The following is a 115,343-nucleotide window of genomic DNA, read 5'->3' on the forward strand; positions in this document are numbered from 1 at the left end:
AGTACACTCATTATGGTTCTTGTCGTCATTGTTGTATCGATCATTTTCTTTTACGTCATCATTAAATTCAAACGTTCTAAAGTGGGAGAAGATACGATTCCAAAGCAGGTGGAAGGAAACCGTAATCTAGAAATTACGTGGACAGCGATTCCGATTCTTCTCCTCATTATTCTCGTTGTGCCTGTTGTGGCATACACGCTTGAGCTTGGGGATACAAGCGCTATGGATAAGAAAAAACGAGATCCTGAAAAGACACTTGTTGTCAATGTAAGAGCCAGTTTATATTGGTGGGAATTCGAATACCCTGATTATGGGATTGTCACAAGTCAGGAATTGATTGTACCAACAGATCAAAAGGTCTACTTTAAATTGAAAGCATCTGATGTGAAACACTCTTTCTGGGTTCCATCGGCTGGCGGTAAAATTGATACAAACACAGACAACGAAAACAAGTTTTATTTAACCTTTGATTCAAAACGAACGAAAGATGCAGGGGAATATTTCTACGGGAAATGTGCGGAGCTTTGCGGTCCTTCACATGCTTTAATGGACTTTAAAGTTAAAACGCTTTCTCAAGATGAGTTTTTAGGATGGACGAAAAAAATGGCTGATTACAAGAAGCCTACATCCACAAAAGATCTCGCCCTTGAAGGTGAAAAATTATTTAAAGAGAAAAACTGCTTGAGCTGTCACGCAGTAGAGCCTGGGGACGAACGGCCGGAAGCGGCAAGGACAGCACCAAACCTTGCAACCTTCGGAGAGCGAACAAAAGTAGCTGGAATTAAAGACATGAACAAAGAAAACGTGAAAGCATGGCTGAAAGATCCAGAGAGCTTTAAACCAGGAAATAAAATGACAGGGACGTACCCTAAATTAAATGACTCAGAAGCAGATGCACTTTATGAGTATTTAAAAGAACTTAAAATCCAGTAAATTCGAATGCAAATGGGCAAGAGGGTATGTAATCGATGTGAAGTTTTTGTTAAGAGCTCCCGAATATGTCTCTACAACCAAGAAGTAGCCATCTGTCAGACACAGTCTGTGTAAAGTTAAAATAGACATCTATATGAAAAGGGGCAAATGGGAGATAAGAGGGGGATTTCATGGTGAGTACAATAGCTAAAAAGCGGGGGTTTGGCGCTGTCTTATGGGATTACTTGACGACGGTTGACCACAAAAAAATTGCCGTACTATATTTAGTGGCAGGGGGATTTTTCTTTTTAATTGGCGGCCTGGAAGCGATGATAATCCGTATTCAGCTAGCCATCCCTGAAAATGATTTTGTAAGTGCAGGGTTTTACAATGAAGTCATGACGATGCACGGAACAACGATGATTTTCCTTGCAGCGATGCCGCTTTTATTTGCATTAATGAATGCGGTTGTACCTATTCAAATTGGTGCACGTGACGTAGCATTTCCGTTTGTGAATTCACTTGGTTTTTGGCTGTTCTTTTTCGGAGGAATTTTCTTAAACCTTGGATGGTTTATGGGCGGGGCACCTGATGCAGGTTGGACTGCATACGCTTCACTCACGCTGAATTCAGAAGGACACGGCATGGATTTCTATATTTTAGGGTTGCAGATAGCGGGTATTGGTACGCTAATTGCCGGAATCAACTTTCTTGCAACGATTATTAATATGAGAACGCCTGGTATGACGTATATGAGAATGCCGCTCTTTACTTGGACGACATTTGTCGCTTCAGCACTGATTTTATTCGCATTCCCGCCGCTTACAGCAGGGCTTGCAATGCTGATGCTTGATAGAATGTTTGATACGAGCTTTTTCAATCCAGAGCTCGGCGGTAATACAATCATCTGGGAGCATTTGTTCTGGATTTTCGGACACCCAGAAGTTTATATCTTAATCCTGCCAGCATTCGGAATATTTTCTGAAATCATTCCAGTGTTTGCAAGAAAAAGGCTGTTTGGCTATTCGTCGATGGTGTTTGCGACTGTATTGATTGGTTTCCTTGGATTCATGGTGTGGGCGCATCACATGTTCACAACAGGACTTGGTCCGATTGCCAATGCAATCTTTGCTGTAGCCACAATGGCGATTGCGGTGCCGACAGGAATTAAAGTATTTAACTGGCTGCTCACCATATGGGGCGGTAATGTGAAGTTTACAACGCCGATGTTGTATTCCGTTGCCTTTATACCGTCATTTTTACTTGGCGGGGTAACCGGCGTCATGCTTGCAGCAGCTGCAGCAGATTATCAGTTCCATGATACGTACTTTGTTGTGGCGCATTTCCACTACGTCATTATCGGCGGGGTGGTATTCGGTATTTTAGCTGGTGTGCATTACTGGTGGCCGAAGATGTTTGGAAAAATACTAAATGAGAAGCTTGGGAAAATTAGCTTTGTGCTATTTTTCATCGGTTTCCATTTAACCTTCTTTATTCAGCATTTCCTCGGTCTTTGGGGCATGCCGCGCCGAGTCTTTACATTCCTGCCAGGTCAGGGGTTAGACCTTGGGAACTTGGTCAGTACGATTGGGGCGCTGTTTATGTTTGTAGCTGTTGTCATCCTGCTGATTAACGTCATCTGGACGACAGCGAAAGGGGAGCGTGTATCGGGCGATCCTTGGGGAGACGGAAGAACGCTTGAATGGGCAGTGTCTTCACCTCCGCCAGAATATAACTTTAAACAGTTGCCACTTGTCAGAGGACTAGATCCATTATGGATTGAAAAAATGGATGGTAAAAAAGGAATGACAGCATCTGAACCGCTCGATGATATTCACATGCCGAATAATTCCATCTTACCTGTCATTATCTCATTCGGTCTATTTGTGTCAGCGTTTGGCTTCATGTATCGTCAAGAGCACAGCTGGGGACTTCCAGTGATTCTCATTGGTCTGGGCATTACATTTGCAACCATGCTGGTTCGCTCTCTTAAAGACGATCATGGGTACCATATTCACAAAGAAGATCTGACCGATGACGATGATAAAGGGGTGAAAGCATAATGGAACCACAAAAAATGACAGCAGAAACTTTTCCGGCTTCTCCTGAGAAAGCCACTTTAGAAGGAAAGAATAAGTTCGTCGGGTTCTGGTTGTTTCTTGGGGGAGAAACTGTTCTGTTTGCATCGCTCTTTGCCACATATTTGGCGCTGAAAAACTCTAATGCAGGCGGAGCAAAAACAACTGATATGTTTGATCTCACACTTGTCTTTATTGCCACGATGCTTCTACTGACGAGCAGTTTAACGAGTGTGTATGCAATGTATCATATGAAAAACTTTGCCTTTAAAAAGATGCAGCTTTGGCTTGGTGTGACTGTGCTATTAGGTGCTTCATTTCTAGGGGTTGAGATTTATGAGTTCTATCATTATGTGCATGCGTATGATTTTACCATTACCAGCTCAGCTCTTGGTTCCTCCTTCTATACTCTTGTAGGAACTCACGGGGCTCACGTCGCCTTCGGACTTTGCTGGATTACCGCTCTTATGATTCGAAATATGAGACGCGGACTCGATTTATACAATGCGCCAAAATATTATGTGGCAAGTCTGTATTGGCACTTCATTGATGTTGTGTGGGTCTTCATCTTTACCGTTGTATATTTAATGGGAATGGTGGGATAAGAATGGGAAATAAAAACACAAATCAGTCTAAAGTCGATCTTGTATACCGTAAAAAGAAAAATGCCGAAGAAATGAAGCATCAGCTCATTTCTTTCGGCTTGATGATTGGATTAACCTTTGTTGCCTTTTTAACAATCGCTTCCGAAGATGTTGGAAACTGGTTCGCAGTACCATTTATTTTACTGCTTGCCGTTATTCAGGTGGCTTTTCAGCTTTATTATTTTATGCACATGAACCAAAAAGGGCATGAAACACCCGCATTGTTTCTTTACTCAGGTGTGTTTGTCGCGTTTATTACCGTATTAGCCTTTTTGACCATTATATGGTGGTAGGCCCGCTTTGCCCTTGAAGGAGGCGCAGCAATGGAGAACTTAGAGATATTCGGATTTCGGGCATTATGGAGCCCTTACTATTTGACTAGTATTGTCATAGCAGCTGCTCTTTATCTGCTTCTTGTGACAAAGGGGAAGCATCGTGCGACGGTAAAAGAGAAAACGTTGTTTCTGACGGGGCTTGTTCTGTTATACGCCGTAAAAGGAAGCCCAATTGATTTAATGGGGCATATTATGTTTAGTGCACATATGGCGCAAATGGCGGTGCTCTATTTAGTCATTCCGCCTCTCCTTATTACAGGATTACCTGCGGCCATTTGGGAGCGGATCATCCAAACACCAGGCATTCAGCAGATGTTTCGTTTGTTTACCAAGCCTTTAATTGCATTGCTCGGGTTTAACGGTTTGTTTTCGATGTACCATATCCCGCTTGTGTTTGATTTTGTGAAAACAGATCCGTTTTATCATGCGCTGATGACAGTGGTCATTTTTATTGCTGCCTTTTTCATGTGGTGGCCGCTCGTTCATAAAGTCCAAAGTCAGCCTCAGATTACAGGCATTTTAAAGCTTGGTTATATTATGGCAGACGGGATATTAATGACTCCTGCATGTGCACTCATTATGTTTAGTGAGACACCGATCTATGCAACCTATTCTGATGCTGGTGCTTGGATACAGGCGCTGCATCTCTGCGTACCAAGTGATACGCTGGCAGGTCTTGCGCTCACAGGTCCTGAAATGTTCCATACCTTGCCGCTGCTAGAAGACCAGCAGCTAGGCGCGATTTTGATGAAAATTATTCAGGAGATTGTGTACGGCTCAATCCTTGCTGTTGTCTTCTTTGACTGGGCAAGAAAAGAAAGAGCGAAAGATGCCGTACCAGATGCGCTGATTCCGAAATATGAATGAAAAAAGCACAGCCATATGGCTGTGCTTTCGTTTATGCTTCTGCTGTCATTGCTTCTAGTTTTTCTCTCAGCTGTTCAAGCGTTTTTTTGCTTGATTGAATGAGAGACTTAGGGAAATCTTCGCCTTCGCCATATTCAACACCGTGCGGATAATAATGTTTTCCGAGTAAAGGTGTGAGAAGCTGTATGTGTGCTCTTTTTGAACCAACATCTCCTTCGGTGGCGTAGCCGGAAATCCGTAAATAAAAGGTTCCCTCTACCATGTTATACTTTCTGTCGTACGTCACACGCTCATAATCCCATTGATCGGCTCGTACAAATCCTTCACTTTCCATGATGAAATCTAATTTATTTAAGTCAGCTGCTACCTTTTCAATCCCCGTACCTTCAAACTTCACCCAAAACCCCTCCTTATAAAAATTCCCTTTACTGACAATCATAGTATGAAAGCGTTAAACTTTCAACTGTGAAAGGTATGTTCTTTTATAACCTGGTTACAGTAATAAAGAAAATAACAGATGGAGGAATCAACGTGAAAACGAAAAAAATCAAAGATATTATGACAAAAAAAGTAGTGACATGTCAGCAAGATGACAATACGTATGAAGCGGCAGTCAAAATGAGAGACGCAGACATTGGGGCCATTCCGGTGGTGAACGGAGATCAGCTCGTTGGTATCGTGACAGACCGTGACCTTGTACTCAGAGGTATTGCAGAAAAAAAGCCAAACTCACAGGAAGTAGGCTCGCTGATGACGAAGGAAGTACTGACAGCAGAAGAAGATGCAACGCTTGAAGAAATTGTCCGGCTGATGTCAGAGCACCAGCTCCGCCGCATTCCTGTTGTGAAAAACGGTGCATTAACTGGGATTGTCGCTCTTGGAGATTTATCCGTCGAAGATTTATCGAATGATCGCGCAGGAGATGCACTGACAGAAATCTCTCAACAGGATCAAGATCATGGGCAAGGATTTCTTCATTAAGAGGGGCATATTTTAAATTCGTGTTAAATAGGCTTTATTGTCGTTGATAAATGAAGCGAGTTTTGTTTAAATGACAGTAGAAGGTACTTTTTTTGTACCTTGCCAATTTAACGGAGGTGTTTATTTGAAAACTGTGCTCAAAACACTCCTCATCCTCCTGATTATATCTGGAACGTACGTTCTGTTTATTCAATATGGATCTTCACCAGAAAAAGAAAACAGCAATGAACCGAAGGTGTCTAATGAAGAAACATCTAGCGATAAGCCGATCAACATCCCGAAAAAGGGGCTCATGTCCTTTATGGGAAAATCTTCAAACGAAGTGCTTAAACAGCTGGGAGAACCAGATCGCATTGATCCTTCCGCATATGATTATGACTGGTGGATATACAATCAATCGAAGAAGCACTATATTCAAGTAGGGGTAAAGGATAGTAAAGTGGTGACATTGTTTGCAACAGGAGACGGGCTCAATGTTGAACCGTTTAAAATCGGTCAAGCCACAAGTGAGGTATTTAAAAAAACACAAATTGCACCTTACATTCATGTAGAGGATGAACAAAATTCATACCGCTTTGAATTCTCAGAAGATGATATGAATACAAGACCCACCGTGAAAGTGGACGATGATGTATATGTTCAGCTTTACATGGATAAGTTTGAAAGCACCCTTTCAAGTATCAGGGCGTTTAACGCAGATACATTTGTGAAACAAAAGCCATACGAAGTCGTCTATCGTGGTCAATTGATAGAACCAGAGGCAATATCGGGTGAAAAATGGAAAGAGATCGAAGCTTCCAGTCAAAAACAAATTTTTGATATGACCAATATTATTCGTCATAAGTACAAACTGCCGACCTTAAAGTGGGATGATGAAACCTCTGAAGTGGCATTCATGCATAGTGAGGACATGAAAGAGAATCATTATTTCTCCCATGAATCTAAAAAATACGGTACGCTGAAAGACCGATTAGAAAGAGGCGAGGTGGCATTTCAACTCGCAGGTGAAAACATTGCCTATAATTATGTAGATGGACCTGCAGCGGTAGAAGGCTGGCTCAATAGTGAAGGTCATAGAAAGGCGTTATTAAATAAAGATTACTCACACCTTGGCGTCGGTGTGAAAGAAAAATACTACACCCAAAACTTCATCAAAAAAACATCTTAAACGAAAACAGCTGCATCATCGCAGCTGTTTTTTTTGCTTCAAAAAGGGGCTCACCAAAATAACTGCTGGTGTATATAGTATAGTAGGCATTTGTATGGGGGGTGAGGATATGACAAACAAGCAAAAACAAACATCCATTGATGAATTTAAACAATTCGTCAGACGCCATCCGAAGTTAATTCAAGAAGTGCAAACGCAAGAAAAAAGCTGGCAAAGTGTATACGAAAATTGGGTCATGTTTGGTGAGGAAGATGAGATGTGGTCTCCTTACCGGCAAACGCAATCTGAGGACGTGAAAGAAGAAAAAGCCTCAAAGCCAAGTGAATCTGGAAAAGCAGATTTTATGTCTAAAATGGTTTCTGCAGTGAAAAAAATGGACGCTGATCAAATGAATGAACAAATCAACAAAATGAGCCAGTCTATTTCCTCTTTACAAAGCTTACTCGGACAATTTTCATCAAATGGCTCGAAGAAAGGTTCATCTGGAGGCAGTCAGCACCCATTCTCCTTCAGGAAAGATTAATTGAAAGGGGATGCTTTTGGTGCGGAAAGAAGTACAGGAGTTTGTCATGGCCGAAGAGGAACGAATCAAATTCATCAGACAGCGTCCTCTCTGGTACAGACAACTGACTCGACATCCTGATAAGCTATCGTCCTTTGAATTAGATAAAATGAATTTTTACGAAAAAACCATTCCTCATCGTGTGAGTCAGTTGAGTAACAGTGTCCAAATGGCTGAAATGATGATTCAAATGTTCCAAGCAATGCGCAATCAAAATGGAGCCGGGTGAGGCTTTTTTGAGTTGATTAAGATGTCTATTTCCTGAGCATCCTATAAAAGTAGATGAAAGGAGAATCAGATGATGAAATGGATGCTGTCAATATGCGCATTGCTTTTTCTTGTCACCGGGTGTCAAAGTCAACATGAAGAGAAGCAAATCACGAAGCAAGATCCAGCTGTACCAGTGATGCAGCAAGCCGAAAGTGAAATGAAGCAGCAAGGCTTTTTTAAATACAAAGTGCAGGGGTCTTCAGTCTATATAGAAAGTACACTTCAAGATTTTCATCTTGAGTCTACGCGACTAAAAAAAGATGAGAAGGCGGGATATTTTACAGTGTATGTAGACGGAAAACGTGCAGGCAATGAGTATACTGCTGCATTTGTGGTCAAGCATCTTTCAAAAGGAAAACATAAAATCACCGTTGTGCTCAATTCTCGTCATCCAGAATATAGGCAGAAAAGAGAGACATGGGATGTATTTGTGACGTAAAAGCATTTTCTGATCCATAGGTTTCGTGGTAAACTATGAATTGGAGGTGCAACATTTATGTATGCGACAATCGAATCTGTGGAGCTCCAAGAGGAAGCAAATCAATTGGCTGCCATGATTCTTCAGTCGGAGGAGGCTGAACATTACCGCAACTGCTTTAAGCGTCTCCAGCAAGACGAAGAAGCCCAACAAATTATTGCCCATTTTACAAAAGTAAAAGAGCAATATGAGGATGTGCAGCGGTTCGGCAAATACCATCCGGACTATAGAACGATCTCAAAGGAAATGCGTGAGGTCAAAAGAAAGTTAGATCTTCACGATACAGTGGTTGATTTCAAAAAAGCAGAAACAGCGATTCAATCCATCTTAGATGAGATTAGTATTGAAATCGGTCAAGCTGTATCAGCATATATCAAAGTTCCAACAGGGAACCCATATTTTGATGGTCTATCATCATGCGGCGGTGGCTGTGGATCTGGTGGCAGCTGTGGCTGTAAAGTATCTTGACGAGACTTGAATGTCTCGTCTTTTACATAATAACTGAAAAGAATTGAAAAAGCGGCAGGTGAAAAGATGGAAACCAAACGTCAAGGGATGGTCGTTTGGCTGCATTCGTTAAAGCAGTCAAAGGCGCTAAGAAAATTTGGAAATGTTCACTATATTTCAAGGAAAATGAAATATGCAGTGATCTATTGTGATATGAATGATCTCGAGCGCCATATGGCTAAGCTCAGCTCATTGCCATTTGTGAAGCGTGTTGAACCTTCATATAAACCTTTTATTAAATTAGAGTACGAATCCAAATTGGACAAAGCAAAAGAGTATGATTATAAAGTGGGCTTTTAAAGACACAAAAAAACCCCCGCGGCATCACCCGCGGGGTCCTTCTATTCTTAATGATTCATTAAGGAGAAGGCAAAGGGAGAGGAGAAACCGGAGGAAGAACTTATGGGGAAACGTAAGTCTTCTCCGCGGTTGGCAACAGCACCACATCAGATGCTGTTATAAGTAGTATGACCCCGATTTTCTTGATCTATACATAGAAAATGAATGAAAGTCCGCGCATTGTCCCTTGCGGAGTGTTGTGGTAAGATAATGTTGGATTTTTTGTCTTACACAATAACCAATAGAAGCAAGCAGAAAAAGTGGTGGAAAAATGAGAGTCATCTCTGGAACGAGAAAAGGCCGCACACTTAAAGCGGTACCAGGTCAATCAACAAGACCGACGACAGATAAAGTAAAAGAATCGATATTTAATATGATCGGCCCGTATTTTGATGGCGGATGGGCGCTTGATTTATTTGCGGGAAGCGGTGGTTTAGGGATTGAAGCGCTTTCTAGAGGATTCGATCACTGCATATTCGTTGATCGAGATATGAAGGCGATTCAAACGATAAAAGGAAACCTTAATCAATTGGAGCTGATTGATCAAAGTGAAGTGTTTCGAAATGAGGCAAAGCGTGCACTCGCTGCCGTTGTGAAACGAGAGGAATCCTTTCAAGCGATCTTTCTTGATCCGCCTTATAAAGATCAACAGCTGAAAGCACTTCTTGACATGATTGACGAGCATGCCTTATTAACAGATGACGGAGTGATCGTATGTGAGCATGATAAGGACGTCACACTGCCAGAGGAAACTGGACAGCTTTACATATCAAGACAGGAACTGTACGGGTTGACTGGTATTACGATCTTTAGAAAGCGGGGAAATTAAAGCATGGGGAACATAGCCGTTTGTCCGGGTAGCTTCGATCCAGTCACATTGGGCCATTTGGATATCATCAAAAGAGGTGCAAAGATCTTTGATGAAGTGTATGTATGTGTACTAAATAACTCATCCAAGAAACCGTTATTTACCGTTGAAGAACGGTGTGAGCTTATTCGCCAAGCGACGAAGGATCTGCCAAATATCAAAGTTGAATCCTTTCACGGTCTGCTTGTTGATTATGCGAAACAAAAAGAAGCCAAAGTCATTTTACGCGGATTAAGAGCTGTGACAGACTTTGAATATGAAATGCAAGGCACATCAATGAATAAAGTGTTAAACGATGACATTGAAACATTTTTCATGATGACCAACAATCAATATTCCTTCTTAAGCTCAAGCATTGTCAAAGAAGTAGCGAAATATGATGGTTCAGTCAAAGACCTTGTGCCAAAAGAGGTAGAAGAAGCGCTGATAGAAAAATTTAAAGGATGAGTGCACCGTGCACTCATCCTTTTTTTAATTTCTGATAGTATAGCGCCGTGTACAAGATCAAGCTGCATAGCGTGATCAAAGGGCCGGCTGTCACAAGCTGATTCCAGAGCACACTGCTGTACATGACGACCTGCTGGCTTGCTTCAAAGGCACCTGCTGGAAGAGCCATGTCAGATCGAGAGACATAAAGAGGCTTGAACAATAAAAAGGCAAAAATAGCTGCATAAATCCCGTGGAGCAAACGAGCGAAGAAGAACGGTTTAAAGCGTATATCTGTTGCCGCCAGAATGCCGGCGACCTGAGCTTGAACAGAAAACCCGCTGAATCCTAATATAAAGCTGACGACAATTGTTTTAGCAAGAAGGGTGACTTCCTGTGACCCTGTTAGCTGACTTCCTAACGTGATTTCAAATAAACCGGCAATCATCGCAAGATCTAATTCTGGCGGAAGATGCATCGTTTGCAGCATATATCCGATCCCTATGGATAAGAGGTCCGTCACATGAACAACTGATAACATTTTGCTGAAAACAGAAAATAAGATAATAAAGCCGCCAATCATAAAGAGTGTTTGGACTGATGACATGACCGCATCACTTAAAATTTGGCCGAGCGGTCTTTTCTCTGCGAGTCTTGCTGTATGAAGAGCACTGAATGCCTCTTGAAACGGTGGGAATAAAAATCGCTTACCGCTTCTCAGATGTGCATCTTGCCGCGCTTTATATCCCCGCATCGTCACACCAACAGCGAGATTCCCTAAATAATGTGCGCAGGCCAAAACAATTCCTAAAGCTGGATGATGAAAAAAACCAACAGCCACCGCACCAAAAATAAACAATGGGTTCGATGAATTTGTAAAAGAAACGAGGCGCTCTGCTTCGATTTGTGTCAGTTGTCCTTCCTGTCTGAGTCTTGTGGTCAATTTCGCACCAGAAGGAAAGCCTGATGCCATTCCCATCGCTAGGACAAACCCGCCTACACCAGGCACTCGAAAGATGGGACGCATAAATGGCTCTAATAATACCCCGACAAATCTGACAATCCCGAAACTAATTAATAGCTCGGACAAAATAAAAAAAGGAAGCAATGATGGAAATACAACCTCCCACCACATTGCAAGTCCATTTTTAGATGCTTGCAAAGAGGCTTGTGGATGTGTAATCACAGTGGCTGTTAAAAAGATAAAAAAAGCAGCGATGAACAGAGTGTTCCATTTTTTCATGGAGATTTCGCCCCTTGCCGTTATGATCTATTGGCGAGCTCGTGATCAAAAAAGAAAGAAACTAGCCGAGCCTGTCTTCTATTACTATACGAGCAGAAGGGGCATGTTTAGACCAATAGATTCGTATATATGCATAGAAAAGAGGAGGGTGGATTTTCATGAAGCGACCAGTCATCGGGCTTGCGTTAGGCTCTGGGGGTGCGAGGGGAATGGCACATATCGGAGTTTTATCTAGTCTTGAGAAACAAGGTATTCAGGTAGATTTGATCGCTGGCAGCAGTATTGGCGCACTTGTTGGGAGCTTTTATGCGGCAGGACAAGACGTAGAAAAAATGAAAAAACTTGCACTTGTCTTCAGAAGAAAGTATTATGCTGACTATACACTGCCAAAAATCGGTCTTTTAAAAGGAAATCGAATTTTGCAGCTGATTCACACGTTTACATATGGGAAAAAATTCGAAGAATTAAGGATGCCCCTTGCGGTGGTTGCCTGTGACCTCGAGACAGGGGAGAAGGTCGTGTTTAAAAAAGGGTCTGTCTCACAAGCAGTCAGAGCAAGCATCAGCATTCCGGGCGTGTTTGTTCCTCATGAAATGGGCGGCAGACAGCTAGTGGATGGAGCGGTTGTGGACCGCATTCCTGTGTCTGTTTTAAAAGATATGGGTGCAGACCTCATTATCGCCTCTGATGTATCAAGGGTGAAAAAAACAGAAAAGGCGACGAGATTATCGGATGTCATTATGCAAAGTTTGGACATCCTTCAAAATGAATTGGTCCGTCATCAAACCATTCACGCTGATGTCATGATTCGGCCGAGGCTTGAAACATTTAGCTCGAGTGCGTTCACGCAGGTGCAGGAGATGATTGAAGCAGGTGAGCTCGCCGCAGATCAACTAACAGGTAAACTGAAAGATGTCATTGATAAATGGGAGTGTTAATCGAATGAAAAAATTGAATATTCGCTGGCTCAGCTTTTTTGTCGTTATCCTTGTATTATGTGGCTTAACCTTTGTCAAACTGCCATATTACGTGACAAAGCCGGGTGATGCAACCGAGATTGCTCCCCACATTCAAGTAGACGGCGGATATGACGAGAAGGGAAGCTTCTCTCTTATGACAATTAAAGTAGGTCCAGCCAATCCGTATACGTATTTGCTTGCGAAAATGAATAAATATGACGAAATCGTCCCAGAAGAAAATATGAAAGCGGACGGGGAGTCGGATCAAGATTATATGAAAAGGCAGCTTCAGCTGATGAAAAGCTCTCAAGAAAATGCCATGATTGCAGCATATACAAAAGCAGGAAAAAAAGTAGATTATACGTTTAACGGCGTATATGCAAGCTACGTGATGAAAGGAATGCCTGCTTACGGAAAGATTGAAGTGGGCGACCGAATCAAAAGCGTTGATGGCAAGACCTATGATTCTGCTGATAAAATGGTTTCGTATATCAGCAGCAAAAAAGCAGGTACACCTGTCCGTTTTATCCTTGAACGAAATGGCAAAGACATTACGGAGAAAGTGACGTTAAAACCATTTAAAGAAGAGCCGAATCGAGTTGGAATTGGCGTATCATTATTTACAGACCGAAATGTGAAAGTCTCACCGTCCATTAAGGTGGATATTGAAAATATCGGCGGACCGTCAGCGGGTCTTATGATGTCACTTGAAATTTATAACCAGCTGACAAAAGAAGACGAAACACATGGCTACGCGATTGCAGGAACGGGAACGATTGATGCCGATGGAACGGTCGGTCCAATTGGCGGAATCGATCAAAAGGTCGTGGCGGCAGATAAAGCCGGAAAAGATATATTCTTTGCACCGAACGATAAAGGTGATCCAAACTCAGACTACCGAAATGCTGTCAAAACAGCAAAAGATATTAAAAGTGATATGAAAATTGTGCCTGTAGATACAATGCAAGATGCGCTGAACTATTTAAACAAATTAAAAGAGAAAGCATCTTAATCAAAAAAGAGCAGCCTTCATAAAGGCTGCTCTCAGCATGTAGACAAACCCTTGCATTCTTTGTCAGGACTGCGTGCCGGTGCTCACGAATGTCAAATTCGCTCCGCTCCGGTACTCGTCCTTCCTAGACTTCAAAGGTTTTCTATCATGCTGAAAAGAAGACAAAGGGCTAAAATAAAGATTATTTTAGCCCTCTGTCAACGATATGGAGCAGCCTTCGTAAAGGCTGCTCTTTTTGTTAAGACTGGAAGAGACCAATCTCTTCATCATATCGGATCGGTGAGGTTTTAAATTCCGCTTCCGTTAAGTTCGTTTGCATTGGTTCACTAACGGGCAGGCTGAAAACGCGGGATGCGCGTATATCAAGATCAAGAGCGGGATGTGAAAAGGCAGACAGTTTACTGACGAGCGGCACGTCCAATTCTTTTTTCACAAGAGATAAGTATTGCTGCCCTTTCTTTGACATACCAAGTAACCGAATATAAGGTGCTTTTTTCTCTTTCAGCAGCTCATGCATGGCATTCTTTTTCACCCTCATTAAGAGATGTGTATTCATCCGCTGTAGCCTTGTCCACGTATAGCGTTTTGTTTTCACAAGTGATAGATATTCCTCGTAGGAGGACGCATGTGTAATCGCCTTTTGCATGCGGTGTTCGATGCCTTCTTCAATTTCATAGATGCTTTCTAGTTCTGCCGTATCCATTGTGTGAAAGACGTGTTTTAAGAAGCTAAAGTAGGCTTCTTGTGTATGTAGAAGACCATATGAAGAAAGATAGTCATGTAATTGCTTGAGCGTAGCATCTGGGAGATAAGGGGCGACTGTTTCAAATGCACCATGATCTTTTAAGGCTTTTCGTATACTTGTTGCACTTGCGATTTTCTGATTTTCAGGTAGTTCTTCATCATGATAACCAGATGAAATCCTTTGAGAGGTAAAGGGCTGCATGTGAGGGGATCGCTCCATGATGGCTTTGACATAATGGAAACCTAAAATGTTATTGGGCCGAGACAGATCCAGTAAGTGCTTAGGATCAATCACCTCTTGAAACGCAGCAGCAGCAGCAGCTGGATAACTAAGGCCTTCTTTCACCTTTTCTTTTGTGAAAAAGTCAATTTCTTCTTTTTTCTCATGCCAAGCACGAGCTGTTCGCTCAAATGCTTTGATGTCACCATCCTCGCTGCCGAAAAAAAGGGAGCGGCATTTTAAAGCATCTAGAATCGCCACAGCACCGTTTGCAAAGGTTTCTGCCTTTTGCACTGCGTATATGTATGGAAGCTCACACACAATGTCTACACCGTTTTGCAGTGCCATTTTTGTCCGCGCCCATTTTGAGACGATGGCAGGCTCACCGCGCTGGAGGAAGGGACCGCTCATAACGGCAATGGCAACATCTGAGGAGGTATGTGTTTTCGCCTGACGAACATGATAGGCATGTCCATAATGAAATGGATTATACTCGACAACGACTCCTGTTGCTTTCAATAGATGTTCCGCCTTTCTTGCTATGGTTAAATGGTCTATGCTACAGTAGCATAAGGGAAAAATGAAGCCCATTTTTTTCAGTGTAGGCATTCCGAGAACTGATGTCAAACAACGCTCTGACATCACAAAGGACTGTAAAGAAAAAATATTGACAAATAACATGATGAAAGCTATAATCATGTTTGTTGCTCTTAGAGGTGATACAATTGAAATGGACAGTTTATCAGTTACATCAAAAAGCTAAAAACAGCTTCGATTTTCATGAGACGGTTGACTTAAATGAACTTACTAGCCTTCATTCAGATATACGTCGCATTTCACCGGTAGAGGTGAAAGGGACTGGAGTGATCGAATCAAAGCAAGTCGCATTTGATTTAACCATCACAGGTGAAATGACATTGCCTTGTTCAAGAACGCTTGTTGATGTAAATTATCCATTTGCGATTTCAACGAAAGAACTATTTGTACTTCATAAGACAGACGACATAGAAGATGAAGACGTTTCTATTGTAGAAGACGACATCATCGACTTAACGCCTTTAGTCAAGGAAGAAATTCTTCTTGAAGTGCCGATGCAAATCTTTTGCGACCAAACTGACGTAAAAGGTGCTGCACCACAAGAAGGGAATGACTGGGCAGTCATTTCGGAAGATGCACATCAAAACCGAATTGATCCGCGTCTGGAAGGCTTGAAGAAGCTCTTAGAAGAAAATAATGAATCTTAACTCTTTAAGGAGGTGGGAATAATGGCTGTACCTTTTAGAAGAACTTCTAAAATGAAAAAAAGATTGCGTCGTACGCATTTCAAACTACAAGTACCTGGTATGGTAGCTTGCCCAGAATGCGGTGAAATGAAAATTTCTCATCGTGTCTGCAAATCTTGCGGAACATACAAAGGCAAAGACGTAAAAAGCAACTAATGCTTAATAAAAAAACGTGAGGGAACCTTCCCTTACGTTTTTTTATTTGTCTATTTTTTAGGTTTCTCCCCTGCAAATAGTCTATCTACTCTAGTAGGCGCATATGATGTGGTATTCAGATTCAGGGGGGATGATCAATTGACGATTACAAGGCAGGACGCATGGACACAGGATGAAGATTTACTCTTAGCAGAAGTCGTTTTAAGGCACATTCGAGATGGAGGAACGCAGCTTTCCGCATTTGAGGAAGTCGGGAAAGCATTGTCAAGAACAGCGGCAGCATGTGGTTTCAGGTGGAACTCATACGTTAGAAAACAATATCAGGCAGGCATAGAGCTGGCAAAAAAACAGCGGAAAGAATTGCGTAAAAAAATAGGTATTCATTCCTCTGGTTTACCACAGCATGCGTTAACCATAGAAGAAAACCCTTCTTCAAACCAGGCTGAATTGACCCTTCGAGAAGTGATTCAGTTTTTAGAGCAGCTTGAAAAAGAACCTGATGGACCCGCTCATTTACGCGAAGAACTGGCAGATGCACAGTATCAATTGAAGTCACTTACAGAAGAAAATGAACACTTAAAGCGGCAATTAAAAATGACAGAAGAAGATTACCGGGCACTCATAAGTATTGTTGAAAGAGTCAAACAGAATATTAGCTTAAAAGAATATGCTAAATAAAGAGACGCCCCTCACAGAGAAAGGAGGGGCGTTTTGTGATCAGCCTTTAAGCGGATTCACCTGTATTTTTTTGAATATGTGCGGGCTCCCAGATAAGTGGATTTTCACCCTTATCGCGCTCCATATCATATTTGACTGCTTCAAAGCCCATTTTATCCCAAAAACCGGCAGATTTGACACGCGGATTGGTCCGAATTGGCAATCCGAATGATTTAGCGAATTCAACAAGTGCTTCGCCGTACCCTTTGCGCTGATATCCAGGAAGCACTTCCAGCTTCCACAGCTCTAAATAATCATGGTTGTGGTTAAAATACGTAGTTGTTGTGCCGTCCACTTGATAAAGACTCATACGTGCCACTAGCTTATCTCCAAAATAAATCCCGTAAAATGGAGAGTTGCTGTCATTTTCAATCATATTGCTTTCAAGGTCTTCAAGCATGGATAGTTCTTGTATGCCATATTCCTTAAATTGTTTAAATTCCTCTAAAGTTTTGTAATTAATTAGAAGTCGTTTTACTTGTGCCATATGATCTTCCCCCTTACACACATAATGTCGACAGTGATGTCATTGAAGGCGTTTTCATCCCATCCGCCTCAAAAAGTTTTTACACTTATTATTATAGTTTTTAAATTAAAAAAATTCAATCATAGCGCGCCATCTGCTTTTTGCATCACGACATGAACCTGTTAAAATAGTTGATATCATGAAGTAAACGAAAAAGGGATGTGCGGAAGTTGAACATTGGAATCATTGGTGGCGGTGCGATTGGTCTGCTTTGTGCTAGTTATTTAACGCAGCATCATGACGTCACAGTCTTTACAAGAAGAAACGAACAGGCAGAAGAGATTCGAGCATTCGGCATTGAGCGAACAGTAAAAGGAGATACATGCCAGGCGACTGTTCATGCACAGACAGGAATAACAGGAGAATTTGATTTGCTCATCGTGACAGTGAAATATCATCATTTGCAAGATGTGCTGCGTGAACTATCGACATTACCTCCTCATCGTATCTTATTTTTACAGAACGGAATGGCTCACTTATTAGATTTGGAGAATTGGAAAACAGGACACTCATTATACATAGGTGTGGTAGAGCACGGAGCTATGAAGATGTCAGATCATGAAGTGAACCATACAGGTATCGGTGTCATCAAGTGGGGGGCATATCAGCATGAAGAAGCAGCAGATATAAAAAATGCATTGAATGAGACATCATCTCATTTTCAGATGATCTATACGGATGAATGGATAAAGGTGCTGGAGGAAAAACTGCTTGTCAATGTCTGTATCAATCCGCTCACGGCTTTGCAGCATGTGAGGAACGGGGAATTAATCGCAAACTCCTCATATGAACACATGATGAAATGTGCATTTGAAGAAGCAGTTTCCATCTTGGGCTTGTCTGAAAAAGAGCGGCTCTGGCCTTATGTAGTTTCTATTTGTGAGAAAACCGCTGAGAATCAGTCCTCGATGCTTCAAGATATAGTGAAAGGCCGCCAAACCGAAAGAAAAGCCATCCTTGGTTATCTTTTAAAAAAGGCTCAAGCTCATGGCGTTGCGGCGCCACATCTCACTTTCTTTGATCGAAGCTTGGAAGTATTGGAAAAAAAGCAAACAAAATCTTTTGAGTGAGCTCATTTACATGCTATACTTTTTTCGGGAAACTAACTATTTATTGAAGAAAGGAAGTTCTAAACATGCAATTGACTGAACTTTCCATCCGAAGTCAGAATTTATTCATACGTGATTATATAGAAGAAAAAAAAGAAATGACGACTTTTTTTGATTATGATATACATTCTGAGCACACATGGAAAAAGAGATACGACGATCTCATGGAAATGAGCTTCCCGCGCGAGGCTTTAGCGGATTATATGAGCGCATACCACGCAAAGTTTGAATCGGCAGCGATGCGCCAGAACATTGAAAAGATCCGTGATGAACGGAGTGTCATGGTGGTCGGAGGACAGCAGGCTGGTCTATTAACAGGACCGCTTTATACCATACATAAAATCATATCCATCATTCAGTTTGCAAAAGAAAAAGAAACAGAGCTTGGCGTCCCAGTGATTCCGGTCTTTTGGGTAGCCGGTGAGGATCATGACGTAGATGAAATTAATTTTGTGTACACATCTGGCGAAAAAGGGCCAGTGAAACAAAAACTGTCATTACATAACGTCAAAAAAGCGGCTGCGAAAAGAATCCCGCTTGATCAAGAAAAAACCGAGACATGGCTCCGTGATGTGTTTTCAACGTATGAAGAATCTGCATACACCAATGACTTGCTTGATCAGCTTCTTCGATGTTTACGCAAATCACAAACGTTTACTGATTTCTTTGAATGGATTGTATGTGACCTCTTTGAAGAGGATGGACTGCTTTTACTTAATTCAGGTGACTTAGGTGTTAAACCACTCGAGCGTGCGTTATTCAAGCACATTGTCGAGACAAATGATGCGGTTACTACTCGCTTAAATGAATCACAGGCTGCTATGAAACGAGCAGGATATCAGCCGATTATTGAAGCTGGTGACAATCAGGCGAATCTGTTTTACGAATATGATGAGGAACGTTTCCTGATTGAAAAAGAGAACGGCCGGTTTTCTATATCAGAAGTGGGGCTTACATGGACGAAGGAAGAACTTTTGCAGGAAGTGGAGGAGCACCCAGAACGGTTTAGCAACAATGTGGTGACGCGTCCCTTGATGCAGGAAACCCTTCTCCCGACACTTGCCTTTATGGCAGGACACGGTGAGGTTAACTATTGGGGAGAGCTGAAAGGAATCTTTGAGCATTTTCAATTAAAGATGGCGCCTGTTCTTCCGAGGCTGCATGTGACCATTCTTGAAAGGCATATCGACAAGAAACTGCCAGTTAGAGAACTGTCGGTAGAAGAAGTGCTGACAAATGGAGTAAAAGAAAAGAAAGAAGCGCACTTTCAGCAAAGTCTTCCAGACAGCTTTGTTCAAGCGGTTCAACACACCAAACGTGAATTAGCAAATGCTCATGGCGTGATGAGACAAGAAGCACTGGAGATTGAACCAAACTTCGAGCAGCTGCTAGATAAAAATGCCAAATTTATTGAAGACCAGCTTCAATTTGTTTATCAAAAGGTGGCGCAGCGTGTGGAAGAGAAGGAAGGATATATCCTTCGGGACTTTGAACGAATTGAAAATAGTTTAAAACCACTAGATGCCCCGCAGGAAAGAATTTGGAATATCATGTACTTTTTAAACAAATATGGTCCAGAATTCTTCAAAACGTTCAAAAATCTGCCATTTTCATTTCAAAACAAGCAACAAATTGTCAAACTTTGAAATAAAGTTTTAATGAACCCTGACTAGTTCAGGGTTTTTTTTTATGTAGAAACAGTGTAGAATAAGTTTTGTGGAGAGAAGTGGTGGATAGTGGAGAGTATGGGTGAGAAAGTGGGGCTCTGATTATCATGTTCATGGGTGAATACCAACATACGATTGATACAAAAGGGCGCATGATCATCCCTGCTAAATTTAGAGACGGTCTCGGAGAACAATTTGTGCTGACGAGAGGGCTTGATCAATGTTTATTTGGCTACCCTATGAGTGAGTGGAAATTAATTGAAGAGAAACTCAAAGCACTACCGCTAACGAAAAAAGATGCACGTGCGTTTACACGGTTCTTCTTCTCTGGCGCAGTAGAATGCGATCTGGACAAGCAGGGGCGTATTAACATCGCATCAAACCTACTCCAATATGCAAAACTCGAAAAAGAATGTGTGGTCATCGGCGTTTCAAATCGAATTGAGTTGTGGAGTAAGTCGATCTGGGAACAATATACAGAAGAGCAAGAAGATTCTTTTGCTGAAATTGCTGAAAACATGATTGGATTTGATATATAATAATCCCTTGTGCAGCAAGCTTTCTACACATTCATTTCTATTTGAAAAAGGTGGGACCATAACATCATGTTTCAACATGAGACAGTATTATTAAAAGAAACAGTTGACGGTTTAAACGTAAAAGAAGACGGTACATATGTGGACTGCACGCTAGGCGGAGCAGGTCATAGTTCATATTTACTATCTCAATTATCAGAAAAAGGAACATTGATTGGATTTGACCAAGACGATGCTGCACTGGATCATGCACGAGAGAAGCTCGCAGATTTTAAAGCGAACATTCTTTTCATAAAAAGCAACTTCCGATATTTAAAAGAACGTCTGAATGAACAAGGTATTACGAGTGTAGACGGTGTGATTTTTGACCTTGGGGTATCATCTCCTCAGCTCGACACACCAGAGAGAGGCTTTAGTTATCACCATGATGCACCTCTTGACATGCGAATGGATCAATCAGCCGCATTGTCGGCAAAAAAAGTGGTGAATGAATGGCCATTTGAAGATCTAGTTCGGATTTTCTACAAATATGGGGAAGAAAAGTTCAGCAAGCAAATCGCACGCAAAATTGAAGAAGCAAGAAAAAAAGCGCCAATTGAAACAACGGGTGAGCTTGTCGACATTATCAAAGAAGGAATTCCGGCACCTGCAAGACGGACTGGCGGACATCCAGCGAAAAGAGTGTTTCAAGCGATCCGAATTGCCGTAAATGATGAATTGAAAGTATTTGAAGAAGCACTAGAACAAGCAATAGAGTTACTCAATCCGAAGGGGAGAATTTCTGTCATTACATTCCATTCACTTGAAGACCGGATTTGTAAAAGTACATTTAGAGAAATGTCTTCTCTTCCAGAACTTCCGCACGGACTACCAGTGATTCCAGAAGGACTTGAACCAAAGCTGAAGCTGATCACGAGAAAACCGATCGTTGCATCAGAACAAGAGCTGGAACATAACAACCGTGCCCGTTCAGCGAAGCTCCGAATTGCAGAAAAAAAGTAAAACGACACCATAGATGATGATAAAAAGGAGGTTTCTTATGAGTAATTTGGCTTATCAAAGAGAAGTGAAGCAACATCAAACAGAGCAGCAAGGCCAATCGGTTGTCATTAAAAGAAGAGGGTCTATCACCCTTGGTGAAAAAATCTTACTTGTCATGTTTGTTATGGCTCTTATGTGCAGCTCGATTCTCATCATTTCTAAAGCTTTTGCTGTCTATCACGCCAATATCGAAGTGCAGAAGCTAGAACAGCAAGTATCTTTAGAATCGAAGAAGATCACTGAGCTACAAAAGGAAAAAGACTTGCTGAGTGAACCAGAAAGAATCATTGAAGCTGCGAAAAAAGCAGGCTTAAGCATATCGAAAGATGTTAAGAAGGTCGATTAACATGGCGATGCCTAAAAAGAATAAAATGATGAACAGAGGCGCGGCAATTGCAAGTATTTGCTTCGCCCTGTTTTTCTTTATCATCCTAGCACGTTTTATTTATATTCAAATTACTGGAACAGTTGATGGACAAGTATTAGCTGCTAAGGCAAATGAACAATATCAATCGAAGAAAACACTTGAAGCCAAAAGAGGATCTATTTTAGACCGGAATGGAAATGTGATCGCTGAGGATACATCTGTGTATAAGCTCATTGCGGTCATGAGTAAGAAAATGACAGTGGACCCTAAGCATCCAATGCATGTCGTCGATAAAGAAAAGACGGCAAAAGAGCTCTCAAAAGTCATCGATATGAGTGAAAGCGAAATTTTAAAGCGTCTCAATACAAAAGATGCATTCCAAGTGGAGTTTGGGAAAGCGGGGAAGGATATTAGTTTTTCAACGAAGGAAGAAATTGAAAAGCTAAAGCTTCCAGGGATTGCATTTGAAAAAGACACGAAGCGATATTATCCAAACGGCATGTTTGCTTCTAACCTCATCGGTTATGCCAGGTTAAATGAAGCGACAAAGGACATGTCGGGTGCAATGGGACTTGAGAAGGCACTGAACAAATTTTTGAAAGAAAAAGACGGCTATGTGACATATAACAGTGACAGAAGCGGATGGGCTTTGCCGAATAGCAAAGAAGACATTGTCGCCCCGAAAGACGGGAAAAATGTCACGCTGACCATCGATCAGAAAATTCAAGCGTTTCTTGAAGAAAGTATGACGCAGGTTGCCAAAAAGTATAAGCCGAAGAAAATCATTGCCACAGTCGTTGATCCGAAAACTGGAAAGGTTCTTGCGATGGGGCAGCGGCCAAGCTTTAATTTAAATGAACTAGACATTACGAATTATAACAATGATGTCATTTCATATGCGTTTGAACCAGGTTCAACGATGAAGATTTTCACCCTCGCTGCGGCGATCCAAGAAGGAGTCTACCAAGGCAGTGAAAAATATCAATCTGGTACTTATAAAGTAGGCGGCGGCCTTGTGCGAGATCACAACAACGGAAATGGCTGGGGGAAAATTGACTTTCACCAAGGGGTTCTTCGCTCGTCAAATGTGGCCTTTGCAAAGCTGGCAAAAGAAAAGCTAGGCTTCACACGCTACGAACAATATTTGCAGAAGTTCCATTTCTATGACAAAACGGGGATTGACTTGCCGAACGAAGCGTCTAGCAAAATCAATTATAGGTATGAATATGACAAAGCATCGACAGCTTATGGTCAAGCATCAGCCATCACACCGATTCAACAAATCGAAGCAGCCACAGCGATAGCAAACGGCGGAACGATGATGAAGCCATATGTCATTGACCATATTACAGACCCGAACACAAACAAAACGATTTTGCAGCATGAACCAACAGCAGCAGGCAAACCGATTTCATCTGATACAGCGAAGCAAGTTCGTGACATTTTAGGTGAGGTTGTTTCCTCGAAAATTGGAACAGGCCAGCCTTATCAAATCAAAGGCTTTGACGTTGCTGGGAAAACAGGAACGGGACAAATTGGCGGTGCCGGCGGTTACCTCCAGGGAAGAAACGATTATGTCTTTTCATTTATGGGAATGGCACCAAAAGATGATCCGAAGCTGCTTGTGTATGTGGCTGTTCAGCAGCCGCAGCTGTCTGAAACAGAAACGGGATCAGCTCCGGTTTCTCAAATCTTTAACCCTGTCATGAAAAATAGTTTGCTATATTTAAATATTGCACCAACAAAAACAGACGATAAAAAATCAGGCGAACAAAAAGTGAAACAAGAAACGATGCCTTCATTCTTAGATTTAGAAGTGAAGCAGGCAGAAACAGAAGCCAAAAATAAACACTTAACGCCTGTTGTCATCGGCGACGGCCTCTCCATTAAACGCCAATGGCCGAGTGCGGGCTCTGAATTCTCTGAAAGCCAGAAAGTCTTCTTAAAAACAGCAGGGAAAACCATTAAGATGCCTGATATGACAGGCTGGTCCAGAAGGGAAGTCCTTCAATATGCTTCGATTGCCGGTGTGCATATAGAAACAAATGGACAAGGATATGCTGTGAAACAAAGTGTCAAAAGTGGAGCTGAGATTTCAGACAAAGTCGTTACCGTGACATTTAAAAGCCCAAATTAACTTTTAACCTAGCAAATCACTTGCTAGGTTTTTTCTTTTGCTCCAGCAGAATATCACGGTGCGTTCTACAAAAGGACGGGCCTGCATATGATGAAAATAAGCCATATGTAAGGAGTGAACCGGGCGTGCGAGTGTCGAGTGTAACAGTGAGAAAACGATTGCTTTTCGTGCTGCTGTTTGGGGTGATCATTTTTTTCATCATAGATACTAGATTAGGATATGTACAGTTTATTATGGGCGAGAAGCTAACAAGCTTAGCTAAAGATTCATGGAGCCGAAACCTTCCATTCGAACCGGAACGAGGAGATATTTTGGACCGGAATGGAGTAGAGCTTGCGACGAACAAAAGTGCTCCATCTATTTTGGTTGTACCTCGACAAATTAAAGACCCTGCAGAAACAAGTAAGAAGTTGGCAGCAGTGCTGAATATGTCTGAAGAGAAAGCGTACAAGCACGTCACGAAGAAAACATCAATTGAACGAATATCTCCTGAGGGCAGAAAGGTATCACATGAAAAAGCAAAAGAAGTAAGAGAGCTTGATTTAGAAGGTGTGTATGTAACAGAAGACAGCATCAGACATTATCCGTTTGGCAGCTTTCTTTCACATGTACTGGGCTTCGCTGGAATCGATAATCAAGGTTTACTTGGACTTGAAGCCTACTATGACGATGACCTAAAAGGCGAAAAAGGCTCTGTGAAATTTTATTCTGATGCCAAGGGACAGAAAATGCCAGATGAAGCAGATGATTATACACCGCCTAAAGATGGTCTTGATATGAAGTTAACAGTTGATGCAAAAGTACAAACTATTATAGAGCGGGAATTAGACAACGCGCAGGCAAAGTATCATCCAGATGGTATGATTGCGATTGCGATGAATCCGAAAAATGGTGAAGTGCTGGGAATGTCAAGCAGACCAGATTTTGATCCAGCTGACTATCAATCAGTTGATCCAAAAGTGTTCAACCGAAATCTACCGGTGTGGAGCACATATGAGCCGGGTTCGACATTTAAAATTATTACACTTGCAGCAGCATTAGAAGAGAAGAAAGTTAATTTAAAACGCGATTCATTTTTTGACAGTGGATCTGTGACAGTTGATGGTGCAAGACTCAGGTGCTGGAAAAAAGGCGGACACGGATCACAGTCATTCTTGGAAGTAGTTCAAAATTCCTGTAACCCCGGCTTTGTAGAGCTAGGAGACCGTCTTGGTAAAGAAAAATTATTTTCCTATATCAAAAATTTCGGATTTGGCCAAAAAACTGGGATTGACCTTCAGGGAGAGGGGCGGGGAATTTTGTTCCCGCTTGATCGTGTAGGTCCTGTAGAGCAGGCGACCACCGCCTTTGGTCAAGGTGTTTCTGTTACACCGATTCAGCAAGTAGCTGCAGTAGCAGCTGCAGTAAATGGCGGGACACTTTACACGCCTTATATTGCAAAAGAATGGATAGATCCAATCACAAAAGAGGTCGTGAAAAAGCAATCGCCGATTGCCAAAAAGAAAGTGATATCAGCAGAAACATCTAAAGAAATCAGGTATGCACTTGAAAGTGTAGTCGCCCAAGGAACTGGCCGAAATGCATTTGTTGAAGGGTATCGGGTCGGCGGAAAAACAGGAACAGCACAGAAGGTAAAGGACGGAAAGTATATGGAGAATAACCACATTGTGTCGTTTATCGGATTTGCGCCTGCAGATGACCCGAGTATTGTAGTCTATGTAGCTGTGGATAACCCAAAAGGCACCATTCAATTTGGTGGTACCGTTGCCGCACCAATCGTTGGTCATATTATGCGGGATAGCCTGCCTGAGATGGGTGTGAAAAAAAGAAAAGGCCAAATTGAAAAGAAGTATCAGTGGCTGGACACAAAAACCATTGAAGTACCGAATCTTGTAGGAGGATCTGTTTCAGATCTTGAATCCCTCTTGATCAACCTAAAGATCGATGCCTCAGGAACTGGCAGTAAAGTAGTGAAGCAATCACCTGCTGCTGGGACAAAAGTCAAAGAAGGTTCCACGATCAGATTATACTTAAACGATGAATAATAAAGAATGAACAGAGGGTAGCCGCACTCATTTGGCTGCCTCTTTTTGTTGAAAGAGAAGGACAGTTTGAAAAAAAGAGTCCAAAGTGTGTTTTTTCTAACAGAAACTTAAGGAATACGCTGGATGTATCCTTTTTTTTACGATAAAATATAGACTGTGTGTTTTTTTCACAAGACATGCACGTGAACGAATTTGAGAGGTTTGATATGAAAATGAAATTACAAGAACTGCTTACATACTTTAAAAGTGAAAACAACGAATTGATAAACGAAAATCCTGATATCACTTCCATTGAAATGGATTCAAGAGAGGTGAAAGAGGGAAGCCTTTTTGTCTGTATAAAAGGCTATACAGTAGATGGACACGATTATGCTGAAAAAGCGGTGAAAAGTGGGGCTGCAGCCATTGTAGCAGAACACCCTCTTAACATAACAGATGTACCAGTCATTATTGTGAAACACTCTCAAAGAGCACTAGCAAGAATAGCTGATGCGTTTTATGAACAGCCCACTCATAAGCTGAATCTCATAGGGATCACAGGCACAAATGGAAAAACCTCAACAACACACATGATCGAACAAATGATGAGAAAAGCCGAGAAGAAAACAGGCTTAATCGGTACGATGTATATGAAGGTGAATGATGACATTCTCGACGTGAAAAACACCACACCTGAAAGTGTCACACTTCAGAAAACGTTTAAACAGATGCTTGATCAAGATGTAGACACAGCCATCATGGAAGTATCATCACATGCACTCCATCTTGGCAGAGTACATGGATGTGATTATGATATTGCGGTTTTCACAAACCTTACGCAGGACCATCTTGACTACCACAACACAATGGAAGAATATAAACATGCGAAAAGCTTGCTGTTTTCTCAGCTTGGAAGTGCCTTTCATCACAATAAACCGAAGCATGCGATTTTAAATGCAGATGATGAGGCTTCGAGTTATTTTGAAAAAGTCACAGCTGCTGAAGTCATGACGTATGCCTTAGAGCAAAAAGCGGATGTCATGGCAAAAAATATTCAAATCATGCCGAAGGGAACTCAGTTTGATCTGGTCACTCCAATCGGCACCAAAAAAGTGACGGTTGCCCTCGTCGGAAAGTTCAATGTGTATAATATCCTTGCAGCTGTATCAGTTGGCATCGTATCTGGCTTAACATTTGAGACGATCGTGAGTGCGATTGAAGAGCTGGAAGGAGTCAAAGGCAGATTTGAACTTGTAAACTGCGATCAAGACTTCCCTGTCATCGTCGATTACGCGCATACACCTGACAGCTTAGAAAATGTCCTCACAACATGTAGAGAATTAACAGAGGGGAAAATTTTCTGTGTGATTGGCTGCGGTGGCGATCGTGATAAAACAAAGCGTCCTCAAATGGCTCAAATCGCTGTGAAATATGCAGATGAACCTGTATTTACATCAGACAACCCAAGAAGCGAAGATCCTTCAGCCATTTTAAAAGATATGGAAAATGGGGTCCCAGACGCGTATTATCATAGCTTTGTGAATCGGAAACAAGCGATCTTTTTTGCCATTGCCAATGCGAAAAAAGGCGATACAGTCTTAATAGCGGGTAAAGGTCATGAGACCTATCAAATTATTGACGATCAAGTCTATGACTTTGATGATGCAAAGGTTGCTGTTGACGCTATTTTAGATCTAAACAAATCTTAAAATGATGAAAAGAGTGTAATGAAATGAAGCATTTTGTACAAAAACAACATATGAAGAACGAGAATGAATACCATAATAATGAATGCAATTTTTTGATGGAAAACGGCTTTGGAAATTCGGAAGGAGTAAAGAACGATGCTTGAACAGGTGATATTGTTTACAATCATAATGGGATTTTTAATCAGTGTTCTTTTATCCCCGATTTTTATACCGTTTTTAAGAAGACTTAAATTTGGTCAAAGTATTAGAGAAGAAGGTCCGCAGTCTCACCAAAAGAAATCTGGGACGCCGACAATGGGCGGCATCATGATTATCTTTTCTATTACTATTACAACGATTGTGATGATCAACAAATTTTCTGAGATTAGTCCAGAAATGTTTTTACTGTTATTTGTCACACTTGGTTACGGCCTATTAGGATTTTTAGATGATTATATTAAAGTAGCGATGAAACGAAATCTTGGTTTAACATCGAAACAGAAATTAATCGGTCAAATTGTGATCGCTGTGATCTTTTATGCAGTTTTCCATTATTATCAGTTTGCAACGACGATTCGCATTCCAGGAACAGACGTCAGCTTTGATTTAGGATGGGCTTACTTTATCCTTGTTGTTTTCATGCTTGTCGGAGGTTCTAATGCTGTGAATTTAACGGATGGACTGGATGGTCTCTTATCTGGAACCGCTGCTATTGCTTTCGGAGCATTTGCTATACTGGCTTGGAATCAATCTCAGTATGATGTAGCGATCTTTTCAGTAGCTGTTGCAGGAGCCGTCCTTGGCTTCCTTGTGTTTAACGCACATCCTGCAAAAGTATTTATGGGGGATACAGGTTCTCTAGCATTAGGCGGAGCCATTGTAGCAATTGCGATTTTAACGAAGCTTGAAATTTTACTGGTCATTATTGGTGGAGTATTTGTTGTTGAGACGTTATCCGTTATTCTTCAAGTCATCTCCTTTAAAACAACCGGCAAAAGAATCTTTAAGATGAGTCCGCTTCACCACCACTATGAGTTAGTTGGCTGGTCAGAGTGGAGAGTAGTTGTCACCTTCTGGACAGCTGGTTTATTACTTGCTGTTTTAGGAATTTACATCGAGGTGTGGTTATAATTGAATAAGATGCAAATGTTAAAAAACGAACATGTACTAGTATTAGGTCTTGCTAAAAGCGGGTATGCGGCGGCTTCAATTCTTCATGAACATGGAGTAAATGTGACGGTAAATGATCAAAAACCGTTTGAAGAAAATGAACCTGCTCAGCTACTTTCTGAAAAGGGGATTGATGTCATTTGTGGCAGTCATCCTCTTCGTATATTCGAAGATAAAGACATTACAATTTTAATTAAAAATCCAGGTATTCCATATGAAAATGTGATGGTTCAAGAAGCGCTTCGCCGCCAAATTCCAGTTTGGACGGAAATAGAATTAGCGTATCATTTAACCTCATCTCCTTTTATTGGGATTACTGGATCGAATGGAAAAACCACTACCACGACATTGATTTATGAAATGCTGAAACAAGACAGCCAAAAAACATTAGTGGCGGGTAATATTGGAACAGTTGCCTGTGAAGTGGCTGCAAATGCAGCTGGCGATGAGTGGATCGTAACAGAACTTTCTTCTTTTCAGTTAATGGGAACAGTTGAATTTAGACCTAAAATCAGCTTAATATTAAATATTTTTGATGCACATTTAGATTATCACCACACTCGTGATGAATATGAAAAAGCAAAGCAGAAAGTATTCGCACATCAACAGGAAGATGACATCGCTGTAATTAACCTAGATGATCCTTCCGTTGTAAAACTAGCAGAAGGTTCAAAAGCAAAAAAAGTGTTTTTCTCAGTGAAAGAGCCAGTAGAACATGGTGCGTTTATTCAACATGGTGCAATTTACTACATGAATGAACATATCATTGATGTAAAGGATGTTGTCCTTCCTGGTGAGCATAATCAAGAAAACATTCTGGCAGCTATTTGTGTTGTAAAAAATGCAGGCTGCTCAAATGAAGCAATCGTTCACGTTCTCACGACATTTGGTGGAGTGAAGCATCGTCTGCAATTTGTAGATACAATCCAGAGTCGTAAATTTTATAACGATAGTAAAGCAACTAATATTTTGGCAACAAGTAAAGCATTGTCAGCCTTCGAACAACCGACTATTTTATTAGCAGGTGGACTTGATCGAGGTAATGAATTTGATGAGTTGAAACCTTTTATGAAACATGTAAAAGGAATTATCACATTTGGTGAGACTGCACCTAAGTTTGTGAAGCTTGGTGAAGAGCTTGGAATACATCACGTAAAACATGTCGATAATGTTGAACAAGCAGTACCTGCGGCGTTTAACATATCTGAAGAAGAAGACGTGATTTTATTATCTCCAGCTTGTGCAAGCTGGGATCAACATAAAACATTTGAAGAACGTGGAGACATGTTTGTAAACGCCGTGCATATGCTTAAATAAGGGCTTGTCTCTCGTATGACTGACAGCCCAAATGAAATTATGCTTGGGGTGTCGGTCTCTTGACGAATAAGAAAACTTCTCCGGATTTTTTGCTTGTTGTCATTACGTTACTTTTATTGACGATTGGTTTAATTATGGTGTACAGCGCTAGTGCTGTGTGGGCATCGTATAAATTTGATGATTCGTTTTATTTTGCAAAAAGACAGCTTTTGTTTGCCGGAATCGGAGTTATCGCAATGTTTTTCATTATGCGAGTCGATTATTGGACGTGGCGGACTTGGTCAAAGATATTGATTGCTGTTTGTTTTCTCCTTTTGCTGCTTGTACTTATTCCTGGCATCGGGATGGAGAGAAATGGATCAAGAAGCTGGATCGGTGTCGGTGCGTTTAGTATTCAGCCCTCTGAATTTATGAAGCTTGCGATGATTGCGTTTCTTGCAAAATTCTTATCTGAAAAACAAAAAAATATCACATCCTTTCGCAAAGGTTTTGCCCCAGCTTTAGGCATTGTATTTTCTGCATTTGCCATCATTATGCTTCAACCGGATCTGGGAACAGGAACGGTAATGGTTGGAACCTGTATTATTATGATATTTGTTTCAGGTGCGAGAATTGCTCACTTTATATTTCTCGGCCTTATAGGGCTCAGCGGGTTTGCTGCACTTGTCTTATCAGCACCCTACCGAATAAAACGAATAACATCTTATTTAAATCCTTGGGAAGATCCACTAGGCAGTGGGTTTCAAATTATTCAATCCTTATACGCTGTTGGTCCAGGTGGTCTGTTCGGAATGGGACTTGGTCAAAGTAGACAAAAATTCTTCTATTTACCTGAGCCCCAAACGGACTTTATCTTTGCGATATTGTCTGAAGAGCTTGGCTTTATAGGGGGATCACTCATTTTGCTCCTCTTTAGTGTTCTATTATGGAGAGGCATACGAATAGCACTTGGAGCTCCAGACTTATATGGGAGTTTCCTAGCAGTTGGTATTATTTCAATGGTTGCCATTCAAGTAATGATTAACATCGCAGTTGTCACTGGACTTATTCCTGTGACAGGTATCACGCTCCCATTCCTTAGTTATGGCGGCTCATCATTGACATTAATGCTGATGGCGATTGGTGTACTTCTGAATGTAAGCAGGTACGCAAGATATTAGCGTGCTGAAGCTAATGAAACCATGTTGACGTTTATTTTGCAAAAGTATAAAAAAATGATTTGAAGAGTGAAAATGACAGTTTTTGTTTAGAAAACGTGTATTTTGACTCTTCTTTACAGGTTTTAATGGAGCCCTGTTGTTTAAAACAGGGTTTATACTTTGTTCAGAGCAGAAAAAAATTGAGGGGAAATGGTATAATGCGTATAGTAATCAGTGGAGGCGGAACAGGCGGTCATATTTATCCGGCCTTAGCCTTTATTAAAGAAGTGAAAAGACTACATCCTGATGTGGAATTTTTATATATCGGTACTGAAAATGGACTTGAAAAGAAAATTGTAGAAAGAGAAAATATCCCTTTCAAGGCGATAGAAATTTCAGGTTTTAAACGAAAGCTTTCCTTTGATAACGTCAAAACGGTGATGAGATTTTTAAAAGGCGTTCAAAAAAGCAAATCTTACTTAAAAGAATTCAAGCCTGATGCGGTTATTGGAACAGGCGGTTATGTGTGTGGGCCTGTGGTTTATGCGGCTTCTAAGCTGAAGATCCCAACTATTATACACGAACAAAACAGCCTGCCTGGTATTACAAATAAGTTCCTAGCGAGATATGTTAATAGGGTAGCCATATGCTTTGATGAAGCAAAGGCACATTTTCCTTCTGAAAAGGTTGTATTTACGGGAAACCCTAGAGCCTCTGAAGTCGTCTCTATAAAAGAGGGGAAATCTCTTAAAGAATTCGGGCTGGATGAAAAGAAAAAAACGGTTCTTATTTTCGGGGGGAGTCGAGGTGCTGCTCCTATCAATAGAGCAGTGATCGAAATGCAAGATGATTTAAAGGCTAAAAACTACCAGCTTTTATATATCACAGGTGAGGTTCATTATGAAAAAGTGTTGAATGAACTAATGGAAAAAGGTGCAGCACCTAACATGATCACAAAACCTTTCTTGCATCAAATGCCAGAGTACCTGAAATCGATCGATGTGATTGTTGCAAGAGCAGGAGCTACAACAATTGCTGAAGTAACGGCTCTTGGAATCCCAACCATTTTTATTCCGAGCCCATACGTGACGGCTAATCATCAGGAAATCAATGCAAGATCACTTGAAAAACATGAGGCTGCGATTGTTTTAAGAGAATCAGAGCTTTCAGGGGATCGTCTGCTTCATGCCATTGATAAAATTGCTGGTAATGAAGAAAAACTCAATCAAATGAGCCGTTTAACGAAAGAACTAGGAGTACCAGATGCGGCTACACGTTTATATAATGTGTTAAAAGAAATTACGACTACATGATGGAATGATATTAGGTAAGGCGGAGGGTAATATGGAGAACTTGAAGAATGAATTATTAGAAGCGCAAGTTGGTAAAGTACTTGAAAATGAGCCGCTTGCGAATCATACAACAATGAAAATAGGCGGACCAGCAGATCTTTTGATCATCCCAAAAGATATCGGTGCAGTGAAAACGATCATGGATCATGTGAAAAAACACCATACGAATTGGACGGTTATTGGAAGAGGGTCGAATTTACTTGTACTCGATAAAGGAATTCGAGGAGTTGTCCTAAAGCTGGGTGCTGGACTGGATCACCTAACTGTAAATGATGAAGAAATTACAGTCGGCGGCGGCTACTCTGTCGTAAGGCTCGCAACATCACTTAGTAAACAAGGTCTTTCAGGACTGGAATTCGCAGCTGGTATTCCGGGATCTATTGGCGGAGCTGTTTATATGAACGCAGGTGCACATGGATCTGATATCAGTAAGATTCTTGTGAAAGCTAGAATCTTATTTGAAGATGGAAGCATCGAGTGGCTTACAAATGAACAAATGAATTTTAGCTATCGGACGTCAGTCCTACAAAAGGAACGACCTGGCATTGTTCTAGAAGCTGTGTTTAAGCTCAAGCAGGATGACCGCGAGAAAATCACAAAGAAGATGCAGCAAAATAAAGATTATCGCAAAGAAACCCAGCCTTATAATCGGCCATGTGCTGGCAGTATTTTTCGAAATCCGCTGCCTGAATATGCAGGACAGCTTGTAGAAAAAGCGAATTTAAAAGGATACCAAATCGGCGGAGCTAGAATTTCTGATATGCACGGCAACTTTATTGTCAATGCTGGTGGAGCCACTGCTCAAGACGTGCTGGACTTAATTCAGTTCATCCAAAAGAAAATTAAAGAAGACTACAACGTAGAGATGCATACAGAAGTAGAAATTATCGGTGAAGAAAATTAACAGGTAGTTTTTATGAATGATGACATCAGAGGAAAACAAACGGCATTCTTTCATGCCGTTTGTTTTCTCATCAAAATGATGACCCAAAGGTGTCGACAAGCAGCTTTGAATGAGGTGAAGAGTATATATGCGGCCTGATCATGAAAATGAAAAGATCGTCAATATAGAAGAGCGAATTCCTAAAATTAAAGAACAAAGGAAGCAAAAAGCGAATCGGAGACTGATCTCTTTTATACTACTGTTTTTTATCATGGTTTTAATTATTGTTTATTTGCAGACACCTATCAGCAAGATATCTTCTTTAACCATCACAGGTAACGAACATGTCTCAACAAAACAGCTTGTTAAACTTTCACAAATTAAAGAAGGCGAAACAGAGTTTTGGAATTTAAATAAAGATTTAACAGCAGATCATATGAAGCAAAATAAATTGATTAAAAGTGTCAGTATCAAAAAGCATTTCCCAAATAAAGTAAATATTGCTGTCAAAGAATATGCAAATATTGCGTATCTTCAAAAGGGAAATCTATATTATGAACTTCTTGAAAATGGGACTGCTTTACCAGAAGAAGTGACACCGAGTCATGCAGGACCTATTTTTGTTGATTGGGACAATAAGGAGAAGCTGAAGCAAACCGTTAAATCTTTAAATCAGCTGCCAGCCTCTATTCAGGAACTCATCTCAGAAGTATATTATGTGCCGACCAATTCAAACAAGTGGCTAGTTAAATTTTATATGAATGACGGAAACACTGTGATTGCTTCAATTAAAACATTCGGTGATAAAATGAAAACCTATCCAGCCATTGTAAAAGAGCTTTCGTCATCTGAAAAAGGCACAATTCATATGGAAGTCGCTACGTATTTCGAAGCGTTTAAATCTAAGAAAAAGGAAGATGAGCGTTGAGGGGCAAAACAGTTATATTCTCAATTGTCATGCTTGTTCTTGGTTTTCTGATATCTTTTTCATACCAATATACAAAGCAGCATCAGGCAGATGTCATTCGGACAGAGCAATGGAAAAAAGAATACTCTCTGAAAAGTCAGCTCACAACGCAAGAAAAGGCGAATCAGAAACTCGAAAAAGAATTATATAGTCTTCAATCAAAGGTACAAGCAACAGAGTCCAATTTGAAAAATGAAAAAGAGCAGTATTTTAATGTACTGGAAGATGTTGAGAAATACAGAATGTTTACAGGAGAGATCGGTGTAAAAGGAAAAGGGGTAAAAGTGTCTCTTGAAGATGCATCTTATATCCCGAGTGGACAAAATGTCAATAATTACATTGTGCATGAGAGCCATATTTTTCATGTGATAAACGAACTATTTATATCAGGTGCTTCTGCTGTATCTATTAATGGACAAAGAATCACACACCAATCATACATACATTGTAACGGTCCAGTTGTCACAGTAGATGGTGTTCAGCATCCAGCACCATTTGTCATATCTGCTATTGGTGATCCAGCTGTGTTAATACCTGCTTTAAATATTGCAGGGGGAGTGGTCGATCAGCTGACAAGTGATCACATTTCAATGACGATTGAGAAAACGGATATTCGTATGAACCCTCTTTTAAGAAACAAAGATTAAAAGTGAAAAGGTGAGTGGTGTTGAGGAAAAAGAAGCCTTTACTTAGTTTAACAGCTTTAATGATCATATTTGGCATCATGGTCTCCATCCAATTTAATTCCTTACAAAAGCCCAAAGTTCGAGATACTCGTGATGTGTGGGAACTGAGAGAGGATTTATCCGCATCTAAAAGTAAGGAATTGGATTTACTGAAAGAAATTGATAAATATGACGAGATGCTAAAAAAATATGGTCATCAAGGAGATCGATCAAAAGAAGCACAATTAACAAAAACGTTAAAAGATTTAAAAGAAAGGGCTGGTTTTACAGAAGTGGAAGGGGAGGGGATTGAAATTGAAATATCTCAGCTTTTTTCCAAGGACCTTACCGGAGAAGAAGTGAAAAATATCCCACCTGATCTTCTGAAAAAATTAATTAATGAAGCCAATATGTTTGGGGCAAAACATATTTCCATCAATGATCGCCGTGTCATTAATACAAGTGTCATTCGAGATATTAATGGCACGACAAAAATGGATGGCTACAGCTTAGATAGTGATGAAGTCATCATTAAAATGATTAGTGAGCAAGCCGACAAATTATCCAGCCGTTTAAATGTATCAGATATTGGTGATTTGTTTGCTCAGGAAAACTTCAGCTTGAGAATGAGCCAGCCGAAGAAAAAAATCCACTTAAAAGCATATGACGGTGCAATTCAAGTAAACGAATTGAAGCCTCTTGACGATGTAAAGGAGGGAAAATCTTAATGTGGCTACCTGTACTTGGCTTAATCATAGGAGTTGCGATCGGTTTCTTAACTAATTTTACGATACCGAATGAGTATTCTAATTATCTTTCCCTCGCTGTACTTGCTGCGCTTGATACATTGATTGGTGGAATCCGGGCACATCTGCAAGGGGCATACGATGAACTAGTGTTTGTATCAGGCTTCTTCTTTAATATTATACTGGCAATAAGTTTAGCTTTTCTGGGCGTCCATCTTGGTGTAGACTTGTACTTAGTCGGAATGTTTGCATTCGGCGTTAGATTGTTTCAAAATATAGCAGTTATCAGAAGAATTCTACTAACAAAATGGACAATTTCTAGAGAAAAAAAGAAAAAAAGTGAGTCATAAAAAAGGATATACATATGATGTAACGAATATTTTCAGTAATCCTAATAAAAAATGTTGATTTTTTAAGTTTTGTTACACACTTGTAAAAACACATTCATTGTATTGTTGTTCAGCAAATAATAGAATAGAAAGTATTGATATGTGAGGAGGTGCCATAGAATGAACAACAATGAAATATACGTCAGCCTTGACATCGGTACATCCAATATAAAAGTCATCGTCGGAGAAATGGCGGATGATTCGCTTAACATTATAGGTGTTGGAAATGTCCCTTCAGAGGGGTTAAAAAAAGGATCGATTGTTGATATAGATGAGACAGTTCATTCTATTAGACAAGCATTTGAACAGGCTGAGAGAATGGTAGGTTTTCCTTTACAAAAGGCGATTGTCGGAATTAACGGAAACCACATTCATATTCAGAATACGAGCGGCGTAGTCGCAGTATCTAGTGAAAACAAAGAAATACATGCTGAAGATGTGAGACGTGTCTTAGATGCTGCACAAGTAGTATCTATTCCTCAAGAACATCTCGTCGTAGACGTGATTCCGAGACAATTTATCGTCGACGGAAGAGATGAGATCACAGATCCGAAAAAAATGCTTGGTGTTCGGCTAGAAGTGGAAGGATCGTTAATTACAGGTTCTAAAACGATTCTACATAACTGGCTCCGATGTGTAGAAAGAGCTGGAATTGAAATAATGGATATATGCTTGCAGCCACTCGCATCGGGCTCAGCAGCATTATCGAAAGATGAAAAAAATCTCGGAGTAGCTCTTGTCGATATTGGCGGCGGTTCTACAACGATTTCCGTATTTGAAAACGGGCATCTCTATTCTACTCACAGTATCCCTTTGGGCGGAGAGAACATAACAAAAGATTTGTCTATAGGACTTAGAACTTCCACTGAAGAAGCTGAACGAATCAAAAAACAATTTGGGCATGCGTTTTATGATGAGGCATCGACTGAGGAGACATTTGAAGTTTCTGTGATCGGTACCGATCAAAAACAAACGTATACACAGCTTGATGCGGCTAACATAATTGAAGCGCGGCTGGAGGAAATCTTGCTCTTTGTGGCAGAGGAATTAAGAAATATGGGTGTCCATGATTTGCCTGGTGGATTCGTTCTAACAGGTGGACAAGCAGCCATTCCAGGTATTCTTTCTCTTGCACAGACGGTTTTGCAAAACAATGTTAGGATTGCAAGTCCGAATTATATCGGGGTGAGAGAGCCTCAATATATGACAGGAGTAGGTCTGATCCACTTTGCTTATCGCAATGCAAAGATTCAGGGCAGACAGGTTGGATTCCAAATGCCAGATGAGGCGTTTCATGAAGTAGGCGCATCCATGGAGCCGGTTTCTTCTGCACCACAAGTGAAAGAAGCGCAGCCAAGACCGAAAGTAAAACAAAAAGTACAACAAGAGACAAATAAAAAACCGGGCAAAATGAAAAAACTATTTAATATGTTCTGGGAATAGAATTAGATTTTCGACGGATTAGGAGGATTCAGCATGTTGGAGTTTGAAACAAATATAGACGGCCTAGCATCAATTAAAGTAATCGGAGTAGGTGGCGGCGGGAATAACGCTGTCAACCGAATGATTGAAAATGACGTACAAGGTGTCGATTTTATTGCAGTCAATACTGATGCACAGGCATTAAATCTATCAAAAGCAGAAACTAAAATGCAAATCGGTGCTAAGCTGACAAGAGGGCTTGGAGCAGGTGCGAATCCTGAAGTCGGTAAAAAAGCTGCTGAGGAAAGCAAAGAGCAGATTGAAGAAGTATTAAAAGGCGCAGACATGGTCTTCGTTACAGCTGGTATGGGTGGTGGAACTGGTACGGGTGCTGCACCTGTCATTGCAAAAATCGCAAAAGATTCTGGTGCATTGACAGTTGGAGTTGTGACTCGTCCTTTCACATTTGAAGGAAGAAAACGTCAGCTTCAAGCAGTTGAAGGAATTGCTTCTATGAAAGAAGCAGTTGACACATTAATTGTGATTCCTAACGATCGCTTGCTTGAAATTGTTGATAAAAACACGCCAATGCTGGAAGCATTCCGCGCGGCAGATAACGTTCTTAGACAAGGTGTTCAAGGGATTTCCGATTTAATTGCAACACCAGGTCTGATTAACCTTGACTTTGCTGACGTGAAAACCATCATGTCCAATAAAGGTTCGGCTCTAATGGGCATTGGCGTCGCAACAGGCGAAAATCGTGCTGCGGAAGCCGCGAAGAAAGCCATTTCTTCACCACTTCTAGAAACAGCGATCGATGGTGCTCAAGGTGTCATCATGAACATTACGGGTGGTACAAACCTAAGTCTTTATGAAGTGCAAGAAGCAGCGGATATTGTGGCTTCTGCATCTGACGAAGATGTAAACATGATTTTCGGGTCTGTCATCAATGATAACTTGAAGGATGAAATTGTGGTGACTGTGATCGCTACTGGATTCATTGAGCAAGAACCAGAAGTGACAAAATCACAAAGAAACCCACTAGGCCAAGGATTAAAGCAAAATCAATCCATTCCTCAAAAACGTGAAGTGAAACGTGAGGAACATCAACAGCCATCATCTCAGCCAAGACAAAATACTCAATCAAGTGACGATACGCTAGACATTCCAACGTTCTTACGCAACCGTAATAAACGCTAATCGAGTATCGCAAAACCCCTTCCAATGGAAGGGGTTTTTTCATGTTTCAACGTATAAGAGGATATAATCAAAAAGTCTTAAATGAGTGAAAGTCACTTCAATTCCCATGTGTAATTTGACTTATGGCATTTAAGAAAAAAGAATCATTTTTACTCGCTCTTACAAAAAACGACAAAATGATGAACTTTATTTGACTACATTAAATAGAACACCATGAATCTTGTCATGAACAACAGAAGGAAAGGAGTGAGACCTATACTCTGTTTGGCCATTTGAGGAGGAGGGATTTGATTGAAATTGAAGTTTCGCAAGACCGCCGGCTATCGTTTGATGAGTCTTTTGGTGATTGGTACTTTAACGATGACAAGCTTTGGGATGGTTCAAGCAAAATCGACTTCTACCTCATATCAGGAGGAAGCTGTCTCCTCTAAGACAACAAAAGCAAAGATCTCATCTAGATTAATGAAACAGTTTCAGCAGGATGATCAGGTGACATTTTTAATCAAAATGAAAGAGCAAACAAATACGCAAAAAGTGGCGAAGGAAGCGGTATCCAAAGCCAAAAAACAGAAATTAACAGCGGCTAAAACGCAATATGCAAAAAGATCAGCTGTCGTATCCGAATTAAGAGCAACGTCTGAGGAGACGCAGCAAGCGCTTCTTACGTATTTACAAAAAGGACAAAAGAAAAAGCAAGTGAAGGAGATTCATTCGTACTATATTGTGAATGGTTTAGCGGTGACGGGAACGAAAGAAGTCATGGAACAGGTGGCTGCCTTCCCAGAAGTAGATCAAGTACTGCCAAACGAAACCCGTCAAATTCACCGGCCGGTTGATTTGAAGACGAAGCAGAAAAAACAAAAGAAAGCAGTAGATGGGGTCGAGTGGAACATTTCTCAAGTTCATGCTCCAGAAGCGTGGGCTTTAGGTTATGACGGTACTGGTACAGTTGTGGCAAGTATTGATACAGGAGTGGAATGGGATCATCCTGCTTTAAAGGAAAAATACCGCGGATTTGATCCAGCACATCCGAATGAACCAACTCATGAATTCAATTGGTACGATGCTACGACAGGATCTGAAGCGCCATATGATGATTTAGAGCATGGTACACATGTAACGGGAACGATGGTTGGCTCTGAGCCAGATGGAAAGAATCAAATCGGAGTCGCACCGGGAGCAAAATGGATTGCGGTGAAAGCTTTCTCAGAAGATGGTGGTACAGATGCTGATCTGCTTGATGCAGGTGAGTGGATTTTAGCACCAAAAGATGACGCGGGAAACCCGCATCCAGAAAAGGCACCTGATGTCGTCAATAACTCTTGGGGCGGTGGGCCTGGTATTGATGATTGGTATAAAGATGTCGTCAATGCTTGGAGAGCGGCGGACATCTTCCCAGAGTTTTCAGCTGGCAATACCGATTTATTCAACCCTGGCGGTGAAGGCTCCATTGCGAATCCTGCGAACTATCAAGAGGCCTTTTCAACGGGTGCTACGGATCAAAATAACAAATTGGGGTCTTTCTCACTGCAAGGTCCGTCTCCATATGGCGTCATGAAACCAGACATTGCGGCCCCAGGGGTAAACATTCGTTCATCCATTCCTGGGAAAGGGTATGAGGATGGCTGGAATGGGACGTCGATGGCTGGTCCGCATGTTTCAGCTGTTGTGGCTCTTCTTCGCCAAGTACAGTCAGATCTTTCTGTTGAACAGATTGAACAAATACTGATTGATACTGCGAAGCCGTTAACTGATCAGCAATTCCCGGAGTCTCCAAACAATGGCTATGGGGCAGGTTTAGTTGATGCAAGAGCAGCAATTACGGCATTAACAGATGGAATTGGCATGATTGAAGGACAGGTGACAAACGAAGATGTTCATTTAGATGAGATGAAAATACCAGATCAAGCCATGCCTAAAAAAGATAAGGCTGTACATCCACATAAGAAGCCTGCGAACATAAAAGAAAAGAAAAAGGAAAAAAATCTAGCTTCTCCGTCCATCAAAGCTCTTCCTATGAAAGCGGAAATCAGTGTTCTTGAAAGCGGCAAGTCAACGTACACAGATGAAGCAACAGGGAGATATCAGCTTCCTCACAGTGCAGGTGAATTCACAGTGAAAGCCGAAGCTTACGGATTTGAATCACGCACACAAACCGTCCATATTTCTTCAAAAGAAACAGTAGAGGCGAATTTCGCCTTACAGCCACTAAAGAAACGAACGATATCTGGCACAATTGCCAATGAAACAACGGGTGAAAAAGTAAAGGATGCCACGGTTTACCTTGTAGAGGATGCGAAAATTAAGCCGGTGAAAACAAATGAATCTGGTGAATTTTCTCTAGAGGCATTAAGCGGTGTCTATACCGTCAAAGTATTTGCCAAAGGGTTTAAAGGATATTCTTTTACAGCAGATGTGACAGAAAAGCCGGTGGAAAAAGCCATTCAGCTAGAACCATTCATCGGCTTTGCTGGGGAAATTGGCTACGATGACGGGACAGCTGAAAATGCGAGGGCTTTCTATGATCCTGGCAATGGCTGGGCTGTGAAGTTTTCATTAGAAAAGGGGAAGAAACAAGCGCAACTCACAGGAGGGCTTTTCCGTTTCTGGTCATCAGAGTGGCCAGCTCCTGGAGGGAATGACTTTGCGGTTGAAGTGTATGACGCTTCTGGGAAGAACGGAGCTCCAGGAGAGAAAATTGCAGGACCGCTCAAAGCGAATGCGCTGCGTAATGGGGAATGGACAAAAGTAGATTTAGAAGATCAAGCCATTACAGTGGATGGAGATTTCTATCTTGTCTATATTCAAACGAAAAAGAATACGGAATCTCCAGGCCTTGCAACTGATGAGGATGGACCAAATGCTGAAAGAAGCTGGCAGCTGACAAGCGGTGCTTTTTCTCCTTCTCCAAAAGAAGAGGGGAATTATATGATTCGTGCGCTTGTTGACTATGAAGCAGATGTGCCAGAGATTACATCTCCAAAGGCAGGAATCATTACGAACAAAGATGAACTAGAAATTGAAGGCAAAGCCTCTCCTGGGCTTGATGTAGCGATCTATCAAAACGATGAAGAGATTGCCAAAGTGAAAGCAGATCAGTCAGGGGCTTTCAAAGAAAAGGTCACAGTATCAAGTGGAGAGCATGTATTCACCGCTGCAACTGTTACGGATAAAGGCGCAACAAAACGATCCAAACCAGTAAAGGTGATCATTGATCAAACAGCTCCACTGCTCACTATCGATACACCGAAAAAAGGTGAAAAGACAAATAAAGAATCGTTCACTGTAGAAGGAAAGGTCATAGATGATCATCTTGATCAAGTCACTGTAAATGGAAAAAGGGCAACCATAAAAGAAGGGAAGTATTCCGCAAGAATACTGCTTGAGAACGGGGAAAATGCGATCAAAGTCACAGCGAAAGATGAAGCAGGAAACAAAACGACTAAAAAAATCAATATCGATGTTCAATACGATGCACCTGAGATTTCTAAGCTGACTCCAGCAGATAATGTCCATCTGGCATCAGGGGAGTCTGTTAAGATTTCATTTCATAGTAGAGAAAAGCTAGACGCAACGTTTGTCATTCACATGCCGCTGACAAACGCGAGATCAAAGCTTCAAAATACTACAGAGCTGCCGCTTCGCGAAGTATCGAGCGGAACGTATGAAGGTTATTGGACTGCTACTTCTACCGCTAAAGCAAAAGGTGCGGTCGTAGAAGTCATTGTGCGAGATGATTATGGAAATGTCACAAGACAAAAAGCTTCAGGTACGTTAAACATCAATGAAAAGTAATATAAACAAAAGACACGATTTCTAGGAGCGTGTCTTTTTTCTTTTAAACAATTGTTGATGGCTTGTCCAGAAGAATACTCTCTCTCATTCCTCGACAAAAACAATAACAATCCACCAAAAGTTCTCTATCATCACCAACAAGAATTGACAGACTTCCAACTCATGACTGTTTTATACTGGTACAAACAAGTGCAAGTACTGCTTTTGATTCTTTGTTTCAGATGAAAGGAGCAGAAGGTGGTCATTTATTTAGATGTGATTTGGCTGTTAAACTTTTGTTTTGATCTATTGCTTCTCTTACTCACTGCATTTATTCTCAAACGACAAGTAAAAAAAAGGCGATATATGTTAGGAGCGCTCATTGGATCGAGCATTGTTCTCTTGCTCTTTACACCATTTGCAATGGTTGTGTCACACCCTTTAGGCAAACTACTTTTTTCTATCTTCATCGTTCTTGCAACCTTTGGTTTTCAAAGATTTCGTTCCTTTTTTCAAAATCTGTTTGCTTTTTACTTTGTAACTTTTTTGATGGGAGGAGGCATGATCGGGGTTCATTCATTTTTGCAAACCAATACAGTGATTCAAAATGGTCTGCTGATTTCACAAAATGATGGCTTTGGTGATCCGATTAGCTGGCTTTTTGTTTTAACTGGGTTTCCTGCGATTTGGCTGTTTTCAAAGAAAAGATTAGGAGAGGTTCGTACGAAAAAAAGACAGTATGATGAACAAGTGCTTGTGGAACTACACATTCATGGAGAAACCATTCGTTTAAAGGGACTCGTTGATTCTGGCAATCAGCTGTATGATCCTATGACAAAAACACCGGTCATGATTGTTCAGGCTGACCAGCTAACAGCCATTTGCGAAGAGCCATTTATAGAGCTCATGAAACAGTCTCATCCTGTTGAAGTCATGCAAAAGATCGATGATCAATTTCCTCTTCTTGATCGATTAAGACTTGTTCCATATCGAGCAGTCGGTCATGATCACGGCTTTCTGCTATGCCTAAAACCAGATACAGTCTTCATTTATTCAAAGACGCATATGATTCAGCCTGCTAAGTGTTTTGTAGGGTTGAGTCTGAGCGGTTTATCGGCAGATCAGGAATTTCAATCCATCATTCATCCAGATATGTTAGACGGGAAAATCATCCAAGGGGTGTCGTAGTTTTTGGTGATGTCTTTTATCTTACGAGGTCAACTTGACATTTAGAAGGGAGAAGAAGATGAAAAAATTAAAATTTAAACTCACTTACTACTGGTATAAACTCCTCATGAAGCTAGGTCTAAAGAGTGATGAAATTTATTATATTGGTGGAAGTGAAGCGCTGCCGCCTCCATTATCAAAGGATGAAGAGCAGGAGCTGCTTGTCAAATTACCAAAGGGAGATCAAACCGCAAGAGCGATTCTGATTGAAAGAAATTTGCGTTTAGTCGTTTACATCGCAAGAAAATTTGAAAACACTGGTATTAATATTGAGGATTTAATTAGTATCGGAACCATTGGTCTGATCAAAGCAGTCAATACATTTAACCCAGAAAAAAAGATCAAGCTGGCAACATATGCTTCGAGATGTATTGAAAATGAGATTTTGATGTACTTGCGCCGAAATAATAAAATCCGGTCAGAAGTTTCGTTTGATGAGCCGCTCAACATTGATTGGGACGGAAATGAACTGCTTTTATCAGACGTACTTGGAACAGATGATGATATTATCACACGCGATATTGAAGCAAATGTAGATAAAAAATTGCTGAAAAAAGCGCTAGAGCAATTAAATGACCGCGAAAAGCAGATCATGGAACTAAGATTTGGCTTAGTTGGCGGCGAGGAAAAAACCCAAAAAGATGTCGCTGACATGCTTGGGATTTCCCAGTCTTATATTTCGAGACTTGAAAAACGAATCATTAAACGATTACAAAAAGAATTTAATAAAATGGTCTAAAAAAATTTTTTAAAAAAGCTCTGTGCCTGCACTGTCAAAGGAAATAACCTTTTTTCTCATGATTCTCGTCATCGCTCGTGCATATTTTTCCATCCCAAGGAGATACTGAACTTTGTACAACAGCTCCTGTAGGGAGGGAAAAAAGTGTCCAGAAATAAAGTGGAAATCTGCGGAGTCGACACCTCCAAGCTGCCTGTTCTGAAAAACGACGAGATGAGAAAATTGTTCAGACAGCTGCAAGATGAGGGTGACGATACAGCAAGAGAAAAGCTAGTCAATGGCAATTTACGGTTGGTTTTAAGTGTGATTCAGCGTTTTAACAACAGAGGCGAATATGTCGACGATCTCTTCCAAGTAGGCTGTATCGGATTAATGAAATCAATTGATAATTTTGATTTAAGCCACAATGTCAGATTTTCAACTTATGCGGTTCCTATGATCATAGGAGAAATCCGTCGATACTTGCGTGATAACAACCCGATTCGGGTGTCTCGCTCACTAAGAGATATTGCCTATAAGGCACTTCAGGTCCGTGAGAGGCTGATTAGTGAGACAAGCAAGGAGCCAACAGCAGAAGACATTGCCAAAGTGCTGGAAGTGCCTCATGAGGAAATTGTTTTTGCCCTAGATGCGATTCAAGATCCTGTCTCTTTGTTTGAACCGATCTATAATGACGGAGGAGATCCGATTTATGTGATGGATCAAATTAGTGATGAACGGAACAAAGACACACAATGGGTGGAAGAATTGGCCTTAAAAGAGGGCATGCGCAGATTGAACGACAGAGAAAAAATGATTCTTCGCAAACGCTTCTTCCAAGGCAAAACGCAAATGGAAGTTGCGGAAGAGATCGGGATTTCTCAAGCACAAGTCTCAAGGCTTGAAAAAGCAGCCATTAAACAAATGAATAAAAACATCTTTTAAAGCCGCCGCTTCATGTGCGGCTTTTTTCATTCTTATGAGAGAACACACCTCTAGTATTGACTCTGTTATTTTTTTCATTTAATCTATTTTTAACAAATGTTATTTTAGATAGCATTTGTTAGGGAACACTTAAGCGGAAAGAAGGGTTATTATGACATTCCATGATGAAAGAAGGCTGCTCATTAAGGTTGCGCATATGTATTATGAAGAAGGCGCCACTCAATCTAACATCGCAGAAGCGGTTGGGGTTAGTCGTTCGCTCATATCGAAATATTTGGCAAAAGCACGTGAAGCAGGAATCGTGGAAATCATTATTCATGATGAAGTCAACCAACAGTATGGATCGTTAGAAAGAAAAATAGAACGCAAATATGGGCTGCGAGAAGTCGTCTGTGTGGAAACACTCAGCAAAGACACAACGAAAAGCCGAATCGGAGCCGCGGCGGCAAGCTTTTTATTAAAAGTGATGAAAGATGGACAAGTCATCGGGTTTTCCTCAGGGACAACGCTGCATGAAATGGCGAAAGCGCTTACGTCTGTTCAGTACTATCCATCCGTGACATTTGTTCCGCTTGTCGGAGGTGTGGGAAATGAAGATGTCGATATCCACGCCAACTATATTATTGCGAGATGCACAGAGGCACTCAAATCTAAATGTGAGTTTTTACATGTACCCGTCATGCTTGATACAAAAGAAGCGAAAGATGTCCTGATCCGGCAGCCGTCGATCAAAAAAGTGATTGAACTAGGAGAATCATCAAATATCGCGGTTGTCGGAATTGGTGGTGTTCCGCAGCATTCAACGATGGTGAAATCTTATATGACAAGCGGCGAAGAGGACATCCTTCAAGCAAAGGATGTAGCAGGTGACATTTGTTATAACTTTATTGATCATCAAGGGGAAGTATATCCCCACCCATGGAACGACCGGGTGATGGGGATAAGCCCGCAAAAGCTGAAAGAAATTCCGCTTGTCATAGGTGTCGCTGGCGGCGAAGAGAAAATTGAAGCAATTCGGGCGGCATTAGCAGGTGGATTAATTCATGTATTAATTACCGATGAACGAACTGGAGATGCCTTATTAAAGTAACTACCTAATGATATTAGGTAGTTTTTTTGAGTCTTTAGACTCAAAAAGATTGAAAATTTTATCGATTTTAGCTTGACACAAAGTTGACACATCATATAAACTAAGTTCATAACAAATGATAAATAAAATAACAAATGTTACAAGAAACAGATTTTTGTTAATTTTTATAACATTTGTTAAAAGTTTCAGATTATATTTCTAGCAATCTACCCGAGAAGCAAGAAAACCTGAAAGGATGATTTAGATGTCAATCTATCAACAATTGTTAGCGCGAGAACGTAGTGGAGATCCAATCAAAGTAGGGATTATTGGGGCAGGCCAAATGGGCTTTGGACTCATTTCACAAATTTCTAAAATTCCAGGCATGATTGTTGCTGGTGTTTGTGATATCCACCTTAGTGCAGCAGAGAAGGCAGCGAATTTTTATAAGCAGCATGCAAAGCCGCATCACATGGTTGTCACAAATGATTACAGAGAAGTGATTCAATCAGATTCCGTGGAAGTTGTCGTAGACGCAACAGGTGTCCCAGAGGTCGGAGCAAACATTTCTTTGGAAGCGCTTAATTCAAAAAAACATCTTGTTCTTTTAAATGTAGAAGTTGATATTACCATCGGTTTGGTCATGCATAAGTTGTTCACAAATGCGGGACTTGTTTACTCAGGATCAGCTGGAGACGAACCAGCAGCAACACTAGAATTATATGAATTTGCGAAAACAATGGGGCTTGAAGTACTCGTTGCTGGGAAAGGAAAGAACAACCCATTCTTCCCAGAAGCAAATCCAGATACGTGTAAAGCAGAAGCAGATAGTAAACATATGAGTGCACATATGCTGGCTGCATTCCAAGACGGAACAAAAACAATGGCGGAAATGAACTTATTAAGTAACGCGACAGGGCTTCTGCCAGATAAAGTCGGTATGCATGGAGTCGAAGCGAATTTAGAAAATGTTGCAGATAAATTGAATCAAAAACAGCAAGGCGGCGTGCTCGATAACTTCGGGGTCGTTGAATATGTAAATGGACTTGCACCAGGTGTATTTGTCATCGTGAAGAGTGACCTTGAGCCAGTAGATGAAGAGCTGCGCTACTTAAAAGTTGGAAAAGGCCCACACTACACACTTTACCGTCCTTTCCACTTAGCGAGTCTTGAAACACCTGTTACCATCGCAAAAGCGGTCTTACAGCATGATTCATCTATTCACCCAATTGGTGTACCAGTATCAGAAACAGTCGCTGTGGCGAAAAGAGATATTAAAGCTGGAGAATCACTTGACGGAATTGGCGGATACTCCGTAAGAGGTGTTCTTGAAACACATCAAGACATGAAAACGAACGGCCACATTCCAATTGGCTTAATTAGCGGAAAAGTCGTAGCGAAAAAAGACATCAAATTAGGACAATTCCTCACTCACGATGATGTAGAGCTTGATTCAAACACAACGGTCTGGAAGCTGCGTTCATTACAAGATCATTTATTTCAATCATAAGGGCGTGAAGCTGTGGAAAAATTAGCGATCGTACTTTGTATCATTCTCATTGTGCAGTATGGGTTATCTTTTATTCAAATCAAGTACTACCGCAAGAGCATGGATTCACTTATTGATGATTACAGAGGGAAGCAAGGCTACCACTTATTTTCAGGGATGGAGCGGCGCAAAGTTGGCCCTGGTGCCATTGCGCTCATCATTGTGGATGAATCGTATATCATTCAAAAATGCCATGTGCTTGGCGGTGTGTCGATCTTATCTAAGTTTAAAGAAGTCCCTTCATATGAAGGAAAGCATGTAGGGGCAGTGTTAGACGAGCACCATATGATGAAGCAGACGTTGAAAAAACGCAAAAAAGGGCCAGCTGTCATGCACGCACTTTCCATGGCAGCTGAACAGGCACTTGTCTCGATTTCGAAAAAAAATATAACAAATGTGAACTAAAGAAAGGGGAGATGAAACATGGAATGGATTCAATGGTTTGGAGAGCACTTTATCGGAATGTTTGAAGCCGGCGGAAAGCAATTCATGGGTCTTGTTACAGGTATCGTTCCAACGCTTGTTGTGTTACTTACTTTCACTTATGCTGTCATGAAGTTTATTGGAGAAGAGCGAGTGAATAGAGCAATTCAGTTTGCTGCGAAATATACCATTTTGCGCTACACGTTAATGCCGATCTTATCCGTTCTTATTTTGACAAACCCAATGGCTTATACGTTTGGCCGATTCTTACCCGAAAAACAAAAACCAGCATTCTATGATTCAGCTGTTTCATTTGTTCATCCGGTGACATCACTGTTCCCATATGCCAATGCAGGAGAACTGTTTGTCTACTTAGGAATTGCGAACGGGATTAAAGAAGCAGGGTACTCAATGTCAGAGCTTGCTGTTCGGTACTTCTTAGTCGGGATCGTCGTCATTTTACTTCGCGGTATTATTACTGAATGGATTACAAAGTACTTAGCAGGAAAAATGAAAGCGAATTCACAATAGGGGAGGGTTAGACATGACAAACCACAAAGTATTTGTAGCAAAAGGTGCTGGCGGATGGGGCCAAGGCTTGGAGCTTGAACCAACCGGTAAAAGAAGAAAGGTTGTTTCCATTACAGGGGGAGGCATTCACCCAGTTGCACGTAAAATTGCAGAAATGACAGGGACAGAAGCATGTGATGGCTTTAAAAACTCGATACCAGAAGATGAAATGATGTGTGTTGTCATTGACTGCGGAGGAACCGCGCGAATCGGACTTTATCCAATGAAGCGCATTCCAACTGTAGACGTTTTGGCATCCTCTCCTTCTGGACCGCTTGCAAAACATATTACAGAGGATATCTTCGTATCAGGCGTCACAGAAAAAGATATTTCCTTTGCGGATGCATCAAGTGGTGAGGCAACAGTAGAAGGTCAGGATAACAGTGAGCCGATTGACAAAGAGAATTTCAAAGAAACCTATTCAAAACTGAAAGAGGAAAATCTCGAGCGTCAGGAAAAAGGTAATTTCCTGATGAGGTTCTCAAGAGGAATTGGGAAAGTCACCGGTACGTTCTATCAGGCTGGTCGTGATTCCGTTGATATGCTTTTGAAAAACATTATTCCATTCATGGCATTTGTCAGTATGTTAATTGGAATTATCAATTATACAAAAATTGGTGACTTGATTGCCCATTTTCTATCACCACTGGCAGGATCTATATGGGGACTCTTACTGCTCGTTGTGGTTTGTACATTGCCATTCCTATCACCTGTCTTAGGACCTGGTGCAGTCATTGCACAAGTAATTGGTGTTCTCATTGGTAGTCAAATTGCACTAGGGAATATCCCGCCTCAATTTGCACTTCCTGCACTATTTGCCATCAACGGTCAAGTAGGGTGTGATTTCATTCCAGTTGGGCTATCACTTGGTGAAGCGAAGCCGGAAACGGTACAATATGGAGTACCAGCTGTTTTGTATAGTCGTCTCATTACAGGGGTTCTATCTGTTGTGATCGCATACGCTGCCAGTTTTGGTATGTATTAAACGTATTAAAGGAGGAATCGAGATACATGGTCACACAATCTGTCGTAAAAGAAATCGGGACTTTAGTCCCGCAATTTAAAGAAGATAAGCTGATTGTTTTATTTGGACCCGCAGCGCCGCAGGAATTAAGAGATATGTCCGTCATTCATGAGTTCGAACATTTAGAAGAAGAGCCGTTGAAACTGGGCGGTACCATTCAAGTGGGTGATCAAACGTACACGATTACAGCCCTCGGCAATAAAGCAAATGACAACTTTAAAGAGCTCGGCCATATTTCGATTTACTTCCAAGAGCCGTTTGACGATGTATTACCGGGAGCTGTCTTTGCATCTCCGCACACGTTTCCTGATATAAAAGAAGGCGTACGAATTGAAATTTCGTAACGTTAAAGAAAAGCTGTTCCTCAAAAGGAGCAGCTTTTTTATATGAGGTTTACCAGAAAGAGCAATTGCGATATGCTGTAAACATTCATTATTTGTTTATTCAGAATTTTTACTCAGGAGGAAACGATGGTGTCACTTGAATTAAAGAATGTTTCTTTAAAACGAAATGGAAAATGGTTGCTTCAGTCTGTTGACTGGCAGGTGACCAAAGAGGAGCACTGGGTGCTTTATGGTTTAAATGGTGCGGGGAAAACCGCTTTATTAAATATGCTCTGCTCATATTATTTCCCTACATCAGGTGAGATGACGGTGCTGGGACATGTCTTTGGCAAGGAGGCTCTTGGCGAAAAGCTCAGGAAGAAAATTGGCCTCATTTCTGCGGGACTTGAAAAGAAACTGCACAGAGACGACAATGCATTTGAAATTGTTCTCAGCGGGGCATTTGCCTCCATCGGGCTTTATGAAACCCCGACAGATGAGATAAGAGAGAAAGCCATTGATCTATTAAAAGCATTTGGTTCGTTCAAATATGCGAACCGGACATATGAAACACTCTCACAAGGAGAAAAGCAGAAAGTCCTGATTGCGAGGGCTTTAATGAATGATCCTAAGCTCCTGATTTTAGATGAGCCTGTGACGGGTCTTGATTTTTTAGCAAGAGAACAGGTGCTAGAGACCATTTCATTCATTGCTTCAAAGCCTGATGCGCCTACTTTGCTTTACACGACCCATCATGCAGAAGAGATTTTGCCTGTTTTTCAGCACACCCTATTATTAAAAGAGGGGTCTGTTTTTGATCAAGGGAAAACAAAAGAGATGATGACAAGCGACTTGCTTTCTTCCTTCTTTGAATGCCCGGTAGATGTGATGTGGAGAAATGGCCGTCCTCACTTAAGTAAATTGTAGATAAAAGAAACTATTGGTCTGCGTCCCTGCTTTTCCATCATACATATTATAGTAGAAAACGAAAGGCGGGGAAGGACAGATGATCAGTATTTCTGAATTCCAAATCAAGGATGTTGTCGATGTGTCAAGCGGAAAAAAACTAGGCACCATTGGGGACATTGATATCAATGTTACGAGCGGTAAAATACAAGCAATCATTATCGGCGGCACAGGTAAAATGATGGGATTTTTCGGAAAAGAAGAGGAAATGATTGTGCCGTGGCGAAATATAGTAAAAATTGGCGAAGATGTGATACTTGTCCGATTGTCTTCTTAAAATTCGTATAACTCCTCAATGAATTATTCAATGATCCTTAACATAAGCTCTCCATTCTCAGCAAACAATGTCTTTTTCGGGTAAAAAGATTACGTTTTCATATCAATTTGCAAAAAAACCTGTAGAAAGGGCACATTTGAGTGTAATATTTAATGAATCCCACTAACTGTCTACGCATGTCTTGTGGTAAAATAGGAGCGATATAAAGAGAGATGAATGAAAGGTGGTAGGCAGCTTTGACACACAATTATGACCCCTTTCAGCAGAAATCACCTGATGCAATGATGATTCATGATTGGACGAACATGACATGTTCTGGTAAAGAGGTATTGGCCGGATTTACGACAAAAAATGGCGGCTTCAGCCTTTCTCCATATCAATCATTGAACACTGGACTCCATGTAGGAGATGATGCTTCTAGTGTCCAAATGAATCGTCAAGTCATAGCAGATGCTACTGCTGTGCCGCTCTCTGATTGGGTGTTTGCAGATCAAACACACGAGGACCGCATCAAGAAAGTCACCAAGGAGCAAAGAGGAAGAGGAAGTCTTCATTATCATGAGGCACTGCCTGGAACAGACGGCTTATATACGTCTGAACCGAACATCATGCTCGCTCTTTGTTTCGCCGATTGTGTTCCGCTTTATTTTCTAGCTCCGCAACATGGACTCATCGGAACAGCCCATGCCGGATGGAAAGGAACCGTCAAGCAAATTGGTGCAAAGATGGTAGATCTATGGGTCAATCAAGAAGGTGCTAAGACCGATCAAATACAAGTCGTCATTGGACCATCCATTGGCAGCTGCTGCTACATAGTTGATGATGTGGTCTTGAATCAAGTGAAACAGCTTCCCTTTTCTACAGTGGATGTGTATTCCGAGATATCACAAGGACAATATAAATTAGACTTAAAAACATTAAACAAAAACGTATTGCTTCATGCAGGGATGAAAGAAGAAAACATACATGTCAGTTCGATGTGCACAAGCTGCAATGAACAGCTATTCTTCTCACACCGGCGTGATCAAGGGAAAACAGGACGTATGATGTCTTTTGTCGGGTTAAGGAGGCATAAGAGCAATTGAATGTACGAGAGAATCTCAGACAAATAAATGAACAAATAAACGAAGCATGTAAAAGAGCCGGTCGAAACCCAGACGATGTATCAGTCGTCGCTGTCACAAAATATGTCTCAATTGAACGAGCACAAGAAGCCAAAGAAGCAGGAATTTTGCATTTTGGTGAAAATCGTGACCAAGGGTTACTTGAAAAACAAGCGGCTATAACCGATGAAAGCATTAGCTGGCACTTCATCGGCAGTTTACAAACACGAAAAGTAAAATCTGTCATTCAGACCATTGACTACTTACATTCGCTCGACAGGATTTCTCTTGCGAATGAAATTGAAAAAAGAGCGGATCACACGGTTCGCTGTTTTGTACAAGTGAATACATCACTGGAGGAGTCAAAGCGCGGCCTGCAAAGTGAAGACGTGATTCCATTTGTCAAGCAGCTCGCTGATTTCAAAAAGATTGAAATTGCTGGACTGATGACGATGGCTCCATTTACAGACGATCACACTGTGATACGAAACTGCTTTAAAACATTAAAAAACCTTCAAGAAGAAGTAAAACATCTTAACCAAGTAAATGCACCTTGTCAGCATTTATCGATGGGCATGTCAAATGATTTTGAAATCGCAATTGAAGAAGGTGCGACATTCGTTCGGATTGGCTCTTCACTTGTTGGAAATGAAACAGGAGGTGCGTGACATGAGCATAAAAAATAAGTTTAAAAGCTTTTTCACTCTCGACGATGAAGAGTATGAGTACGAATATATTGATGAAGAAAGAGAACCAGTCCAAGAAGAAAAAGGAACGAAGGACAAAGCGGCATTTCAAGAGCGTCCGCAGACTGGGAAACAAAATGTCGTCAGCTTGCAAAGCGTGCAGAAATCCTCTAAAGTGGTGTTAAGTGAGCCGCGTGTTTATGCAGAAGCGCAGGAGATTGCAGACCATATTAAAAACAGACGTGCAGTCGTCGTCAATTTGCAGCGCATTCAGCACGATCAAGCAAAGCGAATCATCGACTTCTTAAGCGGAACTGTATATGCAATCGGTGGAGACATCCAGCGTATTGGCTCGAATATATTCCTCTGCACACCTGATAATGTAGATGTATCTGGCACAATATCAGAACTTTTGACAGAGGAAGAACCTCAGAGGTGGTAAATCATAGTGATTCTAAATTTGATTTTTAATTTTTTAGGAACGGTATTAACGATTTACTCATTCGCGATTATTATTTACATCTTTATGTCATGGGTGCCATCTGCAAGAGAAACTGCAATTGGGCGTTTTCTGACAAATATTTGCGAACCGTATTTAGAACCATTTCGTAAAATCATTCCGCCAATTGGCATGATTGACATTTCGCCAATTGTGGCATTGCTTGTGATTCGTTTTGCATCAACATATGGACTAACTGGTCTTTACAATATGATTGCACGCTTCATGTAGACAAGCTGCCGGGCTTGGCGCTGCCAGGCTCTTTTACATAAGAGGGGAACAAAATGAGCGATATTTATCAACATTTTAGAAAAGACGAACAGCCATTTGTTGACCAAGTGTTAGGCTGGAAAAAAATCGCACTCGACCAGTATCGAATGAAATTAACAGACTTTCTTGATCCGCGTGAGCAGTTTATTACCCAGTCCGTCATCCAGCATGCTGATGAGCTTGGGATCATGTTTTTTGGCGGGTATGAAGGAGCGGAGCGCAAAAGAGCGCTCATTTATCCTGAATATCTAGAACCGGCTACTCAGGATGCTGAACTGTCTTATTTTCAGGTGAACTATGCGAAAAAGTTTATTTCGCTAGAACACCCGAAGCTCCTTGGTTCACTGATTGGGACAGGCTTGAAGCGTCAAAAATTTGGAGATCTGTTATTTTCTGAGGAAGATGTGCAGTTTATCTGTACGAGTGATGTCGCTGATTTTGTTCGGGCGCAGCTGACGCATGTCGGCAGAGCCTCCGTATCATTAGAGGAAATCACGCAGGCAGATTTAAAGCCGGTTATCAGCAAGACTGACATCAAAGAAGATACGATTTCTTCACTGCGGCTTGATGCGGTATGTGCTGCAATCAGCCGTCAGTCTCGGCAAAAGGCACAGCTGTTGGTCAAAAATGGGCTTGTCAAAGTTAACTGGAAAGTCACTGAGGACCCTTCTTTTACAATCGGTGAAGGCGATCAGCTCTCTGTCAGGGGATTTGGCCGCTTTAGCCTCAAAACGATTGATGGGAAGACCAAAAAAGATAAATTTAAAGTAACATTTGAGCTTCTGACATAACGAACTTGAATCTGGAGGTGGCGAGGTTGCCATTAACACCTAATGATATTCATAATAAAACGTTCACAAAAAGCTTTCGCGGCTATGACGAAGATGAAGTAAACGAGTTTTTAAGCCAAGTACGTAAAGATTACGAAATCGTGCTTCGCAAAAAGAACGAACTTGAAGAAAAAGTAAACGAGCTTGATGAAAGATTAGGCCATTTTGCGACAATTGAAGAAACGTTAAACAAATCAATTCTTGTGGCGCAGGAAGCAGCAGAAGACGTCAAACGTCATTCTGATAAAGAAGCGAAATTGATTATTCGTGAAGCGGAGAAAAATGCCGATCGTATTATCAACGAAGCGCTATCAAAATCAAGAAAGATTGCGATGGAAATCGAAGAGCTCAAGAAGCAGTCGAAAGTCTTTAGAACCCGCTTCCAAATGCTCATCGAAGCTCAGCTTGATCTTCTAAAAAATGACGATTGGGATCATTTACTGGAATATGAAGTTGACGCTGTCTTTGACGAAAAAGAATAAGCGCATCACCTTGACATGACGTGTACAAGTTGCATATAATACCATCATAAATTAACAAGAGATAAACGTTTGAAAGGGACACTCGCAGTTGTCATATGCGTAATAAAGCGAATCAGGGATGGTGGAAGCCTGACATTACGAGACGCTGCAATGAGATCACCCCTTTAGTTCCTTTTCTGAAAAGAATGAGTAAGAAAAGGCGTCTGATCACGTTACGATTTTAGAGTGGATAAGCGTCTGATTAAATAGCGCTTGTCTAAAAGGGTGGTACCGCGAGACAAGCCTTCTCGTCCCTTATGGGATGAGAGGGCTTTTTTTATTGTTTTTTAATCAGAATTTGCATATGGAGGAATGGGTATATGAACTACAAAGACACCTTATTAATGCCGAAAACAGAATTCCCAATGAGAGGGAACTTGCCGAACAAAGAGCCTGAAATCCAAGAGGAGTGGGCAGAAAAAGACATCTATCAAATGGTTTTAGAGCGGACAAAAGGACGTCCGACCTTTATTTTGCATGATGGACCTCCATATGCGAATGGTGACATTCATATGGGGCACGCCCTCAATAAAATCCTTAAAGATTTTATTGTCCGTTTTAAATCAATGAATGGATTCCATGCACCGTACGTACCGGGCTGGGATACACACGGGCTGCCAATTGAAACAGCACTCACTAAAAATAAAAAAGTCAAACGTAAAGAAATGTCGACAGCTGAATTCCGCAAACTATGCGAGGAGTATGCTTGGAAACAAATCGAAGGTCAGCGCAATCAGTTTAAGCGTTTAGGCGTCAGAGCAGATTGGGACAATCCTTATGTCACGTTAAAGCCTGAGTACGAAGCGCAGCAAATTCTTGTCTTCGGAGAAATGGCGAAGAGAGGCTACATTTACAAAGGACTAAAGCCTGTTAACTGGTCTCCTTCAAGTGAGTCAGCTCTTGCAGAAGCGGAAATTGAATATAAAGACAAACGTTCACCATCCATTTACGTTTCATTTAAAGTGAAAGATGGAAAAGGCGTACTTGAAAATGGCGAACAATTCATCATCTGGACAACAACACCTTGGACACTTCCTGCAAACCTTGGGATTTGTGTTCATCCAAACCTAGAGTACAGTGTTCTTCAAGTGGGTGCTGAGCGATATGTTGTCGCATCTGAGCTTGTTGAACAAGTGGCAAAAACGCTTGGTTTTGAAGAGTATGAAGTCGTGAAAACATTAAAAGGAAAAGAATTAGATAACGTCGTTGCAGAGCATCCGATCTATGGCAGAGATTCACTTGTGATGCTTGGTGACCACGTGACAACGGATGCAGGAACAGGCTGTGTTCATACAGCACCAGGTCACGGGGAAGATGACTTTATTGTCAGCATGAAGTACGGTCTTGACGTACTATGTCCAGTAGACGAAAAAGGTGTCATGACAGAAGAAGCGCCTGGTTTTGAAGGTCTATTTTACGAGGATGCCAATAAAGCCATCACAGAACAGCTTGAAGCAAAAGGCGCGCTGAAAAAGCTCGACTTTATCACGCACTCCTACCCGCATGACTGGAGAACGAAAAAGCCAACGATTTATCGTGCAACCGCTCAGTGGTTTGCTTCGATTAAAGACTTCAGAGAAGCGCTATTAGACAATATTAAAGAAACGAAATGGGTTCCAGCATGGGGCGAAACGCGCCTATTCAATATGGTGCGTGACAGAGGCGACTGGTGCATTTCAAGACAGCGTGTATGGGGCGTTCCAATTCCGGTCTTTTATGCAGAAAATGGTGAGCCGATCATCACAGATGAAACCATTCAGCACGTCTCTCAATTATTTAGAGAACATGGCTCTAATATTTGGTTTGAAAAAGAAGCGAAAGAACTATTGCCAGAAGGCTTTACACATCCAGGCAGTCCAAACGGTGAATTCACAAAAGAGCAGGACATCATGGATGTATGGTTTGATTCTGGTTCTTCTCACCAAGCTGTTTTAGAAGAAAGAGATGATCTTGTTCGTCCGGCAGACCTTTACCTTGAAGGCTCTGACCAATATCGCGGCTGGTTTAACTCTTCCTTATCAACAGCAGTTGCGGTCACTGGAAAAGCACCGTATAAAGGTGTTCTCAGCCACGGCTTTACGCTTGATAAAGAAGGACGCAAGATGAGTAAATCATTAGGCAATACAATTGACCCAACAAAGGTAGCGAAGCAGCTTGGGGCGGAGATTCTAAGACTTTGGGTATCTTCCGTCAACTATCAAGCCGATCACCCGGTGTCTGATGATATCTTAAAACAAGTAGCAGAGGTCTACCGTAAAATTCGTAACACGTTCCGCTTCCTGCATGGTAACCTATTTGACTTTGATCCAGCAGTCAATGCAGTACCTGTAGAAGAGCTTCGCGAAGTGGATCAATATATCTTGATCAAATTAAACAAATTGATTGATAAAGTGAAAAAGGCTTATGATGATTACGAATTTGCGGTCGTGTATCATGCGATTCACAATTTCTGTACAATTGAGCTCAGCTCTTTCTATCTCGACTTTGCAAAGGATGTCGTGTACATCGAGCATGCGGATCATCCAGACCGCCGCAGCATGCAGACGGTCTTCTACGAAACATTAATGGCGTTAGTGAAGCTGACTGCACCAATTCTTCCGCATACAGCAGATGAATTATGGAGCCACTTAAGCTTTGTTGAAGAGCCAAGTGTTCAGTTAACAGATATGCCAGAAGGTGTGGCTGTTTCTCAAGCGGAAGCGACAGAAGCGAAGTTTGACCGCTTTATGGAAGTGCGTGACGATGTGCTAAAAGCGCTCGAAATTGCACGTAATGAGAAAGTTATCGGACGTTCTCTTGAAGCAAGTGTGACCCTTTATGCGACAGAAGAAGTGAAAAACCTTCTTGCATCCATTAAAGAAGATGTGAAGCAGCTCTTTATCATCTCTGAATTAACGGTAGAAGATGCGCAAAATGCTGACACATCAGCACCTGAATACACTTCAGGGCGAATTGTGGTTCAAAAAGCAGAAGGAGAACTGTGCGAACGTTCTCGTATTATTTCAAAAGATGTTGGTGCAAATCCGAAATACCCAACATTGTCACTGAAAAATGCTGAAATCGTGGAAAAATATTACCAGAATTAACAGTGTGATATGACCAACTAGCGCCCCGCCATATGCGGGGCGTTTTCTTGTTTGCAGAAATGACAGCGTTTAGAACGAAAGGAAAAATCTTATGGCTTTAAAGTAGACAGCCGGGGCAACAATATGATTATCACGACAGGGCAGGAGTTGAAATAGCGACATGAATGGCGATCTAGAGACGATTTACACGGAACTCCTTCAAATGAAAGAAGAGCTTCAAGCTAAACTGTTTGAATACGCATCATTTCGTTCATCCGCTGAGCATGTCTCAATGAACGAGGTCCAAACGGCCACGCTTCTTTATCACATCAAAGAAGAACTTCAAGATGTGTCTCTCGCTATTGCAAAAATGGAGCAAGGAACTTATGGTATATGTGAGGCAACAGGTGATATCATTCCGCTTGAACAAATGAGTATTCTTCCTACCGCCCGCACGGCTGACGACTTTTTATATCATAAGCAATACGAGAAAAAAGCATTCACTCCTTATCCTCATGAATCAGATGATTCTCATTTTGAAGCCTTCCATATGTAGGGAGGTTTTTGTCTGTCAACTAAAGTTTCTTTACTCCTCCCTGTTTTCTTGATAAAATGCTTAAAGATCAAAGTATGAAAGTGGAGGAACGTGTGTGTTCTATTACATAATCGCATTCGTGATGATTTGTTTAGATCAATTAACAAAATGGCTCATTGTCAAAAATATGATGCTCGGAGATTCTTATCCAGTGATTGATGGTTTCTTTTATATCACGTCACACCGAAATTCAGGCGCGGCATGGGGAATTCTTCAAGGACAAATGTGGTTTTTCTATGTGATCACACTCGTTGTTATTGCGGGAATTGTTTATTATTTGCAAAAGCATGGACAAAAGGACAAGCTGCTTGGAGTTGCGCTGGCCTTAATGCTTGGCGGAGCGATTGGAAACTTTATCGACCGCATTTTCCGTCAGGAAGTGGTAGATTTTGCTCATTTCGTCTTTGGGAATTATCACTACCCAATTTTTAATATTGCAGATTCTTCTCTATGTGTAGGGGTTATTCTGCTCTTCATTCAAATGCTGTTAGATGGAAAGAAAACGAAGGAGTCAACTACATGAATCAAGTAAATATTGCCGTTTCAGAAGAACAAACAAGTGAACGGCTTGATAAATTTCTAAGCACGACAGAACCAGAATGGTCAAGAACCCAGGTCCAGCAGTGGGTAAAAGATGGGCTGATCGAAGTAAATGGGAAGCAAGTGAAAGCCAATTACAAAGTACAAGCTGGTGATCAGATTAAAGTCGAGATTCCAGAACCAGAAGCACTAGATGTAGAAGCAGAAGCAATGGATCTTGATATTTATTATGAAGATGCAGATGTGCTAGTTGTGAATAAACCACGAGGAATGGTCGTTCATCCAGCGCCAGGTCATGTGTCAGGAACACTAGTAAATGGTCTAATGGCCCATTGCACAGATTTATCAGGGATTAATGGAGTGATGCGTCCTGGTATTGTCCACCGAATTGATAAAGATACATCTGGGCTGTTAATGGTCGCAAAAAACGATATGGCGCATGAATCACTCGTCAATCAGCTTGTGGCTAAGACGGTCACAAGGAAATATACAGCCGTTGTTCATGGCATTATCCAGCATGATACAGGTACAATTGATGCCCCAATTGGCAGAGACAAAAAAGACCGCCAAAGCATGACAGTAACAAAAGAAAGTTCAAAACAAGCCGTCACTCACTTTGATGTGATTGAACGCTTTGAGGATTTCACGGTGGTGGAGTGCCGACTTGAAACAGGAAGGACACACCAGATTCGTGTTCATATGAAATATATCGGTTATCCGCTTGCAGGAGATCCGAAATATGGTCCGAGAAAAACAGTCGATTTCAATGGTCAGCTGCTGCATGCAGGTGTTTTAGGATTTGATCATCCAAGAACTGGCGAATATATCGAGTTCACAGCACCAGTTCCTGCCGATATGCAAGCTTTTATCGATTCATTAAGAAATAACGATTGACAGGCCGTTCTTTTTTTGAAATAATGAACGAAGAAATGAAGATTCTTTAAAACAGTCCAGAGAGGCTGAGAAGGATAACGGATCAATTTGTGCACGTGTATGCACAAATGAACGCCCCTCTCTGCCCTTTGCAGAAGGGGCTTTTTATTTGTCAAAAAGAGGTGTAAAAGATGGAACAAAAAGCAGTCATTCTTGATGAACAAGCGATTAGACGAGCGCTGACCCGAATTGCACATGAAATGATTGAGCGCAACAAAGGGATGAAAGATGTCATCCTTGCGGGGATCAAGACAAGAGGCATTCATCTTGCAAAGCGCCTTGCAGAGCGCATCGAGCAAATTGAAGGAAATCCAGTCATAGTGGGTGAACTTGATATTACGCTATACCGTGATGACCTGACAAAAAAGACAGACAACCAAGACCCGCTTGTAAAGGGTGCAGACATTCCAGCTGACATTAATGACAAAACACTAATCGTCGTTGATGATGTCCTGTTTACAGGCAGAACTGTTAGAGCAGCCATGGATGCCCTAGTGGATGTAGGAAGACCATCTTCCATTCAGCTTGCTGTTCTCGTCGACCGGGGACACCGAGAGCTGCCGATTCGAGCGGATTATATCGGGAAGAACATTCCGACATCAAAAGCAGAGACAGTGATGGTTCAACTGAATGAAGTAGATCAAAACGACCTTGTCGCTATATATGAAAAATAACCTTTTTAAATGCATTCCAGAGAGTTTGCAAAGAGGGCAATAACAGAGACACTGAGCACGGTTAACATGACGTGTACGGTTTTTCTAAGCCTCTTTGCGCATACTCGCAAAGAGGCTTTTTTAATGAAGAAGGACACATCTAGGAGGAAAAATCATGAGTCAGCAAAAAGCCAATTTAGGCATTCGAGATATCCCAAAACCATTCACATGGCTGTCACTTAGCCTTCAGCATTTGTTTGCCATGTTTGGTGCGACTATTCTAGTACCAAAAATCATCGATATGAGTCCAGCCGTCGCGCTCATCTCAAGTGGTGTTGGAACCATTGTTTACTTAATCATCACAAGAGGCCAAATTCCGGCGTATCTTGGATCGTCCTTTGCCTTTATCGCCCCCATACTGAATGTCAAAGCAACAGGCGGCCCTGGAGCCGCAATGGTTGGTGCCTTCATGGCGGGTGTCGCTTATGCACTCATTGCACTATTTATTAAATGGCTCGGCACAGGTTGGCTGATGAAGCTTCTGCCGCCAGTCGTCGTAGGACCGGTCATTATGGTCATCGGGCTCGGACTCGCTGGAACAGCTGTTAACATGGCGATGTATGTTGATCCGAATGCAACCGAGCTTGTATACAGCCTTAAGCACTTAACGGTCGCGGGTTTCACACTGGCTGTCACGATTATCAGCATGATTTTCCTAAGAGGTTTCCTAAGCTTAATTCCAGTATTAATCGGCATTATAAGCGGCTATCTCTTTGCCTTAACACAAGGTATTGTGAACTTTCAGCCGGTCATTGATGCAAAATGGTTTGCTGTACCAGACTTCGTCGTACCATTTGTCAATTACACACCTGTTGTGACATTAAGCATTCTCACGGTGATGGTGCCGGTTGCCTTTGTGACAATGTCTGAGCATATCGGCCACCAAGTGGTGTTAAGTAAAGTTGTAGGGCAAGATTTCATTAAAAAACCTGGTCTTCACCGCTCCATTTTAGGAGACAGTGCGGCGACAATCTTCGCTTCACTCATTGGCGGACCACCAACAACAACGTATGGAGAGAACATCGGCGTCCTCGCCATCACAAGAGTGTTCAGTATCTTCGTCATCGGCGGAGCAGCAGTATTTGCAATCTGCTTCGGCTTTGTCGGAAAAATCTCAGCATTAATCAGTACAGTACCGTCTGCGGTCATGGGAGGCGTTTCGTTCCTGCTCTTTGGGATCATTGCCTCAAGCGGTCTGAGAATCCTGATTGATCATAAAGTGAATTTTGAAGAAAAGCGTAATCTCATTATCGCATCAGTCATCTTAGTCATCGGAATTGGCGGGGCATTCATTGAGGTGAAACAAATCAACCTCACACTATCTGGAATGGCACTTGCTGCCATCACGGGTGTCCTGTTGAATCTGATCCTGCCGCAGCAAAAAGCGGAGGATGACGAGTCAAATGAATCGAATACAGAAAACCTTTTAAAAGAAGTCCAGTGAGGCTGACAAGGGTTCTAAAATGAGCAGAATGCACGAATGTGCCGCTGCTTCTTTTGGAGAACCCTAAGCTGCCGAGGCTTAGGGTTTTTTTGAACCTGAAAGTGATGAAAAACTAGAGGGGGAAGAAAAAATGAATAATCTATCGACAATGAGCAGCTTATCTAAAGAAGAGATTTTACAGCTGATTGAAGAAGCAACGGCTCTCAAAAAGGGGAAGCAAGAGCTTGGCTTAGCGGGAGAATTTGTAGCAAATCTCTTCTTTGAACCAAGCACAAGAACACGATTTAGCTTCGAAGTCGCTGAAAAGAAACTGGGGATGAATGTACTGAACTTAGATGCGGCAAGCACCTCCGTCCAAAAAGGCGAAACACTATACGATACGGTAAAAACGCTCGAATCCATTGGCGTGAAAGCATGTGTGATCAGAGACAGCACTGATGAATACTACAACGAGCTAATCGGGAAGGTTGGGATTCCCATCATCAATGCTGGAGATGGCTGCGGGCAGCACCCGACCCAATCACTGCTTGATTTAATGACCATCTATGAAGAGTTTGGCTGCTTTGAGGGCTTAACGATTTCGATTCATGGAGACATCAAGCACAGCAGAGTGGCAAGGTCGAATGCTGAAGTACTCTCAAGGCTCGGAGCGACAGTCCTTTTCTCAGGGCCTGCTTCCTTCCAAGATGAGCAAAATCCTCACGGAACGTATGTCCAAGTAGACGAAGCCATTAGACAATCTGATGTGGTGATGCTGCTTAGAATCCAGCATGAACGGCACGCTGAAAAAACGGGCAATGAAGATTACTTATCGACTTATGGATTAACGGTAAACAGGGCAAACAACATGAAAGAACGAGCCATTATCATGCATCCAGCGCCAGTAAATAGAGGTGTGGAGATAGATGATTCTTTAGTGGAATCAAAGCAGTCACGAATTTTCAAGCAAATGGAAAATGGCGTTTATGTCCGAATGGCGGTATTAAAAAGAGCTTTTCAAAATAGCAGACTACATCAAAAAGGGAGAGATTCTGTCTATGTCGTATCTCATTAAAAACGGTTTTATCTTAACAAGCACAGGTGAAAAAGTGCAGCAGGATATTAGGGTAGAAGGAGAAGTGATTCAAGCGATTGGTCACTTAGAAAGAGAAGACGGAGAAGAGGTCATTGATGCTAAAGGGCTATTTGTTTCACCAGGCTTAATTGATCTGCATGTACATTTAAGAGAGCCAGGCGGAGAGAAAAAGGAAACGATTGAAACAGGTTCTAAAGCAGCAGCAAGAGGCGGCTATACAACGATCGCAGCGATGCCGAATACACGTCCAGTTCCAGATACAAAAGAGCAAATGGAATGGCTCATGAATCGGATCGAAGAGACTTCTTCTGTCAGAGTACTGCCATATGCCTCCATCACAACTAGACAAATTGGGGAAGAGATGACAGACTTTGCAGCACTAAAAGAAGCAGGCGCCTTCGCTTTCACAGATGACGGAGTAGGCATCCAAACAGCAGGCATGATGTACGAAGCGATGAAAAAGGCGGCAAGCCTTGATCAAGCAATTGTGGCACACTGTGAAGATAACTCGCTTATTTACGGCGGATGCGTTCATGAAGGAGAATTTTCAAAAGCAAATGAATTAAACGGAATACCGTCCATTTGTGAATCGGTGCATATTGCAAGAGATGTTCTTTTAGCAGAAGCAGCGAACTGTCATTATCATGTATGTCATATCAGTACAAAAGAATCTGTGCGAGTCGTTCGCGATGCAAAAAAAGCAGGCATCCGTGTGACGGCAGAGGTGTCACCGCATCACCTGCTCTTATGTGATGCGGACATCCCAGGGCTTGATACGAACTATAAAATGAACCCGCCGCTCAGAGGAAAAGAGGATCGCGAGGCACTAATCGAGGGACTGTTAGATGGAACGATTGATTTCATCGCAACAGACCATGCACCGCATACAGAAGAAGAAAAGAACGAAACGATGCAGCGCGCACCTTTTGGAATAGTCGGGCTTGAAACAGCGTTCCCGCTTCTGTATACACGATTTGTCAAATCGGGCGAATGGACATTAAAAGAACTCGTTGATTATATGACGATCAAGCCAGCAGAAGCTTTCTCCCTTCCTTATGGAAAGCTGGAAGAAGGACAAACAGCTGATATGACACTCATTGATTTAAACAAAGAAATGGCAATCGAAAAAAAGAGCTTCTTATCTAAAGGACAAAATACACCGTTTGACAAATTGACTGTATCAGGATGGCCGGTCATGACGCTTGCATCTGGGAAAGTCGTGTATGAAGAGGGGAGACTAGTAAAATGAAGAGACGCTTAGTGCTAGAAAACGGAACAGTATTCGAAGGAACAGGCTTTGGCAGCTTAGAATCATCAGTCGGAGAAGTTGTCTTTAATACAGGGATGACAGGCTATCAAGAAATTTTGTCTGACCCATCATACTGCGGACAAATTGTCACACTCACTTATCCGCTTATCGGCAACTACGGCATTAACCGTGATGATTTTGAATCGATCACACCGTTTGTAAAAGGGCTGATTGTGAAGGAGCTTTGTGAAAAGCCCTCAAACTGGCGCTCTTCATACTCGCTCGATGAGTATTTGAAAATGAAAAACATTCCAGGGCTTAGCGGAATCGATACACGGAAGCTGACGAGAATGATTCGAAGTGCAGGAACGTTAAGAGGGGCATTTGCAGGACCGGATGAAGAAGTAGAAGACGTGGTACGCCGCCTTCAAACAATGCAGCTGCCAACTGATCAAGTAAGTCAAGTATCTGTGAAAAATGCGTACCCAAGCCCAGGAAGAGGAAAAAGAATTGTCCTTGTCGATTTCGGTATGAAGCACGGCATTTTGCGTGAGCTCAATAAAAGGGACTGTGATGTCATCGTGGTGCCGTACAATATCACGGCAGATGAAGTACTGCAGTTAAAGCCTGATGGAATCATGCTTTCAAACGGTCCTGGGGATCCTGTTGATGTACCAGAAGCAGTCGAGATGATTCAGCAATTGATTGGAAAGGTTCCGCTCTTTGGCATTTGCCTTGGACATCAATTATTCGCGCTTGCATGCGGCGCAAGTACTGAAAAAATGAAATTCGGTCACAGAGGATCGAATCACCCAGTGAAAGAACTAGCAACTGGCAAGGTGACACTGACATCTCAAAACCACGGCTACACAGTTAGTGCCATTAACGAGGATGTGCTCGAAGTCACACATATCGCCCTAAACGACAATACAATTGAAGGATTAAAACATAAAGAAGCACCAGCATTCACTGTCCAGTACCACCCAGAAGCATCACCAGGTCCAGAAGATGCCAACTACTTATTCGACCAGTTCATGGACATGATTCATACAACTGAGAAAGAAGGGGAAGAAGTATGCCAAAACGCGTAGACATCAAAAAGATTTTAGTCATCGGATCAGGTCCAATCATCATCGGTCAGGCAGCGGAGTTTGACTATGCAGGCACACAGGCTTGCTTAGCACTAAAAGAAGAAGGCTATGAAGTCGTACTTGTGAATTCCAATCCAGCGACCATCATGACAGATACAGAAATGGCCGATAAGGTATACATCGAACCACTGACACCAGAATTCTTAACACGAATCATTCGAAAAGAACGTCCTGATGCGATTTTGCCAACACTTGGCGGACAAACTGGATTGAACCTTGCTGTTGAATTATCAGACCTTGGCGTATTAGCTGAATGCGGCGTTGAAGTACTCGGTACAAAGCTGTCAGCTATTCAAAAAGCAGAAGACAGAGATCTATTCCGTAATTTGATGAATGAACTAAATGAGCCTGTACCAGAAAGTGAAATCATCCATAACCTCGAAGAAGCGATGGCGTTTACGAACCAAATCGGTTTCCCTGTCATTGTGAGACCAGCTTATACATTAGGCGGAACAGGCGGCGGAATTTGTACAAACGAGCAAGAGCTGAAGGAAATCGTCGAAAATGGTTTGAAGCTAAGCCCAGTCACACAATGCTTACTTGAAAAAAGTATTGCAGGTTTTAAAGAAATTGAATATGAAGTCATGCGTGATAGCGGTGATCATGCGATCGTTGTTTGTAACATGGAAAACTTTGATCCAGTCGGTATCCACACAGGTGACAGTATCGTTGTGGCGCCAAGCCAAACGTTAAGTGACCGTGAATATCAGCTGCTTCGCAATGTGTCGCTCAAGCTGATCCGGGCACTTGGTATTGAAGGGGGATGTAACGTACAGCTGGCAATTGATCCAGACAGCTTTCAATACTATATCATCGAAGTAAACCCGCGCGTGAGTCGTTCTTCTGCACTTGCGTCGAAAGCAACTGGTTATCCAATTGCCAAACTTGCAGCGAAAATTGCTGTCGGCTTAACGCTCGATGAAATGATGAACCCTGTCACAGGTAAAACCTATGCCGCCTTCGAACCGGCACTTGACTATATTGTGTCTAAAATTCCGCGCTGGCCGTTTGATAAATTCGAATCTGCCAACAGACGTCTTGGCACGCAAATGAAAGCAACGGGTGAAGTAATGGCGATCGGCCGTACATTAGAAGAGTCTCTTCTAAAGGCTGTCCGTTCACTTGAAGCTGATGTGCATCACATTGAATTAAAAGATGAAGCAGATATCACAAACGAAGTGCTTGAAAAGCGGATTATCAAGGCGGGAGACGAACGATTATTCTATATCGCCGAGGCGCTTAGAAGAGGCTATACGGTTGAACAGATACATGAATTCTCAAAAATTGATTACTTCTTCCTTCATAAGCTGGAAGGCATCATCGCTTTTGAAAAGACATTAAAAGAAAACAAAGGCAATAGAGCCGTATTAAAAGAAGCGAAAGAAAAAGGCTTCTCAGACATCTATATTAGCCGCGAGTGGAATATGAAAGAAGCGGATGTCTACACGCTAAGACAAGAAGCAGGCATCGTACCTGTTTACAAAATGGTAGATACTTGTGCAGCTGAATTTGAATCAGAGACGCCATATTTCTACAGCACATATGAAGATGAAAATGAATCAGAACGTACAGACAAGAAAAGCGTCATCGTATTAGGCTCAGGTCCTATCAGAATCGGTCAAGGAGTAGAATTTGATTATGCGACCGTTCATTCTGTGTGGGCAATTAAACAAGCAGGGTATGAAGCAATTATTATTAACAACAACCCTGAAACGGTCTCAACAGACTTTAGTATTTCAGACAAACTCTACTTTGAACCACTCACTGTAGAAGATGTGATGCACATCATCGACCTTGAAAAACCAGAAGGTGTTGTCGTTCAGTTTGGCGGACAAACAGCAATTAACTTAGCCGACGAATTATCAAATAGAGGGGTTAAGATTCTTGGAACTTCCCTTGAAGATCTTGACCGCGCGGAAAACCGAGACAAGTTTGAACAAACATTAGAAGCACTTGGCGTGCCGCAGCCTAAAGGGAAAACAGCTACATCTGTGCCAGAAGCTGTAGCGATTGCCAATCAGATCGGCTATCCAGTTCTTGTCCGCCCTTCCTATGTATTAGGCGGTCGCGCAATGGAAATCGTTTATCAAGAAGTCGAGCTTCTTCATTACATGGAGAATGCAGTGAAAGTCAATCCGCAGCACCCAGTGCTCATTGACAAGTATTTGACAGGAAAAGAAATCGAAGTAGATGCCGTGTCTGATGGCGAAACTGTCGTAATCCCAGGCATTATGGAACACATTGAAAGAGCTGGGGTTCACTCTGGTGACTCGATTGCGGTTTACCCGCCGCAAACATTGTCTGAAGAGATCAAAGCGAAGATCGCAGAATACACGATCAAGCTTGCAAAAGGACTCAACATTATTGGGTTGCTCAACATTCAATTTGTTCTCTCAAAAGGTGAAGTGTTCGTACTGGAAGTGAACCCGCGTTCAAGCCGGACAGTTCCTTTCTTAAGTAAAATCACAGGCATCCCGATGGCAAACCTGGCGACAAAGGTCATTTTAGGAGAAAAACTGAAAAACTATGGCTACGAAGAAGGACTTCACACAGAGCAAGAAGGGGTTTACGTCAAAGTGCCAGTCTTCTCTTTTGCAAAACTAAGAAGAGTCGATATTACACTCGGACCTGAAATGAAATCAACAGGTGAAGTCATGGGGAAAGATGTCACAATCGAAAAAGCTCTTTACAAAGGATTAATTGCATCAGGCATTCAAATTCCTAAAGATGGGACAGTTCTTCTGACAGTTGCTGATAAGGATAAAGAAGAAGGACTAGAGATTGCGAGAAGATTCCATTCAATCGGCTACCATATATTAGCGACAGAAGGAACAGCGAATTACTTAAAACAAGCCTCCATCCCATCAAGTGTTGTCGGCAAAATAGGAGAAGAAGGCAAAAACCTTCTCGATGTCATTCGAAACGGGGAAGCCCAATTTGTCATCAACACTCTGACAAAAGGAAAACAGCCGGCAAGAGACGGCTTTAGAATCAGACGTGAAGCTGTTGAAAATGGCGTAGCTTGCTTAACGTCGCTAGATACAGCAGAAGCGATTTTAAGAGTACTAGAAAGCATGACATTTAGAGCGGACGAAATGCCAGAAGTGAAAACGAATGCTGAGGTGACAGTAACGATATGAAAAAAGCATACTTGACGGTCGTCTCAAATCGAGAGATCGCTGATCATATTTACGAAATGACATTAAAAGGTGACCTTGTGGACTCCTTTCAAACGGCTGGACAATTTCTTCATATCAAGGTCAGCGAGTCCATGACACCGCTGCTGAGAAGACCGATCAGTATTGCCAATATTCATGCCGAGAAACAAGAAGCAACCATCATCTATCGCGCAGAGGGAGAGGGCACAAAGCTCCTTTCCCAAAAGCGGGATGGGGAATCCATTGATGTATTAGGGCCGCTTGGCAACGGATATGATCCTTCAGTTGTTCAGCCAGGTCAGACAGCGTTACTAGTTGGCGGCGGGATTGGAGTACCGCCTTTATATGAGCTGTCCAAGCGTTTAACGAAAAAAGGCGTCATCGTCAAGCATGTCCTTGGCTTTCAATCGAAAAAGGATATATTTTACGAGGAGAAATTCCAAGCACTCGGAGATACATTTATTGCAACAGTTGATGGGACATATGGCGCAAAGGGCTTTGTGACAAGTGTTATTGAAGAGAATGATTTGAGTTTTGATGTCATGCTTTCTTGCGGGCCAACTCCTATGTTAAAGGCACTAAAAGACTCTTACCCCGATAAGCCTGTCTACATTTCAATGGAAGAACGAATGGGCTGCGGAATTGGTGCTTGCTTTGCATGTGTTTGTCATACAGACCAGCACGAAAAAGCTTACGTCAAAGTCTGTCTGGACGGACCTGTATTTAAAGCAGAGGAGGTGGCATTGTCATGCTAAACGTTGAGTTACCCGGCTTATCTTTAAAGAATCCAATTATTCCGGCGTCAGGCTGCTTCGGATTCGGAAGAGAATTTGCTTCATTATACGACTTATCCGTGCTTGGCGGTATCATGATCAAAGCCACAACCTTAGAACCGAGATTTGGCAACCCGACACCAAGGGTAGCGGAGACAGGTGCTGGGATGCTCAATGCTATCGGTCTTCAAAATCCTGGCCTAAAAGGCGTGCTTGAAAATGAATTGCCTTGGCTTGAGCAGTTTGATACACCTATTATTGCAAATGTCGCTGGCTCACAGGTCGATGATTATGTTGAAGTAGCGAAGCAGATCAGCCAAGCAAAAAATGTCCATGCCCTTGAACTGAATATCTCGTGTCCAAATGTCAAAACAGGCGGAATTGCCTTTGGTACAGATCCTCAAATGGCAGCAGCATTGACAAAAGCGGTGAAGGACGTGTCCTCCGTCCCTGTCTATGTCAAACTGTCTCCTAACGTAGCCAATATTGTGGAGATTGCTCAAGCGATTGAATCTGCTGGAGCGGATGGACTCACGATGATTAACACGTTAATCGGTATGCGTTTAGATTTAAAAACGGGGAAACCGATTCTTGCCAATAAAACAGGCGGATTATCAGGCCCAGCGGTCAAACCTGTCGCTGTGCGCATGGTACATGAGGTCAGTCAAGCAGTGTCTATCCCGATTATCGGAATGGGCGGGGTGCAAAATGCTGAAGACGTACTTGAATTTTTACTAGCAGGAGCGAGTGCAGTAGCTGTGGGCACAGCCAATTTTGTAAACCCATTTATTTGCCCAGAAATCATTGAAGAACTGCCAAAAGTATTATCAGCCTATGGGTATTCATCTGTAGAGGAATGTATCGGAAGGAGCTGGAAACATGAAGCACTTGCCCATCATCGCGCTTGATTTTCCATCAGGGCAGGAGGCGCTCGCCTTTTTAGAACCCTTTGAAGGGACACCGTTATTTGTGAAGGTCGGCATGGAGCTGTTTTACCAAGAAGGACCTGTCATCCTTGAGGCGCTTAAGGAAAAAAATTGCCGCATTTTCCTCGATCTTAAATTACATGACATTCCAACAACGGTGAAAAAAGCAATGAACCGGCTTGCCGCACTTGGCGTTGATCTAGTCAATGTACATGCTGCTGGCGGGAAACAGATGATGCAAGCTGCGTTAGAAGGGCTTGAAAGCGGAACGCCTGCTGGACAAAAACGTCCGGGCATTATTGCTGTGACTCAGCTGACGAGCACATCTGAAGACATGATGAGAAGCGAATTACTCATAGACCGTCCGCTGCAAGAGACTGTTATTCGGTACGGTCAATTGGCATATGAAAGTGGACTAGACGGTGTTGTTTGCTCTGTTCATGAATCCAAAGCCCTTCATGAGCACATCTCACCTGACTTCCTCACTGTTACGCCAGGGATTCGTTTACTAAATGATCAAACCGATGATCAAAAGCGTGTGGCAACCCCTGCTTATGCAAAAGAGCAAGGTGTTTCACAAATTGTTGTCGGAAGGTCAATTACAAAAGCTGAAAAACCATTGGAAGCCTATCATCAAATTTTGAAAGAGTGGGAGTGACTGCCAGATGAAAACAAAAATCGCTAAACACCTATTACAAATCAAAGCGGTCTCATTGAAACCAGACGAACCGTTTACATGGGCAAGCGGTATCAAATCACCGATCTATTGTGACAATCGTCTCACCTTGTCCTATCCAGAAGTCAGACACGACATTGCTGAAGGTCTTAAAGAGTTGATTCTCACTCATTTTGAGGAAGCAGAGGTGATTGCTGGTACTGCAACAGCAGGCATCCCGCATGCGGCATTAGCGGCAGACCGTCTGAACGTCCCGATGTGTTATGTCAGAAGTAAGCCAAAAGCACATGGAAAAGGAAATCAAATTGAAGGTGCCGTATCAAAAGGTCAAAAGGTGGTTGTCGTAGAAGATCTGATTTCAACAGGAGGCAGTGTGCTTGAAGTGGTCGCTGCTCTTCATGAAGCGGGCTGTGACGTACTAGGCGTTGCTGCGATTTTCACATACGGTCTGCCAAAAGCTGCGGCAGCCTTCCAAGAGAAAAACATTCCATATGTCACCCTAACAGACTATGACACCCTGACAGACGTGGCACTTGAGCTGAAAGCGATTGAGCCTTCTGCTATGAATAAATTGAAACGCTGGAGACAAGATCCTTCCTCTGAATCTTGGATGGAAGAAACCGTCTAAAAAGCTGCGCCTCCCCGCACAGCTTTTTTATTTGGTGAAAATAGTAAAATAGACTCAAATTTAAATAAAAACTAATCCTATCAATAAAGTCGGGTTGACTTTTGTTTGAATTGTGTTAATATTTAAGACAAATTAAAACACTTATCCAGAGAGGTGGAGGGACTGGCCCGATGAAGCCCGGCAACCTGCGATTTGCAAGGTGCTACATCCTGCAAAATGATTCTATTTTGAAAGATAAGGAAATCGTGAGCTTCCTCATCTTTCTTTCGGACTGAAAGGGAGTTTTTTTATTTTAACGGTGAGGAGGAAGTGAGAGCAAAAGCAGGATGAAGACTTAATTGAAGCCTATGCAGAAACTGATTGGGGATATGATTCAGTTTAGTTACACTGATTGTTCAGGACGGTCAAGTGATTCAAGTGGAAGAAGACAGAAAAAATTCAGTTGACGTAGTGCGGAGAGTAGTGATACTCCGGAAGGGGAGAAACAATGTTAACTTATGAGAATTGGCAAGAGCCGTCCATTACATTTCAAGAAGACGATTTGTATAAAGGGGCCTTATCTGTGCTGAAATGGGCATACGGTCATTATGGTGATCAGCTCGTTTATGCATGCAGTTTTGGTATTGAAGGCATCGTCCTCATTGATTTGATTGCGAAAGTAAAAAAGGATGCAAGAATTGTCTTTTTAGATACAGGTCTGCATTTTAAGGAAACGTATGACACAATTGATGCGGTAAAGGAAAGATACCCAGGTTTAGATATTGTGCTGAAAACCCCTGAGCTGACGGTTGAGGAGCAAAACGAGCAGCATGGTGATCAACTATGGAAAACGGACCCTCAAAGCTGCTGCCATATGCGTAAGGTCATTCCTTTGCAAGAAGCATTATCAGGCTATCCGGCATGGCTTTCTGGCTTAAGAAGAGAGCAGTCACCTAAGCGAGCAGGGACGAACTTTTTAAATAAGGATGAAAAATTCAAATCAGTGAAAGTATGTCCGCTTATCCACTGGACGTGGAAGGACATATGGAGATATGCATCTAGAGAGGAACTTACTTATAATCCGCTGCATGATCAAGGATATCCAAGTATCGGCTGTGCGCCGTGTACACAGCCAGCATTTACTGCCGAGGATCTGCGGTCTGGCAGATGGTCAGGCACAGCTAAGACTGAGTGCGGATTACATGAGTAAGGGAGCCTAATGTATGGAAATTGCCGCAATTTTATTTAGTTTATTTTTCGCGCTAAACATTGGCGCGAGTGGTGCAGCTGCTTCAATGGGCATCGCATACGGATCAGGTGCGATTCGAAAGCCGATCTATGCACTCAGTGTATGTGCAGTTGGGATTTTAGCAGGTTCAGTCATTGGCGGCGGTGAGGTCGTCAAAACCATCAGCTCTGGCATTATGCCTGAATCCGTCATTACACTTGAAATTGTATGTATTATTATTGGTTCTGCTGCATTATCACTTTTTATAGCGAATCTACTGGCTATCCCTTTATCAACGAGTGAGGTGACAGTAGGTGCTGTCGTTGGAGTGGCTGTCGCGTATAAAGTATTGTATGTGAAATCCATTTTAGTCATTGTGTCCTTTTGGGTCATCATTCCTATTGTTGCTTTTCTTTTTACATTCATTGTAGTCAAAATCATCAGAATGTTCCCGAAACGAACCTTTTCAAAAAAAGGCACTTTGATTTTATCGATTATTTTGATCATCAGTGGATTTCTAGAAGCATTTTCTGCTGGGATGAACAATGTCGCAAATGCTGTAGGCCCCCTTGTTGCTTCAGGCATTTTATCCGTTGGGCAAGGAACGCTTTACGGCGGACTTTTCGTTGCACTGGGTGCTCTTTTATTAGGAAGAAGGGTGCTGGAAACAAACGGAAAGAAAATCACACGCTATCAAACGGGCGAAGGGATATTGCTTTCCGGTACCGGTGCTGGACTTGTCATCGTCAGCTCTATTTTTGGGCTGCCAGTTCCACTTACCCAAATCACCTCCTCGTCTATCATTGGACTTGGCATGGCAAAAGGTGGACCTAATATTTTTCATAAACATGTGGTGAAAAAAATGCTGAAAGTGTGGGTAGTATCACCCTTTTTATCACTTAGTCTATCGTATTTGCTAGTGAGCCTTTTCTTAAAAGGTGACTATTACTCTATTTTTATCATGATGAGTGTACTGCTTGCCTCACTTGGTGCGCTAAGTTTGATGAAGGCAGTCAAAAATGAAAGCAGCTCGATTCATGAACAGGGCGGCGGGATTTAATGTTAAATCCAACTATTAACATCTACTAAATATGAACATTGAGAGGAAGATACAAATGAGTTTAACACCACATGGTGGCGTATTAATTAATCGAGTAAATGAAGAATATGATCTCAGCACGGTTGCAAAGGAAATTGAACTAGATGCTATCTCTTTTGCAGACCTTGAACTCATAGCAATTGGTGGGTATAGTCCAATTGAAGGGTTTTTAACAAAAGCTGATTATGAATCTGTTGTGAGCAGTATGCGGCTAGCAAGTGGTGTCGTTTGGTCTCTTCCTATTACATTGCCAGTGACAAAGGAAAAGGCAGGGGAAATCCATCAAGGCGATATTGTGCGTCTATCGTATAATGGAACTGTATATGGCGTGATTGAAGTAGAGGATCAATACACACCAGATAAGGAAAAAGAAGCGGTGAATGTGTATAAAACTGATGACCGCAATCATCCAGGTGTGAAAAAATTATTTGAACGCGGTGACACATACATTGGTGGTAAAATCACACTGACGAAACGCAGCGAAAAACCATTCCCTCAATTTACGTATGAGCCGGAAGAAACAAGACGTCATTTTAAAGAGAACGGCTGGAAAACGATTGTTGGTTTCCAAACGAGAAACCCTGTTCACCGTGCCCATGAATATATTCAAAAGACAGCACTTGAAACCGTCGATGGATTATTTTTAAATCCACTTGTCGGTGAAACAAAATCAGACGATATTCCGGCAGACGTGAGAATGAAAAGCTATCAAGTGTTATTGAACGGTTATTACCCTAGGGATCGCGTCTTTTTAGGTGTTTTTCCTGCGGCAATGCGTTATGCTGGACCAAAGGAAGCAATCTTTCACGCGCTTGTCCGTAAAAATTACGGCTGTACTCACTTTATTGTCGGAAGAGATCATGCAGGTGTTGGTGATTATTACGGCACATATGAGGCGCAGGAGTTATTTGAACAATTTACAAGCGAAGAAATTGGTATTACCCCGTTAAAATTTGAACATAGCTTCTACTGTAATACATGTGAAGCAATGGCAACGCCAAAAACATGTCCTCACGATAAAAGCGAGCATGTCATTCTTTCAGGTACAAAGGTTCGAACGATGCTCAGAAACGGAGAATTACCGCCAAGCACGTTCAGCCGAAAAGAGGTCATTGAAACATTAATCGAAGGATTAAAAACGACGGTATCTTAATGGGAGGGTATGACATGAGCAACGAACATATCGTGTGGCATGATTCATCTATTACAAAAAAAGAATATCAACAGAAAAACAATCATAAAAGCGGCATTATTTGGCTCACAGGTCTAAGTGGATCAGGTAAATCAACAATCGCAAATGCAGCGGCTAGAGAGCTGTTTGAACAAGGTTATCAAGTCACTGTTCTTGATGGCGATAATGTGCGGCATGGTCTGAATAAAGATTTAGGGTTTTCAGATGATGACAGAAAAGAGAACATCCGCCGCATTGGAGAAGTGGCGAAATTATTTGTTGAGCAAGGAACGATTGTCATCACGGCTTTTATTTCACCATTTCAAGAAGACCGCCGCATTGTCAGACAGTTAGTTGAAGCGGGAGAGTTTCACGAAGTGTTTGTGAAATGTGATCTGAATGTATGCGAAGAGCGTGACCCAAAGGGGTTATATAAAAAAGCTAGAAATGGAGAAATTCCATTTTTTACCGGAATTGATTCACCATATGAAGAGCCGGCAGCACCTGAGCTTGTTCTAGATACAGGTGAATTATCGCGTGAAGAGTCCAAACAGCGTCTTGTTGATTATGTAAAAGGAAAAGCGAAATAATCGCCTGATGGCAGGGGGAGAAAAGCACGATGGGGAAAGTATACATTGTGGGGGCTGGACCTGGAGATCCAGACTTAATCACATTAAAAGCCCATAAGGCAATACAGCAGGCAGATGTCATTTTATATGATCGTCTTGTCAATCAAGAAATTCTCGCCCACGCCAAACCCGAGGCGGAATTAATTTATTGCGGCAAGCTCCCGAATCATCATACGATGAGACAGGAAGCCATCAATGAAGCTCTTGTCACCCATGCAAAGGAAGGGAATGTGGTCGTCCGGCTGAAAGGCGGCGACCCCTTTGTATTTGGACGCGGCGGTGAAGAAATCGAATGCTTAGCTGAGCACGGAATTCCATATGAAGTTGTCCCGGGAATTACCTCTGGTATTGCAGCAGCTGCTTATGCAGGCATTCCCGTGACGCACCGTGAATTCAGCTCGAATGTTGCGTTTGTCACAGGTCATTATCAAAAGGATGAGCATTTTGAAGAAAAGTGGGAGGCACTAGCTACGGGGATTGATACCCTTGTGATTTACATGGGCGTCAAAAACGTAGAAAGAGTGCAGCAGCTTCTGATAAAAAATGGACGCGATCCTGAAACGCCAGCAGCGTTTATACACTGGGGAACCACGACAAGGCAAAAGACGACTTGCTGCACTGTGGCGACACTGTCTGAAACCGTCGAAAAAGAAGGTATCGAGCATCCAAGTTTAATAGTTGTTGGAGATGTCGTTCATTTTCACCAAAAGCTGAACTGGTTTGAACCGGCTCTCATTGAGAATTGAGAATGTTAGAGAAAAGACACGTGCATTGATCGTGTCTTTTCGTCTGAACAAAACAAGTAAGAAGGAGGAGTCACATGAAACAAGCTGTACTTTATGTTGGGCATGGAAGCAGGGTAAAAGAAGCACAAGATAAAGCCATTTCTTTTCTGAAAAGCTGTATGCCGTTAGTAGAAGCCGAAATACAAGAAATTTGTTTTTTAGAACTGACAGCCCCTTCTATAGAGGAAGGTTTTGAAGCCTGTGTGAAAAAAGGAGCTACACACATTGCGATCGTCCCGCTCCTCCTTTTAACTGCAATGCATGCTAAGTCGGATATTCCAGTTGAGATTGAGAAAGTACAAAAACGATACCCGCAAGTGAAGGTCACCTACGGGAAACCAATTGGGGTCAATCAAGAAGTGACAAAAGCAGTTGCTGCAAGAATTGAAGAAGCAGGATATCAAGGCGGGAAAGCACGGATTCTTTTAATTGGCCGTGGAAGCTCTGATCCAGATGTGAAGCGAGATGTGTTTGGCATTGCGGACGATGTCCGGCGGCTGCTTCCTCTCGCAGAGGTCTTACCATGTTTTATTACGGCATGTGAGCCAAATTACCGAGATGTTCTTGCGAAATTAACAGCAAATGATGATACACCTGTTTATCTCGTTCCCTACTTGTTGTTTACGGGTATTTTAATGAAAGAGATTGAAAATGAAGCCGCTCAGGCGAGAGAGAGGCTGAAAGATGTCCGGGTATGCCGGTATATTGGCTTCCATCCGCATGTAAAAGCAGCTTATATTGAACGCGTTAAAGAAACCATTTTAAACAAAGATGATGCGTTTCATTTCCAAGGAGTAAGCCATGCTTCCAGTCCATCTTGATTTAACCAATCAACAAGTGCTCATCGCCGGCGGTGGAAAAATAGCTGCAAGAAGGGCAGAGGCGCTATGCATAGAGCCTTGCCATATCACCATCGTGAGTCCTGACATTTCTAAAGAGATGGCACGTCTCATTGATACATACAACCTGCATTGGAAAGAAAAGAAAGTGGAGGCTGAAGATGTAGAGGATGCATTTTTCATTGTCGCTGCTACAAACGATCCAGCGGTAAATGAATGGATTGCCCAAACAGCACGACCTCATCAGCTTGTGAATTGTGTGAGCCAATCAGAGCTTGGCAATGTGATCGTGCCAAAGGTGGTCAAAGCAGGAAAAGTGACGATTTCAGTCTCTACAAGCGGTGCGAGCCCAGCCCGGACAAAACAACTGGCTGCGGAAATTGAGACATTGCTTGAACAAGAGGATGTAGATGCACTTGATGCTCTCTATATCGAAAGAAAAAAACAACAAAGAAAAAGCCGATAAAATCTCTTTAAAAGATTTTATCGGCTTTTATTATTTTCGCAGCTTTAGAACGACATCTTCGTCAGGCGTGACAAATAATGTTTGCTGTTGATCATACGTCACAAATCCGGGCTTGGCTCCATTTGGTTTTTTCACATGCCGGATTTTCGTGTAATCGACAGGAACGGAGCTCGACTCTTTTGCTTTCGAGAAGTAGGCAGCGATTTGAGCCGCTTCAAGCAGCGTCTGTTCATCAGGCGTTTGATGACGGATGACGACATGTGATCCAGGAATATCTTTCGTGTGCAACCAAATATCGTCACGGGCGGCTGCCTTTGTGGTTAAATACTCGTTTTGTTTGTTGTTTTTTCCGACTAAAATCGGAATACCTTGAGACGATTCATACGTTTCAAGCAGAATGGCCGCCGTTTTTTTCTTTTTGGCGTTGCGCTTTTGTTTGGCGCGTAAATATTTCCCCTCAACAAGCTCTTCTCTCATTTCCTCTAAATCCTTCGGTGAGGCAGAGGACAGCTGCTGAATCAACTCATCAAAATAAGCAATCTCTTCATGTGTCCGTTCAATTTGTTCATTGACCGCTTCTATTGCATTTTTTGCCTTTTGATATTTTGTGAAATATGCTTGCGCATTTTCAGAAGGGGTTTTGTTTGTTTTCAGCGGTATCGTAACCTCTCCGCCATCTTCATCGTAATAATTGATGACAGTTGCTTCTTTATCCCCTTTTTTGATGGCATATAAATTGGCTGTTAGCAATTCGCCATAGAGCTGGTATTTATGAGCATTTTGAGATTCTTCAAGGGTTCTGTTCAGTTTTTTGAGTTTGTTTTCATTTTTCTTTTTTTCATTTACGACAAACCGTTCAAGGTCAGACGCTTGTTGTTTCACTCTGTCTCTTTCAGCTTTGCCGAAATAAAAGCGGTCAAGCAGCTGGCTGAGAGAGTCGAATGTTTTCATTTCGCCATCGACATGCTGCAGGTCTAATAAATAGAAATACTCTTTTCCGTCTTTTCTTGTGAGTTGCGGGGTAAAGGAGTGCATGCGAATAAGCTGGAACATGTCGAGCAGTGTATTTGGAATTGTTTCCTGATTGGCTAGACCAGTCCTGTGTACAGCTTCCTTTGCAAACAGCGGAGAAACCCCAGAGAATGTATCGACAATTTGCTTTGCGATCATTCCTTCTTGAAAGCGTAAATGCTTTAAAATATCGTCCTTCGTTACTGCAAACGGATTTAATTTTTGCTGCGCAGGTGGCAAAAGATATTCGTGACCAGGAAGCACTGTTCGATAGCTATTTACAGATGGAGAAAGATGCTTCAGGCCATCGATGATCTGCTGCGTGTCATCTTCGACAAGAATCAAATTACTATGCCTTCCCATAATTTCAATGTAGAGCTTTCGAGTCTGTTCGTCGCCAATTTCATTGCGGCTTCGTACATGAAGTACGATCACCCGGTCAAATCCAATTTGTTCAAAACGCTCAATAAATCCGCCCTCAAGATGCTTTCTAAGGAGCATACAAAACATTGGTGGTTCGCTTGGATTGTCATATTGCTGCTCTGTGAGCTGCACTCTAGCGTAGCTCGGGTGAGCAGATAAAAGAAGCTTATGATTCTTTCCGTTTGCCCGGATATGAAAAATCAACTCGTGTTTATATGGCTGATGAATTTTTGAAATTCTACCGCCAGTTAATGTCTCTTGCAATTCATTTGTCATACCATATGTAAAAATGCCGTCAAATGACATGTTGGATACACCCTCTTCTTTCACACAAATCTACTGAAAGAACCTTCCATTTCTCGTTCTTTAGGCAGTCTTATTATTATAGCATGATTTAGGACGAGTCTGAATAAACTGGCTTATAGAACACTGCATATGAGAGAGAACAAAAGAGGAGTGGACGAGGTCAAATGAATTGGCATGAACTGAACCAAACCGATTTATTAAAAACAATGAATACATCGATAGGTGACGGACTGTCAGAAAAAGATGTACAAAAACGGCTTGAAAAACACGGGCCAAACGAATTGCAGGAAGGGAAAAAGGCATCGGCTCTGATTATTTTTTTAGCGCAATTTAAAGACTTTATGGTATTAATCTTGCTTGCAGCAACGATCATTTCTGCTTTTCTGGGCGAATACATTGATGCAGTAGCCATTGTAGCGATTGTTCTCATTAATGGAGTGCTCGGCTTTTATCAAGAACGACGGGCGGAAAAATCCCTTCAAGCGTTAAAAGAATTATCAACCCCGCACGTGTATGCAAGGAGAAATAATGAATGGATCAAGATCCCGTCTAAACATCTCGTGCCAGGGGATATTGTGAAATTTTCAAGCGGAGACCGGATTGGGGCAGATATTAGATTACTAGAAACAAAGAGCCTGGAAATTGAGGAGTCTGCTCTCACTGGCGAATCCATCCCAGCAGTCAAACACGCAAGTCCTCTTTCTAGCAATCATGTCTCGCTTGGAGATTTGACGAACATGGCCTTTATGGGGACGCTTGTCACTAGAGGAAGCGGCGTGGGCGTTGTCATTGGGACAGGAATGAATACAGCGATGGGACAAATTGCCGGCATGCTGGATGCAGCAGGGAATATGGAAACACCGCTGCAAAGACGTCTCGAACAGCTGGGGAAAATCCTCATTGTGGCTGCTTTATTTTTAACGGTGCTCGTTGTGGTTCTTGGTGTTGTGCAAGGACATGATTTGTATCATATGTTCCTCGCGGGAGTATCACTTGCGGTTGCTGCCATTCCTGAAGGCCTGCCGGCGATTGTCACCGTCGCACTTTCCTTAGGAGTGCAGCGGATGATCAAACAAAAATCGATTGTCAGAAAGCTCCCGGCGGTGGAGACACTTGGCTGCGCGTCGATCATTTGTTCAGATAAAACAGGAACGATGACGCAAAATAAAATGACTGTGACCCATGTATGGGCAGAGGGCAAAACGTGGAATATTTCTGGTACGGGCTATGAGCCATCTGGTGATTTCACCTTGAACGGAGAACTTGTCCATGTAGACAAACATCCAAGCTTGCAAAAGGTGTTATTATACGGGGCGCTTTGTAATACATCGACCATCGTTGAAAAAGATGGCGAAATGAGGCTTGATGGTGATCCGACAGAGGGGGCACTTCTCACCGCAGCACGTAAAGCGGGTTTTACAGAGCAATTCATCGAAGCAGGATTTCACGTAGTAGAAGAGTTTCCTTTTGATTCAGAAAGAAAGATGATGTCAGTCGTCGTCGAAACGAATCAAAAAGAGCGGTACGTCATTGCAAAAGGTGCGCCGGATGTCCTGATGAACCGTTCAAGCCATATCATGCACGGCGGCCGCACAGCTTCATTTTCAACCACTCACAGGCAAGAAACAGAGGCTGCGATTCAAGGTTTAGCAAGGCAGGCGCTGAGAACGATTGCCATTGCGTATAAAAAAGTTGGGCTGACTGAAACAATCAACACTGTCCAGCAGGCTGAAACTGATTTAACATTTATTGGGTTGGAGGGCATGATCGATCCGCCTCGTCCTGAAGTGAGGCGAGCGATTAAAGAGTGCAGGGATGCGGGCATAAAAACAGTCATGATTACAGGGGATCACGTGGAAACAGCCAAAGCGATTGCGAAAGACTTGAGTCTTTTACCAAAGCAAGGAAAGGTGCTCGACGGAAAAGCGCTAGATCACATGAGTGACAAAGAGCTTGAGCAAACGGCTGAAAATGTATACGTTTTTGCACGGGTATCACCGGAACATAAGCTGAGAATTGTGAAGGCCTATCAAAAAAATGGACATATTGTAGCGATGACAGGTGACGGTGTTAATGATGCGCCTGCAATTAAACAAGCAGATATCGGTATCTCTATGGGTATCACTGGAACAGATGTAGCTAAGGAAGCTTCCTCTCTTATTTTACTTGATGACAATTTTGCAACCATTAAATCGGCCATTAAAGAAGGCCGGAATATTTATGAAAACATTCGTAAGTTTGTCCGTTATTTGCTGGCATCAAATGTCGGGGAAATTTTGGTTATGCTGTTTGCGATGCTTCTAGCGCTTCCGCTTCCACTCGTTCCTATTCAAATTTTATGGGTCAACCTTGTCACAGATGGTCTCCCGGCGATGGCGCTTGGCATGGATAAGCCAGAAGGCGATGTCATGAAAAGAAAGCCGAGGAATATGAAAGAGGGGATTTTTGCTAGAGGACTTGGATGGAAGGTTGTATCTAGAGGGTTCCTGATTGGACTTGCGACCCTTTTAGCATTTATGTTTGTGTATCACCGTGATCCAAACAACCTGCCATATGCGCAGACTGTTGCATTTAGTACGCTTGTGTTGGCGCAGCTCATTCATGTATTTGACTGCCGCAGTGAACGATCCATCTTTGAGCGCAATCCATTCGGTAATCTCTACTTGATCGGCGCGGTTTTGTCATCACTTTTATTGATGTTTGTGGTCATTTATTATCCGCCGCTTCAGCCAATTTTCAAAACGGTGGCGATTGCACCAATTGATTGGCTGCTGATCATCGGTATGTCTGCACTGCCAACTTTTTTACTGGCAGGATCACTTTTGACAAGAAAAAAATAATTCGTTATGGTATAATTTTGAGGTAATAGTGTATGCTATTACCTTTTTCATTTTATTAATATGAAAGAATTGGGTGTTTTGACATGATACGCAGTATGACGGGATTCGGCCAAGCGAGTAAAACGGATGGAGAACTGACAGTGTCAGTTGAGCTAAAATCGGTCAATCACCGTTTTAAAGAGGTTCATGCCCGTTTGCCGAGGCCGCTTTTATATTTCGAAGACACATTGAAAAAAATCATTCTTCGTCACGTGCAGCGCGGTAGAATTGAGCTGTTTGTTACGATTGAAGGCGGTAAACTAGCAAGCCGGTCCTTGCAGATTGACTGGCCGCTGCTCGATGAATACATGAAAGCCGCAAAAGATCTCGAGAAACGCTATCACATTTCAGGCATTCAGCATGCACATGACTTACTGGGGCTGGAGCATGCCGTTCAAGTAGAAGAATCGTCCAGCCGAAATGAGCAATTAGAGCAATTGCTGATGGAAGCTTGTGAAACGGCTGTCAAGGAACTTTGCTTCATGAGAGAGCAGGAGGGAACATCACTTCAAAAAGACTGTGAGCTGAGGCTTTCTGAATTAGAGGCCTACACAGAAGAAATCAAAGTCTTTGCACCAGAGGTTGTGAGTCAGTATAAAGACAGGCTCAATCAGCGATTGCAAGAATGGATCGGAGAGGCGCTTGACGAAAGCAGATTGACAACAGAGGCTGCGATCTTTGCTGACCGCTGTGACATTACAGAAGAGATTACAAGATTGAAAAGTCACTTTCAGCAATTCCAGCAAATCTTAATGCAAGGCGGTGCTGCTGGCAGAAAACTTGATTTTCTTGTACAGGAGCTCAACCGTGAAGTGAACACCATTGGCTCAAAAGCGAACCATCATCATTTAACTAAGCTGGTGGTTGAAATGAAAAGCGCTATTGAAAAAATAAAAGAACAAGTGCAAAATATAGAATAGTCATTGTGTATGCTGTTTACAGTACGTCTCTTTCGGCGAGACTAGAGACGTTTATAATACAGGGGGACGTTAGAAGATGACCATAAAGTTGATCAATATCGGATTTGGAAACATCATTTCAGCGAATCGGATGATTTCGATCGTCAGTCCGGAATCAGCACCGATTAAACGAATGATACAAGACGCAAGAGATCGAGGCATGCTCATAGATGCTACATACGGAAGAAGAACCCGTGCTGTTGTCATTATGGACAGTGACCATGTCATCTTATCTGCCGTTCAGCCTGAGACTGTCGCGCAAAGACTTTCTGTAAAAGAAGAAATCATAGATGAAGGGCAGGGGTAATACGCCATTATGAAAGAAAGAGGACTTTTAATCGTTCTCTCTGGACCTTCGGGAGTTGGAAAAGGAACGGTCAGACAAGCCATTTTCTCCCAGGAAGATACGAAATTTGAATACTCTATTTCTGTGACAACACGCAAACCGCGTGAAGGTGAAAGAAATGGTGTCGATTATTTCTTTAAATCCAGGGAAGAATTTGAACATATGATTGAAAATAAAAAGCTGTTAGAATGGGCAGAGTATGTCGGGAATTACTACGGCACGCCTGTTGACTATGTAGAACAGACATTAAGCGAAGGAAAAGATGTTTTCCTTGAAATCGAAGTGCAAGGTGCACTTCAAGTAAGAGAAGCATTCCCAGAAGGTCTTTTTATTTTCCTTGCACCGCCTAGTCTTTCAGAACTTCAGAACCGCATCATTACGCGTGGTACAGAGTCTGAGGAGCTCATTCGAAATCGAATGGCTGCTGCAAAAGAAGAGATTGAAATGATGGATGCTTACGACTATGTCGTGGAAAACGATGATGTCGAGCTTGCTTGTGAAAGAATCAAAGCGATCGTCCTTGCAGAACACCTGCGCAGAGACAGAGTCGCACCAAGATATAAAAAAATGCTGGGGGTAGAATAAATTATGTTAGATCCTTCAATTGACTCATTGATGAATAAACTTGATTCAAAATACACACTTGTGACAGTGTCTGCACGCCGTGCACGTGAAATGCAGATCCATCAAGATCAGCAAATCGAAAATACGAAGTCTTACAAATTTGTAGGCAAAGCACTTGAAGAAATTGATGCCGGTCTTTTGACATTTGAAAAAGAGGATCAAGAATAACACATCGCTTCTGCTATGCAGATACGATACGTTCAAAAAAGTCAAAACTATGATTGGTTTTGACTTTTTTGAATTGTAGACGAATTTGTGAAAAGGCCGTTAAGGGGGACAAACTAATGTTACAGTCAAAAAATATTTTGCTCGGCGTCAGCGGAGGAATCGCCGTATATAAAGCAGCTGCACTTACTAGTAAACTCGTACAGGCAGGCGCAAATGTAAGAGTCATTATGACAGAATCTGCTCGTGAGTTTGTGTCTCCGCTTACCTTCCAAGCTCTGTCTCGACATGAGGTGTATGTGGATACATTTAAAGAAAACAATCCAAAAGTCATAGCGCATATTGATGTAGCTGACTGGGCCGATCTCATTCTAGTTGCCCCTGCAACAGCACATACGATTGGTAAAATGGCCGCTGGGCTTGCAGATGATATGCTCACGACGACCTTACTTGCTTCAACGGCTCCTGTATGGATCGCACCAGCTATGAATGTGCATATGTATGATCACCCGGCTGTAAAGCGGAACATCCGCACATTATATGAGGACGGCTACCGGTTTATTGAGCCGAGTGAAGGTTATTTAGCCTGTGGCTACATTGGAAAAGGACGATTAGAGGAGCCTGAAAAAATTGTTGAGCACATCCGTGCATTTTTTGAAGAGCCAAAAAGCTTACCGCTTTCAGGCAAAAAAGTTGTGGTGACAGCAGGTCCTACACGAGAAGTCATCGATCCTGTGCGTTTCTTTACAAATCGATCGTCAGGAAAAATGGGCTATGCGATTGCAGAGGCTGCGCAGCAGATGGGGGCAGATGTCACGCTTATTTCAGGACCTGTTTCTTTAAATGCACCTGATCATGTACATGTGGTGCACGTTGAATCGGCAGAGGACATGTATCAAGCCGCATTAGCTGTGTACGAGGAAGCGGACCTTGTCATTAAATCAGCAGCAGTCGCCGACTATACCCCTGTGACCTCATATTCTCATAAAATGAAAAAACAGGAAGGCGCCTTAGAGATTGAATTCACCCGGACAAAAGATATTTTAAAAGAGCTGGGGAAAAGAAAAGAGCATCAAGTGCTTATCGGTTTTGCAGCTGAAACGCAGGATGTAGAATATTATGCGAAAAAGAAAATCGAATCCAAGCATTTAGATATGATTGTGGCAAACAATGTCACAAAAGAAGGTGCAGGCTTTGGCACAGACACAAATGTAGCAGCCATCATCAAAGCAGATGGTACAACAACAGAATTGCCGATGATGAGCAAAAAAGACCTCGCTTTTGAAATCTTAAAGGAGGCAAAACAGCTGTTGCCAAAAGAGCGTGATCGAGAATGATTGCTGAAATCATCGTAGATGTCACAACGAAAGCCATTGACCGGCCATTCGATTACCGTGTACCAGATCGCTTCAAAGATCTCGTCAAAGCGGGAATGAGGGTGGTCGTTCCCTTTGGCCCGAGGAAGATTCAAGGGTTTGTGACAAAAGTCAAAGAAGAAACAGACGTAAAAACAGGAAGCATAAAGGACATTGTCGATTTATTTGACTTATCACCTGTTCTGACAGATGAGCTATTGGAGCTTTCCCACTGGCTGACGGAAAAAACGTTGTCCTATCACATTACGGCACTTCAATCGATGCTCCCTGCAGCCATGAAGGCGAAATATGAAAAAGAAATTCAAGTGCTGTCAGATGAAGAACTTCCGCAGTCATTGAAAGAGCTTTTCGGTCAGCGAGATAGCATTCTTTATGCTGACATCCCAGCCGAACAACTAAAACAGATTCAAAAGCATGTCCAAAAAGGTCATTTAGAGGTAAGGTATCACGTCTCGCAAAAATCTGGAAAGAAAAAAGTGCGCACGCTCCAACTAGCTGTATCCAAAGATAAGCTTGAAGAAAAACAGCAGCAGCTGAAGAAAAATGCGGTGAAACAAAAGGCACTGCTCTCCTTTTTGCTTCAAGCGAGTGAGACAACTTTTTTAGCGAAAGACTTGCAGCAGCAAACAGGCGCGAGTTCTCAAACGCTTAAAACATTTATTCAAGAAGGGCTGCTAACAGAAAGCTATGAAGAGGTCTACCGGGATCCTTATCGTGACCGGGCGTTTACACCTTCTGCCTCACTTGACCTCATGCCAGAACAAGCAGAAGCGGCAAAACATATTCATCAAGCAGTCAGTGATGACCGGCATGAAACTTTTCTGCTGCACGGGGTAACAGGAAGCGGTAAAACGGAAATATACTTGCAGACGATTGATCATGCCCTGCAAAAAGGAAAAGAAGCGATCGTCCTCGTTCCAGAAATCTCGTTAACCCCTCAAATGGTTCAGCGGTTTAAAGAACGGTTCGGTTCAAATGTGGCTGTACTTCACAGCGGCTTATCGACAGGGGAAAAATATGATGAATGGCGGAAAATCCACCGCAAGGAAGTCAAGCTTGTCGTGGGTGCGAGATCGGCTGTTTTCGCACCATTTGAAAATCTAGGCATGATTATCATAGATGAAGAGCATGAATCTTCTTATAAACAAGAGGAAATGCCTCGTTATCATGCCAAGGACGTCGCTATTGAACGAGCCAGAAGGCATCGATGCCCAGTCGTTTTAGGCAGTGCTACCCCTTCACTTGAAACCTACGCGCGTGCCAAAAAAGGCGTGTTTACATTGCTGACGCTCAAAAACCGAGTCAACCAGCAGCAGCTGCCGCACGTTTCGTTAATTGATATGAGAGAAGAATTGAGAAATGGCAACAGGTCCATGTTTTCAGAAGAATTAATGATCAGATTAAAGGAAGTGCTTGAAAGAAAAGAACAAGCCGTCTTATTTCTGAATAAAAGGGGCTATTCATCCTTTGTGATGTGCCGTGATTGCGGATATGTCGAGCAATGTCCTCATTGCGAAATTTCTCTCACCTATCACCGCTATCAAAAACGGCTGAAATGCCATTATTGCGGGCACGAGGCACCGGTGCCAGCTGAATGTCCAGAATGCCATAGTGAGCATATTCGCTATTTTGGTACGGGTACGCAGCGTGTAGAAGAAGAGCTGACTAAAGTACTGCCAGAGGCAAGAGTCATCCGAATGGATGTGGATACAACGTCTCGTAAAGGTGCTCACGAAAAGCTCCTCACATCTTTTGGCAATAAAGAAGCAGATATTTTGCTCGGGACGCAGATGATTGCAAAAGGGCTGGATTTCCCCGATGTCACACTTGTTGGTGTTCTAAGTGCCGATACGTCTCTTCATATCCCTGATTTCCGTTCAAGTGAAAAAACATTTCAGCTTCTCACGCAGGTCAGCGGCAGGGCAGGACGACATGAAAAAGTAGGCTCTGTGATCATTCAATCGTATACGCCTTCTCATTATAGTATTGAATTAACGAAGCAGCATGACTATGAAGCCTTTTATGAACAGGAGATGCTGCATCGCCGCCACCAGTCCTATCCGCCGTATTACTTTTTGGCGATGGTGACAGTATCACATGAGGAAGTGACGAAGGCAGCGCATGTTACGGATCAAATTGTTCAGTTCCTAAAAATGAACTGTGCACCGAATACAAGGATCCTTGGTCCGGCTGCATCACCAATCGCTAAGATCAAAGATAGATATCGATATCAATGCGTGATAAAATACAAAAGGGAAAATGAACTGGCAAGTTTACTACGGAAAATACAAGACCATTATCAAAAGGAAATGGAACAAAAACAATTGATGATTTCAATAGATATGAATCCATATATGATGATGTAAAACGGAGGGCTTTAAGTGGCAGTAAAACCAATAGTCATACATCCGGCAGACGTACTTGAACAAAAGGCAGAGCCTGTCGATACGTTCGATAAAAAGCTTAAAAAACTGCTTGATGATATGTATGATACAATGCTTGAGCTAGATGGAGTCGGACTAGCAGCACCACAAATTGGCATTTCTCAAAGAATTGCTGTTGTCGATATCGGAGAAGAACCTGGCAGAATTGATTTAGTGAATCCCGAGGTTCTTGAAGTAAAAGGAAGTCAAACTGATATTGAAGGCTGCCTGAGCTTTCCATCTTTATACGGCACAGTAGAAAGACCGAGCTATGTGAAGGTAAAAGCCTTTGATAAGAAAGGCAAACCATTTACAATAGAAGCAGAAGGATTTTTAGCAAGAGCCTTATTGCACGAAATTGATCATTTAGACGGCATATTATTTACGTCGAAAATCATTCAAACTTATACAGAAAAAGAACTTGCGGAAATGGAAGGGTGAAGAAAATGGCACGTATTGTATTTATGGGAACCCCTGATTTCTCAGTACCTGTGCTGCAAACACTCATAACAGAAGGATACGAAGTTGTCGGGGTCGTCACGCAGCCAGATCGCCCGAAAGGCAGAAAACGAGTACTCACTCCGCCTCCTGTGAAAGTGGAAGCCTTAAAGCATGGCATTCCGGTCTTGCAGCCTGAAAAGGTACGCCTTGATGAAGAAATTGATAAAGTGCTTGCCTTAAAACCAGATTTAATTGTGACAGCGGCTTTTGGACAAATCCTCCCAAAACGACTACTGGATGAACCTCAGTTTGGCTGTATCAATGTGCATGCCTCGCTGCTGCCAGAACTAAGAGGGGGCGCGCCGATCCATTATGCGATCCTTCAAGGTAAAAAGAAAACAGGCGTTACGATCATGTACATGGTGGAACGACTTGATGCAGGAGACATGATCAGTAAAGTAGAAGTGGAAATCGGCGAATTAGACAATGTCGGTACATTGCATGACAAATTAAGTGTAGCAGGCGCTGCATTATTGAAAGATACTGTGCCGAATGTTCTGAGCGGATCGATTTCACCAATTCCGCAAAATGAAGAAGCGGCAACGTATGCACCTAATATAAAGCGAGAGCAGGAAAGATTAGACTGGACAAAGACCGGAGAAGAGCTTTACAACCAAGTTCGCGGCTTAAATCCGTGGCCAGTTGCCTATACTGAATGGAACGGGGCTCATCTAAAAGTATGGGAAGCGAAAAAAGTGCCACTCGAAGCGCAAGAAGAACCTGGGAAAGTAATTGAGCTTCAAAAAGAAGGTCCAGTCATTGGAACTGGGAATAAACAAGGCCTTTTATTAACAGGTGTACAGCCAGCTGGTAAGAAAAAGATGAGCGGCGAAGACTTCCTAAGAGGCGCAAATATCGAAATTGGACAGAAATTAGGGTTAATGAATGAAGAAAAGTAATGTGAGAGAAGTAGCGCTGGACGCTTTAATCAAACTCGAACAAAACCAAGCATACAGTAATTTGCTTTTGCAGTCAGTCATGAAAGACAAAGACTTGGCAGATCAGGACAAACCGCTCTTAACAGAGCTTGTGTACGGTACACTGCAAAACAAGCTGGCATTAGATTATATGCTGGCACCATTTGTGAAAAAACCGCAAAAGGTGGCTCCTTGGGTCATGCAGCTTTTGCGGATGTCTCTTTATCAAATGGTCTACCTTGAAAAGATCCCAGATCGTGCTGCTATCCATGAAGCAGTTGAGCTAACGAAAAAGAGAGGGCACAAGGGCATTTCTTCACTTGTGAACGGCGTTCTTCGTTCCGTGCAAAGAGAAGGCGTTCCGGCTTTTGATGCCATCAAAGATCCGGTCAAGCGGCTTTCGATTGAGACAAGCCACCCATTATGGCTCGTGCAGGAATGGGTTCAGTCATACGGATTTGAAGCAGCAGAAAGCATGTGCCGTATTCATTTAGTACCGCCAAAGCAAACCCTTCGTGTCAATCGAATGAAAACGGACCGCGCTGCACTGCAGCAAGAGCTGCTGGAGGCCGGGATTGAAACGGAGCTTGGTGACTTATCTGAAGATGCACTTAAGCTGATGAAAGGGTCCATCGTTTCAACCTCTTCTTTCCAAGAAGGCTATGTGACCATTCAAGATGAAAGCTCAATGCTTGTCGCAAGAGCACTAGACCCTCAGCCGGGAGAAATTGTGCTTGACGCCTGTGCGGCTCCAGGCGGAAAATCAACACATATCGCAGAGCGTATGAACGACGAAGGACAAATTGTTTCACTTGATTTGCACGAACATAAAGTGAAACTCATCAAACAAGCAGCAAAACGTCTGAACCTTACTCAGATTGAAGCAAAAGCGCTTGATGCAAGGAAAGCAAAGGGTGATTACAGCGAAGCTTCATTTGACCGGATTCTGATTGATGCGCCGTGTTCTGGTTTTGGCGTCATTAGACGGAAACCAGATATGAAATATACAAAGTCTCCAGAAGACTCAGCAAGGCTTGCTGCAATTCAGCAGGCAATCTTAAAAGAAACAGCTCCGCTTTTAAAGCCTGGCGGAACCCTTGTATATAGTACATGTACAATGGACCCAACAGAAAATCAACAAGTGATTCATGCGTTTTTACAAGAACACCAAGACTTCGAACCCGATCTATCTCTTAATGAACGGCTGCCTGAGCAGGTTGCTCCGTTTGTTCAAAACGGAAGTGTGCAAATTCTTCCTCATTATTTCGGAACAGATGGTTTCTTTATTTGCAGCATGAGAAAGAAGGGATAAAAAATGACAGAACAAAAAGTAAGAAAAGAACTGAAAACAGATATGCCGTCGATCTATTCATTTGAGCTTCACGAAATGAAAGAATGGTTAAAAGAACAAGACGAAAAACCTTTCCGCGCAGCTCAAATTTTTGAGTGGCTTTATGAGAAACGTGTGACATCATTTGATGAAATGTCTAACCTCTCCAAAGAATTAAGAGAAAAGTTAAAAGATCAATTTACAATCACAACTTTAAAAACCGTGATCAAACAAACGTCTCAGGACGGAACGATCAAGTTTTTATTTGAACTGCATGATGGTTATACAATTGAAACAGTGCTTATGCGTCACGAATATGGAAACTCTGTCTGTGTGACAACACAGGTTGGCTGTCGAATTGGCTGTACATTCTGTGCATCTACACTTGGTGGTTTAAAACGAAACCTTGAAGCCGGAGAAATCGTTGCACAAGTATTAAAAGTGCAGCAGGCACTTGACGAAACAGACGAGAGAGTCAGCTCTGTTGTCATCATGGGAATTGGCGAACCGTTTGATAACTTTGAAGAAATGCTTGCCTTCCTTAAAATCATCAACCATGATAATGGCTTAAATATTGGTGCACGCCATATTACGGTTTCGACAAGCGGAATCATTCCAAAGATCTATCAATTCGCTGATGAGCAAATGCAAATCAACTTTGCTGTGTCATTGCACGCACCGAACACAGAGATCAGAAGCCGCCTAATGCCGATCAATAAGGCATATAAGCTGCCAAAATTAATGGAAGCCATCGAATACTACATTCAAAAGACGGGTAGACGTGTCAGCTTTGAATACGGCCTGTTTGGCGGAGTAAATGATCAAGTTCACCATGCAGAAGAACTGGCAGACCTATTAAAAGGAATCAAGTGCCACGTGAACCTTATTCCGGTGAACTATGTACCAGAGAGAGATTATGTGAGAACACCTAGAGAACAAATCTTCCTATTTGAAAAAACGCTGAAAGAACGCGGCGTAAACGTAACGATTAGACGAGAGCAAGGCCATGACATTGATGCTGCTTGCGGTCAGCTAAGAGCGAAGGAGCGTCAGGAAGAGACGAGGTGACGAATGTTGATAAGGGCAGCCTTTCTTACCGATACAGGAAAAGTCCGTCAGCATAATGAAGATGATGCAGGTATTTTTGAAGCAAAAGAAGATTCACTTCTCGCTGTTGTAGCAGACGGCATGGGAGGTCATCTTGCTGGTGATGTCGCCAGCAAGATGGCAGTCTCTTCTTTAAAAGAATACTGGGAAGAAATATCTTCAATTCCAGAAAAGCCAGCCGATCAAGAAAGCTGGTTAATCTCAAAAATCAGTGACATTAATGACCAAGTTTATGAACATGCGCAAAACAATGAGGAGTGCCAAGGAATGGGGACGACCATTGTATGTGCGCTCGTTCATTTGCAAACGGTCACAATTGCGCATATTGGAGACAGCCGCTGCTACCTGCTAAGAGAAGGAGCGCTGACCCAATTAACAGATGATCATTCACTCGTGAATGAGCTTGTGAAAACAGGTGAAATTTCAAAAGCGGATGCAGAATATCATCCAAGAAAAAATGTGCTCACGAAAGCATTAGGAACAGATAAGCGTGTTCAAATTGATGCACGCACCTTTGAAGTGGACCCAGGAGATCAAATCCTGCTTTGCTCAGATGGTCTATCGAATAAAATAGAAGAAGAGCATTTGATTCATATTTTAACGCAAACAACCGCACCAGAGGAAAAAGTAACAGAGTTAATACAAACAGCGAATGACAACGGCGGTGAAGATAACATTACAGCAGTACTGTTAGAAATCTCCTCCCAGCCAGAGGAGGGTGACAGCAAGTGTTGATCGGAAAAAGGATCAGCGGCCGTTATCAGATTCTTCGCGTCATAGGCGGAGGCGGAATGGCAAACGTCTATTTGGCGGAAGATATGATTTTAGATCGCGAAGTAGCGATTAAAATTTTGCGGTTTGACTTTGCGAGCGATGATGATTTTATTAGACGTTTCCGAAGGGAAGCGCAGTCAGCTGCAAGCTTAGATCATTCGAATATTGTCAGCATCTACGATGTCGGGGAAGAAGATGACATTTATTATATTGTCATGGAATATGTCGAGGGAATGACGCTGAAGGAATACATACACGCCAATGGTCCGCTTCATCCGAAAGAAGCCGTTCGCATCATGGAACAAGTCGTTGCGGCGATGGAAGAAGCCCATGCGAAACAGCTCGTCCACCGTGACATTAAGCCTCACAATATATTAATAGACAATATGGGGAACATCAAAGTCACGGATTTTGGGATTGCCATGGCACTCAGCTCAGCGACCATTACCCATACAAATTCTGTCCTAGGCTCCGTGCACTACTTGTCTCCAGAACAAGCACGCGGGGGTCTTGCAACGAAAAAGTCAGACATCTATTCGCTTGGGATTGTGCTCTATGAACTCATCTCAGGACGCATGCCATTTGAAGGGGAATCGGCTGTCAGTGTTGCACTGAAGCATTTGCAATCAGAGCCGCCATCTGTGAGAAGGTGGAATCCTTCTGTTCCACAAAGCGTGGAAAACATCATTTTAAAGGCGATGGCCAAAGATCCATTTTATCGATATGAAGATGCATCTGAAATGCAAAAAGACTTAAAAACCGCTTTCGATCCAGCCAGATTAAAAGAAAAACGCTTTGTCATTGAAGAAGACCATGAAGCAACGAAAGCGATCCCAATTATTCAAGATCATCAAATCGATCAAGACAATGAAAAAACAGCCGTCCATCCGGCTCAAAAACCGAAGAAAAAAGAGAAACAAAAGCCGAAAAAGAAACGGAAAAAATGGCCATGGATTGTGGCATCCATCTTATTTATATTGACTGCTGCGACAATTTTAGCCATCACTGTGTTTCCAGGGCTGCTTTTTCCAAAAGATGTGGAAGTCACAGATGTATCTGGCATGACGGTTGAAAAAGCAGAAGATACCTTAAAGAAAGCTGGGTTCACCGTCGCTTCGGAGTCAATAGAGATCGCTGATGAGAAAATTGAAAAAGGTCTCGTCGTCAAAACAGATCCGAAAATCGGCACAAAGGTCAAAGAAGGAACAGAGATTCAGCTTTACGAAAGTACTGGCAAGGAAAAGACCGAATTACCTGATGTGACAGGCGAAAAGGTCGATAAAGCAAAAGAAATCTTAGAGAAAAAAGGGTTTAAACAGGTCGTTGTGGAGGAAGTGAATGACAATGACACCGAATCTGGGATTGTCATGGAACAGAGTCCTTCCGCGAATACTGAACTTGTAGCAGCAGATGAAGAAGTCACGTTGACTGTCAGTATAGGTCCTGCCGATATTACATTACGTGATTTAACGACGTATAGTAAGCAAGCGGCATCGAATTATTTAGAGGATAACGGCTTGAAGCTTGATGAAAAAGAAGCGTATTCTGATGATGTGCCAAAAGGCGAGGTCATGAAGCAGGAACCAGGAGCAGGAACGGCTGTTAAACCAGGTGACACGGTCAAGATTACATTCTCTCTTGGACCGAAGGAAAAACCAGCCAAAACGGTGACCGAAAAGATTGCGATCCCTTATGAACCAGAAGCGGAAGGACAGGAGATGAATGTCCAAATTTCCATCGATGATGCGGAGCATAGCATCTCTGATTCATACGAAAGCTTTAAAATCACTGCGCCGACTGAACGGACCATTAAATTTAAGATTGAACCAGGTCAAAAAGGATATTATCAAGTGACGGTTGATGATAAAGTCGTCAGCTCGAAAACGATCGAATACCCTGATGATGAATAAAGGAGGGACTTTATGCCTGAGGGCAAAATTATTAAAGCATTAAGCGGATTCTACTATGTACTGGATGAGTCACAAGAGAGTGGAAAAGTGGTTCAGTGCAGAGCGAGAGGCATTTTTCGAAAAAACAAAATTACACCTCTTGTTGGCGATTACGTCGTGTATCAAGCAGACAACGATAAAGAAGGCTACTTATTAGAAGTAAAAGAACGGACAAACGAACTTGTTCGTCCGCCTATCAGTAACGTTGATCAAGCGGTACTTGTTTTCTCAGCGACAGAACCAACCTTTAGCACCTCACTTTTAGACAGATTTTTAGTGCTTGTAGAAGCCAATCATATTGAGCCGATTATCTGTATCACTAAAATGGACTTATTGAAAACAGACGAAGAGCGTGAAACGATCATGGCATATGCAGACGACTATCGGCAAATTGGCTATGAGGTTCATTTAACCTCTACGATTGAAGGAGACGGCATTGAGAAGCTGACTCCGCACTTTCACCATAAAATCACGGTATTTGCCGGTCAGTCTGGTGTAGGCAAATCGTCCCTTTTAAATGCGATGAGTCCTGAATTGGCGCTGAAAACAGATGATATCTCATCCCATCTCGGACGAGGAAAGCATACGACAAGACATGTCGAACTCATTCGAACAGCAGACGGGCTCATTGCAGATACTCCGGGCTTTAGCTCGCTCGAATTTACTGGCATCGAAGCAGAAGATCTTGGTCTATACTTTTTAGATATTAGAGACCGAAGTGCAGATTGTAAATTTCGGGGCTGCCTGCACGTGAAAGAGCCTGGGTGTGCGATAAAAGATGCGGTCGAGCATGATCAAATCAAAGAGTATCGCTATCAGCATTATTTAGAGTTTTTAACAGAAATCAAAGACAGAAAGCCGAGGTACTAAATCATGGTTTATATTGCACCTTCCATTTTATCAGCAGATTTTGCCAATTTGGAGAAAGATATCCGTGATGTGGAACAAGGCGGTGCAGATTACATTCATATTGATGTCATGGATGGTCATTTTGTTCCGAATATGACATTTGGGCCAAATGTCGTCGAAGCGATCAGACCGCATACGCGTCTTCCGCTTGATGTTCACCTAATGATTGAGCAGCCAGATCGGTATATTCCTGCATTCGCAAAAGCTGGCGCTGATATTATTTCTGTTCATGTGGAAGCTTGTCCGCACTTACATCGAACAATACAACATATGAAAGAACAAGGTGTAAAAGCAGGGGTCGTCTTGAATCCGCACACACCCGTTTCTCACATTGAGCATGTATTAGAAGATGTGGACCTTGTGTTATTCATGACAGTGAACCCTGGTTTCGGGGGACAGGCATTTATTCCATCTGTCCTCACTAAAGTAAAAGAAGTAAAAGCACTGAGTGAACAAAAGGGCTTAACCGATTTACTGATAGAAATAGACGGCGGTGTCAATGTAGAGACTGCAAAAAGCTGCAAAGAGGCAGGCGCTAATTTACTTGTAGCGGGCTCTGCGGTATACGGTAAAGACAACCGCGCAGCAGCGATTCAGGCAATTCGAGAAGCGTAAAGGAAGGAACCAAAGTCATTGTGATCTTTGGTTCTTTTTACATGGAGAGGAGCGTATATCATGCACATACATATCGTAGCCGGCGGTCCTTTTGAATACATCCCGCCACTTGAACGTGAAGCATCACAAGAGGATGTTCTCTGGATTGGCGTAGACCGTGGAACCCTCTTCTTACTAGAGCACGGCATTACCCCTGCCAAAGCCTTTGGTGATTTTGACAGTGTGACAGAAGAAGAGCTTCGGGAGCTGAAAGAAAAATTGCCTGCCCTGAATGTCTTTCAAGCTGAAAAGGATGAAACCGATTTAGAGCTTGCACTGAACTGGGCATTCAGTCAGCACCCAGCACATATTTACATCTACGGTATTACAGGAGGAAGGGCGGATCATTTTCTAGGAAATATCCATCTTCTTCACAAAGGGATTCAGCACAAGCAGAATATCACCCTTGTAGACAAACAAAATATCATTCAAATGTTTGAACCTGGTACATACGAAATAAAAGAAGATCAGGATAAACAATATGTGTCGTTTCTGCCCTTTGGAATACCGGTTGAAAAGCTGACATTAAAAGGTTTCAAATATCCTCTGAAAAATTGTCATATTGAGCCTGGTTCCACACTATGTATTAGTAACGAACTCATCCACTTAAATGGTACTTTTTCTTTTCGTGAAGGCATATTAATAATGGTAAGAAGCAAAGATTGACCAACCTATCAATGTGGATGGCTGATTAAGCTCAATTGTGCTGCAAGCGGTACTTTTAGGAGGGGGACAAAATGAAATTTTATACAATCAAACTGCCTAGATTTCTTGGCGGCATTGTCCGTGCGATGCTTGGTTCATTTAAGAAAGATTAATGAGTAATCTCCTTTATTTCCACATAAAAACGCCTGCTACAATTTATTGTAGCAGGCGTTTACTCTTGCTTATACACGCTCAACTTTACCAGATTTCAAAGCTCGAGCTGATACATATACTCTTTTAGGCTTACCGTCCACTAGAATACGAACTTTTTGAAGGTTCGCGCCCCATGTACGTTTTGTAGAGTTCATTGCGTGAGAACGGTTGTTCCCAGCTTTTGTTTTTCTGCCTGTGATAACGCATTTACGTGCCATTTGTTTCCCTCCTAACTGCGAAAACATCATCATATTCTTCATATACGTACTTAGAGATGCCTCAAGATACTTTAATAATTTACCACAGCTTCAAGGGGTTTGCAAGGATTGTTTACTCCTCTTTCAAGAAAAATACCTTGACATCTTGATAAAAAATCAAGGCTATAGTATAAGTAGGATTGGGTCGGATTGAATGATTTCTTTTAAAAAGAAGGGTCTTATAGTAAAATAGTGATAACTCAGGGCAATTTCTCAAAAAGGGGGAACCAATGTGTCCATTGAACTTAGAACAAAATACGGACAAATTGATATATCAAATGAAGTCATTGCAATGGTGGCAGGAGGCGCTGCGATCGATTGCTATGGTATTGTTGGGATGGCGTCCAAAAATCAAATCAAGGACGGCTTGACGGATATTCTCCGCAAAGAGAACTTCAGCCGGGGTGTTCTTGTGCGTCAAAAAGAAGACCGCATTCATATTGATATGTACATCATCGTCAGCTACGGTACAAAAATATCAGAAGTCGCACATAATGTTCAAACGAAAGTCAAATATACGATTTCTCACACAGTTGGGCTTTCTGTTGATTCGGTCAACATTTATGTACAAGGAGTAAGAGTTACGAACCCGTAGTAAGGAGGAAATATATTGTCTATTAGAATTCTTGATGGCCGCTCATTTGCAAAAATGATTCTTGCAGGTGCTCACCATCTTTCTCAAAACGCACAAATTGTGGATGCGTTAAATGTTTTTCCAGTGCCAGACGGAGACACGGGGACAAATATGAATTTGTCAATGACTTCAGGGGCAAAAGCAGTTGAAGAAACAAATACCGATCATATTGGGAAGGTCGGCGTGGCATTGTCAAAAGGGCTATTGATGGGCGCAAGAGGGAACTCAGGCGTCATTCTATCACAGCTATTTAGAGGTTTCAGTAAACAGATCGAACAAAAAGAAACGATTGATGCAAAAGAATTTGCTCTTGCCTTACAGGCAGGTGTCGATACAGCATATAAAGCCGTGATGAAGCCGATTGAAGGGACCATCTTAACGGTTGCAAAGGATGCAGCAAAGAAAGCGGTTGCTGTTTCAGCAACCGAAAATAATATTGACCGCGTTCTTGAGTTAACAATTGAGGAAGCGAGAGCATCGCTTGAGCGAACGCCAGATCTACTTCCTGTTTTAAAAGAAGTAGGCGTTGTCGATAGTGGAGGTAAAGGACTTCTCTGCGTATATGAAGGTTTCCTTGCTTCATTAAGAGGAGAGGAGCTTCCTTCGAAAGCGGCCTCTTTGCCAACGTTAAAAGAACTTGTCAGTGCAGAGCATCATAAAAGTGCACAAAGCCATATGAACACTGAAGATATCGAATTTGGTTATTGTACTGAATTTATGGTGAAATTTGAAGAAGACAAGCAGTCCTTCGATGAGAATGCTTTCAGAGAAGACTTAAGCGAATTCGGAGATTCACTTCTTGTGGTATCTGATGAAACGCTGGCGAAAGTTCATATACATGCAGAGCAGCCTGGAGATGTCTTATCCTATGCACAGCGCTACGGCAGCCTGATCAACATGAAAATTGAAAACATGAGAGAGCAGCATAGCTCAATTGTGAACGAAGAAAAAGAACATGCGACCGCTGCATCAAAGGCACCTGCTGCTGAAAAACAGCGCTTTGGAGTCGTCAGTGTCGCAATGGGAGAAGGAATTGCTGACTTGTTTAAAAGTATCGGAGCTTCCGTCGTCATTGAAGGCGGACAGACGATGAACCCGAGCACAGAAGACATTGTCACAGCAATTGAAAGTGTACATGCCGAAACCGTCTTTATCTTACCTAATAATTCTAATATTGTCATGGCAGCGAAACAGGCGGCAACTGTCTCAAGTCGTGAGGTTGTTGTTATTCCGACGAAAACCGTTCCACAAGGGATGTCGGCACTTCTTTCTCTCAATGAAGCAGCTTCAAACGAAGATAACGAAGCGGCGATGCTAGAAGCGATTGACCACGTAAAAAGCGGTCAAATTACTTTTGCGGTGAGAGATACTCAAATCGATGGAATCGACATTGCCAAAGGAGATTATATGGGTCTCTTTAACGGGAAAATCACCTTAACTGCGAAAAATCAATTAGATGCAGCAAAAGAACTTTTAACCAAAATGGTGACAGAAGATGATGAGATTGTTACGATCATTAAAGGGGAAGATGCATCGTCTGAAGAGATGGACGACTTAGAAGCCTTTATTGAAGAAACATTTGAAGATATAGAAGTTGAAGTCCACGATGGAAAACAGCCGCTTTATTCATATATTTTGGCTGTGGAATAACGAAAGAAGGGCAAATCAAGCCCTTCTTCTTCTTTTGCAATTTTTTACTAACGATTCAACGGTGAAATGAGTTGCGGGAAATGATTGAATCCATTAGTCTAAAGAAAGAACCAAACCAATATGTGAGTGGTTATGAGAGGGGAAGACCTATGAAATTTAGAAGTGTGTTTGATATTATTGGACCCGTCATGATTGGTCCATCAAGTTCGCACACAGCGGGTGCGGCTCGAATAGGAAGAGTGGCTCGCAGCTTATTTGGAAGAGAACCGAAACGAATTGTCGTTTCATTTTATGGCTCTTTTAAAGATACGTATAAAGGACATGGTACAGATGTCGCCATTATCGGCGGCGTTCTTGATTTTGATACATTTGATGAACGCATCAAAACAGCGATCGATATTGCAAAAAGCAAAGGGATCGACATTGAATTTAAAGAAGAAGATGCGGTACCAGCGCATCCGAATACAGCAAAAGTAGAGATATCAGATGCGAACGGAAGCCTTGAATTAATCGGGATTTCCATCGGCGGTGGTAAAATTGAAATCACTGAACTGAATGGCTTTGAGCTCAGACTTTCAGGAAATCATCCTGCCATTCTTGTGGTTCATAACGATCGCTACGGTACGATTGCGGCAGTCGCCAACGTGTTAGCGAAATTTGCCATCAACATCGGTCATATGGAAGTGGCGCGTAAAGATGTCGGGCAAGAGGCTCTGATGACCATCGAAGTGGATCAAAATATTGACCCAGCTGTCCTAACAGAGCTTGAAACGCTGCCAAACATTATTCAAGTCACACAAATTGCAGAGTAACAACAAGGAGGTTATGGATGATGTTTAAAAACGTCAAAGAACTCGTGCAGCTAACGGAAGAACGGAATACCTCCATTTCAGAAATCATGATTACGCAAGAAATGGAAGTGACAGGGAAGTCACGTGAAGATATTTTCTCCCAAATGTACCGCAACCTAGAAGTGATGGAGCAGGCCGTAGAAAACGGACTGAAAGGTGTGAAATCATTATCTGGTTTAACAGGCGGAGATGCGGTCAAACTTCAAGCGTATATCGCATCAGGCAAAACATTGTCTGGTCATACGATATTAGATGCTGTCAGTAAGGCAGTGGCAACAAATGAAGTCAATGCCGCAATGGGGACGATCTGTGCAACGCCTACAGCAGGCTCAGCAGGTGTTGTGCCAGGTACGTTATTTGCAGTAAAACAAACATTAAAGCCAACAAAGGAACAAATGGTCAGATTCCTATTCACTTCTGGCGCATTTGGTTTTGTTGTGGCCAATAATGCGAGCATCTCTGGTGCAGCAGGCGGCTGTCAGGCTGAGGTAGGTTCAGCCTCAGGGATGGCGGCAGCAGCCATTGTCGAAATGGCAGGCGGTACTCCTCAGCAATCTGCTGAAGCAATGGCGATTACACTGAAAAATATGCTTGGACTTGTTTGTGACCCAGTAGCTGGACTTGTCGAGGTACCGTGCGTAAAACGAAACGCCATGGGTGCATCAAATGCGATGATCGCAGCAGATATGGCACTTGCTGGTATCACAAGCCGTATTCCATGTGATGAAGTCATTGATGCGATGTATAAAATTGGTCAAACCATGCCAACGGCACTTCGCGAAACAGCACAAGGCGGACTTGCTGCAACACCGACAGCAAGAGAGCTTGAAAAGAAGATTTTCGGAGGTGTGACCTCATCTCGTGATACAGAAACTGCAAGATAACGTCTCAGTCCTCAAGGGGATTGGAGAAGAAACCGAAAAAACACTCAATGAACTTGGAATCCACACAGTAGCCGATTTACTTGGCTACTTTCCTTATCGATATGATGACTATGAGCTTCGTAATTTAGAAGAAGTAAAGCATGACGAACGTGTCACAGTTGAAGGAAAAGTGCACAGTGAGCCCGTCCTCACCTATTATGGAAAAAAACGAAGCAGGCTGACATTCAGGCTGCTTGTCGGGCGTTTTCTCATCACAGCCATTTGCTTCAATCGCCCTTATTTAAAACGAAGCCTTGTGTTAGGTGATACGGTATCCGTCACTGGCAAATGGGATAAAAACCGTCAATCCATCATGGTCCAGGAATTTAAAAAAGGGACGCACGAGCAAGATGGGAGCATAGAGCCTGTTTATTCAGTAAAAGAAAATGTAACCGTGAAGATGATGAGGCGTTTTGTCAAACAAGCCTTGTCACTTTATGTAGATAAAGCTGAAGATCCACTGCCTAAGCAGCTTGTCTCTACCTATAAACTTATGTCCTATCAGGAAGCATTAAAAACCATTCACCTGCCAGAAACAAGAGAATCACTCAAGCAAGCAAGACGACGCTTTGTGTACGAAGAATTTCTTATTTTCCAGCTAAAGATGCAGGCCATTAGAAAGAAAGAACGAGAAAAAACATCGGGCATCCAGCATCCGTTTTCCAAAGACGCTGTTTTTGAATTTGTTCACAGCCTGCCATTTCCGCTGACAAAGGCACAATCAAGAGTGCTTGATGAAATTATGTCTGATATGGCGTCCCCGTACCGGATGAACCGTCTGCTTCAAGGAGATGTAGGTTCAGGGAAAACTGCTGTTGCAGCTATTGCCCTATATGCCGCTCATTTATCCAGCTATCAAGGTGCATTAATGGTCCCAACAGAGATTTTGGCAGAGCAGCATGCAGATTCCCTTTATCAGCTGTTTGAAAAATGGGGACTAAATATCGCCCTACTAACAAGCTCTGTAAAAGGAAAGCGCCGCAGAGAATTGCTGGAACGTCTAAAAGAGGGCGAGATCGATATATTAGTTGGAACGCATGCACTCATCCAAGACGAAGTCGAATTTCAGCAGCTCGGTCTTGTGATTACAGATGAGCAGCACCGGTTTGGCGTAGAACAACGGAAAAAATTAAGAAGTAAAGGGCAGGACCCAGATGTCTTGTTCATGACTGCCACACCTATTCCGCGTACACTTGCGATCACTGTTTTTGGAGAAATGGACGTTTCCGTCATTGATGAATTACCAGCTGGCAGGAAACAGATCGAAACGTATTGGGTCAAGCATGACATGCTTGAGAGAATTCTTGCATTTGTGGATAAAGAGCTGAAAAAAGGAAGACAGGCATATATTATTTGTCCACTCATAGAAGAATCAGACAAGCTGGATGTGCAAAATGCGATTGATGTCCATAGCATGCTGACAGAGGCATACCGCGGTAAGTGGGCGATCGGCTTAATGCACGGGAAACTGGCGAGTGATGAAAAAGATCAAGTGATGAGAGACTTTACAGCAAATGAAGTACAAATTCTCGTTTCAACCACAGTCGTTGAAGTTGGCGTCAACGTGCCGAATGCGACCATCATGGTCATTTACGATGCAGACCGCTTCGGACTGTCTCAGCTTCATCAGCTCAGAGGGCGGGTTGGACGCGGAGAGCATCAATCATTTTGTATTTTAATGGCGGATCCAAAATCAGAAACCGGGAAAGAGCGGATGAGGATTATGTCCGAAACAACCGACGGCTTTGAGTTGTCTGAAAAAGACTTAGAGCTAAGAGGGCCTGGCGATTTCTTCGGTAAAAAACAAAGCGGAATGCCTGAATTTAAAGTAGCAGATATGGTTCATGACTACAGAGCACTGGAAACTGCTAGAAAAGATGCGGCAGAACTTGTGCAATCAGATGCATTTTGGACAGATCCCGAATACAAAGAACTTCGGCAAACACTTGTAGACAGCGGGGTGCTGGGCGGAGATAAATTAAGCTGATCAAGCGCTGGAGGAATTTTCTTGTCTTTTTGAAACAAGGATTGATTTATCATCTATGAGATTATATACTACTATTAGTACCTAGTCATAAATGTACGGATGGTGTCTGCATATGAAACTAAATAAAAAAGAACGTCAAAAGCTTCTCCAGCAAACGATCAGCTCGACTCCGTTCATTACTGATGAAGAATTGGCAAGTAAATTCGGTGTAAGTATTCAAACGGTTCGTCTTGATCGTTTGGAACTGTCGATTCCTGAATTACGCGAAAGAATTAAGCATGTGGCCGAAAAGACATTAGAGGATGAAGTGAAGTCACTTCCGCTGGATGAAGTAATTGGAGAAATGATTGATGTAGAGCTTGATGACCAAGCCATTTCCATTTTAGAAGTGAGAAAAGAGCATGTATTTAGCCGAAACCAAATTGCCAGGGGACATCATCTTTTCGCCCAGGCAAATTCGCTTGCAGTAGCGGTCATTGACGATGAACTGGCTTTAACAGCAAAAGCGAATATTAAATTTACAAGGCAGGTTAAACAAGGCGAACGAGTCGTCTCAAAAGCCAAAGTAGCTTCGCATGATAAAGAAAAAGGCAGAACTGTAGTTGAAGTAAACAGCTATGTTGGTGAGGAAGTTGTCTTCTCAGGTGACTTCGTCATGTATCGCTCAAAACAAAAGTAAAAGGTGGCACGTAACATGAGAATTGCAGTCGATGCAATGGGGGGAGACCATGCCCCTAAAGCCATAATTGACGGTGTGCAAAAAAGCTTAACGGCATTTTCAGATATCGAGATTACACTTGTCGGCGATGAAAATAAAATCAAACCATACATAACAAATAACGAGCGCATTACGATTTTAGATGCAAAAGAAGTCATTGAACCGACAGATGAACCAGTGCGTGCAGTCAGGCGTAAAAAGGATTCATCTATGGTGAAAATGGCGCAAGAAGTATCCGAAGGACGAGCAGATGCTTGTATTTCAGCAGGAAACACTGGCGCACTCATGACAGCAGGACTGTTTATCGTAGGAAGAATTGATGGCATCGATAGACCGGCACTTGCTCCAACACTGCCAACACTTGATGGCAGCGGTTTTTTATTACTAGATGTCGGCGCAAACGTTGATGCCAAACCAGAACACCTTGTGCAATATGCCATGATGGGTTCAATCTACGCAGAGCGTGTTTTTCCAAAGAGTAATCCCCGTGTAGGATTGTTAAATGTAGGAACAGAAGATAAAAAAGGAAACGATCTCACGAAAAAAACTTTTGAATTATTAAAAGCATCAGACTTGAATTTCGTAGGAAATGTGGAGTCTCGTGATTTATTAGAAGGTGTAGCTGATGTCGTTGTCACAGATGGCTTCACAGGAAATATCGCTCTCAAAACGATTGAAGGCACAGCTCTTTCTGTATTTAAAATGCTGAAAGAAACCTTAACATCCAGCTTCACAGCAAAAATAGCGGCTGGCATGATGAAGCCGAAATTGATGCAGATGAAGTCTAAGATGGATTACTCCGAATATGGCGGTGCCGCTTTATTTGGTTTAAAGGCACCTGTTATTAAAGCGCACGGTTCCTCTGATGAAAACGCCATTTTTCATGCCATTCGTCAGGCACGTGATATCGTAGAAAAAGACGTTTCAGCCATCATTCATCAAGAAGTCCAAAAAGAAACCACGAACGAGTCTTAATGGAGGTAAAACATCATGACTAAAATTGCATTTTTATTCCCTGGCCAAGGCTCTCAGAAAATTGGCATGGGGAAAGATTTATTTGATCAAGAAGCAGTATCTAAATCTGTATTTGAAGAAGCAGACAAGACCCTCGGTTTTGACTTATCTTCAATGATTTTTGAAGGAGATGCGGAAGAACTGACGCTCACTTATAACGCGCAGCCAGCTCTTTTAACGACAAGTATCGCCATCTTAAAGAAATTTGAAGAGAGTGGAATCAAAGCAGATTACGCAGCAGGACATAGCCTTGGCGAATATACGGCCCTCGTTGCAGCAGGTGCACTTTCATTTCAAGATGCTGTGTATGCTGTAAGAAAGCGCGGCGAATTAATGAATGAAGCTGTTCCAGCAGGAGAAGGCGCTATGGCAGCGATCCTTGGCTTAGATCAAGCTGCGCTTTTAGAAGTGACAAAAGAAGTGACAGAGAGCGGTCATCTTGTAGAACTCGCTAACTTAAACTGTCCTGGTCAAATCGTGATCTCTGGTACAGCAAAAGGTGTCGAACTCGCTTCAGAGAAAGCGAAAGAAAAAGGAGCAAAACGTGCGATTGCCCTTGAAGTGAGTGGACCTTTCCATTCTGCCTTAATGAAACCAGCCGCTGAAAAATTCACAGATGTTCTGTCAAAGCTAGACATTAAAGATGCCAAAACACCAGTGATCTCAAATGTCACAGCAGACATCGTTACATCTCGTGATGCTATTGAAACAAAACTCATTGAACAATTGTATTCTCCTGTACGATTTGAAGAAAGCGTAGAACGTCTGATTGATTTAGGCGTGACAACGTTTATTGAAATTGGCCCGGGCAAAGTGCTTTCAGGTCTTGTGAAAAAGGTTAACCGCCGCCTGACAACCATTTCAGTTTCAGATCAGGAAACAATTGAAGCAGCCATTGAAACATTGAAGGAGGATTCTTGATGCTTACAAATAAAACAGCCGTTGTAACAGGTGCATCACGCGGGATTGGCCGTTCTATCGCGATTGATTTGGCAAAAAATGGTGCAAATGTTGTCGTCAACTATTCTGGAAACGAAGCAAAAGCAAATGAAGTCGTAGACGAAATCAAAGCACTTGGCCAGCAGGCATTTGCCGTTAAAGCTGATGTTTCAAATGCTGAAGAAGTACAAGCGCTCATGAAGCAAGCGATTGACACATTTGGTTCAATTGACATCCTTGTCAATAATGCAGGGATCACAAAGGACAACCTGCTTATGAGAATGAAAGAAAATGAATGGGATGACGTCATTAACATAAACTTAAAAGGTGTCTTTAACTGTACAAAAGCCGTGACGCGTCAAATGATGAAACAGCGCAGCGGAAGAATCATCAACTTGGCTTCAGTAGTTGGCGTATGTGGAAACCCTGGACAAGCAAACTATGTTGCAGCAAAAGCTGGTGTCATCGGGTTAACGAAAACAACAGCAAAAGAGCTGGCAACTCGTCACATTACAGTCAATGCAGTAGCACCAGGCTTTATTTCTACTGATATGACAGACAAGCTTGATGAGAATGTACAGACTGAAATGCTCAAGCAGATCCCGCTTGCACGCTTTGGTGCACCTGAAGATATTAGCAACGTTGTTGTCTTTTTAGCTTCAGAAGGAGCAGGTTATATTACAGGCCAAACCATCCAAGTGGATGGCGGAATGGTCATGTCTTAAGAAATATCAAAATTTCGTTAGGTTTTCTCTAGTTTTTTAAAAACGAATCAACTATAATACTTTGAGGGGAGGTGAAAGGCAATGGCAGACGTATTAGAGCGTGTATCAAAAATTATTGTAGACCGCCTTGGCGTTGATGAGGCTGACGTGAAAATGGAAGCTTCATTTAAAGAAGATTTAGGCGCTGATTCCCTTGATGTAGTTGAGCTAGTTATGGAACTTGAAGATGAGTTCGATATGGAAATTTCTGACGAAGATGCTGAAAAAATTGCAACAGTCGGTGACGCTGTGAACTACATAAATAGCCAGCAATAAGCGTAACAAAGTCCCGTCTATTTTCATGACGGGACTTTCAAAATTTATGTTAGTTTCAACATATTCAGCTGATCAATTGTCAGCCTTTTTCAGATGCTAAGGAGCAATGTTTCCTTGCATGTAGAAAGAGAGACTCCATATAATCAGTATCCTTAAAGGCGATTAAGCCTACCTGGAGGTTGCTATGCCAAAACAATATAAAGACAAACAGAAACAGAGCAAAAAACTAGAGCAATTTAGAGAATTCCAGCAGCGCATTTCTGTACATTTTCAAAATGAAAAACTTCTATATCAAGCATTTACGCATTCCTCTTATGTGAATGAACACCGGAAAAAGCCATACGAGGATAATGAAAGACTTGAATTTCTAGGAGATGCTGTTTTAGAATTGACCATCTCTCAATTCTTATTTGCGAAATATCCTGCGATGAGCGAAGGCGATTTAACGAAACTAAGAGCAGCAATCGTATGTGAACCGTCACTTGTGTCTCTGGCACATGAGCTGTCCTTCGGAGACCTTGTTCTTTTAGGAAAAGGCGAAGAAATGACAGGCGGCAGAAAACGCCCAGCGCTCTTAGCGGACGTATTCGAGGCGTTTATCGGAGCACTCTATTTGGATCAAGGGCTTGAGCCGGTAGAACGATTCTTAGAAGCCTATGTTTATCCGAAAATTAATGATGGAGCGTTCTCGCATGTCATGGACTTTAAAAGCCAGCTGCAAGAATTCGTTCAGCGCGATGGAAAAGGTGTACTGGAATACCGCATCTTGCATGAAAAAGGACCAGCACACAACCGGGAATTTGAAGCAAATGTCTCCCTTCGCGGAGATGTGCTTGGAATTGGAAATGGCCGCAGTAAAAAAGAAGCAGAACAGCACGCTGCACAGGAAGCACTTGCTAAATTGCAGAAACATCATATGAACCAATAAAATCCCCCTCGTCATTCAGGGGGATTTCACTCTGTTTTCCATCATCTTTTTTCACTTCATATGGTAAGATGATAGTACTTTAAATACATAAGGAGGATCACTCTCATGTTCCTCAAACGTTTAGACGTGATAGGATTCAAATCGTTTGCACAGCGAGTGACCGTGGACTTTGTCAAAGGGGTCACTGCTGTTGTTGGACCAAACGGAAGCGGCAAAAGTAATATTACCGATGCCATCCGTTGGGTACTTGGAGAACAATCAGCGAAAAGCCTCCGCGGAGGAAAAATGGAAGACATCATTTTTGCGGGAAGCGACTCAAGAAAAAGAGTCAATTTAGCAGAAGTGACTTTAACATTAGATAACGAAGATCACTTTTTACCGATCGATTTTCACGAAGTCAGTGTGACAAGAAGAGTCTATCGTTCAGGAGAAAGTGAATTTCTCATAAACAATCAATCTGTCCGCTTAAAGGATATTATTGATCTTTTCATGGATTCAGGTCTTGGGAAGGAAGCTTTTTCAATCATCAGTCAAGGGAAGGTAGAAGAAATTTTATCTAGTAAGGCAGAAGAGAGAAGAAGCATCTTTGAAGAAGCGGCTGGTGTTTTGAAATATAAAACAAGAAAGAAAAAAGCCGAGAATAAACTGTTTGAAACGCAGGACAACTTAAACCGAGTAGAAGATATTCTGCATGAACTAGAAGATCAAGTAGAACCTTTAAGAATGCAGGCGTCTATTGCAAAGGACTATTTGCAAAAAAAAGAAGAGCTTGAAAATGTCGAAATCGCCTTAACTGTTCATGACATTGAAGCACTTCATGAAAAATGGACAACACTTGGTGAAGCTGTCGAGCGCTTCAAACAAGATGAAATGAAGCAATCCACAGATATTCAAGCAAAAGAAGCTAAAATTGAAGAGTCAAGAGACCGCATTCAAGCACTTGACGAATCAATTAATGATCTGCAAGAAGTTCTTCTTTTCACAAGTGAGGAATTAGAAAAGCTTGAAGGAAAAAAAGAAGTACTAAAAGAACGGAAGAAAAATGCAGCCGCAAACCAGGGACAGCTAGAAGAAACACTCATTCGCTTAACTGAAAAGCAGGCGCAGCTAACCGAAAAGATTCAGCAGCAGAAAATCACGCGGGACAGCCTTCAAAAAGAAGTGCAGCAGCTAAAAGATGAAGTGAAAACAAAGCAGCATCAATTGTCGCTTCATAGTGAAGATGTGGAAGGTCAAATTGAACAGCTAAAAAGCGATTATTTTGATCTGCTCAATGAACAGGCTTCCATCCGCAATGAACGCAAATTATTAGAAGAACAGCAGCGCCAAGCGGTCATGCAGCTGGATCGGCTCACGCAAAACAACCAAAAACACATTGAAGAGCGTGTGTCTGTCAAAGAGAAGAAAACAGAGGCTGAGCAGCAGCTTTCAGCCCTAGAAGAAGACATTTTGGCTCAGGTCAAGCGGTTTAGGGAGGCGGAGCAAAAGCTTGAGCAAATGAAACGTCAATACGACAAAAAAGAAACGGCTCTTTACCAAGCCTATCAATATGTGCAGCAGGCAAAATCAAAAAAAGAAATGCTAGAATCCATGCAGGAAGACTTCTCAGGCTTTTTCCAAGGAGTAAAAGAGGTCTTAAAGGCAAAAGAACGGTTAGGCGGTATTCACGGTGCCATTGCAGAGCTGATTCAAACAGATCAGCAGCATGAGACAGCGATTGAAATCGCGTTAGGTGCAGCAACGCAGCACGTCGTTACAGAAAATGAATCCGCAGCGCGACAAGCAATTGCATACTTAAAGCAGCACTCCTTTGGAAGAGCAACCTTCCTGCCAATGAATGTGATCAAAGAAAGAACCATTCAGCATAGAGACGTCCAAACAGCTGAGCAGCATGCTGCATTTATCGGTGTAGCGAGTCAACTTGTTTCCTTTGATGAAAAGTATCAAAAGGTCATACAGAACTTGCTTGGAACGGTTCTAATCGTTAGAGACTTAAAAGGTGCCAATGAACTGGCAAAAATGCTTGGTCATCGTTATCGCATCGTGACCCTTGATGGAGATGTTGTGAACCCCGGCGGTTCAATGACCGGTGGTGGTGTGAAGAAAAAGAACAACTCCCTTCTTTCAAGAAACCGTGAGATTGAAACATTAACAAAGCAGCTCGTTGAAATGGAAGAAAAAACAACGATCCTTGAAAAGGAAACAAAAGAAACGAAGCAATTGATTGCAGCAAACGAAAGCCAATTAAACGAACTGCGTCAGCGGGGAGAAACGCTTCGAGAACAGCAGCAAGAGCTCAAAGGGAAGCTGTACGAACTGCAAGTAGCAGAAAAAAATATTAATGCTCACCTTGAACTCTATGACCAAGAAAAAGAAGAATTGCAGCTGCGTTCTACTGAACTGACAGATAAGGACAAAGAGCAGGCAGCTCTTGAAGTTTCTATAGGGGAGAAATTGACCACCCTTGATCAAGAGATCAATACATTAACAAAGCGTAAGCAGACCCAAAGCTCAACGAAAGAAACCATTTCTGCCGAATTAACTGAGCTGAAAATCTCACTTGCCAAAAAAGAGCAGTCCTTAGCGAACGAACAAGAAAAGCTTTCGAGCTTAATAGCCGAATTAGAAGAGGCTGAACAAACGCTGACGGAAACCAAAGAAGATCTGTCACTTTTAACAAGTGAAATGACGTCTAGCTCAAGCGGAGCAGAACAGTTGGAAGAAGCGGCGAAAGAGAAACTGGAAAACAAAAACAAAACAACCGCACTCATTTCAGAGCGGCGCAAACAGCGTCTTGCTCTTTCTGAAACGTTAGAATTTGCTGAACGTGAACTGAAAGAACAAAAACGCCTTTACAAACAGCTCACCACAAGTTTAAAAGATGAAGAAATTAAGCTTGGTCGTATGGAAGTTGAGCTCGACAACCTCATCGCTTATTTGAACGAAGAGTATGCTCTTTCATTTGAAGGGGCAAAAGAGATGTATCATCTAACGCTATCGCCAGATGAAGCAAGAAAACGAGTGAAGCTGATCAAATTAGCCATTGAAGAGCTAGGAACGGTCAATTTAGGCAGCATTGATGAGTATGAACGAGTAAATGAACGCTACCTTTTCTTAACAGAACAGCGAAATGATCTGACAGAAGCGAAAAATACATTATTCCAAGTGATTGAAGAAATGGATCAAGAGATGACAAAGCGCTTCTCTGAAACATTCTCGCAAATTCGCGGGCATTTTGAATCAGTTTTCCAAGCGTTATTTGGCGGCGGAAGAGCAGACCTTAAGTTAACAGATCCAAACGATTTACTAAACTCTGGCGTTGAAATTGTCGCGCAGCCGCCAGGGAAAAAGCTGCAAAACTTAAGCCTGCTTTCAGGTGGAGAGAGAGCATTGACAGCGATTGCCTTACTATTCTCTATTTTAAAAGTCAGACCTGTTCCATTCTGCGTGTTAGATGAGGTAGAAGCAGCGCTTGATGAAGCCAATGTTTTCCGCTTTGCGCAATATTTAAAAAAATACAGCGAGGAAACGCAGTTCATTGTCATTACGCACCGCAAAGGAACAATGGAAGAAGCAGATGTGCTTTACGGTGTTACGATGCAGGAGTCAGGAGTTTCTAAACTTGTATCCGTCAAACTAGAAGAAACGAAAGAGCTTGTCCAGTAATTAAAGGAGGTTTTTGAACCAAATGAGCTTTTTTAAGAAGTTAAAAGAAAAATTTACGCAGCAAACCGATTCAGTATCAGAAAAGTTTAAAGATGGACTTGAAAAAACGAGAAACTCCTTTCAAGGAAGAGTAAACGAACTAATTTCTCGCTACCGTAAAGTCGATGAAGACTTTTTTGAAGAATTAGAAGAGGTTTTAATCGGCGCGGATGTCGGTTTTACAACAGTGATGGAACTGATCGATGAGCTGAAAAAAGAAGTGAAATTAAGAAACATTCAAGACCCAAGTGAAGTACAATCGGTCATTTCTGAAAAACTGGTGGAAATCTACAATAGCGGAGAGGAACAAATCTCTGCGCTGAATATTGAAGACGGACGATTAAATATTATTTTATTTGTAGGTGTCAATGGCGTTGGGAAAACAACGACGATCGGCAAACTTGCAAATAAGCTGAAAAATGAAGGGAAATCTGTTATTTTGGCAGCAGGTGATACATTCCGTGCCGGTGCGATTGAGCAGCTTGAAGTATGGGGAGAGCGTTCAGGTGTCCCTGTTGTTAAACAAACGGCTGGCTCTGATCCAGCAGCAGTGATCTATGATGCCGTTCAATCAGCAAAAGCGAAAAATGCGGATGTCCTTATCTGTGATACAGCAGGAAGACTGCAAAACAAAGTCAACTTGATGAAAGAGCTAGAAAAGGTCAAGAGAGTCATTGAACGTGAGGTTCCAGACGCACCGCATGAAGTGCTGCTCGCTCTTGATGCAACAACGGGTCAAAATGCGATGGCACAAGCGAAGGAATTTTCTAAAGCGACGAATGTGACAGGAATTGCTTTAACAAAGCTTGATGGGACTGCAAAAGGCGGGATTGTCCTTGCAATTCGAAATGAGCTGAACATTCCCGTGAAGCTCGTCGGTTTAGGTGAAAAGGTAGATGATCTGCAAGAATTCGATGCAGAATCGTATGTGTATGGACTATTCTCAGACGTGATTGATCAAGAAGACTAACAAAAATGCCGGCAAAAACTGCTGGCATTTTTATTTATACGCCGCTTCATGAAGTGACAAGATAAAAACTTGACACACAGTAGAGAACCGTGTAAACTTAGTTGATGTAAAGGGAATGAACTTAACAAAGGGGAGAGAGCCCATGACGCTTGAAAAAACAACGAGAATGAACTACTTGTTTGACTTCTATCAATCGTTGTTAACCGCAAAGCAAAAGAGCTACATGTCGCTTTACTACCTAGACGATTTTTCCCTCGGTGAAATTGCGGATGAATATGAAGTATCAAGGCAGGCTGTTTATGATAATATTAAACGGACTGAAGCGATGCTTGAACAATATGAAGAAAAGCTGCTCTTGTTTAAGAAATTTAAAGAGCGTAAAGAACTTCTCAAAAAAATGAGAGAGCTCGTAGCAGATTCCGCACAGACGGAAGAAGCAGAAGCTTTAATTGAATCGCTTGAGAAATTAGATTAGGAGGCGGCACAGTATGGCATTTGAAGGATTAGCCGACCGACTGCAGCAGACGATTTCAAAAATCCGCGGCAAAGGAAAAGTGTCAGAACAAGATGTAAAAGAAATGATGCGCGAGGTACGCCTTGCCCTTCTTGAAGCTGACGTCAATTTTAAAGTAGTCAAAGACTTTGTGAAAAAAGTAAGTGAGCGGGCAGTTGGACAAGAGGTCATGAAAAGCCTTACCCCTGGACAACAGGTCATTAAAGTTGTAAAAGAAGAACTCACTGAATTAATGGGCGGAGAAGAGAGTAAAATCGCTGTAGCGAAAAAATCTCCGACGGTCATTATGATGGTTGGTCTTCAAGGGGCTGGTAAAACCACCACAACTGGGAAGCTTGCCAATTTACTTCGCAAAAAACATAATCGCAAGCCGATGATGGTGGCTGCAGATATTTACAGACCAGCAGCGATCCAGCAGCTTCAAACGCTAGGGAAACAGCTTGATATGCCTGTGTTTTCATTAGGTGATCAAGTCAGTCCTGTCGAGATTGCCAAACAGGCAATCGAAAAAGCGAAAGAAGAACACCATGATTATGTCATTTTAGATACAGCAGGACGCCTTCATATTGATGAAGAATTGATGGATGAACTTCAGAAAGTAAAAGAAGTAGCGAGTCCAGAAGAAATTTTTCTTGTTGTTGACTCAATGACAGGTCAAGATGCTGTTAATGTAGCGAAAAGCTTTAATGAAC

At 42.2% G+C, this 115,343-nt stretch carries 115 protein-coding genes, 1 pseudogene, 1 riboswitch and 1 other annotated feature (2 of these 118 running past the window's edge); of the genes and pseudogenes, 110 read left to right on the forward strand and 6 right to left on the reverse strand.

Features of this window, described 5'->3' with window-relative positions; genetic code table 11:
• The 5 genes from coxB to ctaG all read left to right on the forward strand — a co-directional run.
• A protein-coding gene (gene coxB, locus ACQYAC_RS01230; protein WP_058014072.1) for a cytochrome c oxidase subunit II crosses the window boundary here: on the forward strand, positions 1-933 show its 3' portion. Its footprint begins 135 nt before the window's first position; the window shows 933 of its 1,068 coding nt (coding positions 136-1,068); the start codon falls outside the window, past its left edge; its stop codon occupies positions 931-933.
• A gap of 170 nt (positions 934-1,103) precedes the next feature.
• Positions 1,104-2,975 carry a cytochrome c oxidase subunit I gene (ctaD, locus tag ACQYAC_RS01235; RefSeq protein ID WP_044142010.1) on the forward strand — a complete coding sequence of 624 codons (1,872 nt, stop codon included), beginning with the start codon at positions 1,104-1,106 and terminating at the stop codon, positions 2,973-2,975.
• Positions 2,975-3,595 (forward strand): cytochrome c oxidase subunit III, encoded by a 621-nt coding sequence (gene ctaE, locus ACQYAC_RS01240; protein ID WP_003210862.1) that lies wholly within the window; start codon positions 2,975-2,977, stop codon positions 3,593-3,595. The genes ctaD and ctaE overlap by 1 nt, the downstream gene beginning before the upstream one ends.
• A 2-nt stretch (positions 3,596-3,597) precedes the next feature.
• Positions 3,598-3,927 (forward strand): cytochrome c oxidase subunit IVB, encoded by a 330-nt coding sequence (gene ctaF / locus ACQYAC_RS01245; RefSeq protein WP_003211520.1) that lies wholly within the window; start codon positions 3,598-3,600, stop codon positions 3,925-3,927.
• A 30-nt stretch (positions 3,928-3,957) separates the two neighbouring features.
• A complete protein-coding gene (gene ctaG, locus ACQYAC_RS01250) occupies positions 3,958-4,836 on the forward strand; it encodes a cytochrome c oxidase assembly factor CtaG (RefSeq protein ID WP_061407707.1) in 879 nt (292 codons plus the stop codon).
• Between the two features lie 31 nt (positions 4,837-4,867).
• Here ctaG and ACQYAC_RS01255 read toward each other — a convergent pair whose 3' ends face one another.
• Positions 4,868-5,233 (reverse strand): YugN family protein, encoded by a 366-nt coding sequence (locus tag ACQYAC_RS01255; protein ID WP_429942584.1) that lies wholly within the window; start codon positions 5,231-5,233, stop codon positions 4,868-4,870.
• A gap of 161 nt (positions 5,234-5,394) precedes the next feature.
• Here ACQYAC_RS01255 and ACQYAC_RS01260 point away from each other — a divergent pair, with 161 nt between their 5' ends.
• The 9 genes from ACQYAC_RS01260 to coaD all read left to right on the forward strand — a co-directional run bounded on the left by ACQYAC_RS01260 (position 5,395) and on the right by coaD (position 10,456).
• Positions 5,395-5,817, forward strand: coding sequence for a CBS domain-containing protein (locus ACQYAC_RS01260; protein WP_044142103.1), 423 nt, complete (start codon positions 5,395-5,397; stop codon positions 5,815-5,817).
• 124 nt (positions 5,818-5,941) lie between these two features.
• On the forward strand, positions 5,942-6,985 hold the full coding sequence (locus ACQYAC_RS01265) for a CAP domain-containing protein (protein ID WP_058014069.1): 1,044 nt from the start codon (positions 5,942-5,944) through the stop codon (positions 6,983-6,985).
• A gap of 109 nt (positions 6,986-7,094) precedes the next feature.
• Positions 7,095-7,508, forward strand: a complete 414-nt coding sequence (locus ACQYAC_RS01270) for a YlbD family protein (RefSeq protein ID WP_012009849.1) — start codon at positions 7,095-7,097, stop codon at positions 7,506-7,508.
• 19 nt (positions 7,509-7,527) lie between these two features.
• Complete coding sequence (locus ACQYAC_RS01275) at positions 7,528-7,776, forward strand: YlbE-like family protein (RefSeq protein WP_058014067.1); 249 nt, start codon at positions 7,528-7,530, stop codon at positions 7,774-7,776.
• 72 nt (positions 7,777-7,848) lie between these two features.
• Positions 7,849-8,256, forward strand: coding sequence for a hypothetical protein (locus ACQYAC_RS01280; protein WP_429942585.1), 408 nt, complete (start codon positions 7,849-7,851; stop codon positions 8,254-8,256).
• A 57-nt stretch (positions 8,257-8,313) separates the two neighbouring features.
• Positions 8,314-8,763, forward strand: a complete 450-nt coding sequence (locus ACQYAC_RS01285) for a YlbF family regulator (protein ID WP_007499807.1) — start codon at positions 8,314-8,316, stop codon at positions 8,761-8,763.
• 66 nt (positions 8,764-8,829) lie between these two features.
• The gene (locus tag ACQYAC_RS01290; RefSeq protein ID WP_003212137.1) at positions 8,830-9,102 is read left to right on the forward strand and encodes a YlbG family protein; all 273 of its coding nucleotides are present in this window, start codon (positions 8,830-8,832) and stop codon (positions 9,100-9,102) included.
• A gap of 310 nt (positions 9,103-9,412) precedes the next feature.
• A complete protein-coding gene (rsmD, locus tag ACQYAC_RS01295; protein ID WP_429942586.1) occupies positions 9,413-9,970 on the forward strand; it encodes a 16S rRNA (guanine(966)-N(2))-methyltransferase RsmD in 558 nt (185 codons plus the stop codon).
• Positions 9,971-9,973: 3 nt separating this feature from the next.
• Positions 9,974-10,456, forward strand: coding sequence for a pantetheine-phosphate adenylyltransferase (coaD, locus tag ACQYAC_RS01300; protein ID WP_044142001.1), 483 nt, complete (start codon positions 9,974-9,976; stop codon positions 10,454-10,456).
• Positions 10,457-10,469: 13 nt separating this feature from the next.
• On the opposite strand, the gene ylbJ is transcribed toward coaD, so the two are convergent.
• On the reverse strand, positions 10,470-11,678 hold the full coding sequence (gene ylbJ / locus ACQYAC_RS01305) for a sporulation integral membrane protein YlbJ (protein ID WP_058014063.1): 1,209 nt from the start codon (positions 11,676-11,678) through the stop codon (positions 10,470-10,472).
• Positions 11,679-11,836: 158 nt separating this feature from the next.
• Here ylbJ and ACQYAC_RS01310 point away from each other — a divergent pair, with 158 nt between their 5' ends.
• Both ACQYAC_RS01310 and ACQYAC_RS01315 read left to right on the forward strand, forming a co-directional pair.
• Positions 11,837-12,616 carry a patatin-like phospholipase family protein gene (locus tag ACQYAC_RS01310; protein WP_426972769.1) on the forward strand — a complete coding sequence of 260 codons (780 nt, stop codon included), beginning with the start codon at positions 11,837-11,839 and terminating at the stop codon, positions 12,614-12,616.
• A gap of 4 nt (positions 12,617-12,620) precedes the next feature.
• Positions 12,621-13,649, forward strand: a complete 1,029-nt coding sequence (locus tag ACQYAC_RS01315; protein ID WP_058014061.1) for a SepM family pheromone-processing serine protease — start codon at positions 12,621-12,623, stop codon at positions 13,647-13,649.
• Positions 13,650-13,887: 238 nt separating this feature from the next.
• On the opposite strand, the gene ACQYAC_RS01320 is transcribed toward ACQYAC_RS01315, so the two are convergent.
• The gene (locus ACQYAC_RS01320) at positions 13,888-15,132 is read right to left on the reverse strand and encodes a nucleotidyltransferase (RefSeq protein WP_426972772.1); all 1,245 of its coding nucleotides are present in this window, start codon (positions 15,130-15,132) and stop codon (positions 13,888-13,890) included.
• 206 nt (positions 15,133-15,338) lie between these two features.
• Between ACQYAC_RS01320 and ACQYAC_RS01325 the strand changes: the two genes are divergently transcribed.
• The 3 genes from ACQYAC_RS01325 (at position 15,339) to gerR (ending at position 16,730) form a co-directional block, all read left to right on the forward strand.
• Positions 15,339-15,857, forward strand: a complete 519-nt coding sequence (locus ACQYAC_RS01325; RefSeq protein WP_003210956.1) for a YceD family protein — start codon at positions 15,339-15,341, stop codon at positions 15,855-15,857.
• Positions 15,858-15,878: 21 nt separating this feature from the next.
• Entirely contained in the window at positions 15,879-16,052 is a 174-nt protein-coding gene (gene rpmF / locus ACQYAC_RS01330) for a 50S ribosomal protein L32 (RefSeq protein WP_008354700.1), read from the forward strand.
• Positions 16,053-16,190: 138 nt separating this feature from the next.
• Positions 16,191-16,730 carry a sporulation-specific transcriptional regulator GerR gene (gerR, locus tag ACQYAC_RS01335; protein ID WP_426972774.1) on the forward strand — a complete coding sequence of 180 codons (540 nt, stop codon included), beginning with the start codon at positions 16,191-16,193 and terminating at the stop codon, positions 16,728-16,730.
• A gap of 46 nt (positions 16,731-16,776) precedes the next feature.
• On the opposite strand, the gene ACQYAC_RS01340 is transcribed toward gerR, so the two are convergent.
• Positions 16,777-17,256 (reverse strand): N-acetyltransferase, encoded by a 480-nt coding sequence (locus ACQYAC_RS01340; protein WP_429942587.1) that lies wholly within the window; start codon positions 17,254-17,256, stop codon positions 16,777-16,779.
• 209 nt (positions 17,257-17,465) lie between these two features.
• On the opposite strand from ACQYAC_RS01340, the gene ACQYAC_RS01345 reads away from it, so the two are divergent.
• From ACQYAC_RS01345 to ACQYAC_RS01635, 59 genes and pseudogenes are all read left to right on the forward strand, one after another.
• Complete coding sequence (locus tag ACQYAC_RS01345) at positions 17,466-18,365, forward strand: 2-dehydropantoate 2-reductase (protein WP_426972776.1); 900 nt, start codon at positions 17,466-17,468, stop codon at positions 18,363-18,365.
• Between the two features lie 65 nt (positions 18,366-18,430).
• Positions 18,431-20,050, forward strand: a complete 1,620-nt coding sequence (gene bshC, locus ACQYAC_RS01350) for a bacillithiol biosynthesis cysteine-adding enzyme BshC (RefSeq protein WP_426972778.1) — start codon at positions 18,431-18,433, stop codon at positions 20,048-20,050.
• A 128-nt stretch (positions 20,051-20,178) separates the two neighbouring features.
• Positions 20,179-20,610, forward strand: a complete 432-nt coding sequence (gene mraZ, locus ACQYAC_RS01355) for a division/cell wall cluster transcriptional repressor MraZ (RefSeq protein WP_003211163.1) — start codon at positions 20,179-20,181, stop codon at positions 20,608-20,610.
• A gap of 66 nt (positions 20,611-20,676) precedes the next feature.
• A complete protein-coding gene (rsmH, locus tag ACQYAC_RS01360) occupies positions 20,677-21,609 on the forward strand; it encodes a 16S rRNA (cytosine(1402)-N(4))-methyltransferase RsmH (RefSeq protein WP_169056466.1) in 933 nt (310 codons plus the stop codon).
• A 37-nt stretch (positions 21,610-21,646) separates the two neighbouring features.
• Complete coding sequence (gene ftsL, locus ACQYAC_RS01365; protein WP_012009864.1) at positions 21,647-21,994, forward strand: cell division protein FtsL; 348 nt, start codon at positions 21,647-21,649, stop codon at positions 21,992-21,994.
• A 7-nt stretch (positions 21,995-22,001) separates the two neighbouring features.
• Positions 22,002-24,152, forward strand: coding sequence for a penicillin-binding protein (locus ACQYAC_RS01370; protein WP_429942779.1), 2,151 nt, complete (start codon positions 22,002-22,004; stop codon positions 24,150-24,152).
• Positions 24,153-24,277: 125 nt separating this feature from the next.
• Positions 24,278-26,197, forward strand: a complete 1,920-nt coding sequence (locus ACQYAC_RS01375; RefSeq protein ID WP_429942588.1) for a stage V sporulation protein D — start codon at positions 24,278-24,280, stop codon at positions 26,195-26,197.
• 212 nt (positions 26,198-26,409) lie between these two features.
• Positions 26,410-27,885, forward strand: a complete 1,476-nt coding sequence (locus ACQYAC_RS01380; RefSeq protein WP_429942780.1) for a UDP-N-acetylmuramoyl-L-alanyl-D-glutamate--2,6-diaminopimelate ligase — start codon at positions 26,410-26,412, stop codon at positions 27,883-27,885.
• 135 nt (positions 27,886-28,020) lie between these two features.
• Positions 28,021-28,995: a phospho-N-acetylmuramoyl-pentapeptide-transferase gene (gene mraY, locus ACQYAC_RS01385; protein ID WP_003211854.1), complete on the forward strand. Its 975-nt coding sequence runs from the start codon at positions 28,021-28,023 to the stop codon at positions 28,993-28,995.
• 9 nt (positions 28,996-29,004) lie between these two features.
• On the forward strand, positions 29,005-30,351 hold the full coding sequence (murD, locus tag ACQYAC_RS01390) for a UDP-N-acetylmuramoyl-L-alanine--D-glutamate ligase (protein WP_061410234.1): 1,347 nt from the start codon (positions 29,005-29,007) through the stop codon (positions 30,349-30,351).
• A 59-nt stretch (positions 30,352-30,410) separates the two neighbouring features.
• The gene (spoVE, locus tag ACQYAC_RS01395) at positions 30,411-31,511 is read left to right on the forward strand and encodes a stage V sporulation protein E (RefSeq protein WP_003212197.1); all 1,101 of its coding nucleotides are present in this window, start codon (positions 30,411-30,413) and stop codon (positions 31,509-31,511) included.
• A 197-nt stretch (positions 31,512-31,708) separates the two neighbouring features.
• A complete protein-coding gene (gene murG / locus ACQYAC_RS01400; protein ID WP_339165680.1) occupies positions 31,709-32,803 on the forward strand; it encodes an undecaprenyldiphospho-muramoylpentapeptide beta-N-acetylglucosaminyltransferase in 1,095 nt (364 codons plus the stop codon).
• Positions 32,804-32,834: 31 nt separating this feature from the next.
• Positions 32,835-33,746, forward strand: coding sequence for a UDP-N-acetylmuramate dehydrogenase (gene murB, locus ACQYAC_RS01405; RefSeq protein WP_339165681.1), 912 nt, complete (start codon positions 32,835-32,837; stop codon positions 33,744-33,746).
• Positions 33,747-33,873: 127 nt separating this feature from the next.
• Positions 33,874-34,653, forward strand: coding sequence for a cell division protein FtsQ/DivIB (locus tag ACQYAC_RS01410; protein ID WP_429942589.1), 780 nt, complete (start codon positions 33,874-33,876; stop codon positions 34,651-34,653).
• The gene (locus ACQYAC_RS01415; protein ID WP_003211621.1) at positions 34,650-35,339 is read left to right on the forward strand and encodes a DUF881 domain-containing protein; all 690 of its coding nucleotides are present in this window, start codon (positions 34,650-34,652) and stop codon (positions 35,337-35,339) included. Before ACQYAC_RS01410 ends, ACQYAC_RS01415 begins: the two co-directional genes overlap by 4 nt.
• A 20-nt stretch (positions 35,340-35,359) precedes the next feature.
• The gene (locus ACQYAC_RS01420) at positions 35,360-36,085 is read left to right on the forward strand and encodes a DUF881 domain-containing protein (RefSeq protein WP_429942590.1); all 726 of its coding nucleotides are present in this window, start codon (positions 35,360-35,362) and stop codon (positions 36,083-36,085) included.
• Entirely contained in the window at positions 36,085-36,453 is a 369-nt protein-coding gene (locus ACQYAC_RS01425) for a small basic family protein (protein ID WP_003210988.1), read from the forward strand. The genes ACQYAC_RS01420 and ACQYAC_RS01425 overlap by 1 nt, the downstream gene beginning before the upstream one ends.
• A gap of 159 nt (positions 36,454-36,612) precedes the next feature.
• Positions 36,613-37,935: a cell division protein FtsA gene (gene ftsA, locus ACQYAC_RS01430; RefSeq protein ID WP_429942591.1), complete on the forward strand. Its 1,323-nt coding sequence runs from the start codon at positions 36,613-36,615 to the stop codon at positions 37,933-37,935.
• Positions 37,936-37,968: 33 nt separating this feature from the next.
• A complete protein-coding gene (gene ftsZ, locus ACQYAC_RS01435) occupies positions 37,969-39,114 on the forward strand; it encodes a cell division protein FtsZ (protein WP_003211613.1) in 1,146 nt (381 codons plus the stop codon).
• A 291-nt stretch (positions 39,115-39,405) separates the two neighbouring features.
• The gene (locus ACQYAC_RS01440) at positions 39,406-42,909 is read left to right on the forward strand and encodes a S8 family serine peptidase (RefSeq protein WP_429942592.1); all 3,504 of its coding nucleotides are present in this window, start codon (positions 39,406-39,408) and stop codon (positions 42,907-42,909) included.
• Positions 42,910-43,146: 237 nt separating this feature from the next.
• Positions 43,147-44,076: a sigma-E processing peptidase SpoIIGA gene (spoIIGA, locus tag ACQYAC_RS01445; protein WP_429942593.1), complete on the forward strand. Its 930-nt coding sequence runs from the start codon at positions 43,147-43,149 to the stop codon at positions 44,074-44,076.
• Positions 44,077-44,134: 58 nt separating this feature from the next.
• The gene (gene sigE / locus ACQYAC_RS01450; protein WP_007499746.1) at positions 44,135-44,854 is read left to right on the forward strand and encodes an RNA polymerase sporulation sigma factor SigE; all 720 of its coding nucleotides are present in this window, start codon (positions 44,135-44,137) and stop codon (positions 44,852-44,854) included.
• A gap of 144 nt (positions 44,855-44,998) precedes the next feature.
• Positions 44,999-45,778, forward strand: coding sequence for an RNA polymerase sporulation sigma factor SigG (gene sigG / locus ACQYAC_RS01455; protein ID WP_003211879.1), 780 nt, complete (start codon positions 44,999-45,001; stop codon positions 45,776-45,778).
• A 151-nt stretch (positions 45,779-45,929) separates the two neighbouring features.
• Entirely contained in the window at positions 45,930-46,868 is a 939-nt protein-coding gene (locus ACQYAC_RS01460) for a sugar-binding transcriptional regulator (RefSeq protein ID WP_429942594.1), read from the forward strand.
• A 244-nt stretch (positions 46,869-47,112) separates the two neighbouring features.
• Positions 47,113-48,357 carry an NAD(P)H-dependent oxidoreductase gene (locus ACQYAC_RS01465; protein ID WP_061407736.1) on the forward strand — a complete coding sequence of 415 codons (1,245 nt, stop codon included), beginning with the start codon at positions 47,113-47,115 and terminating at the stop codon, positions 48,355-48,357.
• Positions 48,358-48,369: 12 nt separating this feature from the next.
• Positions 48,370-48,801 (forward strand): transcriptional regulator GutM, encoded by a 432-nt coding sequence (locus ACQYAC_RS01470; protein ID WP_003212289.1) that lies wholly within the window; start codon positions 48,370-48,372, stop codon positions 48,799-48,801.
• An 18-nt stretch (positions 48,802-48,819) separates the two neighbouring features.
• Positions 48,820-49,350 carry a PTS glucitol/sorbitol transporter subunit IIC gene (gene srlA / locus ACQYAC_RS01475; protein WP_003210918.1) on the forward strand — a complete coding sequence of 177 codons (531 nt, stop codon included), beginning with the start codon at positions 48,820-48,822 and terminating at the stop codon, positions 49,348-49,350.
• A 13-nt stretch (positions 49,351-49,363) separates the two neighbouring features.
• On the forward strand, positions 49,364-50,374 hold the full coding sequence (gene srlE, locus ACQYAC_RS01480; protein ID WP_144462097.1) for a PTS glucitol/sorbitol transporter subunit IIB: 1,011 nt from the start codon (positions 49,364-49,366) through the stop codon (positions 50,372-50,374).
• Between the two features lie 26 nt (positions 50,375-50,400).
• Positions 50,401-50,757: a PTS glucitol/sorbitol transporter subunit IIA gene (locus ACQYAC_RS01485; protein WP_268486316.1), complete on the forward strand. Its 357-nt coding sequence runs from the start codon at positions 50,401-50,403 to the stop codon at positions 50,755-50,757.
• Positions 50,758-50,886: 129 nt separating this feature from the next.
• Complete coding sequence (locus tag ACQYAC_RS01490) at positions 50,887-51,663, forward strand: ABC transporter ATP-binding protein (RefSeq protein WP_169056477.1); 777 nt, start codon at positions 50,887-50,889, stop codon at positions 51,661-51,663.
• A 79-nt stretch (positions 51,664-51,742) separates the two neighbouring features.
• Complete coding sequence (locus ACQYAC_RS01495; protein WP_008344958.1) at positions 51,743-51,979, forward strand: YlmC/YmxH family sporulation protein; 237 nt, start codon at positions 51,743-51,745, stop codon at positions 51,977-51,979.
• Positions 51,980-52,215: 236 nt separating this feature from the next.
• Positions 52,216-53,064 carry a peptidoglycan editing factor PgeF gene (pgeF, locus tag ACQYAC_RS01500; RefSeq protein WP_426973028.1) on the forward strand — a complete coding sequence of 283 codons (849 nt, stop codon included), beginning with the start codon at positions 52,216-52,218 and terminating at the stop codon, positions 53,062-53,064.
• A complete protein-coding gene (locus ACQYAC_RS01505) occupies positions 53,061-53,750 on the forward strand; it encodes a YggS family pyridoxal phosphate-dependent enzyme (RefSeq protein WP_058014046.1) in 690 nt (229 codons plus the stop codon). The genes pgeF and ACQYAC_RS01505 overlap by 4 nt, the downstream gene beginning before the upstream one ends.
• 1 nt (position 53,751) lies before the next feature.
• Entirely contained in the window at positions 53,752-54,210 is a 459-nt protein-coding gene (gene sepF, locus ACQYAC_RS01510) for a cell division protein SepF (protein ID WP_003212271.1), read from the forward strand.
• 6 nt (positions 54,211-54,216) lie between these two features.
• Complete coding sequence (locus tag ACQYAC_RS01515; protein WP_061407747.1) at positions 54,217-54,498, forward strand: YggT family protein; 282 nt, start codon at positions 54,217-54,219, stop codon at positions 54,496-54,498.
• A gap of 53 nt (positions 54,499-54,551) precedes the next feature.
• Positions 54,552-55,328, forward strand: a complete 777-nt coding sequence (locus ACQYAC_RS01520) for an RNA-binding protein (RefSeq protein ID WP_061407750.1) — start codon at positions 54,552-54,554, stop codon at positions 55,326-55,328.
• Between the two features lie 26 nt (positions 55,329-55,354).
• Complete coding sequence (locus tag ACQYAC_RS01525) at positions 55,355-55,849, forward strand: DivIVA domain-containing protein (protein ID WP_003211323.1); 495 nt, start codon at positions 55,355-55,357, stop codon at positions 55,847-55,849.
• Between the two features lie 59 nt (positions 55,850-55,908).
• Positions 55,909-56,147 (forward strand) — a binding site (T-box leader).
• A gap of 61 nt (positions 56,148-56,208) precedes the next feature.
• Positions 56,209-58,974, forward strand: a complete 2,766-nt coding sequence (gene ileS / locus ACQYAC_RS01530) for an isoleucine--tRNA ligase (RefSeq protein WP_058014043.1) — start codon at positions 56,209-56,211, stop codon at positions 58,972-58,974.
• Positions 58,975-59,134: 160 nt separating this feature from the next.
• On the forward strand, positions 59,135-59,509 hold the full coding sequence (locus ACQYAC_RS01535; RefSeq protein WP_058014042.1) for a TraR/DksA family transcriptional regulator: 375 nt from the start codon (positions 59,135-59,137) through the stop codon (positions 59,507-59,509).
• Between the two features lie 94 nt (positions 59,510-59,603).
• Positions 59,604-60,071 (forward strand): signal peptidase II, encoded by a 468-nt coding sequence (gene lspA, locus ACQYAC_RS01540; RefSeq protein WP_058014041.1) that lies wholly within the window; start codon positions 59,604-59,606, stop codon positions 60,069-60,071.
• Positions 60,068-60,982 carry an RluA family pseudouridine synthase gene (locus ACQYAC_RS01545; RefSeq protein WP_144462091.1) on the forward strand — a complete coding sequence of 305 codons (915 nt, stop codon included), beginning with the start codon at positions 60,068-60,070 and terminating at the stop codon, positions 60,980-60,982. The genes lspA and ACQYAC_RS01545 overlap by 4 nt, the downstream gene beginning before the upstream one ends.
• A 170-nt stretch (positions 60,983-61,152) precedes the next feature.
• Complete coding sequence (pyrR, locus tag ACQYAC_RS01550; RefSeq protein WP_012009892.1) at positions 61,153-61,695, forward strand: bifunctional pyr operon transcriptional regulator/uracil phosphoribosyltransferase PyrR; 543 nt, start codon at positions 61,153-61,155, stop codon at positions 61,693-61,695.
• A 154-nt stretch (positions 61,696-61,849) separates the two neighbouring features.
• Positions 61,850-63,178, forward strand: a complete 1,329-nt coding sequence (locus tag ACQYAC_RS01555; RefSeq protein WP_429942595.1) for a solute carrier family 23 protein — start codon at positions 61,850-61,852, stop codon at positions 63,176-63,178.
• A 130-nt stretch (positions 63,179-63,308) separates the two neighbouring features.
• Positions 63,309-64,232, forward strand: a complete 924-nt coding sequence (locus ACQYAC_RS01560) for an aspartate carbamoyltransferase catalytic subunit (RefSeq protein WP_144462087.1) — start codon at positions 63,309-63,311, stop codon at positions 64,230-64,232.
• A complete protein-coding gene (locus tag ACQYAC_RS01565; RefSeq protein ID WP_429942596.1) occupies positions 64,216-65,502 on the forward strand; it encodes a dihydroorotase in 1,287 nt (428 codons plus the stop codon). The genes ACQYAC_RS01560 and ACQYAC_RS01565 overlap by 17 nt, the downstream gene beginning before the upstream one ends.
• Positions 65,499-66,593, forward strand: coding sequence for a carbamoyl phosphate synthase small subunit (locus ACQYAC_RS01570; protein ID WP_429942597.1), 1,095 nt, complete (start codon positions 65,499-65,501; stop codon positions 66,591-66,593). Before ACQYAC_RS01565 ends, ACQYAC_RS01570 begins: the two co-directional genes overlap by 4 nt.
• Complete coding sequence (gene carB, locus ACQYAC_RS01575; RefSeq protein ID WP_429942598.1) at positions 66,578-69,793, forward strand: carbamoyl-phosphate synthase (glutamine-hydrolyzing) large subunit; 3,216 nt, start codon at positions 66,578-66,580, stop codon at positions 69,791-69,793. Before ACQYAC_RS01570 ends, carB begins: the two co-directional genes overlap by 16 nt.
• Positions 69,790-70,566 carry a dihydroorotate dehydrogenase electron transfer subunit gene (locus ACQYAC_RS01580; RefSeq protein ID WP_058014034.1) on the forward strand — a complete coding sequence of 259 codons (777 nt, stop codon included), beginning with the start codon at positions 69,790-69,792 and terminating at the stop codon, positions 70,564-70,566. Before carB ends, ACQYAC_RS01580 begins: the two co-directional genes overlap by 4 nt.
• Positions 70,560-71,492, forward strand: coding sequence for a dihydroorotate dehydrogenase (locus tag ACQYAC_RS01585; RefSeq protein WP_058014033.1), 933 nt, complete (start codon positions 70,560-70,562; stop codon positions 71,490-71,492). Before ACQYAC_RS01580 ends, ACQYAC_RS01585 begins: the two co-directional genes overlap by 7 nt.
• The gene (gene pyrF / locus ACQYAC_RS01590; protein ID WP_058014032.1) at positions 71,464-72,168 is read left to right on the forward strand and encodes an orotidine-5'-phosphate decarboxylase; all 705 of its coding nucleotides are present in this window, start codon (positions 71,464-71,466) and stop codon (positions 72,166-72,168) included. The genes ACQYAC_RS01585 and pyrF overlap by 29 nt, the downstream gene beginning before the upstream one ends.
• Positions 72,169-72,175: 7 nt before the next feature.
• On the forward strand, positions 72,176-72,814 hold the full coding sequence (gene pyrE / locus ACQYAC_RS01595; RefSeq protein ID WP_429942599.1) for an orotate phosphoribosyltransferase: 639 nt from the start codon (positions 72,176-72,178) through the stop codon (positions 72,812-72,814).
• 138 nt (positions 72,815-72,952) lie between these two features.
• Positions 72,953-73,055, forward strand: a riboswitch (SAM riboswitch).
• 140 nt (positions 73,056-73,195) lie between these two features.
• Positions 73,196-73,315, forward strand: a pseudogene (locus ACQYAC_RS01600) (DUF2292 domain-containing protein); the annotation flags it as partial.
• A complete protein-coding gene (locus ACQYAC_RS01605; RefSeq protein WP_003211029.1) occupies positions 73,302-74,003 on the forward strand; it encodes a phosphoadenylyl-sulfate reductase in 702 nt (233 codons plus the stop codon). The pseudogene ACQYAC_RS01600 and the gene ACQYAC_RS01605, both read left to right, overlap by 14 nt.
• Positions 74,004-74,016: 13 nt before the next feature.
• On the forward strand, positions 74,017-75,081 hold the full coding sequence (locus ACQYAC_RS01610; RefSeq protein ID WP_429942600.1) for an inorganic phosphate transporter: 1,065 nt from the start codon (positions 74,017-74,019) through the stop codon (positions 75,079-75,081).
• Between the two features lie 55 nt (positions 75,082-75,136).
• Positions 75,137-76,273 carry a sulfate adenylyltransferase gene (sat, locus tag ACQYAC_RS01615; RefSeq protein ID WP_429942601.1) on the forward strand — a complete coding sequence of 379 codons (1,137 nt, stop codon included), beginning with the start codon at positions 75,137-75,139 and terminating at the stop codon, positions 76,271-76,273.
• A 14-nt stretch (positions 76,274-76,287) separates the two neighbouring features.
• On the forward strand, positions 76,288-76,881 hold the full coding sequence (cysC, locus tag ACQYAC_RS01620) for an adenylyl-sulfate kinase (protein WP_003212173.1): 594 nt from the start codon (positions 76,288-76,290) through the stop codon (positions 76,879-76,881).
• Positions 76,882-76,910: 29 nt separating this feature from the next.
• The gene (gene cobA, locus ACQYAC_RS01625; protein WP_058014029.1) at positions 76,911-77,666 is read left to right on the forward strand and encodes a uroporphyrinogen-III C-methyltransferase; all 756 of its coding nucleotides are present in this window, start codon (positions 76,911-76,913) and stop codon (positions 77,664-77,666) included.
• 74 nt (positions 77,667-77,740) lie between these two features.
• Positions 77,741-78,526 carry a sirohydrochlorin chelatase gene (locus ACQYAC_RS01630; protein ID WP_429942602.1) on the forward strand — a complete coding sequence of 262 codons (786 nt, stop codon included), beginning with the start codon at positions 77,741-77,743 and terminating at the stop codon, positions 78,524-78,526.
• Positions 78,507-79,010, forward strand: a complete 504-nt coding sequence (locus ACQYAC_RS01635) for a precorrin-2 dehydrogenase/sirohydrochlorin ferrochelatase family protein (protein WP_144462075.1) — start codon at positions 78,507-78,509, stop codon at positions 79,008-79,010. Before ACQYAC_RS01630 ends, ACQYAC_RS01635 begins: the two co-directional genes overlap by 20 nt.
• A 30-nt stretch (positions 79,011-79,040) precedes the next feature.
• Here ACQYAC_RS01635 and ACQYAC_RS01640 read toward each other — a convergent pair whose 3' ends face one another.
• Entirely contained in the window at positions 79,041-80,750 is a 1,710-nt protein-coding gene (locus ACQYAC_RS01640) for an Rqc2 family fibronectin-binding protein (RefSeq protein ID WP_429942603.1), read from the reverse strand.
• 164 nt (positions 80,751-80,914) lie between these two features.
• Between ACQYAC_RS01640 and ACQYAC_RS01645 the strand changes: the two genes are divergently transcribed.
• The 17 genes from ACQYAC_RS01645 (at position 80,915) to spoVM (ending at position 98,481) form a co-directional block, all read left to right on the forward strand.
• Positions 80,915-83,590 (forward strand): calcium-translocating P-type ATPase, SERCA-type, encoded by a 2,676-nt coding sequence (locus ACQYAC_RS01645; RefSeq protein WP_058014025.1) that lies wholly within the window; start codon positions 80,915-80,917, stop codon positions 83,588-83,590.
• A gap of 83 nt (positions 83,591-83,673) precedes the next feature.
• Positions 83,674-84,549 (forward strand): YicC/YloC family endoribonuclease, encoded by an 876-nt coding sequence (locus ACQYAC_RS01650; protein ID WP_044141956.1) that lies wholly within the window; start codon positions 83,674-83,676, stop codon positions 84,547-84,549.
• 76 nt (positions 84,550-84,625) lie between these two features.
• Positions 84,626-84,895, forward strand: a complete 270-nt coding sequence (remA, locus tag ACQYAC_RS01655; RefSeq protein WP_008344898.1) for an extracellular matrix/biofilm regulator RemA — start codon at positions 84,626-84,628, stop codon at positions 84,893-84,895.
• A 9-nt stretch (positions 84,896-84,904) separates the two neighbouring features.
• Positions 84,905-85,519 carry a guanylate kinase gene (gene gmk / locus ACQYAC_RS01660; protein WP_003212381.1) on the forward strand — a complete coding sequence of 205 codons (615 nt, stop codon included), beginning with the start codon at positions 84,905-84,907 and terminating at the stop codon, positions 85,517-85,519.
• A 3-nt stretch (positions 85,520-85,522) separates the two neighbouring features.
• The gene (gene rpoZ, locus ACQYAC_RS01665) at positions 85,523-85,726 is read left to right on the forward strand and encodes a DNA-directed RNA polymerase subunit omega (RefSeq protein ID WP_003211647.1); all 204 of its coding nucleotides are present in this window, start codon (positions 85,523-85,525) and stop codon (positions 85,724-85,726) included.
• 116 nt (positions 85,727-85,842) lie between these two features.
• The gene (gene coaBC / locus ACQYAC_RS01670) at positions 85,843-87,060 is read left to right on the forward strand and encodes a bifunctional phosphopantothenoylcysteine decarboxylase/phosphopantothenate--cysteine ligase CoaBC (protein ID WP_429942604.1); all 1,218 of its coding nucleotides are present in this window, start codon (positions 85,843-85,845) and stop codon (positions 87,058-87,060) included.
• Positions 87,057-89,465, forward strand: coding sequence for a primosomal protein N' (gene priA / locus ACQYAC_RS01675; protein ID WP_429942605.1), 2,409 nt, complete (start codon positions 87,057-87,059; stop codon positions 89,463-89,465). Before coaBC ends, priA begins: the two co-directional genes overlap by 4 nt.
• Positions 89,466-89,480: 15 nt before the next feature.
• Positions 89,481-89,963, forward strand: a complete 483-nt coding sequence (def, locus tag ACQYAC_RS01680; RefSeq protein ID WP_058014022.1) for a peptide deformylase — start codon at positions 89,481-89,483, stop codon at positions 89,961-89,963.
• A 5-nt stretch (positions 89,964-89,968) separates the two neighbouring features.
• Positions 89,969-90,922, forward strand: coding sequence for a methionyl-tRNA formyltransferase (gene fmt / locus ACQYAC_RS01685; protein ID WP_429942606.1), 954 nt, complete (start codon positions 89,969-89,971; stop codon positions 90,920-90,922).
• Complete coding sequence (rsmB, locus tag ACQYAC_RS01690; protein ID WP_429942607.1) at positions 90,909-92,252, forward strand: 16S rRNA (cytosine(967)-C(5))-methyltransferase RsmB; 1,344 nt, start codon at positions 90,909-90,911, stop codon at positions 92,250-92,252. The genes fmt and rsmB overlap by 14 nt, the downstream gene beginning before the upstream one ends.
• Positions 92,253-92,255: 3 nt before the next feature.
• Positions 92,256-93,338: a 23S rRNA (adenine(2503)-C(2))-methyltransferase RlmN gene (gene rlmN / locus ACQYAC_RS01695; protein WP_058014019.1), complete on the forward strand. Its 1,083-nt coding sequence runs from the start codon at positions 92,256-92,258 to the stop codon at positions 93,336-93,338.
• Positions 93,339-93,341: 3 nt separating this feature from the next.
• Positions 93,342-94,112: a Stp1/IreP family PP2C-type Ser/Thr phosphatase gene (locus ACQYAC_RS01700; protein WP_058014018.1), complete on the forward strand. Its 771-nt coding sequence runs from the start codon at positions 93,342-93,344 to the stop codon at positions 94,110-94,112.
• Positions 94,106-96,061, forward strand: coding sequence for a Stk1 family PASTA domain-containing Ser/Thr kinase (gene pknB / locus ACQYAC_RS01705; protein ID WP_169056498.1), 1,956 nt, complete (start codon positions 94,106-94,108; stop codon positions 96,059-96,061). Before ACQYAC_RS01700 ends, pknB begins: the two co-directional genes overlap by 7 nt.
• A 12-nt stretch (positions 96,062-96,073) precedes the next feature.
• Entirely contained in the window at positions 96,074-96,970 is an 897-nt protein-coding gene (gene rsgA, locus ACQYAC_RS01710; RefSeq protein ID WP_429942608.1) for a ribosome small subunit-dependent GTPase A, read from the forward strand.
• Positions 96,971-96,973: 3 nt separating this feature from the next.
• Positions 96,974-97,624, forward strand: a complete 651-nt coding sequence (gene rpe / locus ACQYAC_RS01715) for a ribulose-phosphate 3-epimerase (RefSeq protein ID WP_058014015.1) — start codon at positions 96,974-96,976, stop codon at positions 97,622-97,624.
• A 60-nt stretch (positions 97,625-97,684) separates the two neighbouring features.
• A complete protein-coding gene (locus ACQYAC_RS01720) occupies positions 97,685-98,329 on the forward strand; it encodes a thiamine diphosphokinase (RefSeq protein ID WP_429942609.1) in 645 nt (214 codons plus the stop codon).
• Positions 98,330-98,400: 71 nt separating this feature from the next.
• On the forward strand, positions 98,401-98,481 hold the full coding sequence (gene spoVM, locus ACQYAC_RS01725; RefSeq protein ID WP_008354550.1) for a stage V sporulation protein SpoVM: 81 nt from the start codon (positions 98,401-98,403) through the stop codon (positions 98,479-98,481).
• Positions 98,482-98,550: 69 nt separating this feature from the next.
• Here spoVM and rpmB read toward each other — a convergent pair whose 3' ends face one another.
• A complete protein-coding gene (gene rpmB / locus ACQYAC_RS01730) occupies positions 98,551-98,739 on the reverse strand; it encodes a 50S ribosomal protein L28 (protein ID WP_003212514.1) in 189 nt (62 codons plus the stop codon).
• Between the two features lie 271 nt (positions 98,740-99,010).
• Here rpmB and ACQYAC_RS01735 point away from each other — a divergent pair, with 271 nt between their 5' ends.
• From ACQYAC_RS01735 to ffh, 15 genes are all read left to right on the forward strand, one after another.
• Entirely contained in the window at positions 99,011-99,373 is a 363-nt protein-coding gene (locus ACQYAC_RS01735; protein WP_003211680.1) for an Asp23/Gls24 family envelope stress response protein, read from the forward strand.
• A 15-nt stretch (positions 99,374-99,388) separates the two neighbouring features.
• Positions 99,389-101,062 carry a DAK2 domain-containing protein gene (locus ACQYAC_RS01740; protein ID WP_429942610.1) on the forward strand — a complete coding sequence of 558 codons (1,674 nt, stop codon included), beginning with the start codon at positions 99,389-99,391 and terminating at the stop codon, positions 101,060-101,062.
• A gap of 149 nt (positions 101,063-101,211) precedes the next feature.
• Positions 101,212-101,874 (forward strand): L-serine ammonia-lyase, iron-sulfur-dependent subunit beta, encoded by a 663-nt coding sequence (gene sdaAB / locus ACQYAC_RS01745; RefSeq protein ID WP_058014012.1) that lies wholly within the window; start codon positions 101,212-101,214, stop codon positions 101,872-101,874.
• Between the two features lie 20 nt (positions 101,875-101,894).
• Positions 101,895-102,797 carry an L-serine ammonia-lyase, iron-sulfur-dependent, subunit alpha gene (gene sdaAA, locus ACQYAC_RS01750; protein ID WP_012009925.1) on the forward strand — a complete coding sequence of 301 codons (903 nt, stop codon included), beginning with the start codon at positions 101,895-101,897 and terminating at the stop codon, positions 102,795-102,797.
• The gene (gene recG, locus ACQYAC_RS01755) at positions 102,775-104,823 is read left to right on the forward strand and encodes an ATP-dependent DNA helicase RecG (RefSeq protein WP_429942611.1); all 2,049 of its coding nucleotides are present in this window, start codon (positions 102,775-102,777) and stop codon (positions 104,821-104,823) included. Before sdaAA ends, recG begins: the two co-directional genes overlap by 23 nt.
• A gap of 112 nt (positions 104,824-104,935) precedes the next feature.
• On the forward strand, positions 104,936-105,502 hold the full coding sequence (fapR, locus tag ACQYAC_RS01760; RefSeq protein WP_003210820.1) for a transcription factor FapR: 567 nt from the start codon (positions 104,936-104,938) through the stop codon (positions 105,500-105,502).
• Between the two features lie 15 nt (positions 105,503-105,517).
• Positions 105,518-106,516, forward strand: a complete 999-nt coding sequence (plsX, locus tag ACQYAC_RS01765; RefSeq protein WP_058014010.1) for a phosphate acyltransferase PlsX — start codon at positions 105,518-105,520, stop codon at positions 106,514-106,516.
• A gap of 15 nt (positions 106,517-106,531) precedes the next feature.
• Positions 106,532-107,476 carry an ACP S-malonyltransferase gene (gene fabD / locus ACQYAC_RS01770; RefSeq protein ID WP_169056504.1) on the forward strand — a complete coding sequence of 315 codons (945 nt, stop codon included), beginning with the start codon at positions 106,532-106,534 and terminating at the stop codon, positions 107,474-107,476.
• Entirely contained in the window at positions 107,476-108,219 is a 744-nt protein-coding gene (fabG, locus tag ACQYAC_RS01775) for a 3-oxoacyl-[acyl-carrier-protein] reductase (protein WP_058014008.1), read from the forward strand. Before fabD ends, fabG begins: the two co-directional genes overlap by 1 nt.
• A gap of 81 nt (positions 108,220-108,300) precedes the next feature.
• The gene (gene acpP, locus ACQYAC_RS01780; RefSeq protein ID WP_003212028.1) at positions 108,301-108,534 is read left to right on the forward strand and encodes an acyl carrier protein; all 234 of its coding nucleotides are present in this window, start codon (positions 108,301-108,303) and stop codon (positions 108,532-108,534) included.
• 184 nt (positions 108,535-108,718) lie between these two features.
• Entirely contained in the window at positions 108,719-109,462 is a 744-nt protein-coding gene (rnc, locus tag ACQYAC_RS01785) for a ribonuclease III (protein WP_058014007.1), read from the forward strand.
• A 105-nt stretch (positions 109,463-109,567) separates the two neighbouring features.
• On the forward strand, positions 109,568-113,128 hold the full coding sequence (smc, locus tag ACQYAC_RS01790) for a chromosome segregation protein SMC (RefSeq protein ID WP_429942612.1): 3,561 nt from the start codon (positions 109,568-109,570) through the stop codon (positions 113,126-113,128).
• A gap of 22 nt (positions 113,129-113,150) precedes the next feature.
• Positions 113,151-114,137: a signal recognition particle-docking protein FtsY gene (gene ftsY / locus ACQYAC_RS01795; protein WP_034662411.1), complete on the forward strand. Its 987-nt coding sequence runs from the start codon at positions 113,151-113,153 to the stop codon at positions 114,135-114,137.
• A 142-nt stretch (positions 114,138-114,279) separates the two neighbouring features.
• The gene (locus ACQYAC_RS01800; RefSeq protein WP_012009935.1) at positions 114,280-114,612 is read left to right on the forward strand and encodes a putative DNA-binding protein; all 333 of its coding nucleotides are present in this window, start codon (positions 114,280-114,282) and stop codon (positions 114,610-114,612) included.
• Between the two features lie 13 nt (positions 114,613-114,625).
• Positions 114,626-115,343, forward strand: partial view of a signal recognition particle protein gene (ffh, locus tag ACQYAC_RS01805; protein WP_058014005.1) — the 5' portion only. It continues 623 nt past the right edge of the window; the window shows 718 of its 1,341 coding nt (coding positions 1-718); its start codon is at positions 114,626-114,628; its stop codon lies beyond the right edge, outside the window.

The sequence above is a fragment of the Bacillus sp. MM09(2025) genome, from assembly GCF_050496725.1.
Lineage (GTDB): Bacteria > Bacillota > Bacilli > Bacillales > Bacillaceae > Bacillus > Bacillus pumilus.

Excerpts from the sequence above, each read along its gene's own strand:
- srlA (WP_003210918.1), top strand. The coding sequence starts at position 48,820 with ATGGAATGGATTCAATGGTTTGGAGAGCACTTTATCGGAATGTTTGAA.
- ACQYAC_RS01610 (WP_429942600.1), top strand. The coding sequence starts at position 74,017 with ATGGAAATTGCCGCAATTTTATTTAGTTTATTTTTCGCGCTAAACATT.
- murB (WP_339165681.1), top strand. The coding sequence starts at position 32,835 with ATGGAGAACTTGAAGAATGAATTATTAGAAGCGCAAGTTGGTAAAGTA.
- ftsL (WP_012009864.1), top strand. The coding sequence starts at position 21,647 with ATGAGTAATTTGGCTTATCAAAGAGAAGTGAAGCAACATCAAACAGAG.
- pyrR (WP_012009892.1), top strand. The coding sequence starts at position 61,153 with ATGGAACAAAAAGCAGTCATTCTTGATGAACAAGCGATTAGACGAGCG.
- cobA (WP_058014029.1), top strand. The coding sequence starts at position 76,911 with ATGGGGAAAGTATACATTGTGGGGGCTGGACCTGGAGATCCAGACTTA.
- fapR (WP_003210820.1), top strand. The coding sequence starts at position 104,936 with ATGAAACTAAATAAAAAAGAACGTCAAAAGCTTCTCCAGCAAACGATC.
- ACQYAC_RS01565 (WP_429942596.1), top strand. The coding sequence starts at position 64,216 with ATGTCGTATCTCATTAAAAACGGTTTTATCTTAACAAGCACAGGTGAA.
- ACQYAC_RS01605 (WP_003211029.1), top strand. The coding sequence starts at position 73,302 with ATGTTAACTTATGAGAATTGGCAAGAGCCGTCCATTACATTTCAAGAA.
- sdaAA (WP_012009925.1), top strand. The coding sequence starts at position 101,895 with ATGTTTAAAAACGTCAAAGAACTCGTGCAGCTAACGGAAGAACGGAAT.
- ACQYAC_RS01650 (WP_044141956.1), top strand. The coding sequence starts at position 83,674 with ATGATACGCAGTATGACGGGATTCGGCCAAGCGAGTAAAACGGATGGA.
- ACQYAC_RS01425 (WP_003210988.1), top strand. The coding sequence starts at position 36,085 with ATGTGGCTACCTGTACTTGGCTTAATCATAGGAGTTGCGATCGGTTTC.
- ACQYAC_RS01585 (WP_058014033.1), top strand. The coding sequence starts at position 70,560 with ATGCTAAACGTTGAGTTACCCGGCTTATCTTTAAAGAATCCAATTATT.
- ftsA (WP_429942591.1), top strand. The coding sequence starts at position 36,613 with ATGAACAACAATGAAATATACGTCAGCCTTGACATCGGTACATCCAAT.
- ACQYAC_RS01485 (WP_268486316.1), top strand. The coding sequence starts at position 50,401 with ATGGTCACACAATCTGTCGTAAAAGAAATCGGGACTTTAGTCCCGCAA.
- ftsZ (WP_003211613.1), top strand. The coding sequence starts at position 37,969 with ATGTTGGAGTTTGAAACAAATATAGACGGCCTAGCATCAATTAAAGTA.
- carB (WP_429942598.1), top strand. The coding sequence starts at position 66,578 with ATGCCAAAACGCGTAGACATCAAAAAGATTTTAGTCATCGGATCAGGT.
- ACQYAC_RS01370 (WP_429942779.1), top strand. The coding sequence starts at position 22,002 with ATGCCTAAAAAGAATAAAATGATGAACAGAGGCGCGGCAATTGCAAGT.
- rlmN (WP_058014019.1), top strand. The coding sequence starts at position 92,256 with ATGACAGAACAAAAAGTAAGAAAAGAACTGAAAACAGATATGCCGTCG.
- sigE (WP_007499746.1), top strand. The coding sequence starts at position 44,135 with ATGAAAAAATTAAAATTTAAACTCACTTACTACTGGTATAAACTCCTC.
- ACQYAC_RS01645 (WP_058014025.1), top strand. The coding sequence starts at position 80,915 with ATGAATTGGCATGAACTGAACCAAACCGATTTATTAAAAACAATGAAT.
- ileS (WP_058014043.1), top strand. The coding sequence starts at position 56,209 with ATGAACTACAAAGACACCTTATTAATGCCGAAAACAGAATTCCCAATG.
- fabD (WP_169056504.1), top strand. The coding sequence starts at position 106,532 with ATGACTAAAATTGCATTTTTATTCCCTGGCCAAGGCTCTCAGAAAATT.
- ACQYAC_RS01700 (WP_058014018.1), top strand. The coding sequence starts at position 93,342 with ATGTTGATAAGGGCAGCCTTTCTTACCGATACAGGAAAAGTCCGTCAG.
- ACQYAC_RS01570 (WP_429942597.1), top strand. The coding sequence starts at position 65,499 with ATGAAGAGACGCTTAGTGCTAGAAAACGGAACAGTATTCGAAGGAACA.
- spoVM (WP_008354550.1), top strand. The coding sequence starts at position 98,401 with ATGAAATTTTATACAATCAAACTGCCTAGATTTCTTGGCGGCATTGTC.
- ACQYAC_RS01285 (WP_007499807.1), top strand. The coding sequence starts at position 8,314 with ATGTATGCGACAATCGAATCTGTGGAGCTCCAAGAGGAAGCAAATCAA.
- ACQYAC_RS01630 (WP_429942602.1), top strand. The coding sequence starts at position 77,741 with ATGAAACAAGCTGTACTTTATGTTGGGCATGGAAGCAGGGTAAAAGAA.
- rsgA (WP_429942608.1), top strand. The coding sequence starts at position 96,074 with ATGCCTGAGGGCAAAATTATTAAAGCATTAAGCGGATTCTACTATGTA.
- priA (WP_429942605.1), top strand. The coding sequence starts at position 87,057 with ATGATTGCTGAAATCATCGTAGATGTCACAACGAAAGCCATTGACCGG.
- murG (WP_339165680.1), top strand. The coding sequence starts at position 31,709 with ATGCGTATAGTAATCAGTGGAGGCGGAACAGGCGGTCATATTTATCCG.
- ctaF (WP_003211520.1), top strand. The coding sequence starts at position 3,598 with ATGGGAAATAAAAACACAAATCAGTCTAAAGTCGATCTTGTATACCGT.
- ctaE (WP_003210862.1), top strand. The coding sequence starts at position 2,975 with ATGGAACCACAAAAAATGACAGCAGAAACTTTTCCGGCTTCTCCTGAG.
- remA (WP_008344898.1), top strand. The coding sequence starts at position 84,626 with ATGACCATAAAGTTGATCAATATCGGATTTGGAAACATCATTTCAGCG.
- fmt (WP_429942606.1), top strand. The coding sequence starts at position 89,969 with ATGGCACGTATTGTATTTATGGGAACCCCTGATTTCTCAGTACCTGTG.
- rpmF (WP_008354700.1), top strand. The coding sequence starts at position 15,879 with ATGGCTGTACCTTTTAGAAGAACTTCTAAAATGAAAAAAAGATTGCGT.
- sat (WP_429942601.1), top strand. The coding sequence starts at position 75,137 with ATGAGTTTAACACCACATGGTGGCGTATTAATTAATCGAGTAAATGAA.
- ACQYAC_RS01380 (WP_429942780.1), top strand. The coding sequence starts at position 26,410 with ATGAAATTACAAGAACTGCTTACATACTTTAAAAGTGAAAACAACGAA.
- rpe (WP_058014015.1), top strand. The coding sequence starts at position 96,974 with ATGGTTTATATTGCACCTTCCATTTTATCAGCAGATTTTGCCAATTTG.
- ACQYAC_RS01580 (WP_058014034.1), top strand. The coding sequence starts at position 69,790 with ATGAAAAAAGCATACTTGACGGTCGTCTCAAATCGAGAGATCGCTGAT.
- murD (WP_061410234.1), top strand. The coding sequence starts at position 29,005 with ATGCAAATGTTAAAAAACGAACATGTACTAGTATTAGGTCTTGCTAAA.
- ftsY (WP_034662411.1), top strand. The coding sequence starts at position 113,151 with ATGAGCTTTTTTAAGAAGTTAAAAGAAAAATTTACGCAGCAAACCGAT.
- ACQYAC_RS01315 (WP_058014061.1), top strand. The coding sequence starts at position 12,621 with ATGAAAAAATTGAATATTCGCTGGCTCAGCTTTTTTGTCGTTATCCTT.
- ACQYAC_RS01495 (WP_008344958.1), top strand. The coding sequence starts at position 51,743 with ATGATCAGTATTTCTGAATTCCAAATCAAGGATGTTGTCGATGTGTCA.
- rnc (WP_058014007.1), top strand. The coding sequence starts at position 108,719 with ATGCCAAAACAATATAAAGACAAACAGAAACAGAGCAAAAAACTAGAG.
- ACQYAC_RS01310 (WP_426972769.1), top strand. The coding sequence starts at position 11,837 with ATGAAGCGACCAGTCATCGGGCTTGCGTTAGGCTCTGGGGGTGCGAGG.
- rsmD (WP_429942586.1), top strand. The coding sequence starts at position 9,413 with ATGAGAGTCATCTCTGGAACGAGAAAAGGCCGCACACTTAAAGCGGTA.
- pyrE (WP_429942599.1), top strand. The coding sequence starts at position 72,176 with ATGAAAACAAAAATCGCTAAACACCTATTACAAATCAAAGCGGTCTCA.
- ylbJ (WP_058014063.1), bottom strand. The coding sequence starts at position 11,678 with ATGAAAAAATGGAACACTCTGTTCATCGCTGCTTTTTTTATCTTTTTA.
- smc (WP_429942612.1), top strand. The coding sequence starts at position 109,568 with ATGTTCCTCAAACGTTTAGACGTGATAGGATTCAAATCGTTTGCACAG.
- rsmH (WP_169056466.1), top strand. The coding sequence starts at position 20,677 with ATGTTTCAACATGAGACAGTATTATTAAAAGAAACAGTTGACGGTTTA.
- rpoZ (WP_003211647.1), top strand. The coding sequence starts at position 85,523 with ATGTTAGATCCTTCAATTGACTCATTGATGAATAAACTTGATTCAAAA.
- rsmB (WP_429942607.1), top strand. The coding sequence starts at position 90,909 with ATGAAGAAAAGTAATGTGAGAGAAGTAGCGCTGGACGCTTTAATCAAA.
- ACQYAC_RS01720 (WP_429942609.1), top strand. The coding sequence starts at position 97,685 with ATGCACATACATATCGTAGCCGGCGGTCCTTTTGAATACATCCCGCCA.
- ACQYAC_RS01465 (WP_061407736.1), top strand. The coding sequence starts at position 47,113 with ATGTCAATCTATCAACAATTGTTAGCGCGAGAACGTAGTGGAGATCCA.
- acpP (WP_003212028.1), top strand. The coding sequence starts at position 108,301 with ATGGCAGACGTATTAGAGCGTGTATCAAAAATTATTGTAGACCGCCTT.
- ACQYAC_RS01270 (WP_012009849.1), top strand. The coding sequence starts at position 7,095 with ATGACAAACAAGCAAAAACAAACATCCATTGATGAATTTAAACAATTC.
- ctaG (WP_061407707.1), top strand. The coding sequence starts at position 3,958 with ATGGAGAACTTAGAGATATTCGGATTTCGGGCATTATGGAGCCCTTAC.
- ACQYAC_RS01280 (WP_429942585.1), top strand. The coding sequence starts at position 7,849 with ATGAAATGGATGCTGTCAATATGCGCATTGCTTTTTCTTGTCACCGGG.
- bshC (WP_426972778.1), top strand. The coding sequence starts at position 18,431 with ATGCAATTGACTGAACTTTCCATCCGAAGTCAGAATTTATTCATACGT.
- rpmB (WP_003212514.1), bottom strand. The coding sequence starts at position 98,739 with ATGGCACGTAAATGCGTTATCACAGGCAGAAAAACAAAAGCTGGGAAC.
- ACQYAC_RS01535 (WP_058014042.1), top strand. The coding sequence starts at position 59,135 with ATGAATGGCGATCTAGAGACGATTTACACGGAACTCCTTCAAATGAAA.
- sepF (WP_003212271.1), top strand. The coding sequence starts at position 53,752 with ATGAGCATAAAAAATAAGTTTAAAAGCTTTTTCACTCTCGACGATGAA.
- cysC (WP_003212173.1), top strand. The coding sequence starts at position 76,288 with ATGAGCAACGAACATATCGTGTGGCATGATTCATCTATTACAAAAAAA.
- srlE (WP_144462097.1), top strand. The coding sequence starts at position 49,364 with ATGACAAACCACAAAGTATTTGTAGCAAAAGGTGCTGGCGGATGGGGC.
- ACQYAC_RS01545 (WP_144462091.1), top strand. The coding sequence starts at position 60,068 with ATGAATCAAGTAAATATTGCCGTTTCAGAAGAACAAACAAGTGAACGG.
- pyrF (WP_058014032.1), top strand. The coding sequence starts at position 71,464 with ATGAAGCACTTGCCCATCATCGCGCTTGATTTTCCATCAGGGCAGGAG.
- ctaD (WP_044142010.1), top strand. The coding sequence starts at position 1,104 with ATGGTGAGTACAATAGCTAAAAAGCGGGGGTTTGGCGCTGTCTTATGG.
- ACQYAC_RS01520 (WP_061407750.1), top strand. The coding sequence starts at position 54,552 with ATGAGCGATATTTATCAACATTTTAGAAAAGACGAACAGCCATTTGTT.
- fabG (WP_058014008.1), top strand. The coding sequence starts at position 107,476 with ATGCTTACAAATAAAACAGCCGTTGTAACAGGTGCATCACGCGGGATT.
- plsX (WP_058014010.1), top strand. The coding sequence starts at position 105,518 with ATGAGAATTGCAGTCGATGCAATGGGGGGAGACCATGCCCCTAAAGCC.
- mraY (WP_003211854.1), top strand. The coding sequence starts at position 28,021 with ATGCTTGAACAGGTGATATTGTTTACAATCATAATGGGATTTTTAATC.
- ACQYAC_RS01410 (WP_429942589.1), top strand. The coding sequence starts at position 33,874 with ATGCGGCCTGATCATGAAAATGAAAAGATCGTCAATATAGAAGAGCGA.
- ACQYAC_RS01460 (WP_429942594.1), top strand. The coding sequence starts at position 45,930 with ATGACATTCCATGATGAAAGAAGGCTGCTCATTAAGGTTGCGCATATG.
- coaBC (WP_429942604.1), top strand. The coding sequence starts at position 85,843 with ATGTTACAGTCAAAAAATATTTTGCTCGGCGTCAGCGGAGGAATCGCC.
- sdaAB (WP_058014012.1), top strand. The coding sequence starts at position 101,212 with ATGAAATTTAGAAGTGTGTTTGATATTATTGGACCCGTCATGATTGGT.
- ACQYAC_RS01340 (WP_429942587.1), bottom strand. The coding sequence starts at position 17,256 with ATGGCACAAGTAAAACGACTTCTAATTAATTACAAAACTTTAGAGGAA.
- gmk (WP_003212381.1), top strand. The coding sequence starts at position 84,905 with ATGAAAGAAAGAGGACTTTTAATCGTTCTCTCTGGACCTTCGGGAGTT.
- ACQYAC_RS01800 (WP_012009935.1), top strand. The coding sequence starts at position 114,280 with ATGACGCTTGAAAAAACAACGAGAATGAACTACTTGTTTGACTTCTAT.
- ACQYAC_RS01555 (WP_429942595.1), top strand. The coding sequence starts at position 61,850 with ATGAGTCAGCAAAAAGCCAATTTAGGCATTCGAGATATCCCAAAACCA.
- ACQYAC_RS01260 (WP_044142103.1), top strand. The coding sequence starts at position 5,395 with ATGACAAAAAAAGTAGTGACATGTCAGCAAGATGACAATACGTATGAA.
- mraZ (WP_003211163.1), top strand. The coding sequence starts at position 20,179 with ATGTTCATGGGTGAATACCAACATACGATTGATACAAAAGGGCGCATG.
- ACQYAC_RS01640 (WP_429942603.1), bottom strand. The coding sequence starts at position 80,750 with ATGTCATTTGACGGCATTTTTACATATGGTATGACAAATGAATTGCAA.
- ACQYAC_RS01560 (WP_144462087.1), top strand. The coding sequence starts at position 63,309 with ATGAATAATCTATCGACAATGAGCAGCTTATCTAAAGAAGAGATTTTA.
- ACQYAC_RS01635 (WP_144462075.1), top strand. The coding sequence starts at position 78,507 with ATGCTTCCAGTCCATCTTGATTTAACCAATCAACAAGTGCTCATCGCC.
- ACQYAC_RS01290 (WP_003212137.1), top strand. The coding sequence starts at position 8,830 with ATGGAAACCAAACGTCAAGGGATGGTCGTTTGGCTGCATTCGTTAAAG.
- coaD (WP_044142001.1), top strand. The coding sequence starts at position 9,974 with ATGGGGAACATAGCCGTTTGTCCGGGTAGCTTCGATCCAGTCACATTG.